The organism is Flavobacterium sp. DW-iso2 (assembly GCF_058725285.1).
In genome coordinates this window covers 115,343-213,216 of record NZ_JBZXDY010000004.1, presented here as the reverse complement: position 1 = coordinate 213,216, position 97,874 = coordinate 115,343, and the positions used below count along the sequence as shown (strand labels likewise).

95 protein-coding genes (1 of these 95 cut by a window edge) are annotated in these 97,874 nt (G+C 33.6%); 51 read left to right on the top strand and 44 right to left on the bottom strand.

Annotated elements, in window-relative coordinates; all coding sequences use genetic code 11:
* Nucleotides 1–249: 249 nt before the first annotated feature.
* The 4 genes from AC4PRO_RS04855 (at nucleotide 250) to AC4PRO_RS04840 (ending at nucleotide 2,784) form a co-directional block, all read left to right on the top strand.
* Nucleotides 250–702, top strand: a complete 453-nt coding sequence (locus AC4PRO_RS04855; RefSeq protein WP_074723656.1) for a Gmad2 immunoglobulin-like domain-containing protein — start codon at nucleotides 250–252, stop codon at nucleotides 700–702.
* Between the two features lie 325 nt (nucleotides 703–1,027).
* The gene (locus tag AC4PRO_RS04850) at nucleotides 1,028–1,714 is read left to right on the top strand and encodes a M24 family metallopeptidase (RefSeq protein ID WP_492116520.1); all 687 of its coding nucleotides are present in this window, start codon (nucleotides 1,028–1,030) and stop codon (nucleotides 1,712–1,714) included.
* Nucleotides 1,715–2,086: 372 nt separating this feature from the next.
* Nucleotides 2,087–2,434 carry a DoxX family protein gene (locus AC4PRO_RS04845; protein ID WP_492116519.1) on the top strand — a complete coding sequence of 116 codons (348 nt, stop codon included), beginning with the start codon at nucleotides 2,087–2,089 and terminating at the stop codon, nucleotides 2,432–2,434.
* A complete protein-coding gene (locus AC4PRO_RS04840) occupies nucleotides 2,434–2,784 on the top strand; it encodes a DoxX family protein (RefSeq protein WP_492116518.1) in 351 nt (116 codons plus the stop codon). The genes AC4PRO_RS04845 and AC4PRO_RS04840 overlap by 1 nt, the downstream gene beginning before the upstream one ends.
* A gap of 49 nt (nucleotides 2,785–2,833) precedes the next feature.
* On the opposite strand, the gene AC4PRO_RS04835 is transcribed toward AC4PRO_RS04840, so the two are convergent.
* On the bottom strand, nucleotides 2,834–3,553 hold the full coding sequence (locus AC4PRO_RS04835; RefSeq protein ID WP_074723738.1) for a hypothetical protein: 720 nt from the start codon (nucleotides 3,551–3,553) through the stop codon (nucleotides 2,834–2,836).
* A 187-nt stretch (nucleotides 3,554–3,740) separates the two neighbouring features.
* On the opposite strand from AC4PRO_RS04835, the gene AC4PRO_RS04830 reads away from it, so the two are divergent.
* Together AC4PRO_RS04830 and AC4PRO_RS04825 are read left to right on the top strand one after the other, a co-directional pair.
* Nucleotides 3,741–4,673, top strand: coding sequence for an NAD-dependent epimerase/dehydratase family protein (locus AC4PRO_RS04830; protein WP_492116517.1), 933 nt, complete (start codon nucleotides 3,741–3,743; stop codon nucleotides 4,671–4,673).
* A 258-nt stretch (nucleotides 4,674–4,931) separates the two neighbouring features.
* On the top strand, nucleotides 4,932–5,819 hold the full coding sequence (locus tag AC4PRO_RS04825) for a carbon-nitrogen hydrolase (RefSeq protein ID WP_074723661.1): 888 nt from the start codon (nucleotides 4,932–4,934) through the stop codon (nucleotides 5,817–5,819).
* Between the two features lie 80 nt (nucleotides 5,820–5,899).
* Here AC4PRO_RS04825 and AC4PRO_RS04820 read toward each other — a convergent pair whose 3' ends face one another.
* Nucleotides 5,900–7,429 carry a choice-of-anchor I family protein gene (locus AC4PRO_RS04820; RefSeq protein ID WP_492116516.1) on the bottom strand — a complete coding sequence of 510 codons (1,530 nt, stop codon included), beginning with the start codon at nucleotides 7,427–7,429 and terminating at the stop codon, nucleotides 5,900–5,902.
* 197 nt (nucleotides 7,430–7,626) lie between these two features.
* Here AC4PRO_RS04820 and AC4PRO_RS04815 point away from each other — a divergent pair, with 197 nt between their 5' ends.
* On the top strand, nucleotides 7,627–8,667 hold the full coding sequence (locus AC4PRO_RS04815; protein ID WP_492116515.1) for an agmatine deiminase family protein: 1,041 nt from the start codon (nucleotides 7,627–7,629) through the stop codon (nucleotides 8,665–8,667).
* Nucleotides 8,668–8,744: 77 nt separating this feature from the next.
* Here AC4PRO_RS04815 and AC4PRO_RS04810 read toward each other — a convergent pair whose 3' ends face one another.
* Nucleotides 8,745–11,015 (bottom strand): M1 family metallopeptidase, encoded by a 2,271-nt coding sequence (locus tag AC4PRO_RS04810; RefSeq protein ID WP_492116514.1) that lies wholly within the window; start codon nucleotides 11,013–11,015, stop codon nucleotides 8,745–8,747.
* 184 nt (nucleotides 11,016–11,199) lie between these two features.
* On the opposite strand from AC4PRO_RS04810, the gene AC4PRO_RS04805 reads away from it, so the two are divergent.
* The 3 genes from AC4PRO_RS04805 to AC4PRO_RS04795 all read left to right on the top strand — a co-directional run bounded on the left by AC4PRO_RS04805 (nucleotide 11,200) and on the right by AC4PRO_RS04795 (nucleotide 13,295).
* Nucleotides 11,200–12,051, top strand: coding sequence for an aldose 1-epimerase family protein (locus tag AC4PRO_RS04805; RefSeq protein ID WP_492116513.1), 852 nt, complete (start codon nucleotides 11,200–11,202; stop codon nucleotides 12,049–12,051).
* A gap of 21 nt (nucleotides 12,052–12,072) precedes the next feature.
* Nucleotides 12,073–12,624 carry a GNAT family N-acetyltransferase gene (locus AC4PRO_RS04800; RefSeq protein ID WP_492116512.1) on the top strand — a complete coding sequence of 184 codons (552 nt, stop codon included), beginning with the start codon at nucleotides 12,073–12,075 and terminating at the stop codon, nucleotides 12,622–12,624.
* A gap of 119 nt (nucleotides 12,625–12,743) precedes the next feature.
* Nucleotides 12,744–13,295, top strand: a complete 552-nt coding sequence (locus tag AC4PRO_RS04795; protein WP_074723739.1) for a DUF3575 domain-containing protein — start codon at nucleotides 12,744–12,746, stop codon at nucleotides 13,293–13,295.
* Between the two features lie 8 nt (nucleotides 13,296–13,303).
* Here AC4PRO_RS04795 and AC4PRO_RS04790 read toward each other — a convergent pair whose 3' ends face one another.
* Complete coding sequence (locus tag AC4PRO_RS04790; RefSeq protein ID WP_074723667.1) at nucleotides 13,304–13,525, bottom strand: VF530 family protein; 222 nt, start codon at nucleotides 13,523–13,525, stop codon at nucleotides 13,304–13,306.
* Nucleotides 13,526–13,614: 89 nt separating this feature from the next.
* Nucleotides 13,615–15,126 (bottom strand): S8 family peptidase, encoded by a 1,512-nt coding sequence (locus AC4PRO_RS04785; protein WP_492116511.1) that lies wholly within the window; start codon nucleotides 15,124–15,126, stop codon nucleotides 13,615–13,617.
* Nucleotides 15,127–15,275: 149 nt separating this feature from the next.
* On the opposite strand from AC4PRO_RS04785, the gene smpB reads away from it, so the two are divergent.
* Nucleotides 15,276–15,728 carry an SsrA-binding protein SmpB gene (gene smpB / locus AC4PRO_RS04780; protein WP_074723669.1) on the top strand — a complete coding sequence of 151 codons (453 nt, stop codon included), beginning with the start codon at nucleotides 15,276–15,278 and terminating at the stop codon, nucleotides 15,726–15,728.
* An 83-nt stretch (nucleotides 15,729–15,811) separates the two neighbouring features.
* Nucleotides 15,812–16,861 (top strand): Fic family protein, encoded by a 1,050-nt coding sequence (locus AC4PRO_RS04775; protein ID WP_492116510.1) that lies wholly within the window; start codon nucleotides 15,812–15,814, stop codon nucleotides 16,859–16,861.
* A gap of 25 nt (nucleotides 16,862–16,886) precedes the next feature.
* Here the strand turns inward: AC4PRO_RS04775 and AC4PRO_RS04770 are convergent, their stop codons facing one another.
* The gene (locus tag AC4PRO_RS04770) at nucleotides 16,887–17,528 is read right to left on the bottom strand and encodes a protein-L-isoaspartate(D-aspartate) O-methyltransferase (protein ID WP_074723671.1); all 642 of its coding nucleotides are present in this window, start codon (nucleotides 17,526–17,528) and stop codon (nucleotides 16,887–16,889) included.
* Between the two features lie 143 nt (nucleotides 17,529–17,671).
* On the opposite strand from AC4PRO_RS04770, the gene AC4PRO_RS04765 reads away from it, so the two are divergent.
* The 8 genes from AC4PRO_RS04765 (at nucleotide 17,672) to AC4PRO_RS04730 (ending at nucleotide 25,754) form a co-directional block, all read left to right on the top strand.
* The gene (locus AC4PRO_RS04765; RefSeq protein ID WP_492116509.1) at nucleotides 17,672–18,637 is read left to right on the top strand and encodes a Gfo/Idh/MocA family protein; all 966 of its coding nucleotides are present in this window, start codon (nucleotides 17,672–17,674) and stop codon (nucleotides 18,635–18,637) included.
* A 58-nt stretch (nucleotides 18,638–18,695) separates the two neighbouring features.
* Complete coding sequence (locus AC4PRO_RS04760) at nucleotides 18,696–19,583, top strand: 3-hydroxyacyl-CoA dehydrogenase family protein (RefSeq protein WP_492116508.1); 888 nt, start codon at nucleotides 18,696–18,698, stop codon at nucleotides 19,581–19,583.
* Nucleotides 19,584–19,645: 62 nt separating this feature from the next.
* The gene (locus AC4PRO_RS04755; RefSeq protein ID WP_492116507.1) at nucleotides 19,646–20,866 is read left to right on the top strand and encodes a DUF1015 domain-containing protein; all 1,221 of its coding nucleotides are present in this window, start codon (nucleotides 19,646–19,648) and stop codon (nucleotides 20,864–20,866) included.
* Between the two features lie 37 nt (nucleotides 20,867–20,903).
* Nucleotides 20,904–21,566, top strand: coding sequence for a YggS family pyridoxal phosphate-dependent enzyme (locus AC4PRO_RS04750; RefSeq protein WP_492116506.1), 663 nt, complete (start codon nucleotides 20,904–20,906; stop codon nucleotides 21,564–21,566).
* A gap of 71 nt (nucleotides 21,567–21,637) precedes the next feature.
* Nucleotides 21,638–22,999, top strand: a complete 1,362-nt coding sequence (locus AC4PRO_RS04745) for an exonuclease domain-containing protein (RefSeq protein WP_492116505.1) — start codon at nucleotides 21,638–21,640, stop codon at nucleotides 22,997–22,999.
* A 28-nt stretch (nucleotides 23,000–23,027) separates the two neighbouring features.
* The gene (locus AC4PRO_RS04740) at nucleotides 23,028–23,864 is read left to right on the top strand and encodes an ion transporter (protein WP_492116504.1); all 837 of its coding nucleotides are present in this window, start codon (nucleotides 23,028–23,030) and stop codon (nucleotides 23,862–23,864) included.
* A gap of 155 nt (nucleotides 23,865–24,019) precedes the next feature.
* A complete protein-coding gene (gene miaA, locus AC4PRO_RS04735; protein WP_492116503.1) occupies nucleotides 24,020–24,937 on the top strand; it encodes a tRNA (adenosine(37)-N6)-dimethylallyltransferase MiaA in 918 nt (305 codons plus the stop codon).
* A 76-nt stretch (nucleotides 24,938–25,013) separates the two neighbouring features.
* Complete coding sequence (locus AC4PRO_RS04730) at nucleotides 25,014–25,754, top strand: acyl-[acyl-carrier-protein] thioesterase (RefSeq protein WP_074723679.1); 741 nt, start codon at nucleotides 25,014–25,016, stop codon at nucleotides 25,752–25,754.
* Nucleotides 25,755–25,916: 162 nt separating this feature from the next.
* Here the strand turns inward: AC4PRO_RS04730 and AC4PRO_RS04725 are convergent, their stop codons facing one another.
* The 13 genes from AC4PRO_RS04725 to AC4PRO_RS04665 form a co-directional block, all read right to left on the bottom strand.
* Nucleotides 25,917–26,633, bottom strand: coding sequence for a response regulator transcription factor (locus AC4PRO_RS04725; protein ID WP_074723680.1), 717 nt, complete (start codon nucleotides 26,631–26,633; stop codon nucleotides 25,917–25,919).
* Between the two features lie 22 nt (nucleotides 26,634–26,655).
* Nucleotides 26,656–28,239 (bottom strand): sensor histidine kinase, encoded by a 1,584-nt coding sequence (locus tag AC4PRO_RS04720; RefSeq protein WP_074723681.1) that lies wholly within the window; start codon nucleotides 28,237–28,239, stop codon nucleotides 26,656–26,658.
* A gap of 59 nt (nucleotides 28,240–28,298) precedes the next feature.
* Nucleotides 28,299–28,895: a dephospho-CoA kinase gene (gene coaE / locus AC4PRO_RS04715; RefSeq protein WP_492116502.1), complete on the bottom strand. Its 597-nt coding sequence runs from the start codon at nucleotides 28,893–28,895 to the stop codon at nucleotides 28,299–28,301.
* A 2-nt stretch (nucleotides 28,896–28,897) separates the two neighbouring features.
* Complete coding sequence (locus AC4PRO_RS04710) at nucleotides 28,898–29,896, bottom strand: glycosyltransferase family 2 protein (protein WP_492116501.1); 999 nt, start codon at nucleotides 29,894–29,896, stop codon at nucleotides 28,898–28,900.
* A 127-nt stretch (nucleotides 29,897–30,023) separates the two neighbouring features.
* Entirely contained in the window at nucleotides 30,024–30,830 is an 807-nt protein-coding gene (locus AC4PRO_RS04705; RefSeq protein ID WP_492116500.1) for an enoyl-ACP reductase FabI, read from the bottom strand.
* Nucleotides 30,831–30,943: 113 nt separating this feature from the next.
* Nucleotides 30,944–32,134 (bottom strand): enoyl-ACP reductase FabV, encoded by a 1,191-nt coding sequence (fabV, locus tag AC4PRO_RS04700; RefSeq protein ID WP_074723685.1) that lies wholly within the window; start codon nucleotides 32,132–32,134, stop codon nucleotides 30,944–30,946.
* A gap of 91 nt (nucleotides 32,135–32,225) precedes the next feature.
* Nucleotides 32,226–33,878 (bottom strand): DNA repair protein RecN, encoded by a 1,653-nt coding sequence (gene recN, locus AC4PRO_RS04695; RefSeq protein ID WP_492116499.1) that lies wholly within the window; start codon nucleotides 33,876–33,878, stop codon nucleotides 32,226–32,228.
* A 57-nt stretch (nucleotides 33,879–33,935) separates the two neighbouring features.
* A complete protein-coding gene (porD, locus tag AC4PRO_RS04690) occupies nucleotides 33,936–34,820 on the bottom strand; it encodes a type IX secretion system protein PorD (RefSeq protein ID WP_492116498.1) in 885 nt (294 codons plus the stop codon).
* Entirely contained in the window at nucleotides 34,813–36,024 is a 1,212-nt protein-coding gene (gene coaBC, locus AC4PRO_RS04685) for a bifunctional phosphopantothenoylcysteine decarboxylase/phosphopantothenate--cysteine ligase CoaBC (RefSeq protein ID WP_492116497.1), read from the bottom strand. The genes porD and coaBC overlap by 8 nt, the downstream gene beginning before the upstream one ends.
* A 7-nt stretch (nucleotides 36,025–36,031) precedes the next feature.
* Nucleotides 36,032–36,349, bottom strand: coding sequence for a DNA-directed RNA polymerase subunit omega (locus AC4PRO_RS04680; RefSeq protein ID WP_026709525.1), 318 nt, complete (start codon nucleotides 36,347–36,349; stop codon nucleotides 36,032–36,034).
* Between the two features lie 8 nt (nucleotides 36,350–36,357).
* Nucleotides 36,358–37,152: an outer membrane protein assembly factor BamD gene (locus AC4PRO_RS04675; RefSeq protein ID WP_074723689.1), complete on the bottom strand. Its 795-nt coding sequence runs from the start codon at nucleotides 37,150–37,152 to the stop codon at nucleotides 36,358–36,360.
* Between the two features lie 137 nt (nucleotides 37,153–37,289).
* Nucleotides 37,290–38,171 carry a 4-hydroxy-tetrahydrodipicolinate synthase gene (gene dapA, locus AC4PRO_RS04670; protein WP_492116496.1) on the bottom strand — a complete coding sequence of 294 codons (882 nt, stop codon included), beginning with the start codon at nucleotides 38,169–38,171 and terminating at the stop codon, nucleotides 37,290–37,292.
* Between the two features lie 6 nt (nucleotides 38,172–38,177).
* A complete protein-coding gene (locus AC4PRO_RS04665) occupies nucleotides 38,178–38,696 on the bottom strand; it encodes a DUF6913 domain-containing protein (protein ID WP_492116495.1) in 519 nt (172 codons plus the stop codon).
* 47 nt (nucleotides 38,697–38,743) lie between these two features.
* On the opposite strand from AC4PRO_RS04665, the gene AC4PRO_RS04660 reads away from it, so the two are divergent.
* Both AC4PRO_RS04660 and AC4PRO_RS04655 read left to right on the top strand, forming a co-directional pair.
* Entirely contained in the window at nucleotides 38,744–39,523 is a 780-nt protein-coding gene (locus tag AC4PRO_RS04660; RefSeq protein WP_492116494.1) for a 5'-nucleotidase C-terminal domain-containing protein, read from the top strand.
* Nucleotides 39,524–39,643: 120 nt separating this feature from the next.
* Nucleotides 39,644–40,555, top strand: coding sequence for a bifunctional metallophosphatase/5'-nucleotidase (locus AC4PRO_RS04655; RefSeq protein ID WP_492116493.1), 912 nt, complete (start codon nucleotides 39,644–39,646; stop codon nucleotides 40,553–40,555).
* On the opposite strand, the gene AC4PRO_RS04650 is transcribed toward AC4PRO_RS04655, so the two are convergent.
* The 6 genes from AC4PRO_RS04650 to rpsF form a co-directional block, all read right to left on the bottom strand.
* A complete protein-coding gene (locus tag AC4PRO_RS04650) occupies nucleotides 40,552–41,145 on the bottom strand; it encodes a lysoplasmalogenase family protein (RefSeq protein ID WP_492116523.1) in 594 nt (197 codons plus the stop codon). The two genes, AC4PRO_RS04655 and AC4PRO_RS04650, sit on opposite strands and share 4 nt — an antisense overlap.
* A gap of 76 nt (nucleotides 41,146–41,221) precedes the next feature.
* Entirely contained in the window at nucleotides 41,222–43,225 is a 2,004-nt protein-coding gene (gene ligA, locus AC4PRO_RS04645; RefSeq protein ID WP_492116492.1) for an NAD-dependent DNA ligase LigA, read from the bottom strand.
* Between the two features lie 76 nt (nucleotides 43,226–43,301).
* A complete protein-coding gene (locus AC4PRO_RS04640) occupies nucleotides 43,302–43,775 on the bottom strand; it encodes a DUF6495 family protein (protein ID WP_074723694.1) in 474 nt (157 codons plus the stop codon).
* Nucleotides 43,776–44,059: 284 nt separating this feature from the next.
* Nucleotides 44,060–44,497, bottom strand: a complete 438-nt coding sequence (gene rplI / locus AC4PRO_RS04635; RefSeq protein ID WP_074723695.1) for a 50S ribosomal protein L9 — start codon at nucleotides 44,495–44,497, stop codon at nucleotides 44,060–44,062.
* A gap of 65 nt (nucleotides 44,498–44,562) precedes the next feature.
* Nucleotides 44,563–44,859 carry a 30S ribosomal protein S18 gene (gene rpsR, locus AC4PRO_RS04630; protein WP_074723696.1) on the bottom strand — a complete coding sequence of 99 codons (297 nt, stop codon included), beginning with the start codon at nucleotides 44,857–44,859 and terminating at the stop codon, nucleotides 44,563–44,565.
* A 5-nt stretch (nucleotides 44,860–44,864) separates the two neighbouring features.
* Complete coding sequence (gene rpsF, locus AC4PRO_RS04625) at nucleotides 44,865–45,206, bottom strand: 30S ribosomal protein S6 (RefSeq protein ID WP_492116491.1); 342 nt, start codon at nucleotides 45,204–45,206, stop codon at nucleotides 44,865–44,867.
* Between the two features lie 164 nt (nucleotides 45,207–45,370).
* On the opposite strand from rpsF, the gene AC4PRO_RS04620 reads away from it, so the two are divergent.
* Nucleotides 45,371–46,066, top strand: coding sequence for a LytR/AlgR family response regulator transcription factor (locus tag AC4PRO_RS04620; RefSeq protein WP_074723698.1), 696 nt, complete (start codon nucleotides 45,371–45,373; stop codon nucleotides 46,064–46,066).
* A 7-nt stretch (nucleotides 46,067–46,073) separates the two neighbouring features.
* On the opposite strand, the gene priA is transcribed toward AC4PRO_RS04620, so the two are convergent.
* From priA to nadC, 4 genes are all read right to left on the bottom strand, one after another.
* A complete protein-coding gene (gene priA / locus AC4PRO_RS04615) occupies nucleotides 46,074–48,527 on the bottom strand; it encodes a replication restart helicase PriA (protein WP_492116490.1) in 2,454 nt (817 codons plus the stop codon).
* 48 nt (nucleotides 48,528–48,575) lie between these two features.
* Nucleotides 48,576–49,004 (bottom strand): DUF2147 domain-containing protein, encoded by a 429-nt coding sequence (locus AC4PRO_RS04610; protein ID WP_074723700.1) that lies wholly within the window; start codon nucleotides 49,002–49,004, stop codon nucleotides 48,576–48,578.
* A 138-nt stretch (nucleotides 49,005–49,142) separates the two neighbouring features.
* Nucleotides 49,143–50,075: a YihY/virulence factor BrkB family protein gene (locus tag AC4PRO_RS04605; protein ID WP_074723701.1), complete on the bottom strand. Its 933-nt coding sequence runs from the start codon at nucleotides 50,073–50,075 to the stop codon at nucleotides 49,143–49,145.
* A gap of 56 nt (nucleotides 50,076–50,131) precedes the next feature.
* On the bottom strand, nucleotides 50,132–50,989 hold the full coding sequence (gene nadC, locus AC4PRO_RS04600) for a carboxylating nicotinate-nucleotide diphosphorylase (RefSeq protein ID WP_492116489.1): 858 nt from the start codon (nucleotides 50,987–50,989) through the stop codon (nucleotides 50,132–50,134).
* A 597-nt stretch (nucleotides 50,990–51,586) separates the two neighbouring features.
* On the opposite strand from nadC, the gene AC4PRO_RS04595 reads away from it, so the two are divergent.
* From AC4PRO_RS04595 to rlmH, 5 genes are all read left to right on the top strand, one after another.
* A complete protein-coding gene (locus tag AC4PRO_RS04595; RefSeq protein ID WP_492116488.1) occupies nucleotides 51,587–52,015 on the top strand; it encodes a hypothetical protein in 429 nt (142 codons plus the stop codon).
* Between the two features lie 421 nt (nucleotides 52,016–52,436).
* Nucleotides 52,437–53,699, top strand: a complete 1,263-nt coding sequence (locus AC4PRO_RS04590) for a DUF2254 domain-containing protein (protein ID WP_492116487.1) — start codon at nucleotides 52,437–52,439, stop codon at nucleotides 53,697–53,699.
* Nucleotides 53,700–53,736: 37 nt separating this feature from the next.
* Nucleotides 53,737–55,680: a mechanosensitive ion channel family protein gene (locus AC4PRO_RS04585; RefSeq protein WP_492116486.1), complete on the top strand. Its 1,944-nt coding sequence runs from the start codon at nucleotides 53,737–53,739 to the stop codon at nucleotides 55,678–55,680.
* 175 nt (nucleotides 55,681–55,855) lie between these two features.
* A complete protein-coding gene (locus AC4PRO_RS04580; protein WP_492116485.1) occupies nucleotides 55,856–57,274 on the top strand; it encodes an amidohydrolase family protein in 1,419 nt (472 codons plus the stop codon).
* 6 nt (nucleotides 57,275–57,280) lie between these two features.
* Nucleotides 57,281–57,754 carry a 23S rRNA (pseudouridine(1915)-N(3))-methyltransferase RlmH gene (gene rlmH / locus AC4PRO_RS04575; RefSeq protein ID WP_074723705.1) on the top strand — a complete coding sequence of 158 codons (474 nt, stop codon included), beginning with the start codon at nucleotides 57,281–57,283 and terminating at the stop codon, nucleotides 57,752–57,754.
* A gap of 44 nt (nucleotides 57,755–57,798) precedes the next feature.
* Here rlmH and AC4PRO_RS04570 read toward each other — a convergent pair whose 3' ends face one another.
* Both AC4PRO_RS04570 and folP read right to left on the bottom strand, forming a co-directional pair.
* On the bottom strand, nucleotides 57,799–58,419 hold the full coding sequence (locus AC4PRO_RS04570) for a hypothetical protein (protein ID WP_492116484.1): 621 nt from the start codon (nucleotides 58,417–58,419) through the stop codon (nucleotides 57,799–57,801).
* Nucleotides 58,420–58,553: 134 nt separating this feature from the next.
* Nucleotides 58,554–59,378 (bottom strand): dihydropteroate synthase, encoded by an 825-nt coding sequence (gene folP / locus AC4PRO_RS04565; protein WP_492116483.1) that lies wholly within the window; start codon nucleotides 59,376–59,378, stop codon nucleotides 58,554–58,556.
* A gap of 165 nt (nucleotides 59,379–59,543) precedes the next feature.
* Between folP and AC4PRO_RS04560 the strand changes: the two genes are divergently transcribed.
* The 10 genes from AC4PRO_RS04560 (at nucleotide 59,544) to AC4PRO_RS04515 (ending at nucleotide 67,822) form a co-directional block, all read left to right on the top strand.
* A complete protein-coding gene (locus tag AC4PRO_RS04560; RefSeq protein ID WP_074723708.1) occupies nucleotides 59,544–60,086 on the top strand; it encodes a DUF1599 domain-containing protein in 543 nt (180 codons plus the stop codon).
* Nucleotides 60,087–60,099: 13 nt separating this feature from the next.
* Nucleotides 60,100–61,200: a BT_3928 family protein gene (locus tag AC4PRO_RS04555; protein ID WP_492116482.1), complete on the top strand. Its 1,101-nt coding sequence runs from the start codon at nucleotides 60,100–60,102 to the stop codon at nucleotides 61,198–61,200.
* 80 nt (nucleotides 61,201–61,280) lie between these two features.
* Nucleotides 61,281–62,357 (top strand): ABC transporter permease, encoded by a 1,077-nt coding sequence (locus AC4PRO_RS04550; protein WP_074723709.1) that lies wholly within the window; start codon nucleotides 61,281–61,283, stop codon nucleotides 62,355–62,357.
* 207 nt (nucleotides 62,358–62,564) lie between these two features.
* Nucleotides 62,565–63,065 carry a TlpA family protein disulfide reductase gene (locus AC4PRO_RS04545; RefSeq protein WP_074723710.1) on the top strand — a complete coding sequence of 167 codons (501 nt, stop codon included), beginning with the start codon at nucleotides 62,565–62,567 and terminating at the stop codon, nucleotides 63,063–63,065.
* A gap of 51 nt (nucleotides 63,066–63,116) precedes the next feature.
* Complete coding sequence (gene tpiA / locus AC4PRO_RS04540) at nucleotides 63,117–63,869, top strand: triose-phosphate isomerase (RefSeq protein WP_074723711.1); 753 nt, start codon at nucleotides 63,117–63,119, stop codon at nucleotides 63,867–63,869.
* A 105-nt stretch (nucleotides 63,870–63,974) separates the two neighbouring features.
* Nucleotides 63,975–64,808, top strand: coding sequence for a 50S ribosomal protein L11 methyltransferase (gene prmA, locus AC4PRO_RS04535; RefSeq protein ID WP_492116481.1), 834 nt, complete (start codon nucleotides 63,975–63,977; stop codon nucleotides 64,806–64,808).
* A gap of 16 nt (nucleotides 64,809–64,824) precedes the next feature.
* On the top strand, nucleotides 64,825–65,436 hold the full coding sequence (locus tag AC4PRO_RS04530) for a class I SAM-dependent methyltransferase (RefSeq protein ID WP_492116480.1): 612 nt from the start codon (nucleotides 64,825–64,827) through the stop codon (nucleotides 65,434–65,436).
* A gap of 40 nt (nucleotides 65,437–65,476) precedes the next feature.
* Nucleotides 65,477–65,752 carry an ATP-dependent Clp protease adaptor ClpS gene (locus AC4PRO_RS04525; protein ID WP_074723714.1) on the top strand — a complete coding sequence of 92 codons (276 nt, stop codon included), beginning with the start codon at nucleotides 65,477–65,479 and terminating at the stop codon, nucleotides 65,750–65,752.
* A gap of 102 nt (nucleotides 65,753–65,854) precedes the next feature.
* Entirely contained in the window at nucleotides 65,855–67,126 is a 1,272-nt protein-coding gene (locus AC4PRO_RS04520) for a sterol desaturase family protein (protein ID WP_492116479.1), read from the top strand.
* Between the two features lie 9 nt (nucleotides 67,127–67,135).
* Nucleotides 67,136–67,822: a lysoplasmalogenase gene (locus AC4PRO_RS04515; RefSeq protein ID WP_492116478.1), complete on the top strand. Its 687-nt coding sequence runs from the start codon at nucleotides 67,136–67,138 to the stop codon at nucleotides 67,820–67,822.
* A gap of 36 nt (nucleotides 67,823–67,858) precedes the next feature.
* Here the strand turns inward: AC4PRO_RS04515 and AC4PRO_RS04510 are convergent, their stop codons facing one another.
* Together AC4PRO_RS04510 and AC4PRO_RS04505 are read right to left on the bottom strand one after the other, a co-directional pair.
* Complete coding sequence (locus AC4PRO_RS04510; protein WP_492116477.1) at nucleotides 67,859–68,272, bottom strand: DUF6691 family protein; 414 nt, start codon at nucleotides 68,270–68,272, stop codon at nucleotides 67,859–67,861.
* Between the two features lie 3 nt (nucleotides 68,273–68,275).
* A complete protein-coding gene (locus AC4PRO_RS04505; RefSeq protein ID WP_074723718.1) occupies nucleotides 68,276–68,833 on the bottom strand; it encodes a YeeE/YedE family protein in 558 nt (185 codons plus the stop codon).
* 179 nt (nucleotides 68,834–69,012) lie between these two features.
* Here AC4PRO_RS04505 and AC4PRO_RS04500 point away from each other — a divergent pair, with 179 nt between their 5' ends.
* From AC4PRO_RS04500 to AC4PRO_RS04485, 4 genes are all read left to right on the top strand, one after another.
* Complete coding sequence (locus AC4PRO_RS04500; RefSeq protein WP_492116476.1) at nucleotides 69,013–69,465, top strand: 2-dehydro-3-deoxyphosphooctonate aldolase; 453 nt, start codon at nucleotides 69,013–69,015, stop codon at nucleotides 69,463–69,465.
* 168 nt (nucleotides 69,466–69,633) lie between these two features.
* Nucleotides 69,634–70,452: a 3-deoxy-8-phosphooctulonate synthase gene (gene kdsA / locus AC4PRO_RS04495; RefSeq protein ID WP_492116475.1), complete on the top strand. Its 819-nt coding sequence runs from the start codon at nucleotides 69,634–69,636 to the stop codon at nucleotides 70,450–70,452.
* A gap of 292 nt (nucleotides 70,453–70,744) precedes the next feature.
* Entirely contained in the window at nucleotides 70,745–71,845 is a 1,101-nt protein-coding gene (locus AC4PRO_RS04490; protein ID WP_492116474.1) for a PAS domain-containing sensor histidine kinase, read from the top strand.
* A 90-nt stretch (nucleotides 71,846–71,935) separates the two neighbouring features.
* Complete coding sequence (locus AC4PRO_RS04485) at nucleotides 71,936–73,033, top strand: AI-2E family transporter (protein WP_492116473.1); 1,098 nt, start codon at nucleotides 71,936–71,938, stop codon at nucleotides 73,031–73,033.
* 139 nt (nucleotides 73,034–73,172) lie between these two features.
* Here the strand turns inward: AC4PRO_RS04485 and AC4PRO_RS04480 are convergent, their stop codons facing one another.
* From AC4PRO_RS04480 to AC4PRO_RS04455, 6 genes are all read right to left on the bottom strand, one after another.
* Entirely contained in the window at nucleotides 73,173–74,552 is a 1,380-nt protein-coding gene (locus AC4PRO_RS04480) for a M28 family peptidase (protein WP_492116472.1), read from the bottom strand.
* Nucleotides 74,553–74,604: 52 nt separating this feature from the next.
* Nucleotides 74,605–76,704, bottom strand: a complete 2,100-nt coding sequence (locus tag AC4PRO_RS04475; protein ID WP_492116471.1) for a glycoside hydrolase family 97 protein — start codon at nucleotides 76,702–76,704, stop codon at nucleotides 74,605–74,607.
* A 150-nt stretch (nucleotides 76,705–76,854) separates the two neighbouring features.
* A complete protein-coding gene (locus AC4PRO_RS04470; protein ID WP_492116470.1) occupies nucleotides 76,855–78,039 on the bottom strand; it encodes an acetate/propionate family kinase in 1,185 nt (394 codons plus the stop codon).
* Between the two features lie 103 nt (nucleotides 78,040–78,142).
* The gene (gene pta, locus AC4PRO_RS04465) at nucleotides 78,143–80,236 is read right to left on the bottom strand and encodes a phosphate acetyltransferase (RefSeq protein ID WP_492116469.1); all 2,094 of its coding nucleotides are present in this window, start codon (nucleotides 80,234–80,236) and stop codon (nucleotides 78,143–78,145) included.
* Nucleotides 80,237–80,389: 153 nt separating this feature from the next.
* Nucleotides 80,390–81,460: a magnesium/cobalt transporter CorA gene (gene corA, locus AC4PRO_RS04460; protein WP_492116468.1), complete on the bottom strand. Its 1,071-nt coding sequence runs from the start codon at nucleotides 81,458–81,460 to the stop codon at nucleotides 80,390–80,392.
* Between the two features lie 222 nt (nucleotides 81,461–81,682).
* Nucleotides 81,683–82,408 (bottom strand): bacteriorhodopsin-like, encoded by a 726-nt coding sequence (locus AC4PRO_RS04455; protein WP_074723727.1) that lies wholly within the window; start codon nucleotides 82,406–82,408, stop codon nucleotides 81,683–81,685.
* 114 nt (nucleotides 82,409–82,522) lie between these two features.
* Between AC4PRO_RS04455 and AC4PRO_RS04450 the strand changes: the two genes are divergently transcribed.
* Nucleotides 82,523–83,422 carry a Brp/Blh family beta-carotene 15,15'-dioxygenase gene (locus AC4PRO_RS04450; protein WP_492116467.1) on the top strand — a complete coding sequence of 300 codons (900 nt, stop codon included), beginning with the start codon at nucleotides 82,523–82,525 and terminating at the stop codon, nucleotides 83,420–83,422.
* 78 nt (nucleotides 83,423–83,500) lie between these two features.
* Here AC4PRO_RS04450 and dnaK read toward each other — a convergent pair whose 3' ends face one another.
* Together dnaK and AC4PRO_RS04440 are read right to left on the bottom strand one after the other, a co-directional pair.
* Entirely contained in the window at nucleotides 83,501–85,384 is a 1,884-nt protein-coding gene (gene dnaK / locus AC4PRO_RS04445; RefSeq protein WP_074723729.1) for a molecular chaperone DnaK, read from the bottom strand.
* Between the two features lie 348 nt (nucleotides 85,385–85,732).
* Nucleotides 85,733–86,188, bottom strand: coding sequence for a helix-turn-helix transcriptional regulator (locus tag AC4PRO_RS04440; RefSeq protein ID WP_492116466.1), 456 nt, complete (start codon nucleotides 86,186–86,188; stop codon nucleotides 85,733–85,735).
* Between the two features lie 198 nt (nucleotides 86,189–86,386).
* On the opposite strand from AC4PRO_RS04440, the gene AC4PRO_RS04435 reads away from it, so the two are divergent.
* Entirely contained in the window at nucleotides 86,387–87,076 is a 690-nt protein-coding gene (locus tag AC4PRO_RS04435) for a DUF2461 domain-containing protein (protein WP_074723730.1), read from the top strand.
* Nucleotides 87,077–87,229: 153 nt separating this feature from the next.
* Nucleotides 87,230–87,619: a DUF1398 domain-containing protein gene (locus tag AC4PRO_RS04430; RefSeq protein ID WP_074723731.1), complete on the top strand. Its 390-nt coding sequence runs from the start codon at nucleotides 87,230–87,232 to the stop codon at nucleotides 87,617–87,619.
* 131 nt (nucleotides 87,620–87,750) lie between these two features.
* Here the strand turns inward: AC4PRO_RS04430 and AC4PRO_RS04425 are convergent, their stop codons facing one another.
* Together AC4PRO_RS04425 and AC4PRO_RS04420 are read right to left on the bottom strand one after the other, a co-directional pair.
* On the bottom strand, nucleotides 87,751–90,360 hold the full coding sequence (locus AC4PRO_RS04425; RefSeq protein WP_492116465.1) for a TonB-dependent receptor: 2,610 nt from the start codon (nucleotides 90,358–90,360) through the stop codon (nucleotides 87,751–87,753).
* A gap of 533 nt (nucleotides 90,361–90,893) precedes the next feature.
* Nucleotides 90,894–92,444 (bottom strand): SDR family NAD(P)-dependent oxidoreductase, encoded by a 1,551-nt coding sequence (locus AC4PRO_RS04420; RefSeq protein ID WP_492116522.1) that lies wholly within the window; start codon nucleotides 92,442–92,444, stop codon nucleotides 90,894–90,896.
* Between the two features lie 380 nt (nucleotides 92,445–92,824).
* Between AC4PRO_RS04420 and AC4PRO_RS04415 the strand changes: the two genes are divergently transcribed.
* The 4 genes from AC4PRO_RS04415 to AC4PRO_RS04400 all read left to right on the top strand — a co-directional run bounded on the left by AC4PRO_RS04415 (nucleotide 92,825) and on the right by AC4PRO_RS04400 (nucleotide 95,383).
* Nucleotides 92,825–93,262, top strand: coding sequence for an acyl-CoA thioesterase (locus AC4PRO_RS04415; protein ID WP_074723734.1), 438 nt, complete (start codon nucleotides 92,825–92,827; stop codon nucleotides 93,260–93,262).
* A gap of 209 nt (nucleotides 93,263–93,471) precedes the next feature.
* Complete coding sequence (locus tag AC4PRO_RS04410) at nucleotides 93,472–94,242, top strand: patatin-like phospholipase family protein (protein ID WP_492116464.1); 771 nt, start codon at nucleotides 93,472–93,474, stop codon at nucleotides 94,240–94,242.
* A gap of 230 nt (nucleotides 94,243–94,472) precedes the next feature.
* Nucleotides 94,473–94,772, top strand: coding sequence for a ribosome hibernation-promoting factor, HPF/YfiA family (gene hpf, locus AC4PRO_RS04405; protein WP_074723736.1), 300 nt, complete (start codon nucleotides 94,473–94,475; stop codon nucleotides 94,770–94,772).
* 257 nt (nucleotides 94,773–95,029) lie between these two features.
* Nucleotides 95,030–95,383 (top strand): hypothetical protein, encoded by a 354-nt coding sequence (locus AC4PRO_RS04400; protein WP_492116463.1) that lies wholly within the window; start codon nucleotides 95,030–95,032, stop codon nucleotides 95,381–95,383.
* 24 nt (nucleotides 95,384–95,407) lie between these two features.
* On the opposite strand, the gene AC4PRO_RS04395 is transcribed toward AC4PRO_RS04400, so the two are convergent.
* Nucleotides 95,408–95,671, bottom strand: coding sequence for a GlsB/YeaQ/YmgE family stress response membrane protein (locus tag AC4PRO_RS04395; protein ID WP_074724659.1), 264 nt, complete (start codon nucleotides 95,669–95,671; stop codon nucleotides 95,408–95,410).
* 290 nt (nucleotides 95,672–95,961) lie between these two features.
* On the opposite strand from AC4PRO_RS04395, the gene AC4PRO_RS04390 reads away from it, so the two are divergent.
* Together AC4PRO_RS04390 and AC4PRO_RS04385 are read left to right on the top strand one after the other, a co-directional pair.
* Nucleotides 95,962–96,336, top strand: a complete 375-nt coding sequence (locus AC4PRO_RS04390; RefSeq protein WP_492116462.1) for a group I truncated hemoglobin — start codon at nucleotides 95,962–95,964, stop codon at nucleotides 96,334–96,336.
* 172 nt (nucleotides 96,337–96,508) lie between these two features.
* Nucleotides 96,509–97,874, top strand: the 5' portion of a protein-coding gene (locus AC4PRO_RS04385; protein ID WP_492116461.1) for a Na/Pi cotransporter family protein. Its footprint extends 317 nt past the window's final position; only the first 1,366 of its 1,683 coding nucleotides appear in the window; the start codon lies at nucleotides 96,509–96,511; its stop codon lies beyond the right edge, outside the window.

The window sequence follows — 97,874 nt, the reverse complement described above, 5'->3', positions numbered from 1 at the left end:
ATTTCTTGTATTTCATATCTCAAATATATAATTTTGAAATTTAAAATAACACTCCGAACTATTAAGGGGCTAAACTATAGGTTAAATTGATTTGATTTGATTACAAAAAGAAAAACGGACTGTAATAATTAGTATGATCGAATATCTGTTGCTAATACCAAGTAAATTCATATTTTAGTCCTCGCGATAGATCAATACTCCTGTAATACCGAAAACATTTTAAAGTAAAAAAATAAAAATAGTAAAACAATGAAAATAAAATCAATAATCTTGTTATTAGCCGTTCTTGTAATTGCATGCAATAAAAAAAACAGCGACGATACTAACAGCAATGAGAGCTCGACTTCTATCGATACAGTTCAAATAGCAAAGCCCATTGAACCCCAAAAACAAGTAGCGATAGCATTTTCAAATGAACATTTTCGCCAAGTAACGGTAGAAAAAGTAGATGGAAATAAATTCCATATAAAAGGACAAGCTCAAGTTTGGGAAGCAAATATTAGTTGGGTGGTTGAGGATGGACATAACGAATTGAAAACGGGGTTCACAACGAGCGATGCCGGTGCACCAGAATGGGGCAACTTTGATTTTACAGTTGATGTTGAGAAAAAAAAGGAGTATTCAACTTTAATTCTTATTCTCTTTGAAGAAAGCGCAAAAGATGGTAGCCGCACACATGAATTACCAATACCTTTAAAATAACGGCGAAAGCGTAATGTCATTACATTGATTATATTGTCAATCCTATTTTTGTTTACTATGTCGTTTCCTCTAAGGGGAAATCACATAATGTAAGTATATAATTTGATACCAAAGCTATCCGTAGTCTTACTTATAAAAAATAAATAGGATTGGAATGGGATGGGTACGAAGTCTCCCAACTTCATATTTAGTACTTAGTTTAATTCTGATGCTTATAGATAATTAGAAAGAGAAAAACGATTTACAACAATAAGTATAATCGCATATCTTTTAGTACATTGCAGAAACAACGACATACTAGTTTCCGTCACCACTAATTATAAAAATGATGCCTAAAGAGGAACGCATACTGAACTTAATCGAAGCCGAGAGAAAAGCAGAAATTCTTTATAAAGAAATTGAAAATCGAAGCCTAATAACGGAAGGAAAAACGGAGCATCAACTAAATACGGAAGTATTTAACTTAGCATTTGAATTATTTGGTATTAAAAAATTCTGGCACAAACGCATTGTTAGGTCAGGAAGAAACACGCTATTACCCTACAAAGAAAATCCAACTAATTTAACGATTCAAAAAGACGATATTTTGTTTTTTGATTTCGGTCCCGTTTTTGAAAATTGGGAGGCAGATGTTGGTAAAACGTTTGTACTTGGTAACAATCAAAAAAAATTAAAACTAAAACGAGATGTAGAACTGGCCTGGAAAGAAGGAAAAGAATACTATGATCAAAATAAAGACAAATTAACAGGCGCTGATTTTTATCAGTATACTAAAAAGTTAGCTACAAAATATGGATGGGAATACGGAAACCATCACTGTGGTCATTTAATAGGTAATTTTCCACATGAAGAAATTTTAGGCGATGAAGAAATTAATTATATTCATCCCAATAACAATTTGCTAATGAACGAAAAAGACCTAAATGGAGACGAAAGGTTTTGGATTTATGAAATTCACTTTATAGACAGAAAATTAGAAATAGGTGGTTTTTTCGAGCAGTTATTATCGTGAAAAGGGAGTAAAATACCCCAGCTTTATAAAGTCTTTCTATAAAAATTAATAGGGCACAAAGCTTTCTGCCTTTGCCTACCATTTTGTGCAGATTTTGGAGGGCGGTTTTTGTGAAATCGCTCAAAATTTTTAAAATTTTTAATCCTCTATAGCAAGAAATTTTAACTTAGTAGAAGATTCTAGGCATGATACCGGTAAATACGACTAAGACTAATCGCTGACAAAGCATTATGACACTAAAGTAATATCTAAATAGATTCTAAAAATTAATCAAACATTAAATTAAAAAGTGAAGACCAGAAATCACTCAAAAATAACGGGGCAGAACCTGAAAAGCCAAATAAGTAAGGAAATTAAAAAAAAAAAACTAAAATGGAAAATTTATCAATCATTGCGCAACTCATTGTCGCTATTTCTGTTGTTATTGTATGGGTATTTCGCTTTGATAATATCGTTAAAGAATTTAATCAATATGGGCTGAGTGATCTGACTCGCACGATTGTTGGAGCTACTAAAATAGCATTGGCAACTTTGCTAATAGCAGGTATTTGGTATCCTTCGCTAGTTCTAGTCCCAGCACTTTTGATGGCTTTCCTGATGTTAAGTGCTCAGTATTTTCACTTCAAAGTGAATAACCCGTGGCAAAAGCGTATTCCCTCATTGTTTCTTATGCTACTAAGTCTATTTATCGCTGCCGTAACCCTAAATTTAATTGCCTAATGAGTTTACTAGAAGTTTTAATTGTTTTTTCAAGTCTCTCTTTTTTAGGTTATGGTATAGCTTACTTTACAACTCCAAATATGAAAAGTGAATTTATCCGCTTTGGTTTAAGTAAATTCGGAGTGCTTACTGCAATTTTAGAGATAGTGGGAGGTTTAGGTTTGCTTGTGGGCTTACTCTACAACTCTATTTTACTGATCTCCTCCGGTGGCCTAGCTCTATTGATGTTTTTAGGCGTAGCAGTCAGACTAAAAATTAAAGACGGTTTGTGGGTTTCGTTACCTGCTTTATTTTATTTTGGTTTAAATTTATATCTCTTTTTTGTATCAATGCAAATCTTCTTGAATTAAAATTCTAATCTTAAACACTAAAAAGCCAGTCTAAAGTAGACTGGCTCTTTTATAATTCAGTAAATAGAGAGGAATCAATATTATTTTTAACCATTACATTTTTTGGTCCAACATCTTCATTGGGTCTATCAAAGGAAAGCAAGATGCTACCCACTTTTTGATAGTTATTCCAAGGTTTCACGAACTTTGGCTTAGCATCATTAAAATTTTTATAATGCGCCCATTGCTTTATTAAATGATCTTCTCTATCGACATACAGCAAGTATTTATTATCAGGAGTTACACCAACAGCGCTAAAAGTGAGCTGTAAAATATCCGCTGTTTTGCCATCTGGTAATTTATCCGTTTTAACATAAGTAAGATTTACTCCAGGATCTTGCAATTTCCAAGGCATCACTAACCAATAAGAATCATTAATCCACCAGTTCTTTGCTTTTCTAAGTAGACCGTTAACTTTAGTCTGATCTTTTACTAAAATACCATTCTCGTATACCTTACCTTTTAAAGTATTGATATTTACTAAAATTACTTGATCTTCTGTTGGATTCTCTATGCGAACATTTCCAGTCCATTTATCCCAAAATAATTTTCTGTTCCCAAAATTCCATTGGATAAAATGAGTTTTATTGTAATTTTTTAATCCGCCCATCGCAGTTAGCATATTTTTCACGATTTCATCGGCTTTTTTATCATTTGATTGAGCGAATACTGAAGTGAAGCTGAAAATCAGTGTACTAAGAATTAGAGCTACTTTAAAAATAGTTTTCATAATCATGTATTTGATTGATTTTAAGTAACAAAAATAGTCGCTTTTTCTTCTTTTTTGACTTTAACTCTGATTATATAAACTTATATCTTCATTATGATTTCCTATTGTAGCTTCCTAGAGCGAAAGATACCGTCCCTATTATGCTTATCTTAGCATTCGTACAAATTAGCGACAAAAAAAACATAAAATGCAAACAATATTAGGAGCAAACGGAATAATAGGAGAAGAATTAGCCCGTGAATTACGTAAAAACTATACTCACCAAATTAAATTAGTAGGACGCAATCCACAAAAAGTGCATCCAGAGGATCTTCTTTTTAAAGCGGACCTACTTGATCCAGAAAATGTTATTTCTGCACTAGAAAATACGAAGATCGCCTATCTAACAGTGGGACTACCATATAACTCTGAAATATGGCTTAGAGATTGGGTAATTGTAATGCAAAATGTGATAGCAGCTTGTAAAAAGAATCGCTGTAAACTAGTTTATTTTGATAACACCTACGCCTATCCTCAAAACAGTAAAATCCAAATCGAAGAAACGCCTTTAACCTCAGAAGGAAAAAAAGGAAGAGGAAAAAAAATAGCTGCAGAATTACTATTAAAAGCCATTGCCAATAGAGAAATTGAAGCTGTTATTTGCAGGGCGCCCGAGTTCTACGGCCCAGACAAAACCAAGGGACTTACCAATAGTCTAATTTTCGAAAATCTTAAAAATGGTAAAGAACCTAAGATTTTCTTAAAAGACAATGTCTTACGAACACTTATCTTTACTCCTGATGCGAGCAAAGCTATGGCATTGATAGGCAATACGGCTGATGCATATAGTCAAACCTGGCATTTACCTTGTGACGATCATAGATTAACTTATAAGCAATTCATTGCCGAAATTGGACACCAATTAGGAAGAGAAGTAAAATACAAAGTATTGCCCTGGATTGTACTAAAAATAGGCTCCTTTTTTGATAAAAACCTCAAGGAAACACAGGAATTACTACCCCGCTATGCAATTGACAATATCTTTGAGTCTTCAAAATTCAAAACTAGATTTCCAGATTTCGTAGTAACAACGTATTTAGAGGGAATCAAAATAATCATCAAGGATTACAGTATAAAGTAAATTCAACCTTTTTGAGTGTATTCATTTTTTTGTCAATAATGTTAGTTCATTTTACCGCAAACTTGTTTCTGGAAGTAATTTTTGCTAGAAAATTGCATCAAGAACAAGAAAATTCATTAGCAAAAAATAGTTCTCAATACTTTTTTCGCTTCATTTTTGAGCTAATGAGAGTCAGAAATACATTAAACAATAATTTCCAATCACCCCATTTTCTACTCTTTATAAAATTCACTATTTTTGCAGTCTAAAATTTATACCATGCCAAACAAAAAATATAAGATTGCTGTTATCCAATTAAACCTCAATGATATTGCCGAAAATAACCTCAAAAAATGTTTAAGTTGGGTGCGCGATGCAGCCAGTCAAGGTGCTGAGGTAATCTCTTTACCGGAATTGTACAGCAGTCATTATTTCTGTCAGAGTGAAGACGTTGACAATTTTGCATTGGCAGAACCGCTTTACAGTACTTCCTTTATTGCTTTTAGTGCTTTAGCGAAAGAATTGGGTGTGGTAATAATTGTTCCTTTTTTCGAAAAAAGAATGGCCGGAATTTACCACAATAGCGCTTATATTATCGACACTGATGGTTCAGAAGCAGGATTATACCGTAAAATGCACATTCCAGACGATCCTCATTTTTATGAAAAATTCTATTTTACTCCAGGAGATTTAGGCTTTAAAACCATTCCAACCAAAAAAGGAAAAGTAGGGACGCTTATTTGTTGGGATCAATGGTATCCCGAAGCAGCTCGTTTAACCGCTTTACAAGGTGCGGAAGTTTTGTTTTACCCAACGGCAATTGGCTGGCATCCGGGAGAAAAAGAGGAATATGGAGTAAACCAACACGGAGCTTGGATGAGCGTTATGAAAGGGCATGCGGTAGCTAATGGCGTTTATGTTGCGGCAGCAAACCGAATAGGTTTAGAACAATATCTACCAGATACAGATGGAATTCAGTTTTGGGGATCTTCTTTTATAGCGGGACCACAAGGCGAAATTTTGGCGCAAGCCTCACACGACAAAGAAGAAATCCTGATCGCCGAAGTCGATTTAGACTTGCAAGAAAATGTACGTCAAAACTGGCCGTTTTTTAGAGACAGACGAATTGATGCTTTTGGTGATATTACTAAAAGAGCAATCGATTAAATAAAATTAAGGAAACAAAAAATGGACTAAAGCAAATCGCGCTCTAGTCCATTTTTATTTTACAGGAAACTTAAAATTCCTTAGTTCAAATCTGGTTGGTAAATTTTGATTGTTCCATCCCCTTCGCTGCTCACTACTACTAAACTTCTTTTCGTTGGACTTTTTGAAGCTGGAATAAAGAGTAAGCCTTCTGGAGCATCACCTGTTTTTAGTGTTTGCAAATGTTTTGGTGCATTTGGATTACTTACGTCATAAACCATGCAATTATCCGATCTTTCTAAGCCTACAAAAAGAATAGTCTTAGCACCCATTTTAGCCACTACAACAGATTCTGGTTCTGCCCCTTTATCGTCGCTACGTTTATCATCATAAGTACCAAATTCTTGTGCTTTTCTGTCTAATTCATTTTTGCTATCAAAAACTATTTGTCCCGTGTTACCGTTCCAAATAGAAAACGACCTTCCCCCAAAACTAACTAATTCATCGATATCGCCATCGCCATCAGTATCGCCCATTTTGTTAACGATATTTAATCGTCCCATTTTTGCATCTTCTTTTAAGACAGAAGCATTAGGAAACTTTAACGGGTCTAATATAACTGAGCTACTACCTATTCTACTTATATCAATATAATTATCATATTCTCTAGCATCACCTTCATTTGCAGTCACAAAATAAGTGGTATTGTTTACCTCAAAGTTACTAATCGCATCTGGCATAAACATTCCTTTTACTTTCCAAGGGTTAAATAAAACGCCGCCATCTTTATCACTGATGTCAATCGCATTTTCGGCTAAATTAAAATCTTTAAATCCTAAAGGAAAAATAGCTGTTATTTTTTTTGCTGCTAAATCTACTTTGGCAACGCCATTATTTTCTTGTAAAGTAACCCAAGCCGTTTTTGAATCGGCCGAAATAGTGATATATTCAGGTTCAATATCTTTAGCAAAATCATTTGTAGGACTTGAAATTTTAAATCCATTAATTTTTAGCGAAGTTAATTGATTGCTGAAACTGCTAAAGTTCAACGTTGTTACCGCGTAATCTTTTGCCACCTCAATAATGGAAATGGTACCTTCTGGATCAATTGAATAATCACTATTCGGTTCTCCTTCATTTGCCGTCATAATGAACTTTCCGTCGGGTGAAAAAGTAATCATATCGGGTAAAGAACCAACAGTAATTACTTTTAGAACAGCGTAATTTGAAGTGTCAAAAACAACTACTTTTCCTAAATCTTGCTTGCTAGGAGTAGCTTCTAGTGCTACGGCTAGTTTGCCATTATAAGTAGCCACACTATTAGAAGCCCCGTTAAAAGTGGTTAAATCAATGCTCGCAATTAGCTTAGGATTACTAGGATCTGATAAATCGATTACATCAATTTTATTACTACTACTATTATTCACTGTAAAAAGCTTCTTAGAGACTTCGTCATAAGCACTGATTTCTGCTGCACCTTCGCTGCCGATAATGATAGAACCAATTTCTTTAAAACTAGAAGGGTTTTCGTTTATCGTTTCTTCAATTGTTCCTTCTTCTGAGGAATTTTGATTGCTGCAACTCGATAATAAACAAATTGCTGCTAATAATGGTAGTGCGTACTTTTTCATTGTATGTTTGTTTTTTTGGTTTTGCCAAAAATAACAGGATCCTATTGAAATCAGATTATTAGAATATTATCGAATGATTAACAAAAGTAGTCGCGTTAAAAAAAATCCTTCAAAGACAAAATGGTGTGAACAAATCAAAAAATATTCAAAATTGTTCTTGAATGTTTACCTTTGTGTTTTTATAATAGAAATTGATTATGACTACAAACAATAGAAGATTTCCTGCAGAATGGGAAAACCAACAAGGGATATTACTTTGCTTTCCTCATAACGGAAAAGATTGGCCTGGAAAATACGAAGCCATTCAATGGGCTTTCGTTGAATTTATTAAAAAAGTAGCCACATACGAAACGGTGTTTTTAGTAGTGATTGACGAAAAGTTAAAAGAAAAAGTAACCGAAATGCTAGAAATGGCAAGGGTTAACTTAGCTAATGTTTCGTTTATTATCCAAAGAACAAATAGAAGTTGGATGCGTGATTCTGGTCCTATTGTAATCAAAAATGGAGACGCTAGAGAAGCCTTAAATTTCAATTTTAACGGTTGGGCAAAATATAAAAACTATCAATTAGACAAACATATACCTGCAACAGTAGCAAATATTCTTGATATTCCACTTACCCAAGTGTTATACAAAGGAAAACCGGTAATTGTAGAAGGTGGAGCAATTGATAGCAACGGAAGAGGAACTTTATTAACATCTGAAGAATGTTTGATGCATCCTGATATTCAGGTTAGAAATCCTAATTTTACTAAAGCCGATTATGAAGCAGTTTTCAAGGAATACTTAGGGATTACTAATGTAATTTGGTTAGGTAACGGAATTGAAGGTGATGATACGCATGGTCATATTGATGATTTATGTCGTTTTATCAATGAAGATACGATTGTAACCATTGTCGAAACAGATCCAAACGATGCCAATTATACACCATTACAAGACAATCTAAAACGCTTGCAAAATGCTAAATTAGAAAATGGTAAAGCTCCTATTATAGTGGCTTTGCCCATGCCTAAACGCTTAGATTTTGAAGACTTAAGACTGCCGGCAAGTTATGCTAACTTTCTAATTTTAAATAAATGTATCTTGGTTCCTACTTTTAATGATGCCAATGATCGCAAAGCGCTGAATATACTTGCAGAATGTTTTCCTGATAGAGAAGTTATTGGAATTAGCGCTATCGATTTAATCTGGGGTTTTGGAACTTTGCATTGTCTGAGTCAGCAAATACCAGCATAAAAAAATTAAATATTTTTATATAAAAAAACACCAGCTATAAAGCTGGTATTTTTTTTTGCTGTCCTTTGTAAAAAAGATTACTTATCCTTTGTAAATGGTATTTTTTGACCATTACCTAATATTATCATATCAAAACCATCTTGGCTTTCATTAAATTGAAATTGAAGCCCAGCTCTTTTCGATTCAAAAAGATTTTTTCCTATTGGATCTACTGAAAAGTTAGGATAATTACTAATCTCAGCGGTAAGTACATTATTTTTTTCTGAAAAAGTAATTTTCATTGGAGATTTTTCATTCGAGTACGTTCCTAAATATCCATCCAAAATCACATCTTTCTCAACAGCTCCTTTTGCAGAGGTCCAAACATTATTGGCTTCATTACTATCTGGGAAAACATGATCTGGATCTAAAGTGATGCTTTCAATTTCTTCCGCTGAATCATGCTTAAATGACCACTCTGTATTTCTTTGCCAAATTTCAACAGGCAATTTTACTCTTTCTATAGTACCACTTTTTGTTTTTATATCCAAAATGATAGGCATTGGCATTTTTTCAAAATTCTCAACAGTAATTACAACCCCTTGCTTCGGATCATTTTTCACATATTTAATAGAATTGATCCCTTGATCAAAACGCCAGTTGTATTGAAACCATCCTCTCCAAAACCAACTCAAATCTTCACCCGCAACATTTTCCATTGTTCTAAAGAAATCATCCGGTGTAGGGTGTTTGAAAGCCCAACGTTCTACATAAGTTCTAAAAGCCAAATCAAAACGTTCTTCTCCTAAAACTTGTTCACGTAATATAACTAGTCCTGAACTTGGTTTATAATAAGCTAAAATACCAATATTTGCCTCTTTCATATTATCAGGAGAACTCATAATAGTTTCTAAATCACTACCAGTTAGCATTTCAGCTCTTTGGTGTAAGTCAGAATCTTCACTTTTATACTCTCCTTTATTAAAATCAACAGAACTAAGTGAATTGATAAAAGTATTGAATCCTTCATCCATCCAACCAAATAGACGTTCGTTAGACCCCACAATCATAGGGAACCAGTTGTGTCCAAATTCATGATCTGTAACTCCCCATAAGTCTTCTCCTTTAGATTCCCATCCGCAAAACACAATTCCGGGATATTCCATTCCTCCTTCATTTCCGGCTACATTTGTAGCTACTGGATAAGAATATTCGAACCATCTTTTAGAGTAATTTTCAATGGACGCCTTGGTAAATTCTGTTGAACGTCCCCAAGCCTCATTTCCGGAACTTTCAACTGGGTAAGCTGATAGGGCCAATGATTTTTTTCCACTTGGTAAATTAATCTTAGCTCCATCTAAAATAAATGCCGCTGAAGATGCCCAAGATAAATCTCTAGCATTTTTAAGTTTATAATGCCATGTTTTAGTTGCCGTAGACGTACTATTTGCTAAAGTAGCTACTTCTTCTTGTGTACGGATAAAAATAGTTTTATCGCTTTGTTTGGCTTGTGCTAATCTACCTTGTTCAATCGTGCTATAAACCTGAGTAGGATTTACTAACTCCCCAGAAGAAACAACAATATGATTAGCAGGAGCAGTGATATTAACATCAAAATCACCATATTCTAAATAAAATTCTGAAGCTCCTAAATAGGGATTCGTATTCCATCCTCTTACGTCATCATACACACACATACGTGGATACCATTGCGCGATGGTGAAAATCTTTCCGTTTTTAGTGTCCAAAACTCCAGTGCGGTCTGAACCTTCCAATGGAGAAATATAAGAGAAATCAATTTTAACTTTTACAGAACCACCTTTACCTTTCAGTTCTTGCGGAAGAAAAACTTGCATTCTCGTATCCGTAATTGTAAATTTAGCATTAACTTCAGTAGATTTTCCTTTACTCGTGCTAACAATTTTAACCGATTTTATTTTATGACCACCGTCAAAAACTTCTCCTTGTGCTCCATTACGACTACCAGTCAAAGGAACAACTGCATTACCGCGGGAATCTGCTTTGAATAAATTTTGATCTACATTCATCCAAATAAAAGACATCGCATCAGGACTATTATTAGTATAGGTAATTACATCCGTACCAATAATCTCATTACTCTGAGCATTTAATTTTGCTGTAAGAACATAATCTGCTCTGTTTTGCCAATATTCTGCACCTGGCTGACCGCTAGCAGAACGTGTTGATGTGCCGTTTTTTGTATAAAAAAATGGGGCAAAAGCATCATGATAATTGTAATTAGATTTTTGGGCATTTGTTGTAGTTACAGGAACTTCTTGCGCCCAGAGAGATGAAATCCCTAATAATAGAGCCATGTGGACTATGGCCTTGAATCGAATGTTTTTCATATTTTTCACTATTTGTAAGCAAATTAATAAAAAATAATAATACTATGACAGTAAATTCAATGCTTTTATAAAAAATTAAGAAAATTTTACTAAAAACGCAATAAATCTATTTTCGTTATTTATAATAAAAATTAAAAAATATATTTACATTCATAAAAAATTAACACGTAATAAGACTTTCATTTTGATAACGACAATACAAAACTCCAATTTAACCGCACAAATTAAACTGTTAGGTGCTGAATTATGTTCTTTGGAAAATAACAATTCAATAGAATATATTTGGGATGGGAATCCAGATTTTTGGGGTAAGCACTCCCCTATCTTATTTCCCATTGTGGGCACACTTAAAAATAATTCATATCAATATGATGGTAAAGAATATTGTTTATCACGACATGGTTTTGCTAGAGATATGGTATTTGAATTAATCGATAAAAAAGATAATAGTGCTACTTTTTCAATTCAATCATCTGATAATATCAGAAATAGATATCCTTTTAATTTCGAACTCCAAATTAAGTATACCTTAGAGAACAGCAGCCTATTTATTGGTTACAAGGTTGTAAATAAAACCGCATCACAAATGCCTTTTTCTATAGGAGCGCATCCTGCTTTCGCCCTGTCTGGAAATTTTGAGGACTATAGTTTACAATTTGAAAAAGAGGAGCCGTTAGAATACAATCTGTTACAAAATGATTTGATTTCTAATGAGACTAAGATGCTTGATTCGCCTAATAATTTGGTTCGTTTAAAGTATGAATTATTCGAAAATGATGCGTTAATTTTTAAGTCATTGCAATCTAAACATTTAACAATTTTAAAAAATCAGACGCCATTAATTAGAGTACGTTATCCAAAATTTCCACATTTAGGAATTTGGACAAAAATGAATGCGCCTTTTCTTTGCATAGAGCCTTGGTTTGGGTATTCAGATTCAGTTGAAAGTACAGGAAATCTAATGGAGAAAGAAGGCATTCAAATAATAGAATCAGGTCAGATATTTGAAGCAGCATTCAGTATTGAAATCTTATAATTAACTAAATACTACTAAAAAATGTTATCCATAAACTTCACTCCATTTCCAAATCTGGAAACCGAACGACTGAATTTAAGACGTGTAGATAAAAATGATGTTGAGCCCATTCTCGAATTACGTTCTAACGTCGAAACGATGAAGTACATTCCAAGACCCTTGTTAATAACTACCGAAGAAGCGCTGGAACATATTGTGATGATTGATGCTAAAATTGAAAGTAACGAAGTCATAAATTGGGCAATTACGCTCAAAGGGAGTCCTAAATTAATAGGGGTTATAGGTTTTTACAGGATAAAACCCGAACATTTTCGTGCCGAAATTGGGTATATGTTGCTTCCAGAATATGGTGGAAAAGGTATTGTTACAGAAGCGATTCAAGAGGCAATAAAATATGGCTTTCAGATAATGAAATTACATTCTATTGAGGCTATAATTGACCCCAAAAATATAGGTTCAGCCAAAGTTTTAGAAAAAAATAATTTTGTAAAAGAGGCGCATTTAAAAGAAAATGAATTTTATGAAGGACGTTTTTTGGATACTATTATTTATTCGAGATTAAATAAATTTTAACAGTATTATATTTGTGAATTTTATCATACTTGCATTACAGGCATCTGTACTTTTATTTTATATTTGCACTCGAAACTGACAACAATTTAACTTAGGTGTTGGCCAGTAAAATTTATATTATGAAAAAACTTCTTTTTTTGCTTGTTCTTTTACTTTCAATTCAATTACAAAGTCAAACTTATGTAAAAGTAAATGCTTTAACTACTTTGTTGACCATTCCTAATGTAGGTATAGAAACCAGTATTGGTAAAAAATCTACTTTTCAATTAGATATCTTGGCATCTCCTTGGAAGTCTTTCAATGGGGCTCCACAACAATTCTATATCGTAATTCCGGAATACCGTTATCATTTTAATGAAAAATACAATGGCTTTTATGCTGGAGCCCATATAGGTGGTACTGTATTTAATTTCCAAAAATGGAACTATCTAAATACAGATAAATATGAAAAAGGATTTGGATACGTTATGGGAGCAACAATTGGTTATCAGAAAAAAATAAATGATCATTTTATGTTAGACTGCTTTGTAGGCGGTGGGAATCAGCAAGGATTTTATCATGGATACTATTTAAGTACTGGGAAACGGTATGAAACCGCGGAACATTGGAATAAAAGCGGAGAATGGTTGCCATATCGTGGTGGTGTAATGGTCTCGTATCGCATCAATTAAACCACGTTCTATTTATCGAATTTAGACACTGATTGAATATACAGCTCTTCTACTTGTTTTCTTGCCCAATCTGTCTTTCTTAGAAAAGTAAGGCTAGATTTTACACTCGGATTATCATTGAAACATTTAATTTTTACTAATTCGCCCAAAGTGTCAAATCCGTAATAGTCAACTAACTTTTCAAGTATTGCTTTAAGTGTTATTCCGTGAAGGGGGTCTTTTTTTTCCATAGAACAAAAGTATTCATTCCTTTAGAAACAAATATAAAAAAACCATCAAAATTACTTTGATGGTTTTTCCTTTTAATATTTTGATACAATTATTGAACGGCCAGTAATGCATTAATATTTCCATAACCAAATTCTGGGTTTTTATTTGGATATAAACTTGCTGATTGACGCATTTTAGTCAAAACTTGGTCTTTATTCCAACTTGGATTTTTTGCCCAAACTAAAGCAGCAATTCCCGCCGTCGTCGCTGTTGCAACTGATGAACCACCCACATAATCAGATTGGTTGTCATAATAACTATCTACAGGAACTGTATTTCCAGAACCTGATCTTTGCATAACTATAGTGAAATCAATTTTACTTCCTGTATGACAAACATCACATTTTTCATAGGTTGAACCTTCTTTTACACCTGTAACTGCAACAGTTTCTGCCATTGATGCAGGGAAAATTACTCCTACAAAAGTCGTAAAACTTGTTGATGTACCACCAGCACAAAATATTAATTTTCCTTTACTGTAGGCATATTTTATTCCATCTTCAATTTTTCCCACAGAAAAAATATGTCCCATAGACATCGAAATAATTTTCACATCACTTCGATTACCTAAGGCAGTAAATGCATTCTTAACGCCGTTCTGCTCGTGATATCCTTCTAAAACTACATTAGACGCAGCACGATAAGTCACTAAGTTGGCATTATAGGCCACGCCAACAGGCAAACCATTATCATTTCTAGGAGCAGCAGCTACTGAAGCCATACTCGTACCATGACCACACAAATCACTTGTGCCATCTGTGGTTGTACTCCAAGGCCAAACAGAATCAACATAAACACCATATTTCTGAATGGTTCTTCCTGACGAATTTCCATCATTAAAACTAGAACCTAATAACGTTTGATTTGGCGAAACTCCTGTATCAACTATGGCTATAGTAACTCCTCTACCTGTACTATAACTCCATGCACTTGGAATATTATGTTTATAAAAAGTCCACGGTGCTTTTGAATTTGGCGTAATAAAAGTATAATCTGCAGTGCTTAATGTAGAAGCGTCATACCCACAACCTGAACCTGAACCTGAGGCCATTTTCTCTAACACTCTTTTACCTTCGAAATATTTGTAATCACCTGGTTCAATATATCGGATATATTTACTTTTCCTTAAAGCAATAATAGTTTCTTGTTTAGAAATAACAACATCTATTAAATTTAAATATTCATCGGATGAAATTAAAGTCTTGTCTAAATTTGTTCCTTCATATTTCATAATAATTGCGAGCAAATCATTTTGTATTTTCTCATTATCAGATAATTTTGCTCTTTCGATATCATCTTTTGAATTTCCAAATCCTATAGTTACAATGTTTTGCCCTTGAGCTATTGCACTCCAAAGCAAATGACTTGATGACTCCTTCCAATTAAAAGACCCTTTTGTATTAATTGACTCATCAATTTTTGCATTAATTTCGAGTGCACTTAGAGGATCTTTTTGAGATGCCTCTATAACTATACTACCTTCCTTGATATTATCGTCTTTAGAACAAGAAGCAAAAAACACAATCGAAATAACCGAAATTCTTAATAAATTTTTTATCATATTGTTTGTTTTTTAATATTAATTAAACGAATATAACAAAATCTAGATTAACAATGATAATTACTACAAATTAAGATCTACATTTAAACAGGTGATAATAGTTTTTAATAATTTTTTGTTGAATAAATAGTTTGTACATTTGTACTTATATGCTAAAAACAATCAACATACTTAATAAAAGAGCCCGATACGATTATGAAATAATCGAGAAATTCACTGCGGGAATTGTTTTGGCGGGAACTGAAATCAAATCAATCCGTTTAGGAAAGGCTAATATCACTGAAAGTTTTTGCGAGTTTAGTGGTACCGAACTTTTTGCTATAAATACCTATATTGAAGAATATACTTTTGGAAATCAATTCAATCACAAAGCACGTAGCGAGCGAAAACTATTGTTAAACAAAAGAGAATTAAAAAGTTTAGCACGTAGTGTTCAAGCCAAAGGACTTACCATCGTCCCTTTAAAGTTATTTACTAACGAAAAAGGATTAGCAAAATTAGAAATAGGTCTTTGTCGAGGTAAAAAGACCTATGATAAACGAGAATCACTAAAAGAACAAGATACTAAACGCGATTTAGCCCGAATTAAAAAAGAATTTTAATAAAAAAGGGAATTCATTTTCCTTTTTTTATTATGTATACTGATGACTAAATTTGTCAAGACTACTTAACTCCTGACTTAAAAATGAAGACACTACTCAAAAAAGCACGTGAGCTAAAAAACTTAAAAACAAGGGAAGTAGCTCAGCTTTTAGGCATCGATCAAGCATTAATTAGTAAATTCGAAAGCGGAAGCAGAAAACCAACCAAAGATCAAGTCACAATATTAGCTACACTTCTAGAAATTGATTTGGAAACCATAATGGTTTCTTGGTTGAAAGAGAAAATTATACATGAAATTGGACAAGATGAATTTGCCTTAAAAGCATTGCGAGCAGCCGAGGAAGAAATTAAATTGAATAGCATCTTGCCTGTTAAAAAAGTTTCGACCCTTCTTCAAAAAATTTTAGATGAAATAGATTTTATTAAGTCAAAACTGAAAACTTTTTCCCAAATTAAAACTAGTTCAATCACGCAAGCGTTAGAAGTAGAATATACCTTTTGTAGCAATTGGATGGAAGGAAATACACTTTCGCTAGAAGAAACCGATTTGGTTATTAATGAAGGTCAAACAATCTCCGGCAAAAGTATGCGTGAACATCTGGAGGCAATTAACCATCAGGAAGCAATTGAATTTATCAAAAACAGGATTCAAAATAATGAAGCTCTTCTTGAAAAAGAAATCGTCTCCTTGCATTCTATTATTTTAAGGGGAATTTTACCAAAAGAAGCCGGTCAATATCGCGCTGTAGCTATAACGATAAAAGATAAAAGCTTTAATCCATGTGACCCCCCCGCTATTCCACAAGAAGTAGAAGCCCTTTTTAATTGGTATGAAGGTAATAAAAATAAGATACATCCCGTTATATTGGCAGCCACTGTAAAAGAACGTTTTCTAACTATTCATCCTTTTATCAATGGAAACGGGAAAGTATCGCGACTGATTATGAATAGTATTCTCCTACAACATGGTTACCTAGTAGCAAGTATTAAAGCGGACAACGACCAGCGAAATTTATATTACCAAGCACTAAAAGGAGCGATAACAAAAGAAAACAAAGACGATTTTATACTTTTTGTAGCTCAAATTGAAAAACAAAGTCTAGAACATTATATAGAAACTGTTAGTCAATAAAAGCCTCTTTAAAAGAGGCTTTTATTTAATTTTTATCTTCTAATAAAGGAACGAATTTAAATTCTCCCAGTTCATGTTTCTCGAATTGCGTTTCATTTACTCTTATCAACAAAGTCATAATTTGCACTTCATCCCCTAACGGAATCACAAGCCTACCTCCTATTTTTAATTGCGCCATCAACGGTTGTGGTATAAATGGTGCACCCGCAGTAACAATAATACTGTCAAAAGGAGCATAACTCGGTAATCCTTTATAACCATCTCCAAAAGAAAGATGTTTTGGACGAATCCCTAATTTTGGTAACAAAGCCGAGGTTTGTTTAAATAATTCATTTTGTCGCTCTACACTATAGACCTTAGCTCCCATCAGGCACAAAACCGCTGTTTGATATCCTGATCCTGTTCCAATTTCCAAAACTTTATGCTCTTTTTTAATTTCTAATAATTGGGACTGAAAGGCTACGGTGTACGGTTGCGAGATTGTTTGACCGGCAGCAATAGGAAAAGCTTTATCCTGATAGGCATAATCTTCAAAACTAGAATTTAAAAATAAGTGTCGGGGTATCTTTTTTATCGCATCCAAAACAGTTAGATCGGTAATCCCTTTTTGTTGTAAAACGCTTACTAATTGATTCCGAAGTCCTTGATGTTTGGCTGTGTCTTTCAAAGTTTTTTATTTTATTTTGGTAAAAATAGAAAACAAATTCTAATTATAATTAACAAATTATAATTTTTAAATCCCCAAATAATTGTCGTTTATCCTTAACGGATTAATCATTTTATTCCTATTTTTGTGGAAACAACATCATTATGCTGAAAATTGGAGTATTAGGCGCTGGTCACCTAGGAAAAATACATTTACGTTTATTACAACAGTCTGAAAAATATGAATTAGTTGGGTTTTATGACCCAAATCAAGAGAATGCTGAGAAAATTTCTAAAGAATTTGGATACAAACATTTTAGTACAATTGCTACTCTTATTCATGCAGTTGATGTAATTGACATTGTAACCCCAACACTTTCTCATTATAAATGTGCGAAAGTTGCCATCAAATCAGGCAAACACGTTTTTATTGAAAAACCCATTTCAAACACGATTGAAGAAGCGGAAGAAATCATTGCTTTGGCCAATGAGTACAATGTGAAGGGACAAGTGGGACATGTAGAACGATTCAATCCTGCATTTATTGCAACTAAAAACATGATTGAAAATCCCATGTTTATCGAAACCCATCGTTTGGCCGAATTTAATCCTCGCGGTACAGATGTTCCTGTAGTTTTAGATTTAATGATACATGACATTGATGTAATTTTAAGTGTAGTAAAATCTAAAGTTAAAAACATAAGTGCCAGTGGTGTATCTGTAATTAGTGACACTCCAGATATTGCAAATGCCCGAATCGAATTTGAAAATGGCTGTGTTGCTAATTTGACTGCCAGTAGAATTTCGATGAAAAATATGCGAAAAACCCGCTTCTTTCAAAAAGATGCATACATATCAGTTGATTTCTTGGAAAAAAAATGTGAAGTCGTAAAAATGAAAGATGCTCCGGAAACTCCTGGCGATTTTGATATGATTTTGCAAAATGCGGAAGGCGTAAAAAAGCAAATTTATTTCTCAAATCCAGAAGTGGAGCAAAATAACGCTATTTTGGAGGAACTAGAAACATTTGCAGATGCGATCAATACAAATTCAACTCCTGTTGTGACTTTAGAACAAGCTACGGAAGCATTAAGAGTTGCTTATCAAATTATCGATTGTTTTAAAAAATAGAACAACATTTCGAATTTAAAAGTTAAACGAGAAAACTTTAGAATTAAATAAACAATAAATGAAAATAATAGCAGTAATCGGAGCAGGAACAATGGGTAATGGAATAGCCCATACATTTGCTCAAAGTGGTTTTACAGTAAAATTAATTGATGTTTCTGAAAAATCTTTAGATAAAGGAATGGCAACAATTGCCGCTAATTTAGATAGAATGATTTCAAAAGGAGTCATTACCGCAGAAGATAAAGCAAAAACAATCACAAATATAATTACCTACACTGATATCAAAGACGGAGTTGTAGGTGTTGATTTGGTGGTAGAAGCAGCAACCGAAAATGTAGATTTGAAATTAAATATTTTCCAGCAATTAAACGAGGCTTGTTCACCAGACACAATATTAGCTACTAATACATCTTCGATTTCTATTACTCAAATTGGAGCTGTCGTTTCTCATCCAGAAAGAGTTATCGGGATGCACTTTATGAATCCGGTGCCTATCATGAAATTAGTCGAAATCATTCGTGGGTACAACACAAGTGATGAAGTAACTAAAACAATTATGACTTTATCAGAAAAACTAGGAAAGACACCAGTTGAAGTAAATGATTATCCTGGTTTTGTTGCTAATAGAATTTTGATGCCAATGATCAATGAAGCTATCGAAACTTTGTACAATAAAGTAGCGGGTGTGTATGAAATTGATACCGTTATGAAGCTCGGAATGGGTCACCCTATGGGACCATTGCAATTAGCAGATTTCATCGGACTTGATGTATGTTTAGCAATTCTAAACGTGATGTATGACGGTTTCAAAAACCCAAAATATGCTCCTTGCCCACTATTAGTGAATATGGTTCGCGCCGGAAAATTAGGAGTGAAATCTGGAGAAGGATTTTACGATTACTCAGAAAGCAAAAAAGCAGAGAAAATCTCTAAACAATTCGTATAAAGTCAAAGTTAGCAGTCGCAATTTCTACTGAATTTTGAGACTGCAACTTAACACTATAAATAATGGCTAAAATAATTCCTTTTAAAGCGGTACGCCCTACACGTGATAAAGTTTGCCTTGTAAGCTGTCGTTCTTACGAAGAATACGTCACTGCTGAATTAGCCGCGCAATTGGATTTTAATCCCCTTTCATTTCTTCATGTTTTAAAACCGGCTTATACGAATCAGGAGACAGTATCCTTTGAAAAAAGATACCGCCAAGTAAATCAAAAGTATCAGGATTTCAAGACAGAAAAGATTTTAGTACAAGACAAAAATCCAGCTATTTACATTCATAAAATAATAACTAATAAACATTCTTTTACAGGTATTATTGTTGGAACTAGCATCGATGACTATCGCAATAATAGCATTAAAAAGCACGAGGAAACTATTGCTTTTAGAGTACAATTGCTTAAAGATTACATGAAATTTTCAGAGTTCAATTCGGAGCCCGTTTTAATGACCTATCCCGATAATAAAACGCTAGAAAATTGGATTTTTAACAGAACTCAAAAATTAGCTGATTTTGAATTTTCCAGCACTAAAAAAGAAATTAATTATTTATGGAAAATTGATGACGCATTAGAGATCAATTGGATTCAGAATATTTTTGAAAAAATAACTACGCTGTATATCGCTGATGGCCACCACCGTTCAGCAGCTGCGGCATTATTGTCGGAAGAAAATAAGAACTCGGAGAATACCGCTAAAGACTATTTACTGAGTTATTTAATTTCTGAAAACAATGTTAAGGTATACGAATTTAATCGATTAGTAAAAGACTTAAATGGTTTTGAAAAAGAGGCTTTTATCACAGAACTAGATAAGAATTTTATAATTGAAAATCTAAAGCAACAACCATTTCAACCTACTGAGAAGCAACAATTTGGGATGTATCTTGATAATGAATTCTATAGTTTAATAGTAAGAAAGGAAAAATTTGTTTTCAAAACAGCTTTAGAAAGTCTAGATACGCAAATTTTATACGAAACAATACTTTTACCGCTTTTGGCGATAAAGGATTTACGCGATGATGAACGGATAGAATACGTTTCTGGAAAGCAATCCATTCTGGAATTAAAAAAAATTATAGATGAAGGAGAATTCGAAGTAGGGTTTATTCTTTTTCCGTCCAATATTAATGAGATTAAAGCTTTGGCAGATGCGGATTTAATTATGCCTCCAAAAAGCACCTATATCGAACCAAAGTTTAGAAGCGGAATAGTCATCTATGAACTTTAAGTTCTATTGAAAAAATCTATAAATTAAAAATCACACAATGTCAATAACTGAAAATTTACTTTCTATAAAAAATACTTTACCGGAACATGTAACGCTAGTTGCTGTTTCCAAGACTAAACCTATTCCAGATTTGATGGAAGCCTATAATGCAGGTCAACGCATTTTTGGTGAAAACAAAATTCAGGAAATGGCCGAGAAATGGGAGGCCATGCCGAAAGATATTCACTGGCATATGATTGGTCACGTTCAGACAAATAAGGTAAAATTTATGGCTCCATTCGTTAGCTTGATACATGGTGTGGACAGTTTTAAGTTACTGAAGGAAGTCAATAAGCAGGCTTTAAAAAATAACCGAGTTATTGATTGCTTATTACAAATGCACATTGCTGAGGAGGAAACCAAATTTGGTCTTGACAATGAAGAACTAAATTCCCTCCTAGCTTCAAGGGAGTTTAAAGAAATGAAAAACATACGAATTACCGGATTAATGGGAATGGCGACATTTACCGATAATAAAGAGCAAGTCAAAAAAGAATTCATGCATTTGAAATCAATTTTTGATAAATTGGAATCAAAGCAAACTGACAACTGCCAAATGACTACGTTGTCAATGGGAATGTCAGGAGACTATAAACTGGCCATCGATTGTGGAAGCACGATGGTTCGAATAGGAAGTAGTATCTTTGGAGGAAGAAATTGATTTTTTGATTTCACATTTCAAAATAGCTACTAAAAAACTGATTACTAAAAACTGAACACTGAATACTTATTTTGTACGCAATACTAGACATAGAAACCACAGGAGGACAATTCAATGAAGAAGGAATTACCGAAATCGCCATTTACAAATTTGATGGTCATGAAATCGTAGATCAATTCATTAGTTTAGTCAATCCTGAAATTCCAATTCAGCCTTTTGTAGTAAAACTGACGGGTATCAATAATGCCATGTTGCAATCAGCTCCCAAGTTTTTTGAAGTGGCAAAACGCATTATCGAAATGACAAATGATTGCGTACTTGTAGCACACAATGCCGATTTTGACTACCGAATTCTACAAACAGAATTTCGCCGCCTTGGCTACGATTTTAATACAAAGACACTTTGCACAGTAGAGTTGTCTAAAAAATTAATGCCAGAACAACTTTCACACAGTTTAGGAAAGCTTGTTAGAGCGTTAGGAATTCCAATGGCTGACAGACATCGTGCTAGTGGTGATGCTTTGGCAACAGTCAAATTGTTCAAAATGTTACTGGATAAAGATTTAGAAAAAACTATTATCACAGATCTCATTAAAGCAGCAGTTCAAAAAGGAATTGCTCCAAACTTACTTGAAATCGTTGAAAGTGTACCTTCAAGAACAGGTGTCTATTATATTCACAACAAGGATGGTAAAATTATATTTATTGGAAAAAGTAAGAACATTAAAAAAAGAGTAAACCAGCATTTTACTGGAATAACGAGAAGTGCCAAAAAAATTCAAGCCGAAGTGTTTACGGTAACTTTTGAAGAAACTGGCAGTGAATTAGTAGCCCTTCTAAAGGAAACAGAAGAAATAAAAATCAACAGGCCTATTTACAACAGGATGTCAAAAAAGAGCAATTATTCGTGGTCTATCTATGCTGAGAAAGATACTAACGGATACTTAAACTTGAAGCTTGAAAAGGCCGACGGTAGAAAGAAAGAAATCCTTTCTTATATCAATATACAAGAAGGTAAACATGCCTTGTCCCTAATAACATCAGACTTCAAGTTATGCCAGAAGTTAACGGGTTTATATACTTCTAAAACTTGTTGTTACCAACAAACCATTAATGAATGTGACGGAGCTTGCATAGGCACTATTCCTGCCGTCGAGTATAATGAAAGAGTAGCTAATTTCATCGCGCAAAGCTCTTTTGAAAACAAAAGTATGGTAATCATTGAGAAAGGAAGAACGATCAATGAACGCAGTGCTGTGTTAGTTGAAAATGGAGTTTACAAAGGGTATACTTTCTATGATTTAAATTATCAGATTACGGAAATCGAAATCCTGAAAAACATCATTATTCCAATGCAAAATAATCGTGATACCCGTAATATCATTCAGGGACATATTAGAAAAAACAAAGGATTCAAAATCATAAATTTCTAAGATATAATCTCAAATATCCGAACTACTTATGGCTGAATTGAAATCAAAGTATGACCGTTTTAGACAAAAAGCAAATGTAATAATCTATGGAACTAGCACAAAAGCGGGTCGATTATTCGATTTAATTCTCCTTGGTCTTATTTTGTTGAGTGTTCTTTTAGTAATGATGGAAACCGTTGCTGAATTTGATTTAAAATACCATTCCTACCTTGTACTTCTCGAGTGGATTATCACTGGATTATTTACCATCGAATACATTTTAAGAATCATTACAATCAATAAACCCTGGAAATACATGTCCAGTTTCTATGGCATCATTGATTTGCTCGCTATTTTGCCCATGTATTTGTCCATTTTCTTTATGGGAACCAGTATTCTGACCGTCGTACGTTCGTTACGACTACTGCGATTATTCAAGATACTAAACCATCCACAGTTTACAAGTCAGTCACTGCAGTTAAACCAAGCCATTAAAGCCAGCAAGGGCAAAATCATAGTCTTCATATACTTTGTATTGATCTCCACCATTATCATTGGATCGATAATGTACCTAGTAGAAGGTAAGGAAAGTGGTTTTACCAGTATTCCGGCCAGTATTTATTGGACAATTGTCACCCTAACTACCGTTGGCTATGGAGACATCTCTCCTGAGACACCATTAGGACAATTTATCGCTTCTTTTGTTATGATTTTGGGATACGGCATCATCGCAGTACCTACTGGTATCGTAACTGCCGAAATCGCCAAAAGAACTCATGATAAAGTCGCTATTCATAAAAAACCATGTACAAACTGCGGTACCGAAGATTATCCAGGAAATGCTAACTTTTGCCCCCATTGCGGACATTCATTTGATACTAAATAAGCTATGAAGCAATTCCAGCTATGCACTACAACTCCTCCTCCTACAAGTTGTATTTCTAAGACATAAAAGGAGCTTCTAAAGGCGCTCTTTTACGTCAATAAATACTAACTTGCAGTCATCCGGGGTTTACGTTGCTATCTGGGCTAAAAATAAATATGAAACATCTCATCACCATTGTCGGGCCTACAGCCATAGGAAAAACAGCCTTAAGTATTATTTTGGCTAATCATTTTCAATGCGAAATTATTTCTTGTGATAGCCGACAATTTTTCAAGGAAATGACAATTGGAACCGCCACTCCTACCGCAACCGAATTAGCTGCTGCTCCGCATCATTTCATCCAAAATAAATCCATATTTGAGAATTATACCGTTGGTGATTTTGAGAAAGACGCGATTAAAAAAAGCGATGAATTATTTTTGATAAATGATTATGTAATACTCGTAGGAGGCTCTGGTTTGTATGTAAATGCTGTTTTAAAAGGCTTTGATGAGTTCCCTGAAATAGATCCTTCAGTACGCGAAGCTGTAAATGCACAGTATGAAAAACTTGGTATCGTTTATTTGCAAGAGCAATTAAAAACACTTGATTTCGCTTACTTTGAAAGCATAACAAAAGAAAATCCGCAAACCCTTCAAAACCCGCAGCGGATGATGCGCTTTCTAGAAGTATGCATTGGCGCAGCACGGCCGTACTCTTCCTTTTTGAATCAGAAAACGAACGAACGCAGCTTCACTCCTATTCTTATCGGTCTTGAAGCAGAAAGAAGCGTAATGTACAACCGAATTAACCAACGCGTCAATATTATGATGAACGCAGGATTATTGGCAGAAGCCAAAAGCCTATATAAAAACAAAGAGTTGAATGCCCTACAAACCGTAGGATACAGAGAATTGTTTAGCTACTTTGATGGAGATTTTAGCTTGGAATTTGCTATCGAAGAAATCAAGAAAAACACTCGACGTTTTGCCAAGCGTCAACTCACTTGGTTCAAAAGAGATGAAAACACAAAATGGTTTGATTTTGAAACACCTTATACAACAATTATCGATTACGTCAACTCCATAAAATAAAAGTTAGATTTTGGAAATAGTTATGCCACATGCCATTCTAAAATCCTAAATCGTTAATCAAAAATCTTAAATTTTCATGCCAATAGCTCCAAATTTCACTTCTGTTTTAAGTAAGGATTGGGAAATCAATTTCACCCAATGCATGCCTAATGGCTATTTAAAATACACTGACTTATGTAATATTCTGCAATTAACTGCTGCGGCACATTCTGATATGGGTGGTATTAGTTTTTCTGATATGCAGGAATTCAGTCAAGCTTGGGTACTAAGCAGAATGCGTGTTGAAATTAGCGCATTACCAAAATGGAGAGATGTAGTCACGGTAACAACATGGATTAACACCCTAGAAAACTCCCGTTCTGTGCGTGCATTAGAAATGCATATAAACGGTATTAAAATTGTTGGTTCAGAAACTTTTTGGGCTGTATTTAATACAGAGAAACGCCGTCCGGAAGCATTAGCCTTACCATATGAACATTTCGAACTGTATCCCGAACGAAAACCAACCGTAGAAAGTTTTTCCAAAATAACGGTCAATCCAGAGAAAGAAGTGGTTTTTAAGAAAGTGGTTTACTTATCTGATTTAGATATTGTCAATCATGTTAATAATGTAAAATACCTAGAATGGTGCTTAGACCATGTGGACGAAAAATTGATTCTGAATCAAAAGCTGAATAGTTTTGAAATGAATTTTATGAAAGAATTATCTTTAAATGATACCGTTGTAATACATGAGAATCTATCAGAAGAATCTAGTACATTTAGTATCACAAAAGAAGATAAAACCTGCTTTGCTTTACAATTGAATTGGAAATAAAAACATCTTATTTCTACAAAATGCTAGCCCAAATAGAGGCAAATATCCTTTTATGCCAATAACGACAATTCGGCATGGCAAAAAAGATTGTAGTCTCGTCTTTAGGACGAGACTGGAAAAAAGCACAAAAAAAGGCTTCGATTTCTCGAAGCCTTCTCTATTTTATTTTTCTACTTTGTTTTTTACAACTAATCTAAAACCTTCACCGTGAATATTCAAGATTTCTACATCTTCATCTAATTTAAGATACTTTCTTAGCTTAGCGATGTACACATCCATACTTCTAGACGTGAAATAGTTATCATCTCTCCATATTTTTGTCAAGGCTAATTCTCTAGGCATTAAATCATTTTCATGAAGAATTAACATTTTCAATAATTCATTCTCTTTTGGAGACAATTTAATTGGTTCTTGATTATCAAAAGTTAAAAATCTCAATTTAGAATTAAGATGAAATTTCCCAATATTGAATTCAAATTGAACTTGCTCTGTTTTAGAATCAGAAGATTTTCTTTGAATGATCGCTTTTATTTTCATCAACAACACTTCGGAATCAAAAGGTTTGTTCAAGTAATCATCAGCTCCCGCTTTGTATCCTTTTAAAACATCCTCTTTCATTGATTTTGCAGTAAGGAAAATAATAGGTACTTCGCTATTTTTCTCTCTTATTTCCTTAGCTAATGTATAGCCATCCTTATACGGCATCATTACATCCAGAATACATAAATCGTAGGTGTCTTTTTTGAATTTTTCAAATCCTTCCATACCATTCTTAGCCAAAGTAACATCAAAATCATTTAGCATTAAATAATCTTTAAGTACTGCACCAAAATTAAGGTCGTCTTCTACTAAAAGTATTTTTTTATTTATATTTTCCATATTATAATTTATTTGCGGTATTTTAATTTATTAGGGGTAATTTTATTATAAAGGTACTCCCTTTCCCTTTTTCACTTTCTACATATACCTGACCGTTATGATCTTCTACAATCCTTTTAACGTAGGCTAAGCCTAAGCCATGACCTTTCACATTATGTATATTTCCAGTGTGTTCTCTATAAAACTTTTCAAAAACTCTTTTTTGAGCTACTTTACTCATTCCTAATCCTTTATCCTGCACTTTAATAAGGATCATATCTTTAATATTTTCTGTATACACATCAATATCTGGTACATCAGGAGAGTATTTAATTGCATTTTCAAGAACATTAACGATTACATTGGTAAAATGTACATCATTCATTAAAACGGTGGTTCTCGCCGCTTCAAAATGAGTTGTAATTTGTCCTTCTCTATCTTCTAGAATTAAGTTCACATGCTCAATAGCATCAACTATAACTTCTTCAACATTGCTCGATTCTTTTTCTATATCAAGCTCCTTTTTCTCGAGTTTAGAAATTCTTAACACATTTTCGACCTGGGCATGCATCCGTTTATTTTCATCCCGAATCATCTGCAAGTATTTGAAAACCTTTTCCTTGTCATCAATTATTTTTGGGTTCTTAATTGCATCCAAAGCCAAATTAATTGTGGCAATAGGTGTTTTAAACTCATGCGTCATATTATTAATGAAATCTGTTTTAATTTCAGAAATTTGACGTTGGCGTATTAATTGATTTAATGCACTTGTATAGGCCACAATAATAATTAACGTAAAAATAATCGACAATACGGTTATACTTATCAATTCGGACAACAAGAATTTTTTCTTGTGCGGAAAACTAACTAATAACTTGTATTTTTCATTTCCCTCATTGTCCGCATATACTGGTACCGTATAGGTTGCTCCCTCATCATATTTAAAATCAGGCGACTTTACGTTCGTGGCAATGCCGTTACTGTAAATTCCGAATTCAAATTTTGTTTTTACTCCAGATACCTCTAATTCCTTTTTTATTAGTTTCTGTAAAGTCTCTACCGAAACCCTTTCTTGCAGTGGCATTGCAGCTGCAATATCTTTGTAAGAGATTTCAAATTGCACTTTATCTAGTACATCTAGATTACCTGATTTTTCAATCGTTACGTCAGGAAGTAGATTATTAGATAAACTTGATTTATCAACCGTGTTATTGTTATATACCTCTGTTACCCGTTTAGAACTAAAATTCTTGAACTTCTCATTATTAAATTTCTTATTAAATAATGACGATGAAATATCATAATCTTCAGAAATAACACTATTGGAATAGACAATAGTTTTATTCGTTTTTGTATTTCTCTGTACATAATAAAACTCTGTTAAATCTTCTTTTTTTGGCGTTTGGCCCGTGCTATCTTTTATGGTATTGTATCTATTATAAAAACTATACGCTTCTTGTTTTTGAAGTTTATCTGCTACATTACCAATAACCTGCGTTACGTGAAATTTAAATTGTTCATCATTATTTTTAAATGAACTATCGAACCAATACACCTGGACAAGAATTATACCAATTAAGGATAAACTCATTAACAAAACTAGTAATCTAAAAAAAAGTTTATTCATCAGAGCAAAATTAACATTTTAACAGTATGAATGATAATATATTAACCAAACATTAACATCTAACACTCGTTTTGTTTAATCTTCAAAATTTTAAGAATTTCATCCGTTTTTCTTTTAGCCATTTCAACATCAATGTTTTCAATAACATAATCACTTTTTGAAACCCGCTGTTCATCAGTCCATTGTGAATTTATTCTTTCCAAAACCTGCTCTCTCGTTGTTTTATCTCGTTCAATTACACGTTGAATGCGTGATTCTAATGGTGCTGTGACCGTAATTATTAGGTCGAAGTCTTTATAATTTCCGCTTTCAAATAAAATGGCTGCTTCATAAATTATAATTGGAAACTTTTTATGTTCCATAAGCCATTCTTTAAAATGCTGCTTAACTGCAGGATGAACAATCGCATTAAGTTCTTTTAATTTTCCAGGGGCTTGAAACACGATTTCAGCTAGTTTATCTCTTTTCAGAATTGTTCCTTCAAAAAGTGTCTCACCAAATGTTTCTTTAATGGCACCTATAACTTTAGGAGTTTGCATAATTTTCCTTGCTTCGTCATCTGCTATATAAACAGGTAGCCCCAAAGACTTAAAATACTTTGCAATCGTAGTTTTTCCGCTGCCGATTCCTCCTGTTAAACCTATAATTTTAGTCATAATTATACTTTAAAAAACAATTCAGGAAAAGCATTTTGTGGCTTTTTCTTCAAAATAATAATTTTTATAAATGATTCTATAAAACCTATTCCGTAGCCATAAAACTGTTTCCATACGGCTACTAACGATAAATAGCCAATTTTAATACTTCTATTCTGATATGTTGAGACCAAAAATAGTACCAAAAAGTAAATGAAATATAACTTTAGTAATAAATCAATATTGAAAATCAATAATAGTACTGCTATCACAAATCCAATAATAAAAACAGAGGGGAAAAAAAACGTAAGCTTATTGTGTTGCGGGTACCAACTATTAAGTATTGGTCTTGCTTTACCAAATTTATTAACTTGTACTGAAAACTTGTCCCAATCAATCCTTCTCTTATGATATACATACGCATTTGCGAAGAGTTTGGTTTCAAAACCTAAATTCCATAATCGGATTGATAAGTCTGGGTCTTCTCCAGGATGGATGTTTCCAAAGCCTTTTGATGCTTCAAACGCTTTTCTAGACAATCCCATATTGAAACTTCTTGGTTGGAATTTACCTATTTTTTCAGAACCGCCTCTTATTCCTCCAGTAGTCAAGAATGAAGTCATAGCAAAATTGATTGCCTTTTGTATATCTGAAAAGCTATCAAGTGCACGATCAGGACCTCCGAAGCAATCCGCGTAATTTTGATTTAAAGCCATATCTACTTCGTTAAAATATTCTGCAGGAATAATACAATCAGAATCAAAAATAATAAAGTAATCGCCCTTTGCTTTTTTCATTCCGTAATTCCTAGAATCCCCAGGGCCAGAATTATCTTTGTAGTAATAGGCAATAGTTAATTTATCATCGTATTTTTGAACCACATCATCACATTTTAGAGAAGAGCCATCCTCTATAATTACAATTTCAAAATCTTCATTATAATTTGATTTTGATAAACTTTCTAATAGTTCATCAACTTCTTCGGGTCTATTGTAAACGGGGATAATTAAAGAAAAAAACATCTATTTACTATGGTATTAGTTAAAAAATAAATAAGGCAGCAAAGATATACTATTATGTAGTATTCATAAAAAAAACCATCAACTTATAATTGATGGTTCTGTATTAAATTTAAATAGGTCTTTACCGCTATTCAAACATTTTCATTACTTCCTGACTGACTCCCATATTAGAGAATCCACCGTCATGCAAAAGGTTTTGAAGTGTGACCATTTTTGTTAAATCTGAAAACATAGAAACGGTATAATTAGCACAATCTAAAGCACTTGCATTCCCTAAGGGCGCCATTTTATTAGCAAAATCGATAAAACCACCAAACCCCTTTACTCCTTGTCCTGCTTTGGTAGCCGTTGGTGATTGCGATATGGTATTTACTCTCACTTTTTTATCTCTACCAAAGAAATACCCAAAACTACGAGCAATCGACTCCAAATACGCTTTATTGTCAGCCATATCGTTGTAATCCGGAAAAACACGTTGCGCTGCCATATAAGACAAGGCGACAATGCTCCCCCATTCGTTCATGGCGTCTTTTTTATACAATACTTGCATTACCTTATGAAAAGAAACAGCAGATACATTCCATCCCTTTTCTGTATACTCGTAATTTTGATTGGTGTAATGATTTCCTTTTCTAACATTGACTGACATTCCGATTGAATGCAAAACAAAATCTATTTTGCCTCCTAGAATATCCATAGCTTGATCTACTAAATTTTCTAAATCAGCCACCGAAGTCGCATCAGCAGCAATAATTTGTGCCCCGGTTTTTTTACCAAGTGCATCAATTGAACCCATCCTTATTGACGCTGGAGCATTCGAAAGAACAAAAACACCTCCTTCTTCATGAACTCTTTCCGCTGTTTTCCAAGCTATAGAGTTTTCATCCAACGCACCGAAAATGATTCCTCTTTTTCCTTTTAATAAATTATACATGCTAATTTCTATTTAAAGTGTTTGATTTAAAATAAAAAAACACCTTAATTTCTAAAGGATAAACCAATATGAAATTAAAGTGTTTTACAAAAATTCACTGCTGTTAAATCGTATTATGCAATACTCTCAACACCTACCATTTCGTTTGCTTCTGCTTTGTAGTCTACTCCAGCAAATCCAAATCCGAAAAGATTATGAAAATCACTTCTGTATCCTTCTAAATCTCCAAGGTCCGCTAGGTTCTCAGTTGTTGCTTCTTGCCATAACTTGGCTATTTTTTCTTGAACATCAGGACGCATTTCCCAATCGTCAACACGAATTCTTCCTTTTTCATCTGTAGGTATTTCTTTTCCGGAGAACAATCTATCAGCATACAAACGTTGAATTTGTTCGATACAACCTTCGTGAATTCCTTCTTCTTTCATTATTTTATACAATAACGAAATATACAAAGGAATAACTGGAATCGCTGAACTCGCTTGTGTTACTAAAGCTTTATTTACAGAAACATAGGCTTTACCGTCAATGTCAGCCAAACTGTCTGTGATAGTAAATGCGGTAGCTTCCAAGTCATCTTTAGCACGACCAATTGTTCCTTTTCTATAAACCGCTTCAGTTAATGATGGCCCTATGTAAGAATAAGCAACAGTTGTTGCACCTGGAGCCAATAAATTTTCTGCTTTTAACGCATCGATCCACATTTTCCAATCTTCACCTCCCATTACAGCAACCGTATTTTCAATATCATCACCACTAGATGGTTCAATTGAAATCTCTGATACTTTTCCAGAATGAAAATCTACTGTTTTATTAGTAAAAGTACCACCTATCGGTTTTAATACAGAACGATGTAAAATACCTGTAGTAGGATGCATACGAACTGGTGAAGCCAAGCTATAGATTATTAAATCTACTTGTCCTAAATCAGCTTTTATAAGGTCTAATGTTTGTTTTTTTATTTCATTCGAAAAAGCATCTCCGTTTATACTTTTTGCATACAGACCTGCTTTATGTGCTTCTTTTTCGAAAGCTGCAGAGTTGTACCAACCTGGAGAAGCAGTTCTACCTTCTGTAGGTGGCTTTTCAAAAAACACTCCTATAGTAGCTGCATTTGATCCAAAAGCACTAGAAATTCTTGAAGCTAATCCAAAACCTGTTGAAGCACCAATTACTAATACTTTTTTAGCTCCATTGATAGCACCTTTTGATTTAATGTATTCAATTTGATTTTTTATATTTTGTTCGCATCCATCAGGATGAGCTGTCAAACAAATAAATCCTCTCATTCTTGGTTCTATAATCATTTTTATATCGTTTAATCGTTGATTTAGTATTTCAATTTATTTGTAAAATTTTCATCCTTCTTCCAAAAAAGAACAAATATAACCCAAAAAACTAGTTCAGCAAGGCTTTCGCGTGATTTAGCGCGGAATCTGAAACTACTGCTCCGGATAACATTTGGGCAATTTCAATGATACGTTCCTCCTCTGTTAAGAGCTTTAATTCAGACTGAGTGTCCTCTCCTACCGTTGATTTAGAGACCTTGAAATGCGCATTCCCTTTGGCAGCTATCTGTGGTAAATGGGTAATGGCAAAAATTTGCATGGTCTGACTCATTTCTTTCATTATCTCACCCATCTTAATAGCAATTTCTCCAGAAACTCCAGTATCAATTTCATCAAAAATTAACGTTGGTAATTTAGAATACTGTGCTAATATTGCCTTAACTGCGAGCATAATACGAGACATTTCCCCACCGGAAGCCACTTTTTTTAGTATCCCAAAATCAGTTCCTTTATTAGCTGAAAACAAAAATTGAATTTCATCTTTTCCGTTAGCAAAATAGGATTCCGATTGTTTTACCTGAATATCAAAACGAACGTTAGGCATACCTAATGTATCTAAAATTACAATCATTTTTTGAGACAAAATTGGAATTGCATCTAATCGTTTATCGTGAATAGCCGTTGCCTTTTGATCTAATAAATCAGCCTTCTCTTGAATAACTAGCGTCAGTTTTTCAATTTCTGATTCTAAATTACCCAACTCAAAAACTGAATTTTCTAATTGAGTTTGAATTTCTATCAATTCCTCAATAGTCGAAACCTGATGCTTTTTTTGCAAATTATAAATAAGCTGTAACTTCTGACCAATAAAATCCAACTGCACTGGATCGTTTATTAATTTATCTGAACACCGACTCAGTTCATCTGAAATATCGTCAAATTCTATTGCTAGGCTTGTAATTCGTTCTAAAAGCGAATTATATTCTGTCGAAAAAGCAGCTATTTTTTGTAGAGAAGCTTTAATTTCTTTTAAATTATATAGAATTCCAATTTGTTCTTCATTGGCTACAGCCAAAGATTTATCAAGTGATTCTTTTATAATCTCTACATTATTTAACTTTTCAAACTCGTCTTCGAGAATCTCTTGTTCTCCTGATTTTAAATTAGCTTCAACCAATTCATTCAATAAGAAAGTATGGTACTCCTGCTCTTTTAGCGATTCTCCTTGTTTTTTTATGAGTGAATTTAGCTTTGTTTTATCTGCTTTATAACTTTTAAGGAGCACTTGATACTGTTGGATATTCTCTGCATTGTCTGCTATTGCGTCAATGATATCAAACTGAACATTCTCATCAGACAATTCTCTTGTTTGTTGTTGTGAATGAATGTCAATCAAAAATAAACTCAATTCTTGTAATACTTGCAAGTTCACGGGACTGTCATTTATAAAAGCCCTCGATTTCCCAGAAGGAAGAATTTCACGCCTAACAATTGTATCATCTTCATAATCCAATTCATTGCTTTCGAAAAAAGGAGATAAATTGTATTTAGATATTTCAAAATGGGCTTCGATAATACATTTTTCTTCCTTATTCTTTAAAGAAGTTAAGTCAGCTCTTTTTCCCAATACGAGCCCTAAGGCACCTAATATAATTGATTTCCCAGCACCCGTTTCTCCTGTAATAATTGAAAATCCTTTTGAAAAATCTATACTTAATTTTTCTATTAAAGCATAGTTTTTTATCGATAGAGTGGTTATCATTTATGGTATATTTTATTATGAAGATTTAAATTAACTGTAAAAAAATAGCTAATAAATTTAGTATTTAATCATTTCCCATTTACTAGAATTCAATGGAGAAGTTTTATTCAAACTCTCGATTAAATCCGATATGGTACTACTTGGACCTCCTGAAAAAATGGAAAGAATTTCATCTGATTTTGCATCGAAGAATATACGTGTCAAAAAGGCATTGGGTTTAGAACTGTTTAGTTTTCCCAGATCGATTAACGATTCTTTTATCTTTTCTTTCGCTCCTTTCACATCTTTTGCCATTAGATCTAAACCGGAATGATAATCCAATGTAGTTTTACGTACCGTTGAAAATGATCCTGATAACATATCATTAATAAGGAAATAACGATTTTGATTTCCGTCAGTTTGACTCCATCCTTTATAACCACTTTGTTGTGCAACGTTTGCGATATTTTGTGCTACTTCAAAATTAGTATTCCCTGATTCAGCCAAAAAAGTATCCTGATCCATTCCTAATATCATATAGCTATAAAAAGAAATTACAGAAACCAGATTAGATTCGAATGCTGTAGGGTTAAAAATTAAATTTTCAAATTCAGTATATCTAAAGCTGAAATCCTTATCGTTGTAGTTTAGTACTGGTGAAGAATAGGAAGAATTAAAAATAGGTCTTGAAGATTGTACTTGCAACGTAGCTGTAAACTGATCTGAATTGTTTGCTAAAATAGTAACAAACATGGAGCAATTAACTTTTTCATTTTGCTTTAATATCTGTCCTGTCCAATCTGTTTTATTTACAAATTCATTTAGGGATGTCTCCAAGGTTTTAAAAACCTGTAGATTAGCATTGCCTAATTTATCTGAATTCACCGTTACAGTACAATTTAATTGCTGTGCTTGAATAAGTCCAATTGATAGTAGTAAGAAAAAGGTAAATATTTTATTCATTAAAATTTGATATTACTTTATTTAATATATCGTCGGCAACTGCTTCTTTCGATTTTAGTTCCATCGGTTCAATATTAAAATTCTTATCAATAAAGGTCACTTTGTTGGTTAGTTTACCAAAACCAGCTCCTTGATCCTGCAAAGAATTTAAAACAATCAAATCTAAGTTTTTTTTCTGGATTTTAGCCTTTGCATTTTCAATTTCATTTTCTGTTTCTAAAGCAAAGCCAATTAAAAACTGATTTTTCTTTATACTTCCCAAAGAAGCCAATATGTCTTTTGTTTTTTCGAGTTCAATCACAAAATTATCTGCTGACTTTTTTATTTTTTGGGCAGCCACATTTTTGGGCTTATAATCAGCTACGGCAGCAGCAGCTATCGCAACGTCCACTTCATCAAAATAATGATGACATGCTTCGTACATTTCTTGTGCAGAAACAACGTTAACCACTTGAATCAAAGAATGATTTATCGTAAAATGCGTGGGGCCTGACACTAAAATAACCGAAGCTCCTAGATTAGCAGCACTTTTTGCAATATCAAATCCCATTTTACCGGAGGAATGATTTCCTATAAAACGAACAGGATCTATTGCTTCATAGGTAGGGCCTGCTGTAATTAATATTTTTTTTCCTTTTAAAGGTAATTTACTTTCTAAGTCTGCTTCCAAAAAACGAATGATATTCTCAGGCTCAGCCATTCTTCCTTCCCCAGAAAGACCACTCGCCAATTCACCATTTTCAGCTGGAATAATTGTATTCCCAAATGCTTGTAACAATTTAAAACTAGCTACTGTAGAAGGGTGTTTGTACATATCTAAATCCATTGCAGGTGCAAAAAAAACTGGACATTTTGCAGATAGATATGTTGCAATTAAAAGGTTATCACAAGTACCATTTGCCATCTTTGACAAGGTATTTGCTGTCGCTGGAGCAAGTACCATTATATCTGCCCATAACCCTAACTCAACATGATTATTCCATTTTTCGTTCTCATCATCTTGATTGAAGAAACTGGAATGCACCGGGTTTTTAGATAAGGTCGATAAGGTAAGAGGAGTTACAAAATCCTTAGAAGCAGGTGTCATTATCACTTGGACATGTGCACCTGCTTTTATGAATAGTCGTACTAACGACGCTGTTTTATAGGCGGCAATTCCACCAGAAATTCCTAGTAAAACTTTCTTTCCGCTTAAAACTGACATTGTACTTTTATTTATTTGAATCTCTGTGGTAAATTTTACCGTCTAACCATTCTTGAACAGCTAAAGCGTGTGGCTTTGGCAATTTTTCATAGAATTTTGAAACCTCAATCTGTTCTTTGTTTTCAAAAACTTCTTCAAGACTATCATTATATGTAGCAAACTCTTCTAGTTTTTCAGTCAATTCTTTTTTAATTTCAGAATTGATTTGATTTGCTCTTTTAGCCATAATGGTTATCGCTTCATACACGTTTCCAGTAGGTTCTTCAATAACAGTTTTATTGTATGTTATTGTATTTACCGGAGCATTCGTCTTTTTTAAATCCATGACTTTATTTATTTAGTAAATTTTTGTAAATCTTGTTCAATTCGAGCTAACATTTCGTTCGCTTTCTCTTTATATTTCGTTTCGGCATCAAATTTAATCAAACTTGAATAGGCTGTTTTTGCTACATTCAACCTTTCTTCCATTTTTGAAGGAACACTGTTTATTCCTAATTGGTATGCAGAATCAAATTTATAAAACAATGCATCCTCTTTAAATGGTGTCCCAGGATAATCAGTGATGAAATTATCTAAAGCTACAATTGCTGATTTATAATCTAAAATTGTATTGTATCCTTTGGCATTTTCATACACTTTTTGCTCTATTTTTTCAGTTAAAAGCTTTACCGTTTTATTTGCCTCACCTAAATATTCTGAATTAGGGTAGGTATCGATAAAAACCTGTAATTTATCTATCGCTTTAAACGTATCTGTTTGGTCTAAGCTGTAGACTGGCGATAACATAGAATAGCTTTTTGACCCTAAATAAGCAGCTTCTTGGACTTTTTCACTTTTAGGATATCCTGAAACGAAACTTTCAAACTGATACCCTGCTAAATAATACTGTTTTGTTTTGTAATAAGACTGTGCAAACATATAAAACAACTTTTCTGCTTGTGGTTTTCCTCTGTAAGCAGGTGCAATTTGTTCAAAAATTCGTATTGCCTTAGTATACTTTCCAGCTTCATATAATTTAGTACCTACTTCAAATTTAACAGATACATCATCGTTTTTCAATGCCTTTTGATATTCATTGCATGAAGCAAAAAAAACAACAACAAGCAATAAAGATATAATTTTTTTCATTTTATTTATTTTAATTGACTTAATAGGTTACGCATAACCCACAAAAAATCATACCGAAGTTTCGGTGGCAAATTTAGTTATTAATTTAGCTACTACAAAATATTTCTTCGCTTAAAAATAAGCGGGATTTTACTCACTTATTTAGCTGTGTTTTTAACAAATTGAGCTATTCTTTGAGATAAAGATTCATCAACCTGAACTAATGGTAAACGCACAAAACTATCTGCTATTCCCAGTGCCTCAAACACTTGTTTGATTCCAGCAGGATTCCCTTGTTCAAAAATCATATCAACACAATCAGACAAAAGGTATTGAATTTTAAAGGCCTCATCCACTTTGCGATTCAATCCCAAACGAATCATTTCAGAAAATTCTTTCGGAAAACCTTGCCCAATTACAGAAATAACTCCTGCACCACCTGCTAAAACAATGGGTAAAGCAATCATGTCATCCCCTGAAATTACCAGAAAGTCTTTTGGCTTATTCTTTATTATTTGCATGGCCTGCACCATATCTCCGGCTGCTTCTTTGATAGCAACAATATTTTCAAAATCATTTGCTAAACGTAGTACTGTTTTTGGCAACATATTACTTGAAGTTCTTCCTGGAACATTGTAAATGATTACAGGAATTGGAGATGCTTCCGAAATGGCTTTAAAATGTTGGTATATCCCTTCTTGCGTAGGTTTATTGTAAAAAGGAGAAACTGAAAGTATTGCAATAAAATCAGATAAATCCCTAGTTTGTAATTCTTCAACAATCCTTCTTGTATCATTTCCTCCTACTCCCAATACTAAAGGTAAACGGCCTTTATTGCAGTCAACCACTGTTTTAATAACCAACTCTTTTTCCTCTTGAGATAATGTAGCATTCTCTGCTGTTGTCCCCAAAATTACAAGATATTCAATCCCTCCGTCTACTGAAAAGTTTACGATTCTGCATAATGCTTCTGTATCAATTGAGAAATCTGCTTTAAATGGAGTCACAAGAGCAACACCAGTTCCTATTAATGCTTGCATGTTAAATTATATTTTGTTTAATATTTTTAAGTACCTAAATAATTCATGAGTAAAAACCTTGTAATTCTCTGCATTGGTATTGATCATTAAATTGTTTAATCTTTTATCAATAGCCGCAAAACCAACTTTGAAATGTGCTTTGGAATTATGAGTTACTATTAATAAAATTGATTTTTCAACATCATAATAACTAATCAGCAAATCAAATTCTTTGTCAATAAAATCGTTAACAGCAGAATTATCTATTTTGCCATTCCACTTTAAATGTTTAGAACTAAAAATAGCTCGCACATTGTTGGTGCTATTTTTTAATGTTTCTCTGTAAACAATAACATCTATATTTTCTTTTAAAATACCATTTGCAATTAACTCGTTTATAAAAGATTTTGATTCTGAAAAATGGCGTTGATCTATAACTACACCTACAGTCTTAATTATTTCAGACACCGAATCGCTATTTACATTTTGCAAACTGTTTTTTAATATTTTTTTTACAGAGAATTCTTTTATATAATTTAAAAACATTCTACTTTTACTGTTTTACAAAATTAATTAATTAAGTCTCATAACAAATGGTAAATCTAAAAAAGTATAACGATGTTTTAAAACTTTTTGTTATATTCTTAACATTTTTTTTCATCCACTCTTGTGGAACTAAAACACTGAGGCTAACGCGAATTGAAGGCAAACAATTACCCATTACCGAGAAAGAATCTCAAGTAGCTGAAATTGAAAACTTTATCAAACCCTACAGAGAGCATATTACTAAAGATTTAGACAGTGTTTTGGCCTACTGCCCTGAAACTTTAGAAAAAAGTACCGGAAAATGGCAAACAACTATTGGCAACTTAATGGCCGATGTTGTTTTAGAAAGAGGAAATAATGTCTTTACTAAAAGAGAAAATAAGAGTATTGATATCTGTTTACTCAATCAAGGTGGGATAAGATCTATTCTTCCAAAAGGAAATGTAACAAGTAGAAACGCTTTCCAAATTATGCCTTTTGAAAATAGCCTCGTTGTTGTAGCGTTAAAAGGCGAACAAATTTATGAAATTGTAGATTATTTCCTCTCTGAAAAGCAACCCCATCCTTTGTCTGGTATGTCGTTTACTATTGACAAAAATAATCATGCTAAAAATATATTGGTACAAGATAAACCACTGGAAAAAGATAAAGTATACTATGTAGGAACTAACGACTATTTATCGAATGGAGGAGACAATATGTCTTTTTTCAGCAAAGGGATTCAAAAATATAATTTGGATTATAAATTACGAAATATCTTGATTGATTACTTTAAAGAAGTAGACACTATACCTGTAATTAAAGATATTCGCATCACTGTCGAATAAGTATCAAATATTCTTAAAATAATCATAGCCTAGCCCCGATTGTAGTGAAAATCCTTTTTATTTTTAAAAAAAAGAAAAAGATTGCAACGGAAAGCGGGATTAAGCTCCAAAAAAGAAAAAATGAAAAGAAGAGATTTTTTAGAAAAAACGGCCGTAAGTACTGCAGTATTAGGTTTAGGTGTATCATTAAGCAGTTTTGTATCTTTGAATGTCAAAAAAATCACCATACTCCATACTAACGATGTCCATAGCCATATTGATCCTTTTCCTGCAGATGATCCCAGAAATCCAAATATGGGCGGTGTTGCCAGAAGAGCGGCATTGATCCAAAAAATCAGAAAGGAAGATGAAAATGTATTACTACTTGATGCGGGTGATATCTTTCAAGGGACGCCTTACTTCAATTATTATGGCGGTGAACTGGAATTTAAATTAATGAGCATGATGGAATATGATGCCTCGACCATAGGAAACCATGATTTTGATAATGGTGTTGCCGGTCTATACGCGCAAATGCCACATGCAAAATTCGAATTCTTATCTGCTAATTATGATTTTAAGAATACAGAATTGGATGGCTTGATTAAACCGTATAAAATTTTCAATAAAAACGGAATTAAAGTTGGTGTTTTTGGTATTGGAATTGAACTTGACGGTTTAGTTGATAAAAAAATGTATCAAGAAACGGTCTACAACAATCCTGTTGAAACAGCACAGGAAATGGCTAGAATATTAAAGGAAGAACTTAAATGCGACTTAATTATTTGTTTGTCACATTTAGGATATAACTATAAAAACGAGCCAACGAAAATCTGTGACTTGCAACTTGCAGCCTTAACAAAAGATATTGATCTGATAATCGGTGGACACACGCACACTTTTCTTGATAAACCAACCGTTACGAAAAACAGTATTGGGAATGAAGTTTTAGTGAATCAAGTAGGTTGTTATGGAATCAACCTTGGTCGAATTGATTTTTATTTTGATTCCAATAAAAGAAAAGCATCGGAAGGAAAATCCATTTTAGTTTAATTGATTTGCTTGCCATTTAGAATAAAGAAATTGACTAAAAAATAATAGGAAAAAACCTGTGTAAATATTTGGGTAAAGTTGAAAACACTAAATGATAGGTAAAATTTATTAATCATATAAAACATGTCTGAAAAGATAAAGAAAATTATTAACATTAATAAATTTACTGAGACAAGGGTAATTCTACGATTATATTCAACCATTGCAACACAAAATAAGGTTTCTAATATGACGCTATAAAGAATCAAATACAATATATTAATTTGCATTTTTTCAAATTTCAAGGTCAATATAAAATAAGATAAAGTACTCAGGCTAAGGAGGATTAATACAATTAAGAGTAAATTATACCTGTATTTTAGATTAATTTTTATAAAGCTAGGAAAAATATAGTACAGCAAAAGAATATAGGCGGTGAGAAAAGATAAAACTTCCCCCGTTACATAATTATTTGGACATAGTAATCTGTAAATATCACCCATAAAACAGGATAAGAAAACGGCTGCTTGTAGAAAATCTATTTTATAATTTGTAGCATCTAAATAGTACCATAAAGCTGAAGGCAACACAAAAGCCTTCGACCAAAGCATCCAATCAATCTTGCCAATTGTACTAAATATTATTGTAAAAATACAGGCTAAAAAATACAAAACCTTAATAACTGATTTAAGCTTCATTTATCATTTTTATAAAATCAGTTTCACTTATGATTGAAATATTTAACTTCGCTGCTTTCTCTAATTTAGCGGGACCCATGTTGTCCCCCGCTATTACATAATCTGTTTTTGACGAAATAGAACTTCCTACTTTACCTCCATTTTCTTCAATTGCTTTTTTTAATTCGTCCCGCGAAAATTTTTCAAAAACACCTGAAACTACAAAAATTTTAGCTGCTAATATAGTTGTTGCATTAGGATTTACTTTTTCTATGCTTTCAAATTGTACACCATGTTGCTTAAGTTGGTTGATGATCCTAACATTCTCTTCATTAGAAAAGAAATCAAGTACACTTTGCGCGATGCGTTCACCAATTTCATCAACTAAAACTAAATCCATTAACGTAGCTTGACTTAAAGAAACGATACTTTTATAATGCTTGGCTAATTTCTTAGCCACTGTTTCTCCCACGAATCGAATCCCTAATGCATACAAAACATTTTCAAACGGAATATCTTTTGATTTTTGTACGCCATTAACTAAGTTTTCGGCTGATTTTTGCGCCATTCTTTCTAGAGGAAGTATTTGATCTACAGTTAATTCATATAAGTCCGCATAATTATGCACCAGACCATTATTGAATAATAAGGCCACTGTTTCCCCACCGAGCCCTTCAATATCCATGGCTTTCCTCGAAATATAATGTTGAATTCGGCCTATGATTTGCGGCGGACATCCATAGAAATTAGGACAATAATGATTTGCTTCTCCTTCATTTCTAACTAATTTCGTATTGCATTCTGGGCAGTTCGTTATATATTTTGTTTTTTCAGTATTTTCCGGGCGTTTGCTTAAATCAACGGCTATTATTTTTGGTATTATTTCGCCTCCTTTTTCTACAAAAACAGTATCGCCAACTCTGATATCTAATTTTTCTATTTGGTCTGCATTATGTAATGAGGCTCGTTTTACAACTGTTCCTGCTAACTGTACTGCTTCTAAATTAGCAACTGGAGTAATCGCTCCTGTTCTTCCCACTTGGTAAGAAATAGAATTTAATTTCGTCGAAACTTGTTCTGATTTGAATTTATAGGCAATCGCCCAACGCGGAGATTTAGCAGTATAGCCTAATTCATCCTGATACTGAAAGCTATTTACTTTTAGTACAACCCCATCCGTTTCATAAGGCAATTCATGCCTGTGTACATCCCAATAATCGATAAACTGAAAAACTTCTTCTAAGTTATTCGCTAATTTAGCTTCTTTTGGCACTTTAAATCCCCAGTTTCTGCCCTTTTCTAAGCCGTCAAACTGTGTGTTAAAAGGGAGATTGTTTCCAATTAAAAAATACAATAAACAATCCAATGGTCTTTTTGCTACTTCGGCACTTTCTTTAAGCTTTAAACTACCCGAAGCCGTATTTCTAGGATTCGAATAAGGAGTTTCCCCAATTTCAATGAGTTCTTGATTCATTCTTTCGAAGCCCGCAAAAGGCAGAATAATTTCACCGCGTATATCAAATTTTTCTGGAAAATTGCCTTTTAATTGCAGTGGAACTGATTTTATTGTTTTGATATTACTAGTAACATCATCCCCTTGAAATCCATCTCCTCTGGTCACGGCTCTTTTTAATTTTCCGTGCTCGTAAGTAATGCTAATGGATGCCCCATCATATTTTAATTCACAGGTATACTCTAATGGAACATCTCCTAATACTTTCTGTATGCGTTTTTCCCAATCAATAAGATCTTCCTTAGAATAAGAATTATCCAAAGAATACATTCTATACTCATGACGCACTGTTTTAAAATTTTTCGTGATTGTACCTCCCACGCGTTGCGTAGGGGAACTTTCATCAAAATATTCGGGATGCTTATTTTCTAAATCTTGAAGTTGTGTTAGTTTTATATCAAATTCATAATCCGATATGGTAGGACTGTCCAATACATAGTAATTATAATTGTGTTGGTTTAATTCATCCCTTAATTTTTGAATCGTATTTTGAACATCCATAGAAAAAAAATTGGCTATTTTAGTAATTGAAAATCGCATACTAAAATAACCAATTTAAAAGAAATATCATGAATTATTACCCTTCAATAATTGAATTTATTTGCTTATACAATTGCCCATCACTTAAAAAAGCACCCTGTTGTATCAAAGCAAAAATAGAAGTATTACGCTCTTCTGTAAACTCCTTTTTACCCACTTTCATTTCGATTGTTTCTGTAAACATATTATCACTAAGCCATTGCAACCCTTCTTTCGTTAAAAAGTCAACCTCAGGAACCAATGATTTTAGAACTATAGACTGTACGTGCGTATCATAACTCTGGAAAAGAAAAATGTGGTTTTTTGAAAAATGCTCTAAATATTCAGCTCTTGTCAAAACCCCTTCCCAAACTAAATCTGAAAAAACGTCTAGTTCTTGCTCGGCCACCTCAGGTTTGTCTTTTTTAATGATATCCCATTCTGCTTTATCAATTGTTTGAGTTGCCAAAAAAGTAGTAAACTCTTGCGTTAACTCTTCAAATTGTTCTTTTGTTAATCTTGTATATTTCATTAAATTTTATTTTACTACAAAGCATTTCGCTTTTGTTGTTTTAATTTTGCAGCAAATTTAAAATTTAAAAATAGAAAAGCCTTCTTTTACAAGAAGGCTTTTCTATTTTTATTTAATAATTGGGACAAGAAAGTATATATAATTCCAAATTGTACTTGCCATCTTAACAGTAAAATAGCATCGTAATTAAATGTTTAGTTTGTGTAACATCAAAAACCGGCAAAAAAAAATCACTCCGAGGAGTGATTTTTAAATTTATCTATAAAAACGTTAACTAAATGAAATTATTCTGCAACAATTTCATAAGGCAATTCGATAATTACATCTCTGTGTAAACGAACACTTGCAGTGTATTTACCAGTACGCTTAACGATACCACTAGTGATGAATTTTCTATCAATTACTTGACCACCTTTTGCTAATACATTAGCGATGTCGATATTCGTGATTGAACCGAATAATTTTTCTCCACCCGCTTTTGCAGTAATTTTAATTTCGATAGCTTTTAAGGCTTCAGCAAGTACTTGGGCATCACCTACCACTTTAGCTTCTTTATGTGCTCTTTGTTTTAGGTTTTCAGCTAATACTTTCTTTGCAGAAGAGGTAGCTAAATGAGCAAATCCTTGTGGGATTAAAAAATTACGACCATAACCATTTTTTACAGTTACTACATCATCTTTAAATCCGACGTTTTGAACGTCTTGTTTTAATATAAGTTCCATGTTGTTGTCCTTTATTATAGAAGTTAGGTTTCATGTTTCAGAAAACCAACAACTGAGTTAAAATATTATTTAAGTAAATCGGCCACGTATGGCATTAAAGCTAAGTGACGTGCACGCTTTACAGCTACAGACACTTTTCTTTGGTATTTCAATGAAGTACCAGTTAAACGACGAGGAAGAATTTTTCCTTGCTCATTCACGAATTTCAATAAGAAATCAGCATCTTTAAAATCGATATACTTGATACCAGATTTTTTGAAACGACAGTATTTCTTTTGTTTGTTAGTTTCTATGTTTAAAGGAGTAAGATATCTGATATCTCCGTCTTTTTTTCCTGAAGCAGATTGTTGTAATGTTGCCATAATAATTAAGCTTTTTGAGATTTAATTTTTGCTCTTCTTCTTTCAGCCCAAGAGATAGCATGTTTGTCAAGACTTACCGTTAAAAAACGCATAACTCTTTCGTCACGTCTGAATTCAGTTTCAAAAGCGATTAAAACCTCTCCTGATACGTTATATTCAAACAAATGGTAAAATCCAGATTTTTTGTTTTGGATTTCATAAGCCATTTTTTTAAGACCCCAGTCCTCTTTAGATACAAACGTAGCACCTCTACTAGTAAGAAAATCTTCAAATTTGCTTACTGTTTCCTTCACCTGAACATCAGATAAAACGGGATTTAAAATGAAAACAGTTTCATAATGATTCATAAAAATTTATTTTATTGTTAAATTGGCTGCAAAAGTAGCCTTTATTTTTCAATAATCAACAATAATTTTAATTTAATCGACGTATGACAAAAAAATGATCTAAAAATATATTTATTTGAAAAAAAAAGATATATTTACTGTTCCAAATCTTAAATGCTAACATTATGAAGCTAAACTGTGTTGTTGTAGATGATAGTTCAATCCAAAGAATGATCATTTCGAAGTTAGTAAATAATCATCAAAATTTACATTTGATAGGAGATTTTTCAAATGCGATAGAAGCAAAAAGTTGTATGTCCATACATAATGTAGATTTAATATTTCTTGATATTGAAATGCCTGTAATTAGTGGCTTCGATTTTTTGGATGGATTAAAAATTAAACCTCAAATTATTTTTATCACTTCCAAAGCCGAGTATGCTATGAAAGCATTTGATTATGACGCTACGGATTATCTTCAAAAACCGATTGCATTAGATCGATTTAATGCATCTGTAAAAAGAGCTATGGATTTATATCTACTCAGAAAAGATACCAAAGAAGAAGAAGGTGAACATATTTTCATCAAAAGTAATTTGAAAAAACTAAAGATTTTTACTGCTAAAATAAAATGGATTGAAGCTTTTGGTGACTATGTAAGAGTCGTGACCGAAGATGACAGCAATCTAGTTCTTTCTACTATGAAATCTTTTGAGAATGATTTATCGAAAAAGAAATTTGTAAGGGTTCACAAATCCTATATCATTAACATTGATAAAGTAGAACGTTTCAATAGTAAATTTGCTGAAATAGGTGTGACTAAAATACCTTTAAGTAGAAACAAAAAAGAAGATTTAGTAAAAGCACTTTCATTTGCATAAAATTACTTTAATAAAAATCAACGTTTATCGCTACTTTAATTGCTCTGTATTGAGCAACTGAATCAAAGCTATTTAAAATTTTCTGTATAATATTTTTAATACTTCCTATTGAGATATTTGTTGGAATCTTTATGACTATTGTTCTGATGTATTCGTTTCTTATCCTATTTATAGCAGGTTCTTCAGGTCCCAAAACTGGAATATTTAGATTTTGGCTCATTACCTGATACAACCACAAAGCACCTTCTTTAAGTTTGTCAAAATCACGATGCTTTAATGTGATTTTAATAATCCTGAAGTATGGGGGATATTTATAAATTTGCCTGTCATATAATTGTTCGTTATACATCCCTATATAATCATTATTAGTCACCTGCTGTATCGTGTTGTGCTCTGGGTTATACGTTTGAATAATTACCTTTCCTTGCTTTTCTGAACGCCCTGAACGCCCTGACACTTGCGTCATCATTTGAAAACTTCTTTCAAAAGCCCTAAAATCGGGATGATACAGCATATTATCGGCATTCATGATTCCTACTAAACTTACGTTATCAAAATCAAGTCCTTTGGCTAGCATTTGAGTTCCTACCAGAATATCTACTTCCTTGTTTTTAAAACTATCAATGATTTTTTCGAACCCAAATTTGCCGCGAGTAGTGTCTTGATCCATTCTTCCTATTTTATAATCAGGAAAAAGGATTGTCAATTCTTGCTGGATTTGTTCTGTTCCAAAACCCTTAGTGGCCAAATCAACGCTAGAACAGCTGTGGCAATGAGTAGGCTTAGCAATGGAATACCCACAATAATGACATCGCAATTGATTTTTATGCTTATGATACGTCAAACTTACATCACATTGCTGGCAATGCGGCACGTGCCCACAAGTCATACACTCCACTACAGGAGAGTACCCTCTTCTGTTTTGAAACAAAATTACTTGTTCTCCTAGTGCAACGGCATTAGTAATCCCTTCGATCAATACATCACTAAAGTGACCTTTCATCTTTTTTCGGAAATATTTATCTTTTAAATCAACCAGCTCAATATTAGGCATTTTTACATTGCCAAATCGTTCTTTTATTTCGACCAAACCATATTTATCCGACTTAGCATTAAAATACGTTTCGATACTTGGCGTTGCCGAACCTAATAAAACTTTTGCTTTATGAAAATTTGCCAACACCACTGCAGCATCACGGGCGTGGTACCTAGGCGCAGGATCAACTTGTTTAAAGGTTTGCTCGTGCTCTTCATCCACGATTACAAATCCTAAGTCAGCAAACGGCAAAAATAAGGCCGACCTCGCTCCTATTACTATTTGTGCTTTTTCGGAATATTGTAAAACTTGATTCCACACTTCTACACGCTCATTATTATTGTATTTCGAATGAAAAACAGCCACTTTATTTCCAAAATAAGCTCTTAATCTCCCGACCAATTGAGTGGTAAGTGCAATTTCTGGTAACAAATACAAGACTTGCTTTCCGGTAAGTAGGTACTCCTCTATAAGCCTGATATAGATCTCCGTTTTCCCACTAGAAGTTACGCCATGTAAAAGACAAACTTCTTTCTGGTTAAAACTATCTTTAATCTCTGAAAAAGCATTTTGTTGCGCTCCACTCAGGTGCAATTCCTTTCTGCTTGAGTTTCCCGTAAAATTAACACGATCCTCTTGGATATAGTAATCTTCAAATATTTCTTTTTCTAAAAGAGCTTTTACAATTGCAGAGGTAGAACCAGCAGCCTCCACTAATTTTTTTACAGTAATAGGCTCCTTACTGCTAGCATTTAATTGAAAATATCTTAGAACAATTTCTTTTTGTTTACTGGCATTTTTTAGCGTTTCTAATAACACTGCCAAACCTTCATTCGATTCATATTTAGAATGTAAACGAATGTAACGGACTAATTTAGGTTTATAACTCTCAAGCACCTCCTCCTGAAGCACAAGTATATTTTTATCAATCAGTTTTTGAATGACAGGAAAAATATTTTTTTTATTTAAGATTAAGATGATATCCTGAACCTTAAGCGATGATTGCTGCTGCAAAGCCTGATATACTAAAAACTCATCATCAGAAAGCCCACGTTCATCAACTAAGACATCTGTTTTTTGAGAAATTACGGTTTCGCTTTCTAGTAACAATGCACTTGGCATCGCACCGCGATAAACATCGCCGATGGCGCACATATAATAGGATGCAATCCATTGCCAATGCGCAATCTGAATCTCAGTTACAATAGGAAATTCATCAAGTATTTGATGAATTTCTTTGGCATCATATAATGTGGGTTGATTTTGATGCGTTTCAACCACAAGTGCGGTATATACCTTACTTTTTCCGAAAGGAACCGCTACTCGCATTCCTTTCTTGATATAATGATACTCTGCTTCCGATATACTATACGTGAACGTTTTGGCAAGGGAAAGCGGTAAAATTACTTCGGCAAAAAAAAGCATTATTTGGATATTGGACGTTAATTAATGTAGTTACTTATATAAAATAAATTATTTAACTCTATACCAATATTGAGTTCTTCCCAATAAAGCAAAGCCTATATAACCACGTACCTTAAGCTTATCTTTTGATTCTAAAGTAATAAAACATTTATATACTTTTCCGTTTTTTGGATCTAATATTTTTCCTGAATTATATTCGTCCCCATCTTTTTTAAGCCCTTTTATCACTGTTAAACCTATTACAGGTTTATTTTTATCTTCTCCTTCACAGTCAATACAGCGGTCTTTTCTATGACTTGCGTCAAAAATTTCAAGTACTCTTCCGTAAATTTTTCCTGATTTTTCATAAATCTCTACAACTGACTTTTCCTCACCGGATTGATCATCAATCGTTTTCCATTTTCCAATAACTCCCTGACCTTGAGCGTAAAACAATGTTGATACAAACAGCAATACGAATGTGATACTTTTTTTCATAATTTTTTTTATAATTCAAATGGAGAGAAAACCTATTTCTATTTATAATTTGAAGCGTGTTACTTACAACCAGTCCATTTATCTGGCAGAAAAGCACCTAATTTTCACCAAACATACTATAAAATTAGCAAAAAACATTTATATTAATTTAATATTATTATTTCTTTTTAAGTTATTTATTGCGGCATTTAACTCAAATCCGAGAAGTAAAATCATGCAATTAATCCAAATATAAAACATCACAATTAATAAAGTCCCAATAGAACCATAAAGTTGATTATATTGAGAGAATTGTATGACCCAAATTCCAAAAAAGTAGGAAATAATGATGGTCAGAATTGTAGTAAATACAGAACCAATGGAAATGAAAGCTCTTGTTTTATCATGTTTTGTTCCAAACTTGAAAAGTATTGACGTCGTAATTAAGATCATCATAATTAAAAAGCCATACCGCCCCATAACTATCAACGGAATTTGTTCATTTAAGACCTGATCTGCAGTTAGTTTATGAATAAATACTTCAAAAACAACAATGATACCTACGGTAACCAATAACAACATGGATAAAAAAACCGACATTCCCACGGCAATCAAATATTGACGAAAAAAACCTCTCTTTACAAGTACATGCTTTGAAGTTTCAAAGCCACCTAAAATCGCATTTAATCCATTTGCCATTAAAAATATAGACAATATAAAACCCGTAGACAATAAACCAGAGTGACTGTTGTGTAGTATGTCATTTATTATGTTTTCAATCGCATAATAAGTGTTAGGAGGTACTCCTTCAGATACAAATTTCAAGAAATCTTGTTGAAAACCTTCAATAGGAATGTATGGGATAAGGTTAAGAATGAACAAGGCAAAGGGAAACAAAGCCATAAAAAAACTAAATGCAATAGATCCTGCCCTATTTGACAAAGCACCTTCGGCAATACCGATGACGTATAATTCCATTAAATCATAAAGAGACAAGCCAGCCAACCACTTTAATTTAATACCCTTTAAGTAATGGGCGAAATTACGAAGTAGCGGGATTTTTTCAATTCTATTTTCAATTTCTTGACTCATTGTATTCAGGTTACAGTCCCGATAACTATCGGGATAAGGTTGCGAAAATAGCTATTTTATATCGCTTTTAAACTTAAATCCATATTATACACAGAATGTGTTAGCGCGCCCGAAGATATATAATTCACGCCACATTCAGCATATGCTCTTATAGTTTCTTCATTAATGTTTCCCGAGGATTCCGTCAAGCTTTTATTTCCAATAAAAGCTACTGCATCTTTAGTCATTTGATAATCAAAATTGTCCAAAAGTATTCTGTAAACTCCACCGCAGGCAACTATTTCCTTGACCTCGTTTAAATCTCTGGCTTCCACGATAATTTTTAAAGCTAATTCGTTTTCCTTGAGATAAGTTTTAGTTTTAGCGATAGCCAAAGCGATTCCGCCCGCAAAATCGATGTGGTTATCTTTGAGCATAATCATATCATACAAGGCAAAACGGTGGTTCTCACCGCCCCCGAGTTTCACAGCCCATTTCTCAGCTACGCGAAAACCAGGTGTGGTTTTACGGGTATCCAAAATTTTGGTTTTCGTTCCTTCAAGCAATTTGACATAGTTGTTAGTTTTAGTAGCAATGGCTGACATTCTTTGCATTGAGTTCAACACCATTCTTTCTGCTTTTAGGATGGATTGTGAGCTACCTGAAACATGAAACACTACATCACCATATTTCACTGGTGTGCCATCAACTATAAAAGTCTCTACTGTTAAATTTGGATCTACGTAATGGAAAATCATTTTAGCAAATTCGACACCAGCAATAATCCCGTTGTCTTTTACTAACAACTTTGCTTTACCTTCTGCAAACGTTGGAATACAAGCCAAAGAACTGTGATCTCCATCACCAACATCTTCACGTATGGCATTTGCAATTAGTATCTGTAACTCGTTTTTAAATTGTGCTTCGCTAATCATTTTTATAAGAAATTTATATACTGCTAAAGTAGGTTTTTTTTGTTAAACTGAAAATTTGTTTAACAAATATGATCCCGAGTTCCTGACATTAAGCAGTCTTGCAGAAGTATAAATGTTGAGAACGAAAAGGCAGTGCATTAGAATTAACAAATGGCGCAATCCCTCAACCATGCATTAAAGGATAAAAATAATAATCTTTTTTTTACGTTACTAAGTAAAATAATTCCTGTATTTGAAAAGACCATAATTCTGATCTAAAATCGTAAATGTGCTATAGTTAAATAAATAAACTTCCGTTTTGTTACATAAAAATGATTTTACGACTAAGGAAACTATTTTAAAAATAAGAAGAATCTATAAACAAAAAAATGTAGTTAATTAACATAGAAGAAAAATACACTGTATTAGCTATGAATATATTAGTGAATATTTCTTTTCTTTGCTAGCGGTTTATCTAATAATAAATCCTCGTACGAGGTACTATTTTTAAAGAAGATATAGGTTTTTATCGTTGATTTAGATTACCAATCACGTTATTCTTGTTTAAAATATATTTTGACAAAAGAAGGAACATTAAAACAACAAAATAAAAATAAAATGAAATCCACTTTTCTTATTTTTATAGCATTTGCGCTACTTATCTCCTGTTCAGGTACAGATGTCATTGAGTCACAGCCTGGTTCTCAAGGCAAATGGGAATTGGTAAAAATGAGCGGCAGAACGCTGAACTCTGAAACTTCAGGTACTGATATGGAGTGGCAGGAATTCTATTTACTTAATGACAATGGCACTTTTACCAAGTCCAGAACCCTCGCTAGCAATACTTCCCAAAGTACTGGAACATACAAAACCAATACTAACGGTACCGAAAGCTATATTGAACTTACTTATTCATCTCAAAGTGATATCATTGGCAGCTGCTACGGCAATTTAAAAGAAGAACTTTATTACGACACTACTAATGTCTTAGTCAGTACCTGGCAAAACTGCGACGGCCCACGCTTGGAGTATAGAAAAATAAAGTAGACTTTATCAGATTGTTACAATACTCTACACAATAATCTTTACCTCATTTTTTTAATATTTAAAATTGGAGCTACTATTATTCCAAAGGAGCTCTTTACTTTGCTATACATTTCTTATAAAATCTCTTTTAGTAGTGATTCCATTCCAAGAACTCCCAATATATTGTTCCCGAATAAATTAAGATAAAATGGTTTACTTTATTAAAAATCAGATGCCTATATTGGAAATTACTATAATGATACATGCAAAACTAAAATGACCCCTGTTTAATTAAAACACAAAAAATGTTTTTTTCAAACCTTTAAAAAGCTAAAATTATTCCTAAAAAAACTTTTTCTAGCTATTGTAAGAAAAGCGTAACAGAGACGGATTTTAGTTATTTCAAGAAATAAATATTAATTTAGTACTAAACCTTCCCGTTATGAACGAAAAAGTACTTTTTACAATGAATCGCATCACAGAAAAATTATGGTTTAGACCCTTGATTTTTTGTATACTTTCCATCTTGGGAGCGTTAATTGCACAAATAGCCGACAGTACCCGTCTTCATGAATTAGTTCCCAAAATAAATACGGAATCCTTGGAAACATTACTCGATACCATATCAGCAAGTATGTTGGTGATTTCCATTTTCGCGGTGGGCTCGATGGTTTCAGCATTTTCGGCAGCCAGCAACACGGCCACTCCCCGCTCCTTTAAACTAATTATTGCAGATGATGTGTCACGAAATGCGCTTTCTATTTTTATAGGTTCGTTCATTTATAGTATTGTGGCAACGGTCGCTTTAAAAAATGGCTACTACGGCGTGGCAGGCAACTTTACTTTATTCGTATTTACACTACTCTTCTTCGCACTGGTTATTCTTACTTTTTTACGATGGGTTGAGCGTATCTCCCGATTGGGGCGTATGGAACATACCATTAAATTAGTGGAAAATGCCACCGAAAATGCGATAAAAACAAGATTAGCGTCCCCTACGTTAAATGGAATCAGTATTAATCCAAACCAAGAAAAAGGTACGGCCGTTTATGGTAACATTACTGGGTATGTCCAACAAATATATATGTCTAACCTACAGATAATTGCAGAAAAATTAGATGCCCTCATTACCATAAACGCAGTTCCTGGAACTTTTTCGACCATAGACAAGCCCTTGTTTTATATCTCAGTACAAAAAAACACGACCACTGAGGATGATTATAATGAAATGAGAAAAGCATTTGTAATAGGTAACATGCGGTATTTTGAAGAAGATCCACGTTTTGGACTCATCACTTTAAGCGAAATTGCGAGTCGTGCTTTATCTCCCGCAATCAATGACCCCGGAACGGCGATCCAGATAATTAGTAGCCATGTACGTTTATTTTCTTTGTGGGCCGAACCGGTTCATTCGAAAAAGGAAGAAAAAATATCTTATGACCGTATCGCCGTTCCTGAACTTGCAATTGCAGATCTATTTGAAGATGCGTTTAGACCCATAGCCAGAGATGGTGCCGGAAATATTGAAGTAATGATCCGACTTCAAAAAGCTTTTAACAGCGTTTATGCAATCGATAATTCTGCCATGAAAATAGCCGCAATGCATCATTCTTATGAATCTTTTGAAAGAGCCGAAATTGCGATGAAGCTTAAAGGGGATCTTAATCAATTGAAAAGTGAGAGTTTATTTACCAAACAGTTATAAAGAAATACTGTTTTATTACCTTTAATGGAACCAATTTATGCAGCACCAATATACTAAACATCACAAAAATGCTTTTCCTGCGATATGGAATCAAAACGTATCGGATTTTACTGTTCAGAAAATAAAAACCCTGCTGATAGCTATTTTTTTTCTATTTGTTTCGACCGCGGCCTTCTCTCAAAATGAAAGCAATGCTAAAAAGAATGATTCCGTAAACACTACGCTGATTCAGGAATTCAATAAAAAACTGTCCGCTATAGAAGGGCAACGCGTCAAAGATTCTATCAAAAAGACGGAACTGGAAACGCAATTGCTCTCTTTAAAAACAACCGATAATCTAAAAAAGGAAGATCTAGAAAAAAAGTTAATGGCGTTGCGCGAAAAAGAATCCGTACGTCTTGCCCAAAAAAAAGCACAAATCCATTCTTTGCGTCTCACCGCAAAAGGCTATCCCGTGACTGGATTTTTTAATGACACACTGTTTAATGTCTACAGTAAACTAGGCAGCTTCTCGGCTAAGGATAGAGCCAATGTTATCAGTGTTCGAATAAAAAATCTTGCAGATCAATTGGGATTCAAAGCAGATTCCATCAAAATCGCAGAAGCAGAAACGACCTTTGATTTAGTGAATGGCGAAAGCATTATCATGAGTATTTCTGAAAATGATGCTCTTTGGAACAACAGTACAAAGCAGGAATTAGCCAAGAAATACAAAGTACTCATTAATGCCGCTATTATCAAATACAAAAACGAAACTAACCTAGCCACATTAGCCAAGGAAATCGGACTAGCGTTACTTGTCTTGATTATAATGTTTGTACTAATTTCCTATTTAAAAAAGTTTTTTAATTGGACAGCATATAAAATTAAACTACAAGAAGGTAAACGAATACACGGAATAAAAATCAGGAACTTTATTTTATTTGATGTCAATCAACAGGTAAATGCAATACTTAATGTCAATAGGACCTTAAAGTGGTTAGTAATAGCATTACTAGTTTATATTGCCTTACCTATTCTCTTTGGAATTTTTCCATGGACTAAAGGCTTCGCTTCTACCCTTTTTGGGTATATTTTAAATCCTCTTAAAAAGATGGGGCTCGGTTTTTGGAATTACCTGCCTAATTTGATTACGATATTGGTTATTATTTTTGTGTTTCGCTATGTATTGAAGGGGATTAATTACCTTAAAGACGAAATTGAAAAAGGGAATTTAGAATTGCCTGGCTTTTACCCCGATTGGGCAAACCCGACCTATCAGATTGTTCGTGTCATAGTTTTTGCATTTATGTTAATCGTGATTTTTCCCTATCTTCCAGGAAGTGATTCACCCATATTTAGGGGAGTTTCTGTTTTCTTGGGCTTCCTTTTTACCTTTGGTTCAGCAGGATCACTTTCTAATATTATTGCCGGTTTGATACTGACGTACATGCGTTTGTTTAAAATTGGTGACCGCGTAAAAATCGGGGACGTGATAGGCGATGTTATCGAAAAATCTTTATTGGTCACCCGAATACGAACCATTAAAAACGAAATTATCTCTATTCCTAACTCGACCGTAATGAGCAGCCATACCATCAATTACAGTAGCGATGCTCCTGAAAAAGGGTTGATTATTCACTCCACAGTAACTATTGGTTACGATGTGCCTTGGAAAGAGATGCATCAAGCTTTGATTGACGCTGCTTCACAAACGGCCTTAATTTTACAAGAACCAAAACCTTTTGTGTTACAAACCAGCCTAGATGATTTCTACGTCTCTTATGAGATCAATGCGTATATCAAAGAGCCTAACAAGCAAGCGGCAATCTACTCTGATCTACATCAAAATATCCAGGATGTGTGCAATGAACGAGGAATTGAAATCATGTCGCCGCATTACCGTGCTGCGAGAGATGGAAGCAGAACCACGATTCCTGAAAGTTATTTGGACAAAAAATACCAAGCACCTGCGTTTAATATAAAATTGAAGAAAGAGTAATTTATTCTGGTTATTTTTTTTATACGTTTAATCGCTTATATTTGCCTCCAATTTATTCTGAATCGAACACTTGGCACCTATATGAAGATACCCAAACTGGAATTCAGGTATCCAAAATGAATTCCTTTACTGGAATTTTACCGATAATTATCGGAACCACAAAAAAACAGATACTATGAAATTAATTTATACGCTTCTTTTTTCGGCAATGCTGAATCTAAGTTACTCCCAATCCCCTAGCCTTTATTTAGAGAAAATTAGAAATAATGAAGCTGAACTAACGGCTTTCTTTTCCCAAATGCCAAAAGGAGGCGACTTACACCATCATTTTAGTGGTTCCATCTATGCCGAACCGATATTGGAAGATGCCATCACCGAAGATTTTTACCTCAATACCACCACTATGGAAGTACTTAAGGAAAAACCAGCCACTGGAACCTGGGAAAAATTTTCTACGATAAATAATCGCGGTGAACTTGGCGTTTACAAACAAAAAATAATGGAAAAATGGTCTATCAAAGACTATAACCACGTGAGTTACCCATCAGACAAATTGTTTTTTGAGTCTTTTGGCAAGTTTAGTCCAGCAATTGCAGGTCATTTTGGCGAAGGCTTATTGGAACTAAAAAACAGAGCAATCAAGGAAAACGTGAGTTATATTGAAACCGAATTCTCGACTATCCCTTCTAAAATTAATACCGCTGATCTATTAGGTTTTAATACCCAATTAAGACAATTGGCAAACAACAGAAACGAAAAAGGAGTAAAATCACTTCTTGATACGCTTTACAGCACAATGCTAAAAAGAGATGCAGTGGCAGATGCGAAGGATTTCAACACGAACTTTGTAACTAAACTACACACCGATTTGAAAATTGACGATGAACGTTTCACGATGCGTTATCAAAATTTTGTATTGCGTTTTATGGAACCTGTGGATTTATTTAAAAATTTAGTCGTCGCTTTTATCTCAGCCGATAGCAGTCCGCTAATGGCTGGTGTTAATATTGTTTCGCCAGAAGACGGTGAAACCTCGATGAAAGATTATTGGTTGCACATGGTAATGTTCAACTATTGCCATACTAAATTTCCTGATGTAAAATACTCGATGCATGCGGGCGAGCTCACCTTAGGACTGGTTCAACCTGAAGATCTGACCTCACATATTAACGATGCTGTTTATACGGCTGGAGCCAATCGTATTGGACATGGAGTTGACATGGCGTACGAAGCAAAATCATACGAGTTGTTACGCTACATGGCAATAAACAAGATTGCTATTGAAATCAATCTAGTAAGCAATGAGTTCATTTTGAAAGTCAAAGAAAACCGCCACCCAATTTCTCTATACAAAGCGTTTGGAGTTCCCATCGTTATCAGTACAGATGATGCCGGGATATTGCGATCTAATATGACTGAACAATATGTTTTATTGGCTAAGAGATACAAAGACATATCCTATGCTGATATCAAGCAATATGTGTACAACAGTATAAACTACAGCTTTATACAGGATGATAAGGTAAAAAAACAATTATTAAAAGATCTTGACTTGAGATTTAAAACTTTTGAAGCCAATTTTCCTTTAAAATAAATTCTAATGAACATCAAATTGATCGCCATTGGCAAAACAGATAATAAAGCATTACAATCCTTAATTGACGATTATACAAAGCGATTGTCTTTTTATATCAAGTTTGACTTAGAGGTTATCCCAGATATTAAGAATGTGAAAAACTTATCTGAAAGCCAACAGAAAGAGAAAGAAGGTGAATTAATCTTGGCAAAAATATCCCCAACTGATCAATTGATCCTATTGGATGAAAATGGAAAGAATTTTTCAAGTGTAGGATTCTCTGAAGAACTGCAAAAGAAAATGAATTCTGGCATAAAAACGTTAGTATTTGTAATTGGTGGACCTTATGGCTTTTCTGATACGGTCTACGCCAAAGCACAAGGAAAGATTTCGCTTTCGTTAATGACATTCTCTCATCAAATGGTGCGTTTGTTTTTTATCGAACAACTATATCGTGGATTTACTATTTTAAAGAATGAACCGTATCATCACCAATAAAAAGTGATCATCGTTCAGTCTTTCAGTATTCAGTATCGTGTCTTTTAATACACAAACTCCTCTCTATTCTTAATATCCAATCTCAAACTTTCAATAAAAATCTTATTTTGAATGTACATTGCGTAGCTCATGTTTTTATCAAACATAAAAATAAAATTATTAGCTAATTCTTTTGGCAATATCGTGGTAAACATCTCTTTAATCTTTTCTCTTTTAATAACATTATTTTCAATTAAAATTTCATTTTTTTTATCGAAATAGATAATAGTTCCAATTGGTTTCTCCATTTTATAATACACCTTCGTGAAAGGAATAAAAGCCATATTCTTCCCGATACTATCTGCATAAGAATAATAATTCTCAGCCTTTTCATTTTTATGGGCTTTTTCTTTGCGTTTCTTATCTTGTAATTTCACTACCTCAGGAATAACTAATTTCAACGGCAAGCGCTTGTCAATATTAAGAATCCAATTGGTTGTGATAATGCTATTTTTTCGGTTTACTTCCGCCAAAGTATCTTTGCCGCTTATTCTAAAAAAAATATAAATGGCCGAGTGATCAACAACATTGCTTACTACTGTTACATTGGATTTTGGCAATAAGATATCTTCTTTATTTCCGCAAGACACTATTAGAAAAACGATAACTAAACTTAAATATTTCATATGTAGATATTATTTATTTTTTAAAAGTAACAGAAAAACAATTCCGTTTTTGGGTTTTTATTTGAGTCATTAAACTTGGTTTGACATTAATGCATTCGTGTTTACCTCGAATTTCTGGCACGCTCCTATCCTATTTATAAATTAATTTTTTTCCAAAGTAGCACACACTCTATCGCTTCTTTTACATCGTGAACGCGGAGAATTTTGGCTCCTTTAGTCAAGGCAATGGTATTTAAAACCGTGGTTCCGTTCAAAGCTTCTTTAGCACTGTTATTCAGCGTTTTATAGATCATTGATTTTCTAGAGACTCCCACTAATAAAGGTAATTCCAGTAGTTGAAATAATTCTGCTTTTCGAAGTACTTCATAGTTCTGGTCAATCGTTTTGGCAAAGCCAAAACCAGGATCAATAATCAAATCGTTAATCCCTAAACTCCTCGCCTTATTGACTTTTTCTGAAAAATAGAACAGTATTTCTTTGAGAATATCTTCATAATGGGTCATACTCTGCATCGTTTGCGGGGTGCCACGCATATGCATCATAATATACGGAACCTTATATTTGGCAATGACTTCAAACATTTCATCGTCTAGATTTCCAGCAGAAATGTCATTTATAATAGCAGCGCCATTTTCAATACAGGCTTTGGCTACCTCACTTCTAAAAGTATCGATAGAAAGCAAGGCTTCCGGAAAATGTTTTAAGATCAATTGAACTGCAGGAATGATTCTACCCAATTCCTCTCCTTCTGAAACAAATTCTGCACTAGGTTTACTGGAATATGCCCCAATATCAATAAAAGTCGCGCCATCACTAATCATTTTGTCAACTTGAGTCAATAGTTCACTTTCATCATTGTACTTTCCTCCATCAAAAAACGAATTGGGTGTCACGTTCAAAATCCCCATTACTTTAGGAATTGATAAATCGATAAGTTGTCCTTTACAGTTAATTGTCATTAATTTTTTGTTTAAGGTTTTACTTGTTTAAAGTTTTCTATGTTTAAAGATTAAAGTTGTTCAAATGCAAAACTCAACTATTCCATTAACTTTAAACCTGAAACTTTAAACCTTTTAAAATTAATTCCTATTTTTGAGGAAATTTTAGACAAATATACATCAATAATGAAGAATACTTCTCAAGAATACGATAACGTAATTGCAATTTGTCGTTTGCTATTTATCAATAAAATGACTGATTACGGCAGTGCCTGGCGCATCTTACGATTGCCTTCATTAACGGATCAAATCTTCATAAAAGCACAAAGAATACGCAGTTTACAGGAAAATGAGGTTCGAAAAGTAAACGAAGACGAAACTGGTGAATTCATCGGAATCATCAATTATTCGATAATGGCTTTAATCCAATTGGAACTTGGAGTAGCAGATCAGCCAGATTTAGATGTTAAAAAAGCAACCGAATTATATGATGCTAAAGTCAAACTAACCAAAGAGTTGATGGAAAATAAAAATCATGATTATGGTGAAGCTTGGCGCGAGATGCGCGTGAGTTCCCTAACAGATCTGATTTTGCAAAAATTACTTCGCGTAAAGCAAATCGAAGACAACAAAGGAAAAACAATTGTATCAGAAGGCATTGATGCCAATTATCAAGACATGATTAATTACTCCATATTTGCACTAATACTAATGGATTTTGCTAAATAAAAAAAAGATAAAAATGAAAAACATAATTACTCAATTCTCTAGAATATTCGTTGGCTTACTTTTCATCATTTCAGGATTAATAAAACTAAACGACCCAGTAGGTTTCTCCTATAAACTAGCTGAATATTTTGGAGAACCTGTTTTTAACATTCCATTTTTAGTTCCGTTTTCACTAGGCTTGGCTCTGTTTTTAGTCATTGTCGAAGTGGTTCTTGGTGTAATGCTACTGATAGGATACAAATCTAAATTCACAATTGGAAGCCTGTTGCTTATGATTGTGTTTTTTACATTCTTAACGTTCTATTCTGCTTATTATGATGTTGTAAAAGATTGCGGTTGTTTTGGTGACGCCTTACATCTAACGCCTTGGGAGTCTTTTACAAAGGATATCGTTTTATTATTCTTCATCCTTATTTTATTCATTAATCAAAAATTAGTAAAACCTCTTTTTGCAAACAGCGCCCAAAACATAATAGCCTATGCCAGTATCATCTTGTGTATGTTTATGGCAGTATGGGTACTTAATCATTTGCCTTTAATTGACTTTCGCCCTTATAAAGTAGGAACCAATATCCAAAAAGCAATGGAAATTCCTGAAGGTGCGCCACAGTCTGTTGTAGAAATGATTTTTATTTATAAAGTAAATGGAGTAGATAAAGAATTTTCGACAGATGACTTGATGAATCTTCCTGAAGGAGCCACTTTTGTAGATCGAAAAGACAAGGTAATCATCGAAGGTTACGTTCCTCCTATTCATGATTTTACGATGATGAAAGACGATTCAGATTATAAAGAAGAATTGTTAGTAGAACCTAAATTGCTAATGTTTGTAACTTATGACTTAACCATAGCAGAAGAAGGTGGTATGGAAAAACTGGAGAAATTAAACCAGGAAGCTAAAGCCAAAGGATACAAAGTAATTGGAATGACAAACTCTGCAGTAGAAGAAATTGAAAAAGCTAAGAAGAAATATGGTCTTACTTTTGACTTCTATACTTGTGACGCAATAGCTTTAAAAACAATTGAAAGAGCTAATCCAAGTATTGTAGTTCTAGAGGAAGGAACTATTAAACAAAAAGTTCATTACAACGACATCAAAGATTTGAAATTATAAATAAGCCAGAAGCCTAAAGTTCTCGCGTAAAAAAATATTTTACCCGAGAACTTTAGGCATTTGACTGTAGAAAAATACCAATGCTTAAATACTTTTTAAATAAATTCGGATATGCACTGCTCACACTTTATGGCGTGATTACGGTCATTTTCTTTTTATTTAATGTTTTGCCCGGAGATCCTGCAAGAATGATGCTAGATCAAAATGAAAATTCAGAGCAACTGGCATTGATTAAAAGGAAGTATGGTTTTGACAAACCTATTGCTACCCAATATTTTTATTATCTCAATGACCTCTCTCCTATTTCCTTACACAGTAAAACCGAATCGGATTATACTTATTTGAGCGAAGACAAATACAATGCGACACAATTATTTAGTTTTTCGAATGTAAATATGGTCATTAAGACTCCTTATCTGAGGGAAAGTTTTCAGAAAAGCGGAAAGAAAGTGTCAGAAATCATTGGAAACACCCTACCCAGCACAGCGATATTGGCCTTTTTTGCCATTGTAATCGCTATTGTATTTGGGATTCTGTTTGGAATCATTTCGGCCTTGCACAAAGACACCTGGATCGATCGTTTAATTGCGCTGGTAAGCACATTGGGAATGAGTATTCCCTCGTTTTTTAGTGCTATTTTGTTTGCCTGGTTATTTGGTTTTGTGTTGCAAAAATATACCCACCTGAACATGACGGGAAGCTTGTATGAAGTAGACGATTTTGGCGAAGGAAGCTATATCCAATGGAAAAATATTATTTTACCGGCAGTGGTTTTAGGAATTCGTCCCTTGGCAGTGGTGATTCAATTGATGCGTAACTCCTTATTGGAGACTTTTGGTCAAGATTATATCCGTACTGCAAGAGCCAAAGGACTATCTGAATATCAAATCATTAGAAAACACGCCTTAAAAAACTCCTTAAATCCTGTCGTTACTGCAATTTCTGGATGGTTTGCTTCAATGCTTGCCGGTGCAGTATTTGTTGAATTTATTTTTGGATGGAATGGATTAGGAAAAGAAATAGTGGAAGCTTTGAACAATTTAGACTTGCCTGTAATAATGGGTTCAGTTTTGGTAATTTCGACAACATTTGTCGTTATCAACATTATGGTCGATATTATTTATGCCTATCTTGATCCTAAAATTAGACTATCGTAGTATCTAAAATTGAAATTTCAGATAGTTTTATAGATAAAATCAGTCATCAAGTTCTAACAGAATTTTTTTAAGTCCAACTATTACGATTTCAATCTTAGTTTCATAACCAAACCACGCAGTTTTGTTATTTAAAAGGAGGATATTCAATTTTTCTTAATCTGCATACCCAAATTAGATTGTTTGTTTAACTTTGTTAAAAATATAAAAATGAAAAAAATAGTTGCTTTAGTAATTGCATTCCTTGCACTTTCTTGTTCTAAATCAAATACGGGTAAAACCGAATTTTCTAAAGAAGCTTTATCAGAAACAGTATTAGCAACTGATGGAAGTCAAGTTGCTTTTCAAGATATTTTAAAGAAACACGAAGGAAAAACGGTAGTCATAGAAATGTGGGCCTCATGGTGTAGCGATTGTGTAAAAGCAATGCCAAAAATTAAGGAACTACAAGCAAATAATCCCGATGTAGCCTACGTATTTATCTCCATGGATAAAACGGCGGATAAATGGAAAATAGGTATCGATAAACACGAACTAAAGGGGGATCATTTTATGGCCAATGATCAGATGGAAGGCATTTTTGCAAAAGCAATTGATTTAGATTGGATTCCAAGATATATTATTGTAGATAAAACAGGTAAAATTGTTTTGTACCGTGCCATAGAAACTGATTTCGATAAAATCAACGAAACTTTAGCTGACTTAAAATAATGCTATTTCGAAAAAAAACTAAAAACTAAGAACTAAATAAAACGAATTGAAATGAGAAAAAAGATAGTTGCAGGAAACTGGAAAATGCATAAAAATGCTGAGCAAACGGAAGATTTGTTGAATGAATTGATCGATAAAATGCCTCTTGAAACTGAAGTACAAGTAATTGTAGCTCCAACGTTCATTAATCTGGCTACAGCGGTTGATCATTTAGAATTTACTAACATTGATGTTGCTGCTCAAAATATGCATCAAGCGGAAAGTGGTGCCTTTACAGGAGAAATATCTGCTGATATGTTGCAAAACGTCGGTGTGAATATTGTAATTCTTGGACACTCAGAACGCAGAGCGATTTTTAATGAAACGGATGCCTTGATTGCAAACAAAGTAAATACAGCTTTAGAGCACGACATGACTGTGATTTTTTGTTTTGGAGAAGAATTAAAAGACCGTCAATCTAAGAACCATTTCAATGTAGTAGAAAATCAATTGAGAGATGGATTATTCAACATTCAAGCTTCAGATTGGGGAAATGTTATTTTAGCATACGAGCCAGTGTGGGCTATTGGAACAGGTGAAACTGCTTCTCCAGAACAAGCACAAGAAATGCATGAATTCATAAGAGAAACAGTTCGTAAAGCATACGGAAGCGATATTGCGGAAGATGTTTCTATTCTTTATGGAGGCAGCGTAAAACCAGAAAATGCAAAAGAAATTTTCTCTAAACTAGATGTAGACGGCGGTCTTATAGGTGGTGCAGCTTTAAAAGCAGATGATTTCATAGCGATTGTCAATGCAATTTAAGCTCATTATTTGAAATACAAGAAAAGCGGTAATTGATTTTACCGCTTTTTTTATTTTTATATTATTCAATAAAAAGGAAATAGTACCTTTGCAAAAAAATTAAACATGTCAAACATATATATCGGTTACCATTTTACGGTTGAACCAAAGGAATTAGGCTCTGAAATATTGATCGCTGAATTAGGTGAAACTGCTTTTGAAAGTTTTACTGAAACGGAGACAGGAATCTCTGCTTTTGTACAAAAGGACTTATGGGACGAAACGATCTTGGAGAACATTCAAATTTTACAATCTGAAGAATTTAATATCGAATATACTTTTGAAGAAATAGATCAGGTAAACTGGAATGAAGAATGGGAGAAAAACTTTGAGGCAATTGATGTCGAAGGAAATTGTCATGTACGTGCTCCTTTTCACCCAAAAACGGATGCTGAATTTGATATTCTAATTGAGCCTAAAATGAGTTTTGGAACAGGACATCACGAGACGACACATATGATGATTCAGCACTTGTTAGAAACAGAAGTTTCAGGAATGAAAACATTAGATATGGGTTGCGGTACAGCCATTTTAGCTATTCTTGCTGAAATGAAAGGTGCACAACCAATTGATGCTATTGATATTGATAACTGGTGTTATTTGAATTCTATCGAAAATGCAGAACGTAATAATTGTGAACATATCACAGTTTACGAAGGAGATGCCTCTTTATTAAAAGACAAGAAATACGATTTAATTATTGCCAACATCAACAGAAATATTTTGTTGAACGACATGCAAAGCTACACAGATTGCTTAAACCCAAAAGGAACACTTCTTTTAAGCGGTTTCTATGAACAAGACATCCCATTTATTGATGCTTCCTGCACAGAAAAAGGGTTGACTTATGTTAAAAAATTTGAAAGAAACAATTGGGTTTCGTTAAAATACGTAAAATAGTACGTAACTTAGAGCAATGGAAATCGACCGAAAAAATCATTGGGAGACCGTTTATGAGACTAAAATGCCTAATGAGGTGAGTTGGACTCAGGAAAACCCTAAAACTTCTCTAGATTTTATACGAGAAACACAACTAGGAAAATCTGCCAAAATAATCGATATCGGTGGCGGCGACAGTAAACTGGTCGACCATTTATTACAAGAGGGATATGAAAACATCACTGTTTTGGATATTTCGGTAAAAGCATTAGAAAGAGCAAAGATTCGCTTAGGAGAAAAAGCAAATAAAGTACATTGGATTGTTTCAGACATTAATGATTTCAAACCTGATATCATTTATGATGTTTGGCACGACCGAGCTACATTTCATTTTTTAACTACTGATAATGAAAGAATCAATTATTTTAAAACTGCTCAAAAATGGATTAGTGGTTTTTTAATAATTGGTACTTTTTCAGATAAAGGCCCTACAAAATGTAGTGGTCTTGAGATTAAACAATATACGGAAACGGCACTGGAGCAACAATTTCAAGTCGCTTTTCAAAAACTAAAATGCATTAATGAAGATCATAAAACTCCCTTTGAAACTTTGCAAAATTTTATATTTTGTATTTTTAAAAAACGATAAGTTAAACTATATTTTTATCTAACCCTTAAATTATTTAAAAATGAGTACAAAAGAAAAAATAAGAGAAAAAGTTAGTGTTAAAGCAGTGACCTCTAAAAATAACGAAATCATAGTTTACAATGATGACGTCAACACTTTCGACCATGTAATCGACACCTTAATGCGTGTTTGTGAACACACTCCAGAGCAAGCAGAGCAATGTTCTCTAATTGTTCATTATAATGGAAAATGTACCGTAAAAACGGGGCCTCTTAATAAATTAAAGCCACAATGTACTAGTTTACTGGAAGCAGGATTAAGCGCCGAAATAATCTAAATTACGTTAGAGTCAAAATTAATAGTTTTTTGGTACTTTTTTTATAAATTTTTCAAAAAACATTCTATTTTATTATATATTTGGATAAAATAGAATGTTTTTATGGAAGAATATGGTAAAATATTACTAATTGCAATGCCTCTTTTCTTTGTACTGATAGTACTAGAAAAAATTTATGGTAGTTATAAAGGAGAAGATAGCGTTCCTATAATGGACAGTGTTTCCAGTATCAGTTCTGGAATTACTAATGCCGTAAAAGATGTATTAGGTCTTAGCATTACTTTTATTTCCTATGGCTGGATGGTATCTAAAATCGCTATTTTTCAATTGGAAGCCAACATTATTACTTATTTAGTCGCTTTTGTCATCATCGACTTTTACGGATATTGGACGCATCGTATTGCGCATCAAGTAAATTTCTTTTGGAACAAACACGCCATTCATCATAGCAGCGAGGAATTTAATCTCGCCTGTGCTTTAAGGCAAACCGTTTCCAGTTTTGTAAATCTATTCACTTTTTTACTTATTCCCGCAGCTATTATAGGAGTTCCCACTGCTGTGATTGCCATAACGCTTCCCATTCAGTTGTTTTTACAATTTTGGTATCATACCAAGCATATTAAAAAAATGGGGGTTTTAGAACACATCCTTGTAACACCATCGCACCATAGAGTACATCACGCTATCAACCCAGAATATATCGACAAAAATCATTCTCAGATTTTTATTATTTGGGATAAATTATTTAATACTTTCCAAGAGGAATTGGAAGCTGTGCCTCCTGTCTTTGGCATTACAAGACCAGCACAAACCTGGAATCCAATACGGATTAACTTTCAACATTTGAGCCTATTAATTTCTGATGCTTGGCGTGCCGAGAACTGGAAAGATAAATTTACAATTTGGTTTAAACCCACCGGATGGCGTCCAGAAAATTTTGAAGAAAAGTATCCGGTAAACAAGATTACTAACGTATATTCTTTTGATAAATATGGAACTAAAGCTTCGTCAAAACTTATTTATTGGTCGGTTACAAAAGTTTTCATAACCTTATTACTTGTCAGTTTTTTATTTAATAACATTGGTCAAATAGGCTTGCCAGCTATTTTCATCTACGGATTGTTTATATTCATAACTATATATAGCTACAGTGAATTGATGGATGAAAGTCGTTTCGCTGTTTATTGGGAAACCATACGTTTTTTATTTGGTTTAGGTATTATTTATTATTTTGGAGACTGGTTTGGGTTAAATTCTTTATTTTTATTTGGGAATTATATCATTGTCGGTTACCTACTACTTTCATTAGCAATGGCAATTTATTTTGTAGCTTTTGAATTTAAAACAAAGAATACAATACTTTTCAATATATAAATATCAACTATGAAAGACACATTGTTATTAAAAAGTTATCTTATTATAAGTGCTATCTACCTCTTGATTATACTCTTGGGTTATGAAAGCATTGCTTGGTTTATTAAACCCTTTTTGATTCCATTTTTATTGCTGGGTGTTTATTTTCATAGTGATTTCCCTTCGAAACAGTACCTATTAACGGCTTTAAGTTTTTCTTGGTTTGGAGATATTATCCTTTTATTTGCTGATAGAGATGAGCTGTATTTCATCGTGGGTTTAATCGCTTTCTTAATTTCTCATATTGGATATATTCTACTATTTAACAAACAAATTAAACCAAAAAACACAAAAAATAAAGCTATTTTCTGGATGGGTGTTACTGCAATTATAATGTATTTAGTTGTAATGATTGCCGTGCTATTGCCAAGCCTTGGTGATCTAACTATTCCTGTTTTTGTTTATGCGCTGGTTATCTCAACAATGCTATTATTTGCTTTTAAAGGTTTCCTAATATGGAAAGAACCCGCAAATTGGTATGTTTTGATAGGTGCCATTATATTTATAAGTTCAGACAGTATTCTGGCCTTCAATAAGTTTTATCAACCCGTTGTATTGAGTTCTTTTCTAATCATGATAACTTATCTTGTAGCGCAATATCTAATTGTAGTAGGAATTTTAAAATTAAATAAAAAAAATAGCATTCTCAATTTTTAGAAAATGCTATTTTTTAGTTGGTTAATGCCGCTATAATTAATGAGGCAACTTATCTTTTAAAACTCCATATAAATACGTTCCTAACAGAGCTCCGAAAAGAACAATACCGACACTCCAGAAACCGGCACCCAGTAATATGAATATAGGGCCTGGACAAGCTCCTACAAGTGCCCAACCCAATCCAAAAAACAATCCGCCGATCCAATATCGTGCAGATCCTTGTTCTTTATCTTGGATTTCAATTGCTAATCCTTTGATGTCTTTTACGTTTCTTCTTTTTATTATTTGGATTCCAATGATTCCTGTACCAATGGCAGTCATAATGATTCCGTACATATGAAACGACTGAAACTGAAACATTTCATAGATTCGGTACCAAGAAACTGCCTCTGATTTTGTGAGTACAATTCCGAATACAAAACCAACCAATAAATATTTTATTACTTTCATATTTTAGAAAATTAAAGGGAATAATAAATAAGCCATAATCAATCCTCCGATAAAGAATCCTATAACGGCCTTTAGAGAAGGAATTTGCAAGTTACTCAAACCAGAAATAGCATGACCTGAAGTACAACCACCTGCATAACGAGTTCCAAAACCGATTAAAACGCCTCCTATTAATAAGATTAAAATACCTTTTGGCGAATTAAAAACAGCAGGACCGAAAAGGGCGTCCGGCATCAGTTTTCCGTTTGGAGCATCGATTCCCAATTGTGCCAACTGCGCAATAGTTTTTGTATTTATAGCAACATTTGAAGGATCACTCATAAACTGAACCGCTACAAAACCTCCCATCATCGCACCTAAAACCACGATTAAATTCCAACGCTGTGCTTTCCAGTCGAAGTCAAAAAAAGCAACACGTTTTCCTAAGCCAGTCATAGAACATAAAGAGCGTAGATTAGAAGACATACCAAATGTTTTTCCGAAATATATTAAGGAAAGCATGATCATGCCGATCAAAAAACCGGATACATACCACGGCCATGTTTGAAAAATAATATTCATCTTTTTAATTTAATTTTTGCAAAAGTAGGGATTCTAACTTTTATAGTAATCACAATTTACGACACAATTATTTTAAGAGTTCTGTTTCCTCTATATTTGTATCTTATAAAGTAATGATAGAAAAGATAATCAATACCTTATATTTAAACCTCAAATGGAACCTACAATATTTATAAAACATGAAAAAAACAGTATTTTTTATTTTTTTACTCGTTATTTCCGTTTCTTGCGTAAGCACGAAATCTACTTTGCAAAACGTAGATGACAATGCTCCTATCCCCCAAGTATCAAGGAATAATACATTTATAATTACTGAATATAGCAAGGATGCAAAATATGGTTACAACAAGGACTATCCAATAAATATTTTTTTTAGAAGTACTAAAGACGACGCTATAAATCAAGCACGCTTTCTAAATGCATTGGCCGGACCCAAAGGCGAAAAAATCACTTTCCAAAAAGTAGAAAGTTGTTGTCCGTTTCCTACGAAAAGAAGCGAAATGGGTGCTGGGTTTCTGGATGCCTATGAAATAACATGGGAGGGTCAAAAGAAACCTATTGTTCTCTATATAAACATTTATGAAAAGGGAGCCTTAATGGTACCTCTGGGCCTGAGTTTAAAAAAGTTTTAAATATAATCGCGATTCCCCTAGCCCTGATAGAAGCGATATCCTTACTGGTTTTTCTTTAAAAACAGTAAGATACAAGCGAATAGCAGGAAATAGCTTCTGAAAAAAGAAATAAAATCTAAAATTAAGTTGCAAATCATAACTATCTTTGCACTTTCAAAAAAAACTATTATGAACATACAAGATATTCCTCAAATTAAACATACAGATAGCGGTAACTTTTTTTTACTTGCTGGGCCATGTGCTATAGAAGGTGAAGAAATGGCGATGCGTATTGCTGAAAAATTAATTGGCATCACTGACAAATTACAAATTCCTTACGTTTTTAAGGGTTCATTTAAAAAAGCGAATCGTTCAAGAATTGACAGTTTTTCAGGAATTGGTGACGAAAAAGCGTTAAAAATCATTCGAAAAGTATCTGAAACTTTTGGGGTTCCTACCGTAACTGATATTCATACGAATGAAGATGCTGATATGGCCGCTCAATATGTGGATGTACTTCAAATTCCTGCTTTTCTGGTTCGTCAAACTGATCTAGTTGTGGCTGCAGCCAATACAGGAAGAGTAGTAAACCTGAAAAAAGGACAATTTATGAGTCCCGAAAGCATGAAACATGCCGTGCAAAAGGTATTAGATTGTAACAATGGAAATGTAATGGTGACGGATCGTGGAACTATGTTTGGCTACCAAGACATGATTGTTGATTTCAGAGGAATTCCTACGATGCAACAGTATGCAACTACAGTATTGGATGTAACACATTCATTACAACAGCCCAATCAAACGGTTGGTGTAACAGGTGGGAGACCAGATATGATTGAAACAATTGCTAAAGCTGGAATTGCAGTAGGCGTTGATGGAATTTTCATAGAGACTCATTTTGATCCAGCTAATGCCAAAAGTGATGGTGCAAACATGCTGCATTTGGATTATTTTGAGGCGTTAATGACTAAACTTGTGGCCATCAGAAAAACAGTTAATTCATTTTAATTTTTTTAGCAACTACTTGATAATAGATATCATATTACTTTTGTAATCCAATAAGAAATGGTACTGCTAGAATTTAAAAAAATGCAGTTACAAATAATTAAAAAGGAGATTGTCTGATAAAGACAATCTCCTTTTTCTATTCAAAACAGAATTCTTAGCGCAAATAATACTTCATTCTTATAGTTTTAGCTGTGTATGTGCGTTATCTAATAATTTATAGTTACTTTAGTATATCAATTATAAAACTGGCCTTTGCTATTGACTAGGCTTTATTATTATGAGAATGGAAAAAATGAAACGAGCAGAAGAAACTGTGATAAATGATAATTATGATAGTTTCGATAACTTCGAGAAATTTTTTGATTTATCGGCCGACTTACTCTGTATAGCTGGATATGATGGCTATTTGAAAAGAGTAAACCCAGCAGTTTCTAAATTATTAGGGTACACTGACGAGAAGTTGTATGCAAAACCGATCAATAGTTTTGTTTATGAGCCAGACCTTAAAAACACAATAGAGACTAGGGAGGAAGTATACAAAAATATTCCCCTCTTTAACTTTGAAAATCGATATTTGACCAAAGCTGGAGAAATTATCTGGTTATCTTGGACATCGATGCCAGTTGTGTCTGAGAAATTAGTTTATGCCATTGCTAAAAACATTACCCATACCAAAAGAATCGAAAAAGAACGTAATCTACTCCTTGCCAACTTGACCCAAATTAATAAGGAACTTACCGTATTATCTCATAAAACATCCCATGATTTAAAATCTCCTATCAATAATTTACTGTCTGTTTTTAACCTGATTGACGTTTCGACAATTAACGATCCAGAAACTCTAGAATTAGTAAATATTCTTAAATTGACCAGTGAAAATTTGAAAAACACTTTGAATGATTCCATCGATCAACTCATTGAAAATGAAAATATAAATACTCAAATCGAAGAAATAAATTTACAGGAATCTCTTAACGAGGTATTAATTTCCATAAATTCATTGGTCCTAGATTCTAAAGCAATTATTAATGTTGACTTTTCAGCTTTTGAAATTATCAATTTTAATAAAGCATATATTAAAAGTATTTTTTTGAATTTATTAAGCAATTCCATTAAATATTCAAAAATAAATCAAGTACCTTATATTCGCATCGAATCAAAAAAAATAAATGGAATGAATCAATTGATTTTTTCTGATAAAGGTCTTGGTTTTGACATGAATAAGGTGAAAGATAAGATTTTTGGATTGTATGAAAAATTCCATCATAACAGTGACAGTAATGGTATAGGATTGTATTTGGTCTACAATCACATCACTAGTTTAGGCGGAAGAATTGCAGTGGAAAGTAAGGTTAATGAAGGCGCTAAATTTATAATCACATTTAAGAATTAAAAAAAAATAGAGAATTAGGTTACGCTTGAGTTTTGAAAAATGCAATAGTGATCTAATAGAACCTGATATTTGTTTAATTTTAAAACTGTTATGATAGAAATTCCGAAAATACCAAAACATCTCGCCAGGAACGGTAAATATTCAACACTTGAAATACTACAATATATCGTATTGATATGTTTTATACTTTATTACGGAAGAACACTTTTCATTCCTCTTAGTTTTTCATTACTGATTAGTTGTATTCTTTTTCCAGTTTGTAAATGGATGGAAAGCAAAGGAATCAACAAAATGGGCGCTATTATTAGCTCTCTTTTAATCGTTATCTCATTCATTGGAATCATAGTATATTTACTTATTCTTCAAATTAATGAGTTCTCTCATGAATGGGGTCTTTTTAGTAAAAAGCTTTTGGAAGCTTTGAATCAATTCAGTGTTTTTATTGCAGAGCGTTTTAAAATAACTACAGAAGAACAAGTTATCTTTTTAAAAAATGCCATGAATAATTCAGGTACACAGGCATTTTCACTTCTTCGAAGCTCACTATATTCGCTCTCAGAATCCTTGTTTTTTCTATTAATCATCCCTGTTTTTTCAGCTCTAATTCTTTATTATCGTCGAATATTAGCAAAAGTATTGTATCAACTTTTTCCAGCTGACAAAAAGGAAACAGTTCATGAAGTTCTGATTGAAACCATACGTGCCTATTATAACTTTATAAAAGGAATGTTAGTAGTCTATATAATCGTTGGACTTTTAAATAGTGTTGGTCTTCTAATTGTTGGTGTGCCACATCCATTTATGTTTGGTTTTATTGCCTCTATACTTACCTTTATTCCCTACATAGGAATCATGATATCTTCTCTTTTACCAATTGCTGTTTCCTGGATAACATTCAATTCCATTTGGTATCCAATAGGTGTTATTGTAGTATTTTCAATTGTTCAAGCCTTGGAAGCATATGTAATATTTCCTTTAGCGGTAGGCCGTAGGTTAAAAATTAATACATTGGTTATCATTATAATGATAACTGCAGGAGGTATTTTATGGGGAGCTGCAGGAATGATTCTCTTCATTCCATTTACAAGTATTGCAAAACTAATTGCTGATCGTACAGAAAGCTTAAAGACTTTATCTCTATTATTAGGAGAAGGTGGAGACGAAGAAGAAACTAAAACGGAGCCTTAATTTTACCTTTACTCTAGGTCTATTTCAAATACTTTAGAAAGAAGTAGTAAATTTTTCTACATAGTTTACACCTTAATTAAAAATAATAAAGCCACAAGAATCACTCTAGTGGCTTTTGGTATCAATAAAAGAAATATAATTATTTCAAAATTCCATTTTGGTCAATTAAGTACATCAATGAAGCCATTGTTGCGGCTCCCAGTTCTAGCTCTCTCTTGTCAACAGCATCAAATTTATCGCTTGCTGCATGGTGATAGTCAAAATAGCGCTGTGAATCTGGTTTTAAACCCGCTTTTACAATGTTTTTAGAGGTTAAAGGTCCAATATCAGAACCACTATGTCCTTCTACAAAACTGTGTATTAAATATGGTTCAAATAATTTTGAAAAACTGCTTATTTTTTGAAAATTAGCTTCGTTGCATTCTAATGAAAATCCTCTTGGACTAAATCCGCCCGAATCACTCTCTAAAGCAAATATGTGGTTTTCATTATTAGCTTGAGCCAATTCCTCATATTTATTACCACCTCTTAATCCATTCTCTTCATTCATAAAAAGAACAACTCTAATAGTGTTTTTGGGTTTATAGCCTATGTTTTTAAAAATATTGACCACTTCCATACTTTGCACTACTCCTGCCCCATCGTCATGAGAACCATCAGCAAGATCCCAAGAATCTAAATGTCCGCCTACAACCATTATGTTGTCCGGATTTTCAGATCCTTTTAATTCCCCAACAACATTATACGATAACACATCGTCAAATTGCTGACAAGATTGTTTGAAATAGAAAGTCAATTTAGGATTGTTTTTTAAACTCTTACTCAATAACTCGGCACCATTAGTACTAATAGCTGCTGTAGGAATATATTGTGATTTAGGAAGATCACCATAACTTTGTGCTCCTGTATGAGGAAAATCATCTAATCTTAGGTTCATCGAACGTACAATAGTTCCAACAGCTCCTAGCTCTGCGGCTTTCTGTGCACCAGCATATCGTTGATCGACTGCGCCGGAATAGGCATGAAAAGACTCTATTTGTTCGTTCTCCATAGGGCGATTATAGAAAACAATTTTATCTTTAATTTTATCTTTACCTAAAGCAGTTAGTTCTTCAAAACTTTTTACTTCAACTACTTCTGCTGTCAAACCGCTTTTGGCAGTGGCGATAGATCCACCTAAAGCACAAATAGGAACCGATATTCTATTTTTTTTATCAAGGATATACGCAGTTTCTTTTTCGCCACGAACCCATTTTGGCACCATCACTTCCTGAAGAAACACACGGTCAAAACCTAACTTTTCCATTTCAGCTTTTGTGTATATTACTGCTTTTTCCGCTCCGGCCGATCCCGATAAACGGGAGCCGATTTTATTGGATAAATCATCCAACCAAGTATAACATTTAGAATTTGTTAGCGATGATTTATAGATTTCCTTGATAGTTTGTTCTTCTTTAGTTTGGGCAAAAAGTGCAAATCCATTAAAAAGGAATAGCGCTAAAATTATGGTTTTCTTCATTTTTTGATTCTTGATATAAAAATTATTTTTCTTGATTTATCTAATTTATAGACTAATTAATCAATTCGAAACTTATTGCTGTTCCTCCACCAGGTGCCAAGTTCAAATTAACTTTTGATTTATTTGTTACTACTGCTGTTTTGATTTTATAAGCGATCGGATTCTCTTTCCAATCGGCATCTTTAGCATCTTCGTAGATTGTTGCTTTATATTTTTGTCCTTTGGTTAAGAAATCCAATTTTATTTCTGATTTTCTGGCGTTTTCATCAGTAATTGCTCCTAAAAACCAAGATTCTTTCCCTTTTGCTTTTCTAACAACGGTTAAATAATCTCCGGGTTCAGCTTCAAGGTATATACTTTGATCCCAGTCGACAGCGACATCTTTGATAAATTGAAAAGCATCCATGTATTTCTCATAGTTTTCAGGTAAATCTGCAGCCATTTGCAGTGGAGAATACATCGTCACATACAATGCTAGTTGTTTCGCTAAGGTTGTATGAACTTGCTCCGTTTTGCTTTCGTCATAATAACTCATTTTAATCTCAAAGATCCCCGGCGTATAATCCATTGGGCCTCCCAACTGTCTTGTAAATGGTAAAATGGTTTCATGCATCGGTGGGTTACCTACACTCCAAGCATTGAATTCATTTCCACGAGCAGCTTCTGCAGCAATGTAATTTGGATATGTCCTTCCATAACCGGTTGGTCTTGAAGACTCGTGCGAATTCAGCATCAATTTATTATCAGCCATTCGTCTGGCCACGAAGTTAAAATGGTTCACCATCGTTTGTCCGTCATGAAATTCGCCACGTGGAATTATTTTGCCTACATAGCCTGTTTTTACAGCTGGGTAATCGTATTTTTTCATTACATCCATTGCTCGATCTAAATGTCTTTCATAATTTGCTACAGAGCCCGATGTTTCGTGATGCATAATCATTTTTACGTTTTTTGATTTGGCGTAAGCCGAAATAGCGGCAAGATCGAAATCGGGATAAGGAGTAACAAAATCAAAAACTTCCTCTTTCCAATTACCAAACCAGTCTTCCCAACCTACGTTCCAGCCTTCAACTAAGACTCCGTCAAAACCATTTTTGGCGGCAAAGTCGATGTATCTTTTTGTGTTTTCAGTAGTTGCTCCATGTTTTCCAGACGGTAATAACTCTTGTGTCAATGAATTCTGTGCGTTTTGCGAACCTGCAAAATCCCAAGTAGATTTCCCAACGTGCATTTCCCACCAAATCCCGACATATTTCATAGGTTTAATCCATGAAGTATCTTCAATTTTGGAAGGCTCATTTAGATTCAAAATCATTTTAGAACTTACAATATCTCTAGCATCGTCACTAATCATTATTGTTCTCCAAGGCGAAACACAGGGAGTTTGTAAATAGGCTTTATCTCCAATTGCATTGGGAACTAACTGTGCATTTAATTTATAGTTTTTTACATCAACATTCAAATGCATTACTGGGTAGTTTACCACGGCTGCTTCAAAAATATTAACGTATAATCCTGCAGGGGACTTCATCATCAACGGAGACTGTACAATGTATTTTCCTGGAATTGATTTGACTCCAATGCCATTATTCATGTCAATTTTAGAATTGTCAATTTCAGAAAGCTTCGTCTCATTATACTCATATTCATTACTGTCAAAATCGCCAGGAATCCAGAATGTTTTATAATTATCAGTCAAATTAAATTGAGTAACTTCATCAGAAATAATGAAATAATTAAGCTCTGATTGTTTTGGAAAATCATATCTAAAAGCAACACCTTCATCAAAAACTCTAAAAATGATATTCATTTTTACGTTTGTTTCCTTTTGAATCAATGAAACCTTTAATTCGTTATAGTGATTAGTAATAGTGGACTGTTCTCCTAAAACTGGTTCCCACATTTCATTAAAAGTAGTATTTTCGACTCCTTGCATTGTAAAATTAGCGTCTAAAGCCGGCTTCGCTTTCAATTTAATTCCCATTGCACTTTCTAAGACAACGACTTTATTTTTATAATGTACAGTATAGGAAGGCTGACCATTTTCTTTAAGCTTAAAGTCCAACGTGATATTTTTTGAGGGAGAGGCTACACTTTGTGCTTGAAGCAGGCTCAAGACAAAAAATAGAATAGCTGATAAAAAATGTTTCATATTTTTATTGTTTTTTGTTTTTAGTACAGCTAAAATACTAAAACCATATTTAATATCCTTTTAAGCCTTCCTGTAATTACTTATACTACATAAAAAAACCTTTGGTACGCATACCGAAGGTTAGAAAAAGTTAAAATAAAAAAGACACTACTAATTCAAAAGAAGATCATAAACTTGATTTGCAATCTCAATTTCTTCATTGGTTGGAATCACCATAATTTTAGTTTTAGAATTTGGTGTGTTTATTTCACGCATTTCTTTAGATCTGATTTGATTCTTGACATCATCTAATTCCAAACCAAAATAGTCCATATCTGTACAAACCAATTTTCTAATGTATGACGAATTCTCCCCTATTCCAGCAGTAAAAATAATGGCGTCCAAACCATTCATCACCGCTGTATATGAACCTATGAATTTTTTTATTCGGTACGCATTCATAGCTAATGCTAATTGACACGCTGCATTTCCCTGTTCAGCTTGTGATTCTATATCTCTCAAATCACTAAAACCGGTAAGCCCAAGCATACCGCTTTCTTTTAATAATAAATTATTCACTGCATCCAAAGAATAACCTAGCATATTGACCATGTAAAACACAAGAGACTGGTCTATATCACCGCTTCTTGTACCCATTATCAATCCGTTTGAAGGGGCGAAACCCAAGCTGTGATCGATACTTTCGCCATCCTTAATTGCAGTCATACTACAACCGTTACCTAAGTGAATTGTTATGATTTTATTACTTTTATCCAAGTATTCTATGGCTCTCTCAGAAACGTATTTATGACTTGTTCCATGAAAACCATACACCCTAATTTTATTTTCTGTTAGAAATTTATTTGGGATTGCATATTTATGTGCTATAACGGGAATCGTCTGATGAAAAGCAGTATCAAAAACAGCGACTTGCTGCGCTTCCTTAAAAATTGCTGAAGCTACATTTATTCCTTCTAGGTTAGCCGGATTGTGGAGCGGTGCCAATGCAAAAAGTTGTCTAATTTTTTCTTTTACGGCCGAATCAATAACAACCGTATTAGAGAAACTAGCACCACCATGAACGACACGATGTCCTACGACATCTATCTCTTGGGTACTTTTGATTACACCAATACTGTCATCCATCAATAATTGCGCAATCCTTTCTAATCCAATCTTATGATTCGGAATAGGTATATTTTCTTCTAAAGAATCTGTATTTGTTTTGTAGGTTATATTTGAAATGTCCAACCCTATTCTATCGATCATACCGCTACAGATGACATCTCTTGATGGCATCTCTATTAATTGATACTTTATAGACGAACTCCCAGAATTTATAATTACTATTTTCATTTTATTTATTTTCCTCACTCCATCCCTCTCCAAAAGAGAGGGCCGGAGTGGAGGTTGTTTGTGTTTAATTTTTTAACTTGAAACTTAAAACCTGACACTATTATTACAATCCTTGTGCTTGAATTGCTGTGATTACTACCGTATTAATAATATCATCAACCGTACAACCGCGGCTTAAATCATTTACAGGTTTGTTTAAGCCTTGTAGCATAGGCCCGATGGCTAGTGCTCCTGTTTCTCTTTGAACTGCTTTATATGTATTGTTTCCAGTATTTAAATCCGGAAAAATAAGGACACTTGCTTGTCCTGCAACCTCAGAATTTGGCATTTTACTTTGACCTATTTCCATATCAACCGCAGCGTCATATTGGATTGGCCCTTCAATTTTTAAATCTGGACGTTTTAATCGAACTATTTCGGTTGCTTTTCTAACTTTGTCTACTTCGTCCCCTTTCCCGGATGCTCCAGAAGAGTAAGACAGCATGGCTACTTTTGGTTCTATACCGAACGCCAAACTGGAATCAGCTGAGGAAATGGCTATTTCCGCCAGTTGTTCTGCGGTAGGATTTGGATTAATAGCACAATCGCCAAAAACAGACACTCGATCTTCTAGGCACATAAAGAATATAGAAGAAACGATACACGTATTTGGTTTGGTTTTTATGAATTGCAAGGCAGGTAAAATTGTATGTTGCGTGGTATGAGCCGCTCCCGAAACCATTCCGTCTGCATCGCCTTTATACACCATCATGGTTCCAAAGTATGAACCGTCTTCCATTAAGTCTTTAGCCATACCCAATGTCACATTTTTATTCTTGCGAAGCTCGTAGTAGGTATTTACATAATCTTCATAATTCTCAGATTCAATCGGATTGATGATTTTCACTTTCGAAAGATCAAAAGCAATGCCCAATTCTGCCACCTTATTTTCTATTTGTTTTTTATTTCCAAGAATAGAAATATCAACAACATCCATTGCTAACAATCGTGAGGCAGCAATAAGTATTCTATCATCATTCCCTTCGGGTAAAACGATATGCTTTCTATGTTTTTTTGCCCTTTTCACTAAGTTATACTGAAACATTTTGGGAGTCATCCCTTCCGCTTCAAAAGAACTTAATTTTTTAGCTAGGCTATCTAAGTCAACATATTTCTCAAAAGTATTTATTGAGGTCTCTATTTTCTGCTTGTTGTCAGCATAAATCTTAGCCTTTATATCTCCTATTTTATTAGTGATACCATATGTACCGCCTTCAACAGAAATAATAGGGACAATACTAGTCAACCCTTTAATTAACTTTAAAATACTATCATCAGGAACTATATTACCAGTCAAAACGATCCCTGAAATCGAAGGATAATTTGCAGATTCATTAGCTTGTAATGCTCCCAAAATAATATCAGCACGATCACCAGGTGTTATCACAAGCGCCTTATCTTTAAGGTGCAATAGGTAATTGCGTAACTGCATGGCTCCAACACTAAAATTCCCTATTTCGTTATTTAAGAATTCGCCACCAAATAGTACTTTAGCATCGAGTTCATCTACAATTTCTTTAATCGTTGGATTGTTCAAACTAGAAATTATAGGAATAGCATTAACTAAAATTTCTTTTGGTAAGCTTGCTCTCAAACCATCTGTTACCAATTTGATGTTTTCAGGTTGTACTTTATTAGCAATAATAGCCAGCACTTCGACGTCTTTAACTTTAAAGGAATCATAAGCCAGATACAGACTATCCACTAGCTCCTCCAATGTTTTTCCTACACCTGAACCCACAATTATCGTTGGAATCCCTAGGTTTTTGGCGATAAGCACATTCATATCGAGTTCGATAACAGTCCCTTCTCCACTAAAGCTGGTTCCCTCAACCAGAACAAAATCAAATTGCTCTTCCAGTCGTTTGTATTTATCAATGATCAAATCTAGAACTTCTCCTATTTTACCTTTGTTTTTCTTCTTGATTAACTTGCTTTTCGTAATTGCAAACGCATCTTCAAATGCAATATCCAAATCAAAATGAGAGATTACGGTTTCAATATGATTATCCAATTTACCATCTTCAAAATCCTCTATTATTGGTCGGAAATAGCCCACTTTGGCTGTCTTTCCAATCAGCATACTCATTAAACCTAAAGTAATAATCGATTTCCCGCTATTGTGTTCAGAGGTTGCTATATATATGGCTTTGCTCATTTTACTTATTTTTTAATTGCTTATATCTAATCGCCATTACGAATCTTTTTAAAACGTAAATGCATTGCTTTTATATTCTTTTAAACGAATTTTCGTATTTTAATAGACTGCTTATTTTACTGAATACTATTCTCTGAACACTGATTACTATTTCTAAAACCACTTTCTCTTTCTAAAATAAAACACCATAATAATCCCTATTAAAACCATGAGTCCAATAACTGTATAATAGCCATTCTTGTATTGAAGTTCCGGCATATGCTGAAAATTCATTCCATAAACTCCTGCAATAAAAGTTAAGGGTATAAATATAGCCGAAACAATAGTTAAGGTTTTCATGATCTCATTCATCTTATGAGACTGTGAAGAAAAAAAGAAATTAGAAGCGCTTTCTAACATCCCCATATCAGAGTCGATCTGTTCTAAAAGCTCTAAACTTTTTTGATGTAATCTAGAAAAATAACCAAAAGTTTCTAATTCTATAACACTGAAATCTTCATCTTCTTTTAAACTTTTAATCGCATACAAAGAATCTCGAAGCGGAATAATCGCTCTTTTCAAAAAATTGAAATTATCACGGTGTTTTTCAATTCGTATCAGAATCTTAGGATCCGCACTATTCTTGGAAAGGTTTATTAATTCTTCCACTTTATCTTCTTCATTTTCGATAGTGACATAGAAATTCTCCATAACAGTATCTAACAACAAATAGAGTAGAAAATCAGCTTTTTTATTACGAACACTACCCGATTGGTTTCTAATTCGTTCCCTTATATGTAAAAAAAAATCACTTCTCTTTTCTTGAAAAGAAATCAGAACATTGTTTTTTATCAAAAAACTAATCTGCTCCACATTGATATTGTCAGAATTCTCAGTAGGTAACATGGACTTTATATTAAAAAACAAAGTATCTGGAGATTCTTCGAGTTTTGTTCTCCTGGTAGTATTTAAAATATCAGAAAGCAGAAAATTATCAATTTTAAAAAAAGCCCCTATCGCTTCAATTATTTCAACTTCATTTAAACCATGCAGATTAAGCCAATTTGTTTTTTGCTCATTGATGCAACTTTTAAAATCGATTATCTCAATATCTTCATATTCAACAAAGTCGACAGAGTCGTATACAAATAATTGCATCTCCGATTCCATCTTCTTATGTCTTCCGGTGTATTCAAGCTGATTCGGATGCGTTTTTCGACCTTTCTTATATTTAATTTTCCTCATGTAAATAATATATACAGTAATATTACAAAAAACTTTTTTCAATCAATACTACCTTAACGTTTTTGAAAAAAGTACTGTCGAAAATTACTAATAGTTCATAATGGAAACAAAGATATTAACACTGCTTCTTTTGTTTTATGAGATAAATCATGTTTTAGAGTAAAACAAAAAAGCCAAGCTATTTCTAGCTCGGCTTTAATAAACAAAAAAAAATATTTTTTTTTAGTTCGTTTGTGATTTTACAGCTAATGTATAAATTACCAATCCAAAACCAATTTTATTGATTGCATCTGCGATATTGTAGACAACATCAATATTACCAGCAGGAACTATTCCGTTGTACCACCCAGTTGTTCCCATCATATACCCTAATGGGTAGATTGACCAACCTACAAGTACAAACCAACATAATATTTTGTGTGCAGCAAGTACGTTTCCCCCTGCAGCTTTCGCTAGTTTTGAAGCTTCTCCTAACCATATTTCATAAACAATTGCGAAGTAAGCTAATCCTGAAACTGCCCCCCAGATGGAAGCATTCGCTGTATCTACAACTTCTCCAAAATAACCTGTAACCAACATTATTAAAGAATAGATAATCATTTTCCATAACAAAGACTGCTTAGCTCCTGCTATTTTCAATATTAAATAAAACTCAACACACATTAATGGCACCGTCAATACCCAGTCAACATAACGGAAAAAAGTAGGTGATTCACCAAATGCAGCCCAATAATCTCTCATGTAGAAATAATGAACAGCTGCAATAAAAGTAATTAAACCCGAAACCAACACTGAAGTACGCCACTTTTTGTCAAACTGGCTAAGTGATAAAAAGAAAAATGCAGATGCGGCCATCATTGCCATGCATCCTACGAAAAAAGTAAACCCTACATAGTCTGTAGGAGATAACTTTGAGACCATTCCTGAAATAAACATAAAATTTGTCATAGTTAAAATTTAAGGTTAAATTCTTTTTTGTTTATGTAAATATAATAATAGTTAGACAAACAAAATGTTTTTTCTTAATTTTTTTTCCTAATTTTAACAAAAATTAAAGTACATATGTTTAAATATTCGAATATTCCAATCATAGCAAGCTTTTTTTGCTTGTGGCTCAACTCCCTCTTTTCTAAAGAAGTACAAATAACAGTTGGTTTTTCACTCATTTTCACCTTCGGAATTCTACATGGCGCTAATGATTTGCTTTTGATTAAGAATATGAAAAACTCTACAAACAAAATTTCATCTAAAAAAATATTTCTATACTATGTTATTGTAGTCCTATTTGGATTATTATTATTCTATTTGATACCGATGGTAGCCTTGCTTCTGTTTATTTTAGTTAGCTCCTTTCACTTTGGCGATCAGCAAGGGTTCTATTTAGATTTTAAAGTATCAAAATACATCCTGATTGTTTATCCTTTCATTTACGGAATCGTTATATTATTTTTATTGTTTTTCCTTCATTCCAATGAAGTCAAAGTGATCGTAACTGAGATCATAAGATTTAAAGTTCCTACGTTATATATAAATGAAATCCTCTTGACTAGCGGATTGATCTTTCTAAGTATAAGCGCTTATTTTTATTGGAAATTTGAATCTTTTCGAAAAAAATTACAGACAGAATTATTTTTACTTTTAGTTTTTGCCATCCTCTTTAAAACTTCGAGTTTAATTTGGGGGTTTGCAATCTACTTTATTATTTGGCATAGTATTCCTTCTATTTTAGATCAAATAAAATTTATTTATGGCTCATTTACTTTTAGCAACTTTATAGCCTATTGTAGGAACGCCTTTGCGTATTGGCTGGCTTCATTATTAGGAATCTTACTTCTCTATTTCCTATTTAGAGATAAAGAAATATTTAATGCTCTGTTTTTCTCTTTTCTTGCAGCTATCACATTTCCACATGTATTAGTAATTCTGAAAATGATGCATAAAAAAACAACAAAAAACCCATAAAAAAACCGAGCTATTTCTAGCTCGGTTTCTTGTATTATATAGTAGAAATAAGCTGAAGCCTATATCTACCGTAAATAATTATTTTACTTCTTCGTAATCTACATCTTGAACATCATCTCCTTGTGCTTCAGCTTGTGGCTGTGCATCCGCTTGACCTTGTTCTCCTTGAGCGTACATTGCTTCAGTAGCAGTTTTCCAAGCAGCATTGATGTTATCAAGTGCAGTTTGAATTGCAGGAATGTCTTGAGATTGGTGAGCCATTCTCAATTCAGTTAATGCATATTCTACAGCAACTTTGTTTTCGTCAGATAACTTAGCTCCTAGTTCTTTCAATTGAGTTTCAGTTTGGAAGATCATTCCATCTGCTTCGTTCAATTTTTCAGCTCTAGATCTTGCAACTTTGTCAGACTCAGCGTTAGCTTCAGCATCTTGTTTCATTTTTTCAATTTCTTCAGATGTTAATCCAGAAGAAGCTTCGATACGAATATCGTGAGATTTTCCAGTTCCTTTATCAGTTGCCGAAACTTTGATGATACCATTAGCATCAATATCAAAAGTTACTTCAATTTGTGGAACCCCTCTTGGAGCTGGTGGTAAACCATCTAAATGGAAACGACCAATAGTTTTATTATCAGCAGCCATTGCTCTAGCTCCTTGCAATACGTGAATTTCAACTGTTGGTTGAGAATCTGCAGCAGTAGAGAATACTTGTGATTTTTTAGTTGGAATAGTAGTATTAGACTCAATAAGAGTTGTCATAACACCACCCATAGTTTCGATACCTAAAGACAAAGGTGTAACGTCAAGTAACAATACATCTTTTACATCTCCAGAAAGAACTCCACCTTGAATAGCTGCTCCAATTGCAACAACTTCATCAGGGTTAACTCCTTTAGACGCTTTTTTACCAAAGAATTTTTCTACTTCGTCAGCAATTCTTGGCATACGAGTAGATCCTCCTACAAGGATAACTTCGTCAATATCAGAAACAGATAAACCTGCATCTTTCAACGCTTTAGCAACTGGTGCCATAGAACGTTTTACTAATGAATCAGTTAATTGCTCAAATTTAGCTCTAGATAATTTTTTAACTAAGTGTTTTGGTCCTGAAGCTGTAGCAGTTACGTAAGGTAAGTTGATTTCAGTTTCAGTAGAAGAAGACAATTCAATTTTAGCTTTTTCAGCAGCTTCTTTCAAACGTTGCAATGACATTGGATCTAAACGTAAATCAATATCTTCAGCAGCTTTAAATTCGTCAGCCAACCAGTCAATAATTTCGTGGTCAAAATCATCTCCACCAAGGTGAGTATCTCCATTTGTAGATAATACTTCAAAAACTCCGTCTCCTAATTCAAGAACAGAGATATCAAATGTACCTCCACCTAAATCGTAAACAGCAATTTTTTGATCAGTTCCTTTTTTGTCTAATCCATAAGCAAGTGCAGCAGCAGTTGGCTCGTTGATTATACGCATAACTTTAAGACCTGCAATTTCACCCGCTTCTTTCGTAGCTTGACGTTGTGCATCATTAAAGTAAGCAGGAACTGTAATAACTGCTTCAGTAACTGTTTGACCTAAATAGTCTTCAGCAGTTTTTTTCATTTTTTGAAGAGTCATTGCTGACAATTCTTGTGCAGTATATAAACGACCATCAATATCCACACGTGGTGTATTGTTGTCCCCTTTTACTACTTTGTAAGAAACTCTTTTTGTCTCAGCCGAAACTTCGCTAAAAGAATGACCCATAAAACGTTTAATAGAAGCAATTGTTTTAGTAGGATTTGTTACCGCTTGTCTTTTTGCAGGATCTCCCACTTTAATCTCTCCACCTTCAACAAAAGCGATGATAGATGGTGTTGTTCTTTTTCCTTCTGCGTTAGGAATAACAACTGCTTCATTACCTTCCATTACAGAAACACAAGAGTTTGTCGTACCTAAATCAATTCCGATTATTTTACCCATTTTTATTTATATTTAATTATAATGTATATTTATTTTAATGACTCATGGTGCATAAGTCAATCACTATGCCAATACAACAGGGGCTAATAAATTGTCAGTTTTTGTTAAAATGACGGAAAATAATCTGCCAAGATGACATTTTAGGCTGACTGTCATTGATAAAACGATAAAATTCAGTTGGCAGTTTCAATATTAGTATTTAGAAGCTATTCCTGCTCTCCGCTGTATCTTTATGTTCTTAAAGAAAGAACATAAAGGATGCCGCTGCGATCAGGGCTAAGGGATTGCTGATTCAATTTACTTTAGCAATGGCGAAACTGTATTCCAATACATAAGCTATCTTGTTAGTCATTCAGGATTTAAAAAATTAATTTTAGAAACTTCCTCTTTCCCGTAAAAACGTATAATTTCTTCTTGCTCTATTTTATTACCGTAAGCGAAAACGCGTTTCACAATCGAAACTTTCATCAACTTCCAATCGATTCTATCAAAAGTAGTATCCCAAAATACTCCTTTTCTAAATTTAGAAAGATCCAGTTTATAACTACTATCCTTCTTGGCTTCCTTAATGTCGTAAAAAACTTGGAGAGTCATCAGGAACCCTTCTTCAAATTCCAGCTTCTCCTCTATTTTAAGCGACAAATCAACATTCATTCTCCTACTGCCTTTTATAATCGCACCAAGAGTTTGAGGATGTTCATCAATACAAAGCGCAAATTGCCTCTTATTGATGTTCCTTTTCTTCAATTCCCGCTCGACCATTTTTCCGGGGTGAATTCCTTTTATAATGTCAATCGTTTTCATACTAAAAATGTAAACAAAATTGTTTATATATCTTTTAATTTGATATTTAAACTCTTGGTAAAAATAAGCCCTAAACGTTACATTCAAAAAAACAACAAGAAAAGTTTAACTTTATCCATTTCTAGACAATAAAAAAGTTGCCTAATTTTGGGATTTACCCTTTCAAATCAAACTATAATAACCCGAAACATTAAAAAAATGGAAAACCACACTATCGCATCAAGCAGCATTACTTTTTTAAAAAATCTAGAAAAGAACAACAATAGAGACTGGTTTACCGAAAATAAAACACAATACACAGCAGCACAAAGCAACATTATTGCGTTTGCAGACCAACTAATAACGTTAATGAACGCGCATGACGCCATTGAAAACGGTTCTGGAAAGAAAAGTTTGTATCGTATTTATAACGATGTCCGCTTCAGTAAAGACAAATCTCCTTACAAGCCTCGATTCGCATTAGGTCTACAAAGAGCGACAACTTCAAAAAGAGGTGGCTACTACTTGCATATACAGCCTGCTAATAATTTTCTAGCTTGTGGTTTTTTCTCCCCTAATTCAGATGATCTGAAAAGAATAAGAAAAGATATCGAACTTAATTCAGCAACGTGGCGCAAAATTTTAAACTCAAAATCGATAAAGGATAATTTTGTGGAATTAGCAGGGAATAAAGTTCCTACGTCACCAAGAGGATTTGCTAAAGACCATGAAGCCATCGATTTAATTCGGCACAAACAATTTATCTTGAGACATAATTTTACAGATCAAGAAGTAATTGATCCTCAGTTTGTTTTCAAGGCAAACGAAATATTTCAATCTGTCCGACCCTTTTTTGACTACCTAAGTGTTGTTCTTACAACTGATTTAAATGGAGAAACTATAATTTAAAACAGTCTCCAAGTACCTCAACATCCTTTTAAATAATTAAATAAACGATTACATTATTTAAACCACATTCTGGCTTTAGAACAATTGCTAACAAATCCACAATTAAAGTATATTAAACTATCTTTGAACTCTCAAAAAATAAAAGTAAAAAACATGTTTACCCTAGAACAAATTAAAAAAGCACATGATAAAGTGCAAACTGGAGCTGATTTTCCAAATTACATACAAGACTTAATCAATTTAGGTGTAAAAGGATATGATACGATTGTCAACGACGGGCGTGTTGCCTACTATGGAGACAATGACTATTCCGCGAGCACTGATAAAAAATACGATGTAATTAAGATTGCTTCAAATGCAAATAAAGAACGTTTTATAGAGTTTTTGGTAATGCATCAAGACGGACAAACTGATTATTTTACTTTTTGCCAACAAGCAGCCCAATCTGGAATTGCTAAATGGCGTGTGGACATCATCGAAATGACCTGCACTTATTTTGATACAGCAGGAGATGCCATTGTAATCGAAAAAATCCCAAATTAATTTTCTCTTTGTATACACCGAGTCATTCCATACCATGATGCACATTCTTAATTGTGTGACAATAAAAGAAAAATAAAGGCATAAAAAAACGGGAATAAATCCCGTTTTTTTATGCCTTTGGTAATCTACCTTTAAAACTTAAAGTTTAATCCCGCTGTAAATGTAGTTCCGCTAAATCCAAATTGATTTACTTCCCAAGCATATTTAAAACGACCTCCCAAATCAGTTACAACATCTCCTTTTGGATCCAATTTGTCTGGATACACATTGAATAAATTGTTTACCATCACATTAGCAGATATCGTACTTGTAAATTTATAAGCAACACCTAAGTCCGTAATAACCTTTCCTGCAAAAGTTTGATCTTTCGAGATATCAGTAGCGTGTTGCCAAGTAACTTCGCCAAAATAAGTGTTATTAAACATAAAAGTTGTTTTTTTTAAATCATAATTAGCCCCTAACAGTACTTTTGTATTAGGTCTAGCACTTAGAATTCTACCTTGCTCTTTACGGTTGAAAATATCATATCCGTTAGTCTTCAAAATAGATGGTGTAGCAATTTGTCCGTCAATTTTAGTATTAGCAATATTAGATGCTAAACTAAGTCCAAGTCTACCAGTTCCTATTTCTAAGTTTTTATAATTCAAAACTACATCAACACCTTTAGTTATTGTATTAACTGCGTTTATAAAAAACTTCATACTTGTAATATCATTAGCAATTAAAACCTGTTCAACTGGGTTTGTCGTTGTGTCATCTCCGTCAAAGCCAACCTCTCCAGAAAACAATACGCGGTCTTTTACCTTTATATGGTAGAAATCAAGCGAAGCCGAAAAATTTGCCCCTGATCTAAAAGTAATACCTGTTGAAATATTTTGTGATTTCTCAGCATGCAGTTGAGGAACTCCTAAACCTATAACTGCTGGATCCACATTATTAAAAGTTCCTTGATTAGAAATTGTACCTCCAGAAACAAGAGTTTGGATATTACTCAAGTAAATTTGGTGCAAAGCTGGAGCTCTAAATCCTGTACTAAATGAAGCACGTATAGCAACATCATTATTAAGTTTGTAACGAGAGTTTACTTTCCAAGAAACATTATCCCCAAAATCTGAATAGTTCTCATATCTTACAGATCCTCCTATTAAAAAAGCCTCTGTCATATCGTAATCTAAAGTAGTGTATACACCAAAGTTATTACGATCTTTTTTTAATGCATTGGCAGGTTGTAATCCAGGGAATGATTGTGCTCCACCTCCTGCATAAGACTCTTCCTGACCCGCTCTAGCTTCAAACTGTTCTTTTCTTAATTCTGTTCCAAACCCGAAAGTTACTTTGTCAAAAGTTCTGCTAAAATCAGCATTACCTACCAACTGGCTAAAAGAATATCCCCCAACATTGAACTCAGTAGGACTGTTTGCTCCTAAAGATACATTCAATGTATTTCCTACTGTGTAATCTACCTTATTAGAGCCAGCCGTTAAACTGAAATCTGCGTTAAAACCAAACACAGTTGATTTTATTCCAATAGATCCTAGATTATCGAATACATCTGTATTAAATGTAGGTTGGAATCCATTATAAGTTGTACCTGCTTCGTGCAATAAATTGTTTGGATCTGAAACCCAGTACGGAGCTCTATACAAAGCAAAACTGGTTCCTTTTCTAATATTAACATCTCCAAAAGCATAAAGCGTAGTTTTATCAGAAAGTGGGTATTCCGCATTAACTACTAAAGCTCCCATTTTAGAATCAGGCTGTCCAATAGTCATCCCTAAATCCGGATTTCTACTTAACCAGTCGGCCCATTGTGGTTCCTTTGAATCTTCAAATAAATCGTCTTTTCCTGGCTTTCCAGCTCTGTTGGTTTTCTTTTGATCCAAATACGAAAGATTAAAATTCACAAAACCTTTGTCCGCAATTTTAAACCCTGAGTTTAAATCTGCTCCAAAATTGAAACCATCTCCTTCTGAAGTTACTCCAGATGTGAGGTTTACTTCTGTAAAATTAGTTTGCTTTTTAAGGATAATATTTACTACTCCTGCAATTGCATCAGATCCGTATTGAGAAGAAGCTCCGTCACGCAGTACTTCCACTCTTTCGATAGCAGAAAAAGGAATACTTTTCATATCTGTTCCTACCTCTCCTTTACCTGGAGTATCATTTATGTACACTAATGCACTTTGATTTTTTCTTTTTCCGTTTACCAAAACTAAGGTACGACTTGGCCCTAAACCACGTAAATCAGCCGGATCAAAATGCGCAGTTGCGTCAGAAATAGCTTGAGTACTTGAATTAAATGAAGGGATTTTATAGGCTAACATTTTATCAAAAGTTACCTGTCCACTTGATTTTAGATCTTCAGCGTACAACTTATCAATTGGCACAGCCGAGTTTAATACACTTCGCACTTTTGATCTGTTTCCGGTAACAACAACCTCATCTAAACTGTTATTAGGATCTAATTTAAAAATGATAGCAGCACTAGTTACCTCAATACTTTTATTTTGAAATCCCACATATTTAGCGATTAAAGTAACCGGAAAACTTTTTACTTTAATTTCAAAATTACCATTCCCGTCCGTGGTAACACCATTAGAAGTTTCTTTATCAACAACATTTGAATAAGGCAGCGCTTGCCCATTCTCATCCGTCACAATCCCTTTGATTGTTTGGGCATTCATAACTGTGGGTCCTATTATCATAAATAGTACGCCTAAAAAAAATTGGTTAAATTTCATAAATAGTTTTTTGGGGTTTTTAATATATTGCAGTGACCAAAGCTATTCTTTTTTGTTAAAGAAACCTTAATAAAATAAGTTTTTTATTTAAAAAATATAAATATCACATTTTGACCTTTTTTGTTAAAAACCCTTATGGACGCTGCTATCTATAAATTTAAATAGCCGTTATCAACCACGGAATTATTAGGTTTGTGCCCACTAGAAAATCAAAATATAATTAAGTTACGCACCTCGATTCTTGTATGATTTTCTATTAAAAACATATGGCTTCGGAAACTGCAAAATTATAAGGTAAGGGTGATTCTATATTTTAAATTGCTGATGTCCTGAGAAATGAATCATAATACTGTAAAATAAAAAACATAGTAATGTAAACTAAGTTCACTGTCACCCAATAAAAAAAGTATTTATGAAGTCGGTGAAGCTAGAGATTTTGTACTCACAAAAAATCAAAAAAAGGATACTTTATGATGCAGTAGCAACCCGTTAAGAAAGCGTATTATAATTCTAAAAATGGAATCCTTTATTTATCACCAAGGAATCGGATTGTAATCTTTCAAGAATTTTCCACACCAATGTTTTCCAGTATTTATGCCGTCAAACAAAGGATCCATTACGCGCGCTGCACCATCCACAATATCGAGAGGCGGTTGAAAATCTTCCAGTTCCTGTTTCTTCTTAGCTAATTCTGCAGGATCCTCGTCGGTTACCCAACCGGTATCTACTGCATTCATGAAGATTCCGTCTTTTGCTAATTCGCCTGCGGCGGTGTGCGTAAGCATATTCAATGCCGCTTTGGCCATATTAGTATGGGGATGGCGAGCTTCTTTAAAAAAGCGATGAAACTTTCCTTCCATTGCCGAAACATTGATGATGTGTTTTTGTCCCGTGTTGTCTTTCTTCATTATTTCCGAAAGACGGTTACACAACACAAATGGCGCTACTGAATTCACCAGTTGCACTTCAATCATTTCTGTCGTTTCAATTTGTCCCAATCGCAAACGCCAGCTGTTTGTCTTTCTTAAATCCACTTGCTGCAAATCGGCATCCAACTCTCCTTCTGGAAACACTTCATTTGCTACAAGCGTATTGTCAAAACTATACGGAATCTGAGATAATTTGGCGGAAGCCCGTAAACCAATCCCAGGTTCTGGTCCATGCCAAGTCACCGGCATATTTTGATTAGAAGAAGCTCCTGTGGTCAATACTTTTAATTCCTGCAAACAATCGGTGTGATCCATTAATAAATCCTGTGCTTGCTTTGGTAAGGCGCTTATCGGGCGCTCTTCGTTTGCCATTAAATGAGTATAGAATCCAGCTGGTCTTCTAACCGTTTGCGCTGCATTATTAATAAGAATATCGAGACGCTCGTATTTTTGTTCTATAAAATTGCAAAAAATCTCTACACTAGGAATGTGTCGTAAATCTAACCCGTGAATTTTCAGGTTGTGTCCCCAATCCATGAAATCTGGTTCTTTAGAAAAACGCAAAGCCGAATCTACAGGAAAACGGGTCGTCGCAATAACAGTTGCTCCTCCACGTAAAAGCATTAAGGTAATGTGATATCCTATTTTTAATCTAGAACCAGTAATAATTGCTATTTGTCCCTTTACATCTGCAGTTTGAAAACGTTTGGCATAATTAAAATCTCCACAGTCCGTACACATCGTATCATAAAAGTGGTGCATTTTTGTAAATGGGGCTTTACATACGTAACAATTTCTGGGCGTTTCCAGTTCTAATTGTTCTTTATTGGCGAGATCATTAAACGCCAATAGTTTTGGCGCTATAAATATACTCGCTTCCCGGGCGTGTCGTATTCCGGTCTCTTTGCGGGCAGTTTTGTCTTGCTTTTCTTTTTTGCGTTTAGCGACTAACCTTCCGTCTTTTTTACGTCGGGAAAGTTCGTCTCGATCCGGTCGCGAAAACATTCCTGCCGCTTTGATTAAGGCCGTTCTTTGGTCTTTCTCAATATCGAATATCTCGTCGGTATTCGAATTTAATTGTGCCAATATGGCGATGCATCTATCAATTTCATCTGAAGTTATTGCGGTTTTAGGCATTATTTCATCTTTCGTCATCATAAAAACGGGGATCAATCTTGGCTAAAATACCAAGGGCGCAAATATAGTTTTAAAATCTTTCCCCCTACTTGCTTTTTTTCTGTTAGTACTAATCGTTCCAAAAAACTACATAACTTAGTCGTTTTTCAAAAATGGTAGAAGCAAAACATTGACATTGCCTCCTAAAATAAAAAAAGGATTACTTTGTAAATTCAAAAGAACAAAATTTATCAAAACTCTTGTTTTTTCCTATATTTACGCTTGCGGAGCATTCGTTTTATAGAAAACCATATTCAGAGCAAAAAACTACTAATATGCACTGTTTTACAATTGTTTTTTATGACAAAAGAACCACAATTAATAAAAATTGAATTTAAACTTTTTAATATATAATTACAATGACATCTTTCAGTAAACAATTGTCCTTTCGTTGGTCAGATTTAGACCCAAATTTCCATGTGCGTCACAGCGTGTATTACGATTTTGGTGCGCAGCATCGTATCGAGATTCTGGAAAGTCTTGGCTTGACCATGAAAGTTTTACAGGCCAATCATTTTGGCCCAATACTCTTTAGAGAAGAATGCGTTTTCAGAAATGAAATAGCGCTTTCAGACACTATATTTATGCATACTAAAATCTCGAAAATGAGACCTGATGCTTCCCGTTGGTCTATTATACATGAATTCAAAAATGCAGATGATAAAGTATGTGCAACAATAACTGTTGACGGTGCCTGGATGGATACAAAACTACGAAAAATAGCCAACCCAACTCCTGAAATAGCAATGAAAACAATGAATAGCATGCCAAAAACAGCCGATTTTATTGAACTTTAAATTAAGGCGGTTCTATAGATTGCAAACGGAATTCTCAATTTAAAATAGAATTAATCAACTACATAAAGACTAATTATCAATGTTTTGCATTGCTAATTAGTCTTTTTTATTTACATTAGTTCAATAGGATAAAAAGAGACTTGCTCACCCATCGCATTGCATCTACTTTGAGTGATAAAGTTAAAAAATACTAATATTAAGATTGGCATATGAAACGTAAAATCGGCATTGTTTTATCAGGAGGTGGCGCCAGAGGAATTGCCCATTTAGGAGTTTTAAAAGCGTTGGAAGAATTTGGAGTTGTACCCACACATATTTCAGGAACTAGCGCAGGAGCGATTGCAGGCGCATTTTATGCAGCAGGCTATTCAATCCCTGAAATCGTAAGCATATTAAAGAAAGGACAGATCTTTAATTTCTCTAATATTCTAATAAAGAGACAGGGTCTGTTTGCGATGAAAGGATTTCATGATATTTATAAAGAATATTTTTCCACTGATTCTTTTGAGGACCTCAACATACCACTGTACATAGCTGCTACTGATATTTTAAAAGGAGAACTGGTTTACTTTTCATCTGGAAACCTATCCCAAGCGTTGATGGCTTCTTCCTGTATTCCATTGTTGTTTCAACCTGTAAATTACAATGACACTTTATTTGTAGATGGTGGCGTACTCAATAATTTCCCTACTGAACCGTTAACTGGGCAATGCGATATTATTATAGGAAGTTATGTAAATTCAATCAAGAAAGAGGTCGATCAAGTGCATATGAATAACATTGTTGACCGCTGTTTTCATTTGGCGATGAAAAGTTCTGTTCAAAGTAAAATAGACAGTTGTACTTTGTACATCGAACCACCAAACATGAGTCAATTTAGCCTTTTTAATCTAAAAAGAGCCGATGAAATTTTTGATTATGGTTATCAATATGCGCTAACTTTCGAAAAACAAATAAAAGAGCTAGACCTCGCTTTGTAGACTATCGCACAATTATTAATCCCAGATTAATTGCTTTTTTTAAATCCAACAAATATCGAGTCAAATAAATCACTTTCGTTTATTTTTAGTTTGTTTAACATTCTAAATTTTACTTTTATGAATTTAATGCGTAAATTTGGATAGCGCTCGAATTTCATATTTCGCATTTAAAATGCCTTTTATAGCAGTCCTTTTTTTCGATAATACTAACATTAAAAAAAATAGTAACCATGGAAATAAATACTCAATTTGTACAAGCAGAAACGAAAAATACAGCAGATGCTTTAGTGACCGAAAAATTAAAACAGTTAGAAAAACACTATGATTGGATTATTCGAGCTGATGTTAAATTTAAAGAAGAAAAAGAAACTTACGGCAAAGGTAAGATATGCGAAGTTCTATTGAGTTGCCCTGGTCCACGAATATTTGCCTCATCTAACGAAGATAGCTTTGAAGCTGCGGCCGCTGAAACAATTAGAGATCTAGAAATACAGTTAAAAAAACGTAAAAGTGAGATGCAAGAGCATTAAACTAAATTTATAAATCCGATAACTTGTCTTAGGCTTTTGCTTTATGATTCGTCAAGTTTAAAATAAACAGCTACAGCTCGAGAAGGTTGTAGTTTTTTTATACATTTATAGTCGATTGCAGTAAATACCTAAATACTTGCCTAATGCAAGTGACGGATTCATAGTGCTGCGTCGTAACTTTTACTTTGTGGCGTTTATGGTTTAACCTAAAGTATTTTATAATCATGTGAACTGTTGCTCCTTTAAACAAATAAATTTTGGACAACAAAACCTCCCAACATATATTAAGCATATCGGCTAACCTACTCGGTTTTTGCCTGTTTGTAATTACGTCACTGCACATCACCGATGCCACAAAAGACAGTCTTATCGATGAATTCACCTCTATTGTCGCCTTATTATTAACCATTTCAGCACTTTTGTCTTTTTTTTCGATACGAATACAAAATTTGAAGAAAGAAATCCGACTTGAAAAATTAGCTTACAATTTTTTCATCAGTTCCTTAAGTTGGAATTTTTGCGATAATTTTATTTATCATTGTCACGTATTGGAATCAATAAATTTAAAATTCATCATAAAAAAAGTCAATAGAAAACTATTGACTTCGTGATTTTTAAAGTGGTTATTTAACTTCCTAGACCCTTCTTATTAAACTAACGACAAATAGTAGGACGACCGCTCCTAAAACAGCTGTAACTACACTTGCTACACTAAAACCTCCCACCACGGCGCCGGAAATTCCTAGTTTTGCTCCAAGCCAACCGCCTAAAAAACTACCGATTATACCAACAATTATGTTGCCGATAATACCGAAACCACCACCGCTAATAACTAGACCGGCTAACCATCCTGCTACTACTCCTAAAAGTAACCACACTAAAAGACTTTCTCCTGACATATTCAAATAATTTAAAATATTAAACAATTACTCTAGTTCTACGTAGCGCTAAAGTTACTTAAAAAAGGGTTTGATTTTTAAAATTTAAGTTAGTAAATATATAAAAACCTGAAAAACAAATGATTACAAATAATAAAAGTGCGATATCACTAGGGCTCTTTAAAAAAGAATCGTAAAGTAGTAACATACAATAAACTACTCCCATAAACTGTTTTTCTGCTTCCTACCGCTGTACTAGTATTTAATTTGTAATACTGCTTTTTATTCGTTTAATCTTAATTATCAATATTATGACTAAACTACTTTATAATCGTTTAGGAGGCTCTATAGGAATTAATCAAATTGTGAATGAAGTGGTTCAAGCACACATGAACAATCCCGCTATAAACGCACGGTTTCTTCCGCTTAAAGAACAACCGGAACATTTAGCCTCAATTAAAAAACATACGGTTAAATTTTTCAGTGCTGGTAGTGGTGGTCCGGAAACCTACTCTGGAAAAGATATGGTCGCTACACATACTGGAATGAATATAAGTCGAGGAGAATTTGCGCACGGCATTGACGATATATTAGGAGTTTTGGAAAATAATCATATTGATGAAGAATCTAAAAAAGATTTTCTTGCCATTCTATGGTCTTTAAAAAGTATGGTAGTTTCTTTATAGAGTTAGTTTTCAATAATTCTCTTTTGTTATAAAAAACGCGTTTGAACAGCGTTTGTTTTAACAGGGGCAGGCATCTTAAAATTATTACCGCCAATTATTAGTTGTAATTGTGAGTTATTGTGTTGTTTTCATATCGAAGAATTTTAACTTACCTTTAAGTATATTTTATGCTATGGAAACATTCTATCATATTCTTAAACTCAGTGCAGGTATAGGCTTATTTCTATTTGCCATGTATTTACTGGAGGAGTCTTTAAAAAATCTTTCTGGAAGGAGTTTCAAACTCTTTTTACAACGCATTACCAAGAACAAGATTGGCGCGGTAACTGGTGGCGCAATCGTAACGGGTGTTCTTCAGAGTAGCTCCATGGTTTCCTTTATGGTACTAGCTTTTGTGGGTGCTGGTGTATTTACCATGAGGAATGCAATGGCTATCATTCTAGGTGCTAATCTGGGAACAACACTTGACAGTTGGGTGGTCGCTACACTTGGATTTAAAATGGACATAGAAGTAGTTTCTTATCCTGCGGTTTGTGCGGGAGGCGTTCTTCTTATCTTGTTCGGGAGTCGAAAAACCTATCGCTATATTTCCTATTTTCTTTTCGGATTTGGTTTGTTATTTATTGGTCTATCCTTTATGAAAACATCCATGGAAGCTCAAGTAAAAGTTTTTGATTTTTCGCAATATGCGTCTATGTCATTGGCAGTTTTTTTATTAATTGGTTTTATTATTACCGTATTAGTTCAATCCAGTTCGGTAACAATGGCTCTTACACTTAGTGCCCTTCATGTTGGGGCTGTTAGTCTGCCCATGGCTGCTGCCATAATATTAGGTTCTCAAACCGGAACCACTATTAAAATAATGCTTGGTGCTATCGATGGTGGCGCTTCAAAAAAGCGAATCGTCCTCGGGAATCTTCTTTTCAATGTTTTTGTCACCCTATTTGCTTATCTTTTTTTAAGCCCCATACTATTCTTGATTACTGAGCTATTTCGTGTCAAGGATCCCCTCATTGCTCTGGTTCTTTTCTCCACAATAATTAACCTGTTTTCAATTATCATCTTCTTACCGCTATTAGATAAATTCACCCATTTTCTGGAACGTTTTTTCAAAGACTCTGATGAATCAGTAACCGCTTATATTGGACATGCTAACACAGCAGAACCATTAACTGCCCTAGACTTATTTAAAAGGGAAGCCGAATATTTCATACACAATTCCATGCTGTTCAATTTAGAGTTATTTAAAATTAATACGCACTATATCAGTGATAGTTCCGACTATGAAAACATCAATAAGGAAAAGAAATTTTTTATTAAAACAATTGAAGAAAAATATGATTTTCTAAAGCAGTTGCAGGGCGAACTTCAGGTTTTTTATATAGAGTTAAGGCCAAAATTACAATCAGAGCAACACTCTAATCTCAACCAGTTCATTTCTGCTGTACGCAGTTCCATACACTCGGTAAAAAGTGTCAAGGATATAGGCACTAATATTGCGAATCTCCGGCATTCATCAAAAGACATTAAGTACAATT

What these genes read in the sequence shown, in the direction of transcription:
- kdsA (WP_492116475.1), top strand. Translation starts at nt 69,634, where the DNA reads ATGAACATACAAGATATTCCTCAAATTAAACATACAGATAGCGGTAAC.
- AC4PRO_RS04490 (WP_492116474.1), top strand. Translation starts at nt 70,745, where the DNA reads ATGAAACGAGCAGAAGAAACTGTGATAAATGATAATTATGATAGTTTC.
- AC4PRO_RS04725 (WP_074723680.1), bottom strand. Translation starts at nt 26,633, where the DNA reads ATGGAAAATATAAATAAAAAAATACTTTTAGTAGAAGACGACCTTAAT.
- AC4PRO_RS04580 (WP_492116485.1), top strand. Translation starts at nt 55,856, where the DNA reads ATGAAATTAATTTATACGCTTCTTTTTTCGGCAATGCTGAATCTAAGT.
- AC4PRO_RS04500 (WP_492116476.1), top strand. Translation starts at nt 69,013, where the DNA reads ATGAAAAAAACAGTATTTTTTATTTTTTTACTCGTTATTTCCGTTTCT.
- AC4PRO_RS04605 (WP_074723701.1), bottom strand. Translation starts at nt 50,075, where the DNA reads ATGAGTCAAGAAATTGAAAATAGAATTGAAAAAATCCCGCTACTTCGT.
- AC4PRO_RS04455 (WP_074723727.1), bottom strand. Translation starts at nt 82,408, where the DNA reads ATGACAAATTTTATGTTTATTTCAGGAATGGTCTCAAAGTTATCTCCT.
- AC4PRO_RS04415 (WP_074723734.1), top strand. Translation starts at nt 92,825, where the DNA reads ATGACATCTTTCAGTAAACAATTGTCCTTTCGTTGGTCAGATTTAGAC.
- AC4PRO_RS04750 (WP_492116506.1), top strand. Translation starts at nt 20,904, where the DNA reads ATGTCAATAACTGAAAATTTACTTTCTATAAAAAATACTTTACCGGAA.
- smpB (WP_074723669.1), top strand. Translation starts at nt 15,276, where the DNA reads ATGCTAAAAACAATCAACATACTTAATAAAAGAGCCCGATACGATTAT.
- dapA (WP_492116496.1), bottom strand. Translation starts at nt 38,171, where the DNA reads ATGCAAGCATTAATAGGAACTGGTGTTGCTCTTGTGACTCCATTTAAA.
- miaA (WP_492116503.1), top strand. Translation starts at nt 24,020, where the DNA reads ATGAAACATCTCATCACCATTGTCGGGCCTACAGCCATAGGAAAAACA.
- AC4PRO_RS04555 (WP_492116482.1), top strand. Translation starts at nt 60,100, where the DNA reads ATGAAAAACATAATTACTCAATTCTCTAGAATATTCGTTGGCTTACTT.
- AC4PRO_RS04420 (WP_492116522.1), bottom strand. Translation starts at nt 92,444, where the DNA reads ATGACGAAAGATGAAATAATGCCTAAAACCGCAATAACTTCAGATGAA.
- AC4PRO_RS04435 (WP_074723730.1), top strand. Translation starts at nt 86,387, where the DNA reads ATGGAAAACCACACTATCGCATCAAGCAGCATTACTTTTTTAAAAAAT.
- rpsF (WP_492116491.1), bottom strand. Translation starts at nt 45,206, where the DNA reads ATGAATCATTATGAAACTGTTTTCATTTTAAATCCCGTTTTATCTGAT.
- AC4PRO_RS04740 (WP_492116504.1), top strand. Translation starts at nt 23,028, where the DNA reads ATGGCTGAATTGAAATCAAAGTATGACCGTTTTAGACAAAAAGCAAAT.
- AC4PRO_RS04850 (WP_492116520.1), top strand. Translation starts at nt 1,028, where the DNA reads ATGATGCCTAAAGAGGAACGCATACTGAACTTAATCGAAGCCGAGAGA.
- AC4PRO_RS04660 (WP_492116494.1), top strand. Translation starts at nt 38,744, where the DNA reads ATGGTAAATCTAAAAAAGTATAACGATGTTTTAAAACTTTTTGTTATA.
- folP (WP_492116483.1), bottom strand. Translation starts at nt 59,378, where the DNA reads ATGACAATTAACTGTAAAGGACAACTTATCGATTTATCAATTCCTAAA.
- AC4PRO_RS04545 (WP_074723710.1), top strand. Translation starts at nt 62,565, where the DNA reads ATGAAAAAAATAGTTGCTTTAGTAATTGCATTCCTTGCACTTTCTTGT.
- AC4PRO_RS04470 (WP_492116470.1), bottom strand. Translation starts at nt 78,039, where the DNA reads ATGAAAATAGTAATTATAAATTCTGGGAGTTCGTCTATAAAGTATCAA.
- priA (WP_492116490.1), bottom strand. Translation starts at nt 48,527, where the DNA reads ATGCTTTTTTTTGCCGAAGTAATTTTACCGCTTTCCCTTGCCAAAACG.
- AC4PRO_RS04830 (WP_492116517.1), top strand. Translation starts at nt 3,741, where the DNA reads ATGCAAACAATATTAGGAGCAAACGGAATAATAGGAGAAGAATTAGCC.
- AC4PRO_RS04395 (WP_074724659.1), bottom strand. Translation starts at nt 95,671, where the DNA reads ATGTCAGGAGAAAGTCTTTTAGTGTGGTTACTTTTAGGAGTAGTAGCA.
- AC4PRO_RS04650 (WP_492116523.1), bottom strand. Translation starts at nt 41,145, where the DNA reads ATGCTTTGGTCGAAGGCTTTTGTGTTGCCTTCAGCTTTATGGTACTAT.
- AC4PRO_RS04550 (WP_074723709.1), top strand. Translation starts at nt 61,281, where the DNA reads ATGCTTAAATACTTTTTAAATAAATTCGGATATGCACTGCTCACACTT.
- AC4PRO_RS04515 (WP_492116478.1), top strand. Translation starts at nt 67,136, where the DNA reads ATGAAAGACACATTGTTATTAAAAAGTTATCTTATTATAAGTGCTATC.
- AC4PRO_RS04410 (WP_492116464.1), top strand. Translation starts at nt 93,472, where the DNA reads ATGAAACGTAAAATCGGCATTGTTTTATCAGGAGGTGGCGCCAGAGGA.
- AC4PRO_RS04390 (WP_492116462.1), top strand. Translation starts at nt 95,962, where the DNA reads ATGACTAAACTACTTTATAATCGTTTAGGAGGCTCTATAGGAATTAAT.
- AC4PRO_RS04585 (WP_492116486.1), top strand. Translation starts at nt 53,737, where the DNA reads ATGCAGCACCAATATACTAAACATCACAAAAATGCTTTTCCTGCGATA.
- AC4PRO_RS04795 (WP_074723739.1), top strand. Translation starts at nt 12,744, where the DNA reads ATGAAAAAACTTCTTTTTTTGCTTGTTCTTTTACTTTCAATTCAATTA.
- AC4PRO_RS04855 (WP_074723656.1), top strand. Translation starts at nt 250, where the DNA reads ATGAAAATAAAATCAATAATCTTGTTATTAGCCGTTCTTGTAATTGCA.
- AC4PRO_RS04450 (WP_492116467.1), top strand. Translation starts at nt 82,523, where the DNA reads ATGTTTAAATATTCGAATATTCCAATCATAGCAAGCTTTTTTTGCTTG.
- rplI (WP_074723695.1), bottom strand. Translation starts at nt 44,497, where the DNA reads ATGGAACTTATATTAAAACAAGACGTTCAAAACGTCGGATTTAAAGAT.
- AC4PRO_RS04845 (WP_492116519.1), top strand. Translation starts at nt 2,087, where the DNA reads ATGGAAAATTTATCAATCATTGCGCAACTCATTGTCGCTATTTCTGTT.
- AC4PRO_RS04480 (WP_492116472.1), bottom strand. Translation starts at nt 74,552, where the DNA reads ATGAAGAAAACCATAATTTTAGCGCTATTCCTTTTTAATGGATTTGCA.
- tpiA (WP_074723711.1), top strand. Translation starts at nt 63,117, where the DNA reads ATGAGAAAAAAGATAGTTGCAGGAAACTGGAAAATGCATAAAAATGCT.
- AC4PRO_RS04640 (WP_074723694.1), bottom strand. Translation starts at nt 43,775, where the DNA reads ATGAAATATACAAGATTAACAAAAGAACAATTTGAAGAGTTAACGCAA.
- fabV (WP_074723685.1), bottom strand. Translation starts at nt 32,134, where the DNA reads ATGATTATAGAACCAAGAATGAGAGGATTTATTTGTTTGACAGCTCAT.
- ligA (WP_492116492.1), bottom strand. Translation starts at nt 43,225, where the DNA reads ATGGATGTTCAAAATACGATTCAAAAATTAAGGGATGAATTAAACCAA.
- AC4PRO_RS04520 (WP_492116479.1), top strand. Translation starts at nt 65,855, where the DNA reads ATGGAAGAATATGGTAAAATATTACTAATTGCAATGCCTCTTTTCTTT.
- AC4PRO_RS04755 (WP_492116507.1), top strand. Translation starts at nt 19,646, where the DNA reads ATGGCTAAAATAATTCCTTTTAAAGCGGTACGCCCTACACGTGATAAA.
- prmA (WP_492116481.1), top strand. Translation starts at nt 63,975, where the DNA reads ATGTCAAACATATATATCGGTTACCATTTTACGGTTGAACCAAAGGAA.
- nadC (WP_492116489.1), bottom strand. Translation starts at nt 50,989, where the DNA reads ATGATTAGCGAAGCACAATTTAAAAACGAGTTACAGATACTAATTGCA.
- AC4PRO_RS04425 (WP_492116465.1), bottom strand. Translation starts at nt 90,360, where the DNA reads ATGAAATTTAACCAATTTTTTTTAGGCGTACTATTTATGATAATAGGA.
- AC4PRO_RS04485 (WP_492116473.1), top strand. Translation starts at nt 71,936, where the DNA reads ATGATAGAAATTCCGAAAATACCAAAACATCTCGCCAGGAACGGTAAA.
- rlmH (WP_074723705.1), top strand. Translation starts at nt 57,281, where the DNA reads ATGAACATCAAATTGATCGCCATTGGCAAAACAGATAATAAAGCATTA.
- AC4PRO_RS04790 (WP_074723667.1), bottom strand. Translation starts at nt 13,525, where the DNA reads ATGGAAAAAAAAGACCCCCTTCACGGAATAACACTTAAAGCAATACTT.
- AC4PRO_RS04760 (WP_492116508.1), top strand. Translation starts at nt 18,696, where the DNA reads ATGAAAATAATAGCAGTAATCGGAGCAGGAACAATGGGTAATGGAATA.
- AC4PRO_RS04595 (WP_492116488.1), top strand. Translation starts at nt 51,587, where the DNA reads ATGAAATCCACTTTTCTTATTTTTATAGCATTTGCGCTACTTATCTCC.
- AC4PRO_RS04530 (WP_492116480.1), top strand. Translation starts at nt 64,825, where the DNA reads ATGGAAATCGACCGAAAAAATCATTGGGAGACCGTTTATGAGACTAAA.
- AC4PRO_RS04730 (WP_074723679.1), top strand. Translation starts at nt 25,014, where the DNA reads ATGCCAATAGCTCCAAATTTCACTTCTGTTTTAAGTAAGGATTGGGAA.
- AC4PRO_RS04440 (WP_492116466.1), bottom strand. Translation starts at nt 86,188, where the DNA reads ATGAAAACGATTGACATTATAAAAGGAATTCACCCCGGAAAAATGGTC.
- rpsR (WP_074723696.1), bottom strand. Translation starts at nt 44,859, where the DNA reads ATGGCAACATTACAACAATCTGCTTCAGGAAAAAAAGACGGAGATATC.
- hpf (WP_074723736.1), top strand. Translation starts at nt 94,473, where the DNA reads ATGGAAATAAATACTCAATTTGTACAAGCAGAAACGAAAAATACAGCA.
- AC4PRO_RS04835 (WP_074723738.1), bottom strand. Translation starts at nt 3,553, where the DNA reads ATGAAAACTATTTTTAAAGTAGCTCTAATTCTTAGTACACTGATTTTC.
- dnaK (WP_074723729.1), bottom strand. Translation starts at nt 85,384, where the DNA reads ATGGGTAAAATAATCGGAATTGATTTAGGTACGACAAACTCTTGTGTT.
- AC4PRO_RS04475 (WP_492116471.1), bottom strand. Translation starts at nt 76,704, where the DNA reads ATGAAACATTTTTTATCAGCTATTCTATTTTTTGTCTTGAGCCTGCTT.
- AC4PRO_RS04840 (WP_492116518.1), top strand. Translation starts at nt 2,434, where the DNA reads ATGAGTTTACTAGAAGTTTTAATTGTTTTTTCAAGTCTCTCTTTTTTA.
- AC4PRO_RS04810 (WP_492116514.1), bottom strand. Translation starts at nt 11,015, where the DNA reads ATGAAAAACATTCGATTCAAGGCCATAGTCCACATGGCTCTATTATTA.
- AC4PRO_RS04785 (WP_492116511.1), bottom strand. Translation starts at nt 15,126, where the DNA reads ATGATAAAAAATTTATTAAGAATTTCGGTTATTTCGATTGTGTTTTTT.
- AC4PRO_RS04590 (WP_492116487.1), top strand. Translation starts at nt 52,437, where the DNA reads ATGAACGAAAAAGTACTTTTTACAATGAATCGCATCACAGAAAAATTA.
- AC4PRO_RS04510 (WP_492116477.1), bottom strand. Translation starts at nt 68,272, where the DNA reads ATGAAAGTAATAAAATATTTATTGGTTGGTTTTGTATTCGGAATTGTA.
- AC4PRO_RS04570 (WP_492116484.1), bottom strand. Translation starts at nt 58,419, where the DNA reads ATGAAATATTTAAGTTTAGTTATCGTTTTTCTAATAGTGTCTTGCGGA.
- coaE (WP_492116502.1), bottom strand. Translation starts at nt 28,895, where the DNA reads ATGACTAAAATTATAGGTTTAACAGGAGGAATCGGCAGCGGAAAAACT.
- AC4PRO_RS04680 (WP_026709525.1), bottom strand. Translation starts at nt 36,349, where the DNA reads ATGGATTTAAAAAAGACGAATGCTCCGGTAAATACAATAACATACAAT.
- AC4PRO_RS04710 (WP_492116501.1), bottom strand. Translation starts at nt 29,896, where the DNA reads ATGTTTTTTTCTTTAATTATCCCCGTTTACAATAGACCCGAAGAAGTT.
- AC4PRO_RS04775 (WP_492116510.1), top strand. Translation starts at nt 15,812, where the DNA reads ATGAAGACACTACTCAAAAAAGCACGTGAGCTAAAAAACTTAAAAACA.
- AC4PRO_RS04825 (WP_074723661.1), top strand. Translation starts at nt 4,932, where the DNA reads ATGCCAAACAAAAAATATAAGATTGCTGTTATCCAATTAAACCTCAAT.
- porD (WP_492116498.1), bottom strand. Translation starts at nt 34,820, where the DNA reads ATGAATAAAATATTTACCTTTTTCTTACTACTATCAATTGGACTTATT.
- AC4PRO_RS04800 (WP_492116512.1), top strand. Translation starts at nt 12,073, where the DNA reads ATGTTATCCATAAACTTCACTCCATTTCCAAATCTGGAAACCGAACGA.
- AC4PRO_RS04430 (WP_074723731.1), top strand. Translation starts at nt 87,230, where the DNA reads ATGTTTACCCTAGAACAAATTAAAAAAGCACATGATAAAGTGCAAACT.
- coaBC (WP_492116497.1), bottom strand. Translation starts at nt 36,024, where the DNA reads ATGTCAGTTTTAAGCGGAAAGAAAGTTTTACTAGGAATTTCTGGTGGA.
- AC4PRO_RS04815 (WP_492116515.1), top strand. Translation starts at nt 7,627, where the DNA reads ATGACTACAAACAATAGAAGATTTCCTGCAGAATGGGAAAACCAACAA.
- pta (WP_492116469.1), bottom strand. Translation starts at nt 80,236, where the DNA reads ATGAGCAAAGCCATATATATAGCAACCTCTGAACACAATAGCGGGAAA.
- corA (WP_492116468.1), bottom strand. Translation starts at nt 81,460, where the DNA reads ATGAGGAAAATTAAATATAAGAAAGGTCGAAAAACGCATCCGAATCAG.
- AC4PRO_RS04560 (WP_074723708.1), top strand. Translation starts at nt 59,544, where the DNA reads ATGAAGAATACTTCTCAAGAATACGATAACGTAATTGCAATTTGTCGT.
- AC4PRO_RS04610 (WP_074723700.1), bottom strand. Translation starts at nt 49,004, where the DNA reads ATGAAAAAAAGTATCACATTCGTATTGCTGTTTGTATCAACATTGTTT.
- AC4PRO_RS04765 (WP_492116509.1), top strand. Translation starts at nt 17,672, where the DNA reads ATGCTGAAAATTGGAGTATTAGGCGCTGGTCACCTAGGAAAAATACAT.
- AC4PRO_RS04705 (WP_492116500.1), bottom strand. Translation starts at nt 30,830, where the DNA reads ATGTATAATTTATTAAAAGGAAAAAGAGGAATCATTTTCGGTGCGTTG.
- recN (WP_492116499.1), bottom strand. Translation starts at nt 33,878, where the DNA reads ATGATAACCACTCTATCGATAAAAAACTATGCTTTAATAGAAAAATTA.
- AC4PRO_RS04655 (WP_492116493.1), top strand. Translation starts at nt 39,644, where the DNA reads ATGAAAAGAAGAGATTTTTTAGAAAAAACGGCCGTAAGTACTGCAGTA.
- AC4PRO_RS04820 (WP_492116516.1), bottom strand. Translation starts at nt 7,429, where the DNA reads ATGAAAAAGTACGCACTACCATTATTAGCAGCAATTTGTTTATTATCG.
- AC4PRO_RS04720 (WP_074723681.1), bottom strand. Translation starts at nt 28,239, where the DNA reads ATGAATAAACTTTTTTTTAGATTACTAGTTTTGTTAATGAGTTTATCC.
- AC4PRO_RS04665 (WP_492116495.1), bottom strand. Translation starts at nt 38,696, where the DNA reads ATGTTTTTAAATTATATAAAAGAATTCTCTGTAAAAAAAATATTAAAA.
- AC4PRO_RS04620 (WP_074723698.1), top strand. Translation starts at nt 45,371, where the DNA reads ATGAAGCTAAACTGTGTTGTTGTAGATGATAGTTCAATCCAAAGAATG.
- AC4PRO_RS04525 (WP_074723714.1), top strand. Translation starts at nt 65,477, where the DNA reads ATGAGTACAAAAGAAAAAATAAGAGAAAAAGTTAGTGTTAAAGCAGTG.
- AC4PRO_RS04505 (WP_074723718.1), bottom strand. Translation starts at nt 68,833, where the DNA reads ATGAATATTATTTTTCAAACATGGCCGTGGTATGTATCCGGTTTTTTG.
- AC4PRO_RS04675 (WP_074723689.1), bottom strand. Translation starts at nt 37,152, where the DNA reads ATGAAAAAAATTATATCTTTATTGCTTGTTGTTGTTTTTTTTGCTTCA.